Source organism: Serratia rhizosphaerae, assembly GCF_009817885.1.
Taxonomy (GTDB): domain Bacteria; phylum Pseudomonadota; class Gammaproteobacteria; order Enterobacterales; family Enterobacteriaceae; genus Serratia_B; species Serratia_B rhizosphaerae.
Map to the genome: position 1 here is coordinate 4514086 of NZ_CP041764.1, position 113284 is coordinate 4627369.

Consider the following 113284-nt stretch of genomic DNA (forward strand, 5'->3'; position numbering starts at 1 on the left):
GTCTGCCGAAACTGCGTGGTTCGCGCTGGGTGGCCGTGGGCCGTCTGGATGTGAATACTTCGGGGCTGCTGCTGTTCACTACCGACGGTGAACTGGCCAACCGTCTGATGCACCCGAGTCGTGAAGTTGAACGTGAGTATGCCGTGCGCGTATTCGGTCAGATTGACGACGACAAGGTGAAACAGCTGAGCCGTGGCGTACAGCTGGAAGATGGCCCGGCGGCGTTCCGCACCATCAAGTTCCAGGGCGGGGAAGGCTTGAACCAGTGGTACAACGTAACGCTGACCGAAGGACGCAACCGCGAAGTGCGTCGCTTATGGGAGGCGGTCGGCGTACAGGTCAGCCGTTTGATCCGCGTGCGTTATGGTGATATCGATCTGCCGAAAGGCCTGCCGCGCGGCGGCTGGGCTGAACTGGATCTGTCATCGATCAACTACCTACGCGAACTGGTGGAGCTGAAGCCGGAAACGGTCAGCAAGCTGCCGGTCGAGCGTGAGCGTCGCCGTGTGAAGGCCAACCAGATTCGCCGTGCGGTGAAGCGTCACAGCCAGGTCTCTCCAGGACGTCGTGGCAACGGCGGCGGCAAGCCGGTGGGCGCTAAATCTGCCGCCAAGCCGGCGCGTAAACGCAGCTAATCCGCAGCCCCGCGTAGCCGCCAATCGACGGCTACGCGGAGGATGATTACCAGTCGATGCCCTGTTGGGCTTTGATGCCGGCGTCAAACGCATGTTTCACCGGCCGCATCTCCGTCACCGTATCCGCCAGTTCCAGTAAATCACGATGGCAGCCGCGGCCGGTAATTATCACCGTCTGATGGGCCGGGCGCTGCGCCAGCGCCGTCATTACCGCTTCCAGTTCCAGATAGCCGTATGCGACCATATAGGTCAGCTCATCCAACAGCACCACATCCAGCGACGCATCGGCCAGCATGCGTTTACCGTGCTGCCAGACCGCCTGACAGGCCGCCGTATCGCTCTCTTTACTTTGCGTCTCCCAGGTAAAGCCGGTAGCCATCACCTGAAACTCCACGCCATGCTGCTGCAGCAGATTCTTTTCACCGTTGGGCCATTCGCCCTTGATAAACTGAATGACGCCGGCCTGCATGCCGTGGCCTACCGCGCGGGTGACCGTGCCGAACGCCGCAGTGGTTTTCCCTTTCCCGTTGCCGGTGAATACCAACAGTAACCCCCGGCTTTCCTGCGCGGCGGCAATACGCGCGTCGACCTGCTCTTTTAAACGCTGCTGACGCTGCTGGTGGCGATCTTCAGCCATAAGGCATTCTCCCTATTCGGTGGCGCCGGGTTTGCGGTTGGGCTGGGCGTCAAAGCTCATGCCGGTTTTACGGCGGCTGTCATCACCCATCAGATACAGGTACAGCGGCATGATATCCGCCGGGGTTTTCAGCTTGTTTTTGTCTTCATGCGGGAAGGCGGCGGCGCGCATACTAGTGCGCGTTCCGCCCGGATTGATGCAGTTTACCCGCAGATGACGGCTTTTATACTCTTCCGCCAGCACCTGCATCATGCCTTCGGTGGCGAATTTGGAGACGGCATAAGCGCCCCAGCCGGCGCGTCCCATGCGGCCAACGCTGGAGGTGGTAAAGATCAGCGAGCCGGCAGGGGATTTTAACAGCAGCGGCAGCAGCGCCTGGGTCAGCATAAAGGTGGCGTTGACGTTGACCTGCATCACATCGTGCCACATTGCCATATCGATCTCGGCCATTGGCACGATATCACCCAACAGGCCGGCGTTATGCAGTACGCCGTCCAGACGCGGCAGCTGATCCGTCAGGTCGGCGGCGACCTGGCGGCATTGCTCCTGCGTGGCATGCAGCAGATCCAGCGTGACGGTCAGCGCCGGCGCGCCGCCTTGGGCGGCAATTTCGTCGCGAACAGCCAACAGTTTGCTTTCGGTGCGGCCCAGCAGCACCAGCTGTGCGCCGAAACGCGCATAGGTTAATGCGGCTTCGCGGCCGATGCCGTCGCCTGCGCCGGTAACCAGAATGATGCGTTGCTCCAGCAGATCGTGTTTAGGGTTGTAATGCACAATAATTCCTCGCGCCGTGACGGGCAATTTCCACCGTTTTCGGGGAAATGCAGTGGGTGTGGGAGGCCGGCGGCGGGCGTGTCGGTTCGACGGTCGCGCTGGCCCCGCAGCGAATGCGATGATCACATTGATAAATAATGCGTGTTATATGCCTGAAACGGATCGCATTTTCAATGATAAGGCGGGCGAAACGGCATTCTTTTGTAACAAAAACGGAACAATCCCAGCGTGCCGCCCGGGTGAAGACGCTCATCCGATGCGTCGCGTATTCCAGGAAGGGGAATTTGCCGCGACAGCCGGGGGAACAGTTGGCTAGAATGAACGAAGACAACTAACAACCTGTTATCAAGGCGGAATCTGTGGAGTTTATATCTGTTTACGGCCTGTTTTTGGCCAAGGTCGCCACGGTGGCGATCGCTATCGCCGCGCTGGCGCTGCTGGCGGTAAGCCTGGGACATCGCAAGAGCCAGCAAAAAGGGGAGCTGCGGCTGACCGATCTCGGCGAACAATACCGCGATATGCAGCGTGATATGCGTCTGGCGCGGATGGATGCGGCAGAGCAAAAAATCTGGAACAAGCAGTTTAAGAAGCAGACCAAGGCCGACGATAAGCTCAAAAAGCAGCGGGCGAAGGCGGGCGCGGTGGAGGCGGGTAAGCCTTGTCTCTACGTGCTGGATTTCAAGGGCAGCATGGACGCGCATGAAGTCTCTTCACTGCGCGAAGAGGTCTCTGCCGTGCTGGCGGTGGCAACGGCGCAGGACGAAGTGCTGCTGCGTCTGGAAAGCCCTGGCGGCGTGGTGCACGGCTACGGCCTGGCCGCTTCGCAGTTGGAACGCCTGCGCAACGGCGGCATCCGCCTGACGGTGGCGGTGGACAAAGTCGCCGCCAGCGGCGGTTATATGATGGCCTGCGTGGCGGATCGCATTGTGGCGGCGCCGTTTGCCATCATCGGCTCCATCGGCGTGGTGGCGCAGATCCCCAACTTCCACCGCCTGCTGAAAAAGAACAATGTGGACGTCGAGTTGCACACCGCCGGTCAGTTCAAACGTACGCTGACGCTGTTTGGTGAAAACACCGACGAGGGGCGTGAGAAGTTCCGCGAGGAGCTGAATGAAACCCATCTGCTGTTCAAGCAGTTCGTCCATCAGCAACGTCCTTCGCTGGATATCGACAGCGTGGCGACCGGTGAGCACTGGCTCGGCACGCAGGCCCGGGAAAAAGGGCTGGTCGACGCGGTGGGCACCAGCGATGACCTGCTGATTGCCGAAATGGAAACCCATGAGGTGATCGGGGTGCGCTATACCCGCCATAAACGGCTGATCGACCGCTTTACCGGCAGCGCGGCGGAAAGCGCCGATCGCCTGCTGCTGCGCTGGTGGCAGCGCGGAGAAAAGCCGCTGCTGTAAGCCGGGGAGTATCGCGGGGGCCTTGGCCCCCGTTTTTTTATCCGTCGCTCAATCGATCAGATGGTATTTTTCTGAAAGTCGGTGGGCGAGATGTTTAAACATATTAAATACCGCCGTAGTTTTTGCCGTCGGCAAACCGTCCGGATCTAAAAAGTATTCGCCGCGAAATACCAACACGCCGTTTTTTTGTTCGACATCGGTGGCGACCATGCCGTGGAGATAATCCTCATGCTGACGGATGATGTTATTTGCTTCTTTGAGTAACGCTTCGCGGTTAATCGGTGAAGTATCATTGTTCATTTATTGCACTCCGGATATCTTTACTGCGCATATACTAGCGCTGCTTTCCGTTTATCCGCAAATAAACTAAGGTTTAGCTGCCGTCTGGACGGCTGGCAGGCTATGGAAATTGGCGAAAAAGCGTTTTCCGTGCTAATTAGGTTGCGTGGCGCTTTTTATCAGGTACAGTGTGGGATTTTGCGGCCTCAGGTGGAAATTTTTGTTTACGCCAACGGCGAGCCATAGACGGCCATACCTCTGGAGCATGGCTGAAAGGCGGGGGCGATCAGCAACTTGCGTTCAGGTTGAGCAGTTAAGCAGCCAACGGAAAAAAACATGTTGATCTCCGGCCAGACTGCCGCAATATAAAAAAGAGATGTGAATTGCCGCGGCACGGCGAGATAAAAGACTTCTTTTCAGAAGAAATAAATTAGGTAAAGGTAAATATGGGTAAAGCTCTTGTAATAGTTGAGTCCCCGGCAAAAGCCAAAACTATTAATAAATATTTGGGTAATGACTACGTGGTGAAGTCCAGCGTCGGTCATATCCGTGATTTGCCGACCAGTGGCTCAGCCAGCAAAAAGAGCGCTGACTCAAGCGAAGACAAAACCAAGGCCAAGAAAAAAGTTAAAAAAGACGCAACGACGGCGCTGGTAAACCGAATGGGCGTCGATCCTTATCACGGCTGGAAAGCGCATTATGAAATCCTGCCTGGTAAAGAAAAAGTTGTCGCAGAGTTAAAATCGTTAGCGGAAAACGCCGACCACATTTATCTCGCAACCGACTTGGACCGCGAAGGGGAAGCCATTGCCTGGCACCTGCGGGAAGTGATCGGCGGCGATGATCAGCGCTTCAGCCGCGTGGTGTTTAACGAAATCACCAAAAACGCCATTCAGCAGGCGTTCAGCGAGCCGGGCGAACTGAATATTGACCGGGTTAACGCCCAGCAGGCGCGTCGCTTTATGGACCGCGTTGTGGGCTATATGGTCTCGCCGCTGCTGTGGAAGAAAATTGCCCGCGGCCTGTCCGCCGGCCGCGTACAGTCGGTGGCCGTCCGCCTGGTGGTGGAGCGCGAGCGCGATATCAAAGCCTTCGTGCCGGAAGAGTACTGGGAACTACGCGCCGACCTGCTGGCGCAGGGTGAAACCGCGCTGCAGATGGAAGTGACCCATGCGCACGGCAAACCGTTCAAACCGGTAAACCGCGACCAGACCTACGCGGCGGTGGCGTTGCTGGAGAAAGCGCGCTACACGGTGCAGGATCGTGAAGACAAACCGACCAGCAGCAAGCCGGGCGCGCCGTTTATTACCTCCACGCTGCAACAGGCGGCCAGTACGCGTCTGAGCTTCGGCGTGAAGAAAACCATGATGATGGCGCAGCGTCTGTATGAAGCGGGCCACATTACCTATATGCGTACCGACTCCACCAACCTGAGCCAGGATGCGCTCAATATGGTGCGGGGTTATATCGGCGACAGCTTCGGTGAGAAATACCTGCCGAAAGCGCCGAATCAGTACAGCAGCAAAGAGAATTCTCAGGAAGCGCACGAAGCGATTCGTCCTTCGGACGTGAACGTGGTGGCCGAACAGCTGAAAGATATGGAAGCGGATGCGCAAAAACTGTATCAGCTGATCTGGCGTCAGTTTGTCGCCTGTCAGATGACGCCGGCGCAGTACGATTCCACCACGCTGACGGTAAAAGCCGGTGATTACCAGCTGCGCGCCAAAGGCCGCACGCTGCGTTTCGACGGTTGGACCAAGGTGATGCCGGCGTTGCGCAAGGGCGATGAAGATCGCACTCTGCCGTTTGTCGACATCGGCAGCGAGCTGGATCTGCAGCAGTTGATCCCGAGCCAGCACTTTACCAAGCCGCCTGCGCGCTACAGCGAAGCATCGCTGGTGAAAGAGCTGGAAAAACGCGGCATCGGCCGTCCTTCCACCTATGCCTCGATCATCTCCACCATTCAGGATCGCGGCTACGTGCGGGTGGAAAACCGCCGTTTCTATGCGGAAAAAATGGGCGAAATCGTCACCGACCGGCTGGAAGAGAACTTCCGCGAGTTGATGAACTACGATTTCACCGCCCGCATGGAAGATGGCCTCGACCAGGTGGCGAACAACCACGCGGAGTGGAAAGCGGTGCTGGACGAGTTCTTTGCCGAGTTCAGCGAACAGCTGGAAACGGCGGAAAAAGACCCGGAAGAAGGCGGGATGCGCCCGAACCAGATGGTGCTGACCAGCATCGACTGTCCGACCTGCGGCCGCCAGATGGGCATTCGCACCGCCAGCACCGGGGTGTTCCTCGGCTGTTCCGGCTATGCGCTGCCGCCGAAAGAGCGTTGCAAAACCACCATCAACCTGGTGCCGGAAGCCGAAGTGCTTAACATACTGGAAGGGGACGATGCGGAAACCAACGCCTTGCGCGCGCGCCGTCGCTGCCAGAAGTGCGGCACCGCGATGGACAGCTACCTGATCGATAACCAGCGCAAACTGCACGTGTGCGGCAACAACCCGGCCTGTGACGGTTACGAGATTGAAGAGGGCGAGTTCCGCCTGAAAGGCTATGACGGCCCGGTGGTTGAGTGTGAGAAGTGTGGTTCTGAAATGCACCTGAAAATGGGGCGCTTCGGTAAATACATGGGCTGCACCAACGAAAACTGTAAGAACACGCGTAAAATCCTGCGCAGCGGTGAAGTCGCGCCGCCGAAGGAAGATCCGGTGCCGTTGCCGGAATTGCCATGCGCCAAGTCGGACGCCTATTTTGTGTTGCGTGACGGCGCGGCCGGCGTGTTCCTGGCGGCCAATACGTTCCCTAAATCGCGCGAAACCCGAGCGCCGTTGGTGGAAGAACTGCAGCGCTTTAAGGACCGTCTGCCGGAAAAACTGCGTTACCTGGCCGATGCGCCGGTGGCCGATCCGGAAGGCAACAAAACGCTGGTGCGCTTCAGCCGTAAGACCAAGCAGCAGTACGTCTCTTCGGAGAAAGAGGGCAAGGCCACCGGCTGGACCGCGTTCTTCGTCGACGGCAAATGGGTTGAAACCAAAAAGTAATCGTTGCTGACGGCAGCAATCTTAAAAAACCAGCCCGGGCGGCTGGTTTTTTTATGCCCGTGCCCGGGGAAATCGGCCATTCTGGTGCGTTTTAATCACCGCGGACCGGCGTTGCGCATTGATAGTAATGCGAAATAATCGTTATCATAGTGTGACGTGGATCTATACTTGAAGCTATGGCGTGATATAGTGGTTATATAAAAATATGTATTTATGATTAAAGCTTATTAACAACGGCGTTTTCTGCAGCATCTGGGTTAACACTGTGTTATGGCTCACCAACTTTTCAGCATACCGGGAAACACCGATATACCTGAATGCGGCCTGGCCGCAGTGTTTAACCTAGGATGGTATAAGATATGAAATTGCAGCAGCTTCGTTACATTGTGGAAGTGGTTAATCACAACCTGAATGTGTCATCGACAGCGGAAGGGCTTTATACCTCTCAGCCCGGCATCAGCAAACAGGTGCGTATGCTGGAGGATGAACTGGGTATTCAGATCTTCGCCCGCAGCGGCAAACACCTGACGCAGGTGACGCCGGCAGGCCAGGAGATTATCCGCATCGCGCGCGAGGTGCTGTCCAAGGTCGAGGCAATCAAAGCGGTTGCCGGCGAACATACTTATCCGGATAAAGGCTCCCTGTACGTCGCCACCACCCATACGCAGGCGCGCTATGCGCTGCCTAACGTGATCAAAGGCTTTATCGAACGTTATCCGCGCGTCTCATTGCATATGCATCAGGGGTCGCCGACGCAGATCGCCGAAGCGGTGTCCAAAGGCACCGCCGACTTCGCTATCGCCACCGAGGCGCTGCATCTGTACGACGACCTGATTATGCTGCCGTGCTACCACTGGAACCGCGCGGTGGTGGTGAAACCCGATCATCCGTTAGCCGGCAAAAGCCATATCACCATTGAAGAGCTGGCCGAATATCCGATAGTGACCTACACCTTCGGCTTTACCGGTCGTTCAGAGCTGGATACCGCCTTTAACCGCGCCGGGCTGACGCCGCGTATCGTGTTCACGGCTACCGATGCCGACGTGATCAAAACCTACGTCCGCCTGGGGCTAGGGGTGGGGGTGATTGCCAGCATGGCGGTCGACCCGGTGCAGGATCCGGATCTGGTGACCGTCGACGCCCGCGATGTGTTCACCTACAGCACCACCAAAATCGGTTTCCGCCGCAGCACCTTCCTGCGCAGCTATATGTACGACTTTATCCAGCGCTTTGCGCCGCATCTGACGCGCGACGTGGTGGACACCGCGGTGGCGCTGCGCTCGAATGAAGAGATCGAGGCGATGTTCAAGGACATCAAGCTGCCGGTGAAGTAGGGCGTAAAATTAACGATTTACCGCAGGATCAACACTCGGGTGTTCGCTCACCTGTTTCAATCTGTTGATTGAAACAGGCTGTAAAGCCAGACTTACCGGGAGGGAACATTTATCCCTCCCGTTTTCATATCTCCTTAGAGCGCAGAGCCAAGGCGATATTGATTCACGTTACATACTCACCACACATCCCTTCTAACGTGCCCTCGACGCTATCATCTATAGAGCTGAGTTATGGTCTGATAGCTTTTTACTAACATGGAGTGGGTCACGCATTCAAAAGTGTCATCGTGGCGATTCACTGTAAATTTACTCTAGACCCAGGTCACATCTTTTTCTGTTTATACCCTTAAAATAATCTGCAGATTTTCCAGCATGCATGTGCTAAATATTAATAAAAAATCAATATGTTAACCTGAAAGGATATAGGTTATGAGTACTCGACGGGATATACAGGATGGAGCGAAATTTGAATGGCTGACAAGCTATGTTGGCGATGATGTTGAATACATCGTTTTTCTTTGAAAACTTACAAAGCCAGCGTGTTTTTTCGTGGTATACAGACAGCGGCTATAGTGGTGAAGATCTCGTTTCTAACCTGTTTGGATTTTATCGTTATATGATTCCTGGCCGATATGATTATCGAGTCAGGCCCGTGAGTTATACTGCGGCTGTGCGTCGATGGGATTATTACGGCTCTATCGGCTCCCATAAAAATAGCGGTTTTCTACCGATACTTTTTCCTGATCCAAGCGACCCTTGTGTCAGGCGCCAACCGTACAAGGTAAATCTTCCACATTTTATGACGTGGATGCGTCCGTGGGATGACTTTACGTCCGGGACTGTCAACGTTCTTACGGGCAATGGAACATCATTTGAATTCAAAGGAGTGAGGTAACCGTGAGAACGTTGTTGAAGTGGGGCAGTTTGACGCTGATGGGCGTGCTTCTTCTGAGTGGTGTGTTTATCTATGTCGTTGCATCAGGCGTTAATGAGGTGACTGAATACACGGAAAACGACTTTTTTACCTATCGCATCCTGACGGATAAAGAGATCGCGCAAGCGCCGCGTATTTCAGCGGATTACGTTTTTGTCTCGCAGCCCGGCGACGGGCATGCACCATCAAACGCTATTATTTTTCAACGTGCCTCTGACATCGAGCCGCTCAGGATTTATCTGCGGGGCTTGGGTTACGCTCTGGATAAGCGGCGACTTGGCGCTAATGAGGTTTGGTCGCAGCAGGAACGACATGGCGGCGCGGTTTTTTATCTCTCTTTTAATCGCGGCACTGGTGAAGCGGTATTGACCAAAGTGCAGAACGATTAATTCCTGCCGGATCCCGGCGTTACTTTTTGCCTGCCGATGCCTAGGTGTTTTCCTGTCTTTTGTCGCACGCGGCGTCCACAATCCTTGCCAATGATGTGGTTGTTTATTGCTCCTTTTTTGGTGGGTTTCATCCTAACCCTTTGACTTTGTTAGCGCTTATCGGCGCGCCATCGCTTTTGCCTATCGCTGTGATCAAATCGTGTTGTTATCAAAACGTTACATTACGTTTGTGTTATCTTTAAACAAGACCTCAGTAATTACCCTGTTTTTGACATAATAAAAATGGAGGAGCTATGTCGTCCAATCTTAGTGAAACGAGTATGGATAAGCTGGTTGCACTGAATAGCGAATATCACTATTACAGCCTGCCACAGGCGGCCAAACAGCTCGGAGATATCGACCGGCTGCCGAAGTCCATGAAAGTGCTGTTGGAAAACCTGCTACGTCATATCGACGGCGATACGGTGCAGGTTGAGGATTTACAAGCGATCGTCGACTGGCAGCGCAGCGGACATGCCGACCGTGAAATTGCCTACCGCCCGGCGCGCGTGCTGATGCAGGATTTTACCGGCGTGCCGGCGGTGGTCGATCTGGCGGCGATGCGCGAAGCGGTGCAGCGGCTGGGCGGCAATGTCGAACAGGTCAACCCGCTGTCGCCGGTAGATCTGGTGATTGACCACTCGGTAACCGTCGATGAGTTCGGCGACCCGCAGGCATTTACCGATAACGTGCGCATCGAAATGCAGCGCAACCACGAACGTTACACCTTCCTGCGCTGGGGGCAGCAAGCCTTTAACCGCTTCCGTGTGGTGCCGCCGGGCACCGGGATCTGCCACCAGGTCAACCTTGAGTATCTGGGCCAGACCATCTGGCATGAGGAGCAGGACGGCAAACGCATCGCCTACCCGGATACGCTGGTGGGCACCGATTCCCATACCACCATGATTAACGGCCTGGGCATCCTCGGCTGGGGCGTCGGCGGTATCGAAGCGGAAGCGGCGATGCTGGGGCAGCCGGTATCGATGCTGATCCCGGACGTGGTGGGCTTTAAACTGACGGGTAAACTCAGTGAGGGCATCACCGCCACCGATTTGGTGTTAACCGTCACGCAGATGCTGCGTAAGCACGGCGTGGTCGGCAAGTTCGTGGAATTTTACGGCGACGGCCTTGCGCAATTACCGCTGGCGGACCGCGCCACCATCGCCAATATGGCGCCGGAATATGGCGCTACCTGTGGCTTCTTCCCGGTTGATGAGGTCACGCTCGGCTACCTGAAACTGAGCGGACGCAGCGACGAGCAGATCGCGCTGGTGGAAAGTTACGCCAAAGCGCAGGGCATGTGGCGTCATCCCGGCGATGAGCCGGTTTTCACCAGTTCGCTGGCGCTGGATATGTCGACGGTGGAAACCAGTCTGGCCGGGCCGAAGCGGCCGCAGGATCGGGTGGCGCTGTCGGCAGTGCCGCAGGCCTTCCAGGCCGCGACCGAGCTGGACATAGGCGGCCAGAAAAACCGGGCGGACTCCGTTCCTTTCACGCTGGACGGCGCAACACATCCGCTCAGCAACGGCGCGGTGGTGATTGCCGCCATCACGTCGTGCACCAACACCTCTAACCCCAGCGTGATGATGGCCGCCGGCCTGTTGGCGAAAAATGCGGTGGATAAAGGCCTGCAGGTGAAGCCATGGGTGAAAACCTCGCTGGCGCCGGGTTCCAAAGTCGTGACCGACTACTTCGCCAGCGCCGGGCTGATGCCTTATCTGGAGGCGCTGGGCTTTAATCTGGTGGGTTACGGCTGCACCACCTGTATCGGTAACTCCGGTCCGCTGCCGGAGCCGATCGAGCAGGCGATTAAAACCGGCGATCTGACCGTCGGTGCGGTGCTGTCCGGCAACCGTAACTTTGAAGGTCGTATCCATCCGCTGGTAAAAACCAACTGGCTGGCGTCGCCGCCGCTGGTGGTCGCCTATGCGCTGGCCGGTAATATGCAGCTGGATCTGGCCAAGGATGCATTGGGAGAAGGGCACGACGGTAAACCGGTGTATCTGAAAGACATTTGGCCAAGCAATACCGATATCGCCAAGGCGGTAGAGGAAGTCCGCACCGAGATGTTCCGTAAGGAATACAGCGAAGTGTTTAACGGCGACGAGGAGTGGCGGGCAATCGAGGTGGCTGCGTCGGCGACCTATAACTGGCAGGAGGACTCCACCTATATCCGCCATCCGCCGTTCTTCAGCACCATGCAGGAAAAACCCGAGCCGGTGCAGGATATCAACAACGCACGCCTGCTGGCGATCCTGGCGGATTCTGTCACCACCGACCACATCTCCCCGGCGGGCAATATCAAGCACGATAGCCCGGCGGGACGTTACCTCAGCGAGCACGGGGTGGCGGACAGTGACTTCAACTCCTACGGCTCACGTCGCGGCAACCATGAGGTGATGATGCGCGGCACCTTCGCCAATATCCGCATCCGCAACGAGATGGTGCCGGGGGTGGAAGGCGGCTATACGCGCCATATCCCGTCACAGGAAGAGATGGCGATTTATGACGCCGCGATGCGTTATCAGCAGGAGCAGGTGCCGCTGGCGGTGGTCGCCGGTAAAGAGTACGGCTCCGGCTCCAGCCGCGACTGGGCTGCCAAAGGGCCGCGCCTGCTCGGGGTGCGCGTGGTGATCGCCGAGTCTTTCGAACGTATTCACCGCTCAAACCTGATCGGCATGGGGATTTTACCGCTGGAATTTCCGCAGGGCGTGACGCGCAAAACGCTGGCGCTGAGCGGGGATGAGAGCATCAGCGTCGGCGGCCTGCAGAGTCTGCAGCCGGGGCAGACGGTGCCGCTGCATATCACCTATGCCGACGGCCGTGAAGAGGTGGTGGATACCCGCTGCCGCATCGACACGCAAACCGAGCTGACCTACTACCAGAACGATGGCATCCTGCATTACGTCATCAGGAAAATGTTGTAATAAAAAAGGGCGCCTGCGGGCGCCCTGATTATTTTAGCGTGGGTTACTTCTGGTCCAGCAGATGGCCCATTTTGGCCGCTTTGGTCGCCAGATAACGCTCATTTTTCGGGTTGCGGCCGACGATCAACGGCACCCGTTCGACGATGTTAATCCCGGCTTCACTCAGGATTTCCACCTTTTTCGGGTTATTGGTCAGCAGACGCACCGCATCCACGCCCAGCAGTTTAAACATGTCCGCACACAGGGTGAAGTCACGCTCATCCGCCGCGAAGCCCAGCTGATGATTGGCCTCCACCGTATCGGCGCCTTTGTCCTGCAGCGCATAGGCGCGGATTTTGTTCAGCAGGCCGATGTTGCGGCCTTCCTGGCGGTGATACAGCAGGATGCCGCGGCCTTCTTCGGCAATGTGCTCCAGCGCGGCTTCCAGTTGGAAACCGCAGTCGCAGCGCAGGCTGAACAGGGCGTCGCCGGTCAGACATTCCGAATGTACGCGCGCCAGCACCGGCGTATCGCCGCTGATATCGCCGAAAACCAACGCCAGATGATCGTGCCCGGTGGCGAGTTCTTCAAAACCCACCATCAGGAAATCGCCCCAAGGTGTCGGCAGTTTAGCCTCTGCCACCCGTTTAAGCTGCATGTTACTCTCCAACACTTTCGATTCAATCGCTGCAACGCATGGTACGTCCGACATGAACGCCTGACCAGCATTAAACGCGCCGCCGCGTATTCTAATGGCTTATTATCGACTATTCTGCCATAACTTCTTGCCCAGTGGTGCTCAGCAAACCAGCATCCGGCGCCGTGCGCCACCTATTGATGCAATAGGGGGCCGGGCTTTCCTCCGCCTGGCGGCCTGCGTCCGTGCCGTCTGCTATGTTCTTGAGATTACAAGGTTGTTACACTGCGCTCTGAACCATAACCGGGATGATAAAATGTTTGATATCGCAAAACGCACCGCCGGCGGAACCCTGTTGCTGTTGTTAATACCGCTGGCCGTTTGGCTGACCGGCTGGCAATGGCAGCCCGGCGGCGATAATGCGCTGCTGAAAGTGATGTTTTGGATGACGGAAACGGTCACCGCGCCGTGGGGCATACTGACCAGCGTGCTGTTGTCGGCCTGGTTTTTGTGGTGCCTGCGCTTTCGTCTTAAACCGGCGATCGGGCTGATGGTGCTGCTGCTGGCCTCGATCCTGGTGGGCCAGGGGATAAAATCGCTGATAAAAGAGCAGGTGCAGGCGCCGCGACCGTTCGTGATGTGGCTGGAGCAGCAGCACAATATCAGTGAGGAACACTTTTATTCGCTGAAGCGTAAGCAGCGTGCGGCGCTGGTGAAAGATCAGCTGCAGGGGCAGCCGCTGGTGCCGGAGTGGCTGCGCAAGCACTGGCAGTTTGAAACCGGTTTTGCTTTCCCTTCCGGCCATACTACGTTTGCCGCCACCTGGGCATTGCTGGGCGTCGGCCTGTTGTGGCCGCGCCGGCACTATAAAACCGTGGCGGTGCTGATGGTCTGGGCCGCCGGCGTGATGATCAGCCGTCTGCTGCTGGGGATGCACTGGCCGCGCGATCTGGCGGTGGCGACCTTAATCAGCGCATTACTGGTGGCGATCGTCTGCTGGCTGGCGCAGCGCTGGTTCGGGCCGTTGACGCCGCCGCCGGAAGAACAGCAGGAGATCGCACATCGCGGCCACAGGCGTTAGGCCGTTGTTGTGACGATGTCACGTTGGCGGCGAATGCCCGTCGCCAACGTATTAATCCCCCCGCCTTGTAATTTATCGCTTTCGCCCCCATTTCATTATTAATTCACTATTTTGAGATGCGTTCTCATCTGGGTGTCCGATGACGTCGTTATTGCCGAATATACCAGCGTCTTTATGCATTTATCGCACGCCAGGGTTTCCCTGCCGCTGCGGGAAATGCTAACTTAATGTATTACGGACGCCACCCTTGGGCATAATTCATCCGATAAACTCGGCATCGCGGGAAAGAATGTGAAATATTTACTTATTTTTTTGCTGGTTCTGGTGATCTTCGTTATTTCCGTAACGCTTGGCGCGCAGAACGATCAGGTTGTGACGTTTAATTATCTGGTGGCGCAGGGCGATTACCGGGTATCCACACTTCTGGCGACGCTGTTCGGCATGGGGTTCGTACTTGGCTGGATTATCTGCGGCCTGTTTTATCTGCGTACGCGCCTTGCCCTGAGCCGCGCCGAGCGGAAAGTAAAAAGGCTGGAGTCGCAGCTGGAAACGCCAGCTGAACCGGTGACTCAGCCCGTTGTCAGCAAGGAATAACCTTCTATGTTAGAGCTGCTGTTTCTGTTGCTGCCCGTGGCTGCCGCCTATGGCTGGTACATGGGGCGCAGAAGTGCTCAGCAGGATAAACAGCAGGAAGCCAACCGCCTGTCGCGTGAATATGTGGCCGGGGTTAACTTCCTGCTTTCCAACCAGCAGGACAAAGCGGTCGATCTGTTCCTCGATATGCTGAAAGAGGACAGCAACACCGTGGAGGCCCACCTGACGTTGGGTAACCTGTTTCGTTCCCGCGGCGAAGTCGATCGCGCCATCCGTATTCACCAGGCGCTGATGGAAAGCTCGTCGCTCACCTTTGAGCAACGCCTGCTGGCAGTACAGCAGCTGGGGCGCGACTACATGGCCGCCGGGCTGTATGACCGCGCTGAGGATATGTTCAGCCAGTTGACCGGTGAGCAGGACTTCCGGCTGGCCGCGCTGCAGCAACTGCTGGTGATTCACCAGGCGACCAGCGACTGGCAGAAGGCCATTGAAGTAGCCGAGCGTTTGGTCAAGCTGGGTAAAGACAAACAGCGCGGCGAAATCGCGCATTTCTACTGTGAGTTGGCGCTGCAGGCGATGGGCAGCGACGATCTCGATAAGGCGATGTCGCTGCTGAAACGTGCCGCCGCCGCGGACAAGCAGTGCGCCCGTGTATCGATCATGGTCGGCCGCATCTGTATGGCGCAGGGCGAGTATGCCAAGGCGGTGGAGTCGCTCAAGCGAGTGCTGGATCAGGATAAGGATCTGGTGAGTGAAACCTTGCCGATGCTGCAGGAGTGCTATCAGCACCTGCCGCAGCAGGAAGCCGCCTGGGCCGAGTTCCTCAAGCGCTGCGTGGAGGAGAACTGTGGCGCGACGGCAGAGCTGATGCTGGCCGAAGTGATCGAGCAGCATGAAGGGCGCGACGTGGTGCAGGTGTATATCAACCGTCAGCTGCAGCGTCACCCGACCATGCTGGTGTTCTACCGCCTGATGGACTACCACCTGGCTGACGCGGAGGACGGTCGTGCGAAGGAGAGCCTGCTGTTGCTGCGCGATATGGTCGGAGAACAGATCCGCACCAAGCCGCGCTACCGCTGCCATAAGTGTGGCTTTACCGCCCATTCGCTCTATTGGCACTGTCCGTCATGCCGCTCCTGGGCTTCGGTGAAGCCGATCCGCGGGCTGGATGGCCAATAAAAAACGGGGCGAATCTTTCGCCCCGTTTTTTTAAGCGTGACCTATTTCTTCTTGCCGCTTTTGACGTTTATCTTCAGCAACTGCCGCAGTTTTCTCAACTCTTTCTGGCTCAATGGGGCTTCAACCACTTCTGTGGTTTCCTGGCTGTCAATCTCCGCCTGTCGCTGCGCCTTTTTCTGACCGGCGGCCGGCACGGCGAAACTGTCCGCCAGGCGCTGGCAAACTTCCGCGCTCAGCGAGCATTCGCCGGCCAGCGCTGCGGCTCTGACTTTCTCTTTCAGCTCAAGAGGGATTTTTATCGTTAGGGTAGATATCTCGCTCATGTTACAGCCTTGTATGAGATAGGGAGGCTTCACGCTAATCCAGCCAGATTACGCCGTCTAGTGAGTCACAAAAAATTAATATTGGGCCTGTCAGCGGAGGCTGGCTCCGCAGATAAAAAAGTGCGGGGCAGAATGCCCAGACATCGTGCAGTTAACGCCTTGCGGCTGGGATTTCCGGCGGCCGGCATGTAGAATGCGGCGTGCCGTTTTTGCGGGTTCGCCCTGCGGAGTACTCCGGGGAAGGCCGATGTCCATTTTACAAAGGGTAAAAGCAATGAGTTCTGAAAGTAACGTTAATAACAATGGCTTAAAATCATCTCCGATCGTTGTTGCGCTGGATTATGCCGATAAGAACGCCGCGTTAGCCTTTGTCGATCGCATCGACCCGCAGGATTGCCGCTTAAAAGTGGGCAAAGAGATGTTTACCCTGTTCGGCCCGCAGCTGGTGCGCGATCTGCACCAGCGCGGCTTTGACGTATTCCTTGATTTAAAATTCCACGATATTCCCAACACCACGGCGCATGCGGTGGCGGCGGCGGCCGAGCTGGGCGTGTGGATGGTTAACGTCCACGCCAGCGGCGGCGCGCGCATGATGAGCGCGGCAAAACAGGCGCTGCAACCATATGGCGCCGATGCGCCATTGCTGATTGCCGTCACGGTGCTGACCAGCATGGAGGCGGAAGACCTGCGCGCGATCGGCATCGACATCAGCCCGGCGGAGCAGGCGGAACGTCTGGCGCGCCTGACGCGCGACTGTGGCCTGGACGGCGTGGTGTGTTCCGCTCAGGAAGCGCAGCGGCTGAAAGCCGCCTGCGGCAGCCAGTTCCAGCTGGTGACGCCGGGGATCCGCCCGCAGGGCAGCGCGACCGGCGATCAGCGCCGCGTGATGACGCCGGTCGAGGCGCAGGCTGCCGGCGTCGACTATATGGTGATCGGTCGTCCGATTACCCAATCCGCCGACCCGGCCGCTACGCTGGCCGCTATTCGCGCATCATTGCGATAATTCGGAGGCCAGGATGAAAGACAACAATAGCCGGCTGGTTTACTCCACCGACGGCGGGCGAGTGAAAGAAGAAGAGGCCAAACCGCAGCGTCCGCGCGGCGACGGTATCGTACGCATTCAGCGGCAGACCAGCGGCCGTAAAGGCAAGGGCGTTTGCCTGATAAGCGGTCTCGATCTGGATGACGGCGCACTGGACAAACTGGCGGCGGAGCTGAAGAAGAAATGCGGCTGCGGCGGTTCGGTGAAAGACGGCGTCATCGAAATTCAGGGCGACAAGCGCGATCTGCTCAAACAGCTGCTGGAAGCAAAAGGCATGAAGGTCAAGCAGGCGGGCGGTTAAGCGGATATATAGCCATGCCGCGGTGGTGCATTGCGGCATGGCTTATCGTGTGTTTGGGCGGTGAACCCGGTGACTGCAGGAAAAAGCCACAGACAAAACAGAGCGACCTGAAATTATTTTTTTCGTTATCTACAACCTTGCCGCTTTTGCCGGTTTACCGACAGCGGTCTGCGCCATCCGTCGGGTTATTTACCAACCTGATGACCGATGATCCCACCGACTGCCGCGCCGCCAAGCGTACCTAACGCGCTGCCGTCGGTCAGTACTGCGCCGCCGACTGCGCCGGCGCCGGCGCCGATAGCGGTATTACGATCGCGCTTGGACATGTTGGAGCAGGCGCTCAGCGAAAATGCCAGCGTAATCGCCAGAGCGGCGGTAGCAAAACGTTTGTTAATGATCATCATAATGACTTCTCCTTAGCATGGGCTATATGGAAGTGCCTTAAGTAAGTATATACCCTGTCACTTTCCTGCTGCTTTTTTGTTGACGTCGGCGTTGAGTGCCGCCGCCAGCGTATGCCGCCGAAAGAGACCGGGCACAGGCGTAAACCATACATCAAGCCTGCTATTCACACCCATACAGTAACAAATAAACCGCCGACACAGGGCCTGCGGATAAAACTACGGCAAACCGCGCCGCAGTATTTAAGTATAAATAGTTACATTTCCATTTGCAGGTAAATATTCTGAAACTTTTGCGGAGGTACCGGTTTCAGCCTGTGCTGACGCGCGGGCGCACGCTTTGCCCGCGGCAGCAGAAAGCTGCCTGTCTTTAGCCAATTTGCCCATACCCGTTGCCGCCGGCGCCTTTGACAATAGCGGCAAAGCCGGTGAATTGAGGAAAGACGATGCTTAACGCGCTAAAACAGCAGGTTCTGGCGGCGAATCTGGCGCTGCCGCGCCATCGCCTGGTGACGTTTACCTGGGGCAACGTCAGCGGCGTGGACCGCCAGGCGGGGCTGATGGTGATCAAACCGTCCGGCGTCGAGTATGAGGCGCTGTCGCTGGAGGATATGGTGGTGGTGGAACTGGAGAGCGGCAAGGTGGTGGAAGGTAACAAAAAACCGTCATCCGATACCGAGACGCACCGCGCGCTGTATCTGAATTTTGACGACGTCGGCGGCGTGGTGCACACCCATTCCCGCCATGCCACCATCTGGGCGCAGGCCGGTCTGGATCTTCCCGCCTGGGGCACCACCCATGCCGATTATTTTTACGGCGACATTCCCTGCACCCGTAAAATGCACGATGCCGAGATCCAAGGTCGCTATGAGTGGGAGACCGGTCAGGTGATTGTGGAAACCTTCCGCCAGCGTCAGCTGGACGCCGCCGCGGTGCCGGCGGTGCTGGTGCATTCACACGGCCCTTTTGTCTGGGGCGCGGACGCCGCCAATGCGCTGCATAACGCCGTGGTGCTGGAGGAGATCGCCTATATGGGGATCTTTTCACGCCAGCTGTCGCCCGACCTGCCGCAGATGCAGCCGACCCTGCTGGATAAGCACTACCTGCGCAAACACGGCAAGCATGCCTATTATGGCCAGTAAGCGCAGGGCGTTATTCGCCCACCATATCGAGCTGTACGCCCTGATGCTGCAGTAATTGCTGATAGGCCGGCGCCAGCCGGGTGTCGGTGATCACCCGGCTGATTTGCTGCGGCGTCGCCAGCGGGTTGGGCTGTATCTGGCCGAACTTGGAGGCGTCGGTCAGCACGATGTTCTCCACGCCTTTCGCCAGTACGGCGTTGACCACATCGGCGCGCATCATATCGCGGCCGGTAAAGCCGGTATCGGCGTGATAACCGTCGATACCGATAAACGCCTTACTGAAATGCACCTGCTGAATGCACAGGCGCGTCAGCGGGCCGACCACGGTTTCACTCTGCTTCTGATACATCCCGCCGAGGACAATCACCTCACAGTCGCTCTCTTTCAGCAACTGGGCGATATAATGGCTGACGGTAATCAGCGTGATATGCCGCCGTTCCGCCAGGTAGCGCGCCAGCAGGGCGTTGGCGCTGCCGCTCTCGATAAAGATGGTTTCGCCGTCGTTGACCTGTGACGCCGCATAGCGCGCCAACTGCTGTTTAAGCACGAAGTTGGACATCATACGGGCATCGACGTCATCGCTTTCCAGCGCCACGGCGGCGCCGTGGATGCGCTTTAGATAGCTGCGCTTTTCCAGCAGATTCAGATCCTGCCGGATGGTCACTTCCGAAACGCCAGACGCACGCGCCAGTTCGCTGACGCTGATGCGGCGCCGCTCGTTGACCCATTGCAAAATGCTCTGTTGTCTTGCGTTCATAGGTTCCTGATGGGGCGGAGTGCGCCTGTTTTCAAAGAGATAGTCGGTGCGGGCGATCATAGCACGCCGCGCCGGCGGGGTAATGCGCTAAAACCTCTCTGCATCGTCAGCGGCGCGCTTTTGGTTTAGCATAGGGTAAACAGCGTTTGAATCAGCAGATAACTATGCAGGAGTCCGACATGGAAATTTACCTCGATAGCGCGGATGTCACGGCGGTAAAACGTCTGGCGCGGGTGTTGCCGTTACAGGGGGTGACCACCAACCCGAGCATTGTCGCCAAAGAAGGCAAGCCGCTTTGGGAGGTGTTGCCGGCGCTGCGTGATGCATTGGGTGGCACCGGCAAACTGTTTGCACAGGTGATGGCGAATGATGCGGAGCGGATGGTGGCGGACGCGGTGCTGCTGAATCAGCGTGTACCGGGGCTGATTGTGAAGATCCCGGCGACGGGCGAAGGGCTGGCGGCGATGAAAAAGCTGCAGTCGATGTCGATTCCGACGTTGGGCACGGCGGTGTACGGCGCCACGCAGGGGCTGCTGGCGGCGCTGTCCGGCGCCGAGTATGTAGCGCCGTACGTAAACCGCGTCGATGCGCAGGGCGGCGATGCGCTTGAAATGGTGCGGGAGCTGCAGCAACTGCTGACGCTGCATGCGCCGCACGCCAAAGTATTGGCCGCCAGCTTTAAAACGCCGCGTCAGGTGCTGGCGTGCATGCTGACGGGCTGCCGCGCGGTCACCTTGCCGGTCGAGGTGGCTGAACAGCTGATCGCCACGCCTGCGGTGGATGCGGCGCTGGCGACGTTTGAGCAGGACTGGCAGGCGGCGTTTGGCAGTACGGTATTGAGCTGAGCAGACCTCCATGTCATCAGGCGGCAGACTGCCGCCTTTTTTGTGCGCTGGGTTTTATTTTGGAATGGTAGGTCTATAAAAATAAAACATCGTTTTAATTTTATGCATGCGATCACTTTTATTCCTGTCGTGAACCGTTAGTGTGGATAGCCCAATCGTTTCGCAGCGGCCCGGGAAGGCGGCAGTCGACGATGCGTTGCTATAACCAGTTCATCCAGACGGAGTGAGTGATGCAGATAAAACGTGCGATAGACAAGATCCCGGGCGGCATGATGTTGGTGCCGCTGTTCATCGGTGCGGCTTGCCACACCTTTGCGCCGGGGGCAGGCAAATATTTCGGTTCGTTTACCAACGGGTTGATGTCCGGCACGGTGCCGATCCTGGCGGTATGGTTCTTCTGTATGGGGGCGGCGATCAAACTGAGCGCTACCGGCACCGTATTACGCAAATCCGGTACGCTGGTGGTGACCAAGATCGCAGTCGCCTGGGTGGTGGCGGCGGTGGCCTCGCGCCTGCTGCCGGAACATGGAGTGGAAGTCGGCTTCTTTGCCGGGCTGTCGACGCTGGCGCTGGTGGCGGCGATGGACATGACCAACGGCGGCCTGTACGCGTCGATTATGCAGCAGTACGGCACGAAAGAAGAGGCCGGGGCGTTTGTTCTGATGTCGTTGGAGTCCGGGCCGCTGATGACGATGATTATTCTCGGTACCGCCGGTATCGCCTCGTTTGAACCTCATGTGTTTATCGGCGCGGTGCTGCCGTTCCTGGTGGGATTTGTGCTGGGCAATCTAGACCCGGAACTGCGTGATTTGTTTGGCAAAGCGGTGCAGACGCTGATTCCGTTTTTTGCCTTCGCGCTCGGCAATACCATCGATCTGAGCGTTATCGCCCAGACCGGCCTGCTGGGGATCCTGCTGGGCGTCGCGGTGATTATTGTCACTGGCATTCCGCTGATCGTCGCCGATAAACTGATTGGGGGCGGCGACGGCACCGCCGGCGTGGCGGCATCCAGTTCGGCCGGCGCTGCCGTGGCGACGCCGGTGCTGATTGCCGAAATGGTGCCGCAGTTTAAGCCGGTGGCGCCAGCGGCGACCGCGCTGGTGGCCACCTCGGTGATTGTGACGTCGATTCTGGTGCCGATCGTGACCGCGATCTGGTCGCGGCGGGTAAAGGCGAAAGCGGCGATGCGTGAACACATCGCGATGGTGAAATGAGTGCTCAGAATAATGGGCAGAAAATGCCGGTCAGTGAACCTGACCGGCATCCGGTCCGAGTGGTGAAACAATCACCGACGGTTCAGTTGGTAATACACTTCATTCCAGCGCAGTTCATTCTTGAAGGCCGGCAGCGTTGTCTCATTATCAATCAGCAGAAACTCAATGTTGTGCATCTCTGCATATAAACGCAGGTAGTCGGCGTTCAGCGCCTGTGAGAACACCGTATGGTGAGCGCCGCCGCCGAGGATCCAGGCTTCGGCGGCGGTGGCGAGCGACGGCTGCGCCCGCCAGATGGCGCGCGCCACCGGCAGCTTCGGCAGCGGGTGTGGCTGCTCTATGGTATCGACCTGATTCACCAGCAGACGGAAGCGGTCGCCCATGTCGATCAGGCTGGCGTTGACCGCCGGCCCGGCCGGGGTGGAGAAGATCAGCCGCGCCGGATCGTCTTTACCGCCGATGCCGAGCGGCTGCACGTCCAGCAGCGGTTTCTGCTCGGCAATCGACGGGCAGACCTCCAGCATATGAGAACCGATCACCAAATCATTGCCCGGCTGGAAGTGATAGGTATAGTCCTCCATAAAGGAGGTGCCGCCCTGCAGTCCGTCGGCCATCACTTTCAGAATGCGCAGCAGCGCGGCGGTTTTCCAGTCGCCTTCGCCGCCGAAGCCGTAGCCCTGCTGCATCAGGCGCTGCACCGCCAGCCCCGGCAACTGCCGCATGCCGTGCAGATCTTCAAAGTTGGTGGTGAAGGCGTGGTAACCGCCCTGTTGCAGGAAACGCTGCATCCCCAGTTCGATACGCGCGGCGTCCAGCAGATTCTGCCGCTTGGCGCCGTGCAGGGCGACCGCATCGCTCAGCGTGTAGCTGGCTTCATAGTCGTCGATCAGCGCGTCCACCTCGCCGTTGCCGACCTCGTTAATCACGCTGACCAGGTCGCCGATGCCGTGCGCGTTGACCTCATAGCCGAACTGAATCTGCGCGCCGACCTTATCCCCTTCGGTCACGGCCACCTGACGCATATTGTCGCCAAAACGTGCGACCTTCAGCTGTTGGCTCTCCTGACGCGCGGCGGCGACGCGCATCCACTGCGCAATGCGCTGATGAGCCTGCTTATCCTGCCAGTGGCCGGTGATCACACTGTGCTGCTGGCGCATGCGCGCGCCGATAAAGCCGAACTCGCGGCCGCCGTGCGCGGTCTGGTTCAGGTTCATAAAGTCCATATCCATACTGTCCCACGGCACCTCGGCGTTGAACTGGGTATGGAACTGCAGCAGCGGCTTGCTGAGGATTGACAGACCGGCGATCCACATCTTGGCCGGCGAGAAGGTGTGCAGCCAGGTGATAATACCGATGCAGCCCTGCTGATAGTTGGCGTCGCGGCAGACGGCGCTGATTTCATCCGGCGTGGTGAGCAGGGGTTTTAACACCAGTTTCACCGGCAGGCCGGCGTCCTGATTAAGGCTGTTAACCACCTGTTCGGCGTGTTGTTTCACCTGCTGCAGGGTTTGCGGGCCATACAGGTGCTGGCTGCCGATGACAAACCAGACTTCGCGTTGTGTAAATACGTCCATCAGAAACTCCAGGTCGGTTGGCGGTTATTGGGCATGGTCAGGGCATGATGCCGGCGCGGCATAGCGCGGTTCGGCGGCCTGACACCACTGTTGATAGCGTTGATAAAGCTGCTGGTAGCGCGCTACGCGCTGCGGGTCGGGCTGCAGGGTGCGCTCCAGGCCGCAGGCCATATGGCGCTGCGCCGTCGGGATATCGGCATGCCGTCCGGCGGCGACGGCGGCGAAAATCGCCGCCCCCAGCGCGCAGCACTGATCGGAGGCGACAATTTGCAGCGGGCGGTTCATCACATCGGCGCAGGCTTGCATAATGGTCGGCGATTTACGGGCGATACCGCCCAGCGCCAGCACGTTTTCCACCGGAATATCCTGCTGCTCAAAGCACTCCATAATGGCGCGTGCGCCAAAGGCGGTGGCGGCGATCAGGCCGCCGAACAGCGTCGGCGCGTCGGTACCGAGATTAAGATCGCCGATCACTCCCTGCAGGCGCTGGTTGGCATACGGCGTGCGGCGGCCGTTGAACCAGTCCAGCACCACCGGCAGATGTTCCAAAGAAGGATTGGCGGCCCAGGCGTCGGTCAGCGTCGTCAGCAGCTGCTGTTCAATCTGCGCCAGCTGCGGCTGCAGCTCCGGCCGGCTGCGGGCGGCTTCGCGCAGCGGCCAGCTCAGCAGGCGGCCGAACCAGGCGTACATGTCGCCGAATGCCGATTGGCCCGCCTCCATGCCGATCAGCCCAGGCACCACGCTGCCGTCGACCTGGCCGCAGATGCCGGCGATCGCCCGGTCGCCGACGCGTTGAGGCTCGGCCAGCAAAATATCGCAGGTCGAGGTGCCAATCACTTTGACTAGCGTATGGGGACGGGCGCCGGCGCCCACCGCGCCCATATGGCAGTCGAACGCGCCGCCGGACAACACCACCTGCGGCGACAGGCCGAGCCGCTGCGCCCACTCGGCGCTCAGCGTGCCGACCGGCTGTTCGGCGGTCCGGGTTTCTTCAAACAGCGGATAGGGCAGACAGTCAACCAGCAGCGGATCCAGCGCGGCGAAGAACGCCCGCGGCGGCAGGCCGCCCCAGTCAGGGTGCCACAGCGTTTTGTGGCCGACGCTGCAGCGTCCGCGGATAAGGTGCTGCGGCGCCGTAGTGCCGGACAACAGCGCCGGCACCCAGTCGCACAGCTCTACCCAGGAGGCTGCCGCCCGGCGCACCGCCGCATCCTGACGTGAGACGTGCAGGATCTTGGCCCAGAACCATTCCGATGAGTAAACGCCGCCGATATAGCGGGTGTAATCCGCAAACTCGCCGCTGCGGCACAGGCGGTTGATCGCCTCCGCCTCATCGATCGCCGTATGATCTTTCCACAGGACAAACATGGCGTTCGGGTTATCGGCGAACTCCGGCCGCAGCGCCAGCACCTGGCCGTGTTCGTCGATGGGCGCCGGCGTAGAGCCGGTGGAATCGACGCCGATGCCGATCACGCTTTGACGCTGCGTCGGCGTCATACGCTGCACCAGCGCGACAATCGCCTGTTCCATGGCGTCGATATAGTCGCGCGGGTGATGGCGGAACTGATTCTGCGCCGCGTCGCAGTAGTCGCCGCGCTGCCAGCGCGGGTAATAGGCCACTTCGGTATCCAGCTCCTCGCCGCTGCGGCAATCTACCGCCAATACGCGCACCGAGTCGCTGCCGAAGTCCAGTCCCAGGGCGATTGCGTCTGCCGTCATGATAGTGACTCCTGATTAAAAAGGACGGCTATCACCATAAAAGCGCGCCGGGCGGGCCGGTGAGGATACGTTGGCTGGATGTATGCACATTTCTGCTTCCCGCAGCGATTTTGTGATGGCTATCAAAAGTTGGCGACAGACTGAATCGGCTAAATATATGGACTTGTCTGCTGTTATCTCTGGATGTGATAGCGCTCTACATTTCATTAACAAATAACCGCTAAAACTTATCCGGTCTGCATGCCGACGGCGGGCAGGGCGCGCCAATAAGCGCCTTACCGATGAGGCAACCGAAAATACCCTAATGAGAACGTTTTCACTGCGCGAGATTTTCAGCGCCGGGGAGAACCACACAGCGGAGAGCACTATGCATAAATTCACTAAGGCGCTGGCGGCGATAGGACTGGCGGCGGTTATGTCACAATCAGCTATTGCCGAAACCATGAAACTGGGCTTTCTGGTGAAACAGCCGGAGGAGCCGTGGTTCCAGACCGAATGGAAATTTGCCGATAAAGCCGGTAAGGACCTCGGCTTTGAAGTGATAAAAATCGCGGTGCCGGACGGCGAAAAAACCCTGAACGCCATCGACAGTCTGGCGGCCAGCGGCGCCAAAGGGTTTGTAATCTGTACGCCGGATCCGAAACTGGGTTCGGCGATCGTCGCCAAAGCGCGCAGTTATGACCTGAAAGTCATCGCCGTTGACGATCAGTTCGTCACCGCCAAAGGCAAACCGATGGACAGCGTACCGCTGGTGATGATGGCGGCCAGCAAAATCGGCGAGCGGCAGGGGCAGGAGCTGTGGAAGGAGATGAACAAGCGCGGCTGGAACGCGGCAGAAACCGGCGTGATGGCGATTACCGCCAACGAGCTGGATACCGCGCGCCGCCGCACCACCGGCTCGATGGACGCTCTGAAGGCCGCCGGCTTCCCGGAAAAACAGATCTATCAGGTGCCGACCAAATCCAACGATATCCCCGGCGCCTTTGACGCCGCCAACTCCATGCTGGTACAGCATCCGAAGGTGAAACACTGGCTGATTATCGGCATGAACGACAACACCGTGCTGGGCGGCGTGCGCGCCACCGAGGGCCAGGGCTTCAAGGCGGCGGACGTGATCGGCATCGGCATCAACGGCGTTGACGCCGTCAGCGAACTCTCCAAGGGGCAGGCCACCGGCTTCTACGGCTCGCTGCTGCCAAGCCCGGATATCCACGGCTATAAGAGTATCCAGATGCTGCATGACTGGGTAGCGAAAGACGTTGAACCGCAGAAGTTTACCGAAGTGACCGACGTGGTGCTGATCACCCGCGACAACTTTAAAACCGAACTGCAGAAAAAAGGCCTGATGTAATGCCTGAGCCGCCCGGTTTACGTCGGGCGGCGTGTTTTCGCAAGCCATGAGGAAAGCATTATGACCGCCAGCACGCCTTATCTGGCCTTCCGCGGCATCGGCAAAACCTTCCCCGGCGTCAAGGCGCTGGACGATATCAGTTTTAGCTGTCAGGCCGGGCAAATTCACGCGCTGATGGGTGAGAACGGCGCCGGCAAATCTACGCTGCTGAAGATCCTCAGCGGCAACTACGCCCCCAGCCAGGGGGAGATCTTACTGCAGGGACAGCCGGTGCGTTTTAACGCCACCACCGAGGCGCTGGACGCCGGCGTGGCGATTATCTATCAGGAGCTGCATCTGGTGCCGGAAATGACGGTGGCCGAGAATATCTACCTGGGGCAGTTGCCCAGCAGGCGCGGCCTGGTGGATCGTAAACTGCTGCGCTATGAGGCGCGGCTGCAGCTGGAGCATCTCGGGCTGGATATTGACCCGGATACGCCGCTGAAATACCTCTCCATCGGCCAGTGGCAGATGGTGGAGATCGCCAAGGCGCTGGCGCGCAACGCCAAGATCATCGCCTTTGATGAGCCGACCAGCTCACTGTCGGCGCGCGAGATTGAACACCTGTTCCGGGTGATCCGCGAACTGCGCGCCGAAGGGCGGGTCATTCTGTACGTGTCCCACCGTATGGAGGAGATCTTCGCCCTCAGCGACGCCATCACGGTATTCAAAGACGGGCGCTACGTGCGCACCTTTGACGATATGAGTCAGGTGGATCACGAGCGGCTGGTGCAGGCGATGGTCGGCCGCGATCTGGGGGATATTTACGGCTATCAGCCGCGTGAACACGGCCCGGTGCGGCTGCAGCTGGATAATCTGCAGGCGGCCGGAGTGAAAACGCCGATCAGCCTCAGCGTGCGCGCCGGCGAGATCGTCGGCCTGTTCGGGCTGGTGGGCGCCGGGCGCAGCGAACTGATGAAAGGCATTTTCGGCGCCACGCGCGTCGGCGGCGGCCGGTTGACGCTGGACGGCGCGCCGCTGACCATTCGCTCGCCGATCGACGCCATCCGCGCCGGCATCATGCTGTGCCCGGAAGACCGCAAAGCCGACGGCATCATCCCGGTGCACTCGGTGCGCGACAATATCAATATCAGCGCGCGGCGCAAAAGCCTGCGGGCGGGCTGCCTGATCGACAACGCCTGGGAAAACCGCAATGCGGAGCAGCATATCCGTTCGCTCAATATCAAAACCCCCAGCGCCGAACAGCTGATTATGAATCTCTCCGGCGGCAACCAGCAGAAGGCGATCCTTGGCCGCTGGCTGTCGGAGGAGATGAAAGTGATGATGCTCGACGAGCCGACGCGCGGCATTGACGTTGGCGCCAAGCATGAAATCTATAACGTGATTTACCAGCTGGCGCAGCAGGGCATCGCGGTGCTGTTCGCCTCCAGCGACCTGCCCGAAGTGCTGGGGCTGGCAGACCGCATCGTGGTGATGCGCGAAGGCGCGATTTCCGGCGAACTGGCGCACGATGAGGCCAGTGAGGAACAGGCGCTCAGCCTGGCGATGCTGCGCACCCCCGATATTACCCCTGATGCCGCGGCGGCGGTGGCCTGACCGTGGAGGAGAAAAAGATGTCGACCCTAACGACCAATTCGGTAAAAAACCGTGGCAGCCTGGGGCTGTCGCGCATCTGGGACAGCTACGGCATGCTGGTGGTCTTCGCGGTGCTGTTTCTGGCCTGCGTACTGCTGGTGCCTAACTTCGGCTCATTTATCAATATGAAAGGGCTGGGGCTGGCGATCTCCATGTCCGGCATGGTGGCCTGCGGCATGCTGTTCTGCCTGGCCTCCGGCGATTTTGACCTGTCGGTGGCCTCGGTGATCGCCTGCGCCGGGGTGACCACGGCGGTGGTGATCAATATGAGCGAAAGCCTGTGGATCGGCGTCGGCGCCGGGCTGCTGCTGGGCGTAGCCTCCGGCCTGATTAACGGCTTTGTGATTGCGCGGCTGAAAATCAACGCGCTGATCACCACGCTGGCGACCATGCAAATCTTCCGCGGCCTGGCGTATATCATTTCCGACGGCAAGGCGGTGGGGATTGAGGATGAACGCTTCTTCGCCCTCGGCTACGCCAACTGGCTGGGGGTGCCGGCGCCAATCTGGATCACCATCGGCTGCCTGATCCTGTTCGGTTTCCTGTTGAATAAAACCACTTTCGGCCGCAACACGCTGGCGATCGGCGGCAATGAAGAGGCGGCGCGCCTGGCCGGGGTACCGGTGGTGCGCACCAAAATCATCATCTTCGTGCTGTCCGGGCTGGTGTCCGCCGCGGCGGGCATTATTCTGGCGTCGCGCATGACCAGCGGCCAGCCGATGACCTCGATCGGCTATGAGCTGATTGTGATCTCCGCCTGCGTGCTGGGCGGCGTTTCGCTGAAGGGCGGCATCGGCAAGATTTCGTACGTGATTGCCGGGATACTGATTCTCGGCACGGTGGAAAACGCCATGAACCTGCTGAATATCTCACCGTTCTCGCAGTACGTGGTGCGCGGAGCGATCCTGCTGGCGGCGGTGATTTTCGACCGCTACAAACAGCAGAGCAAACGTACCGTTTAAGGCACGCTATCGCGTTGCCGGCGCAGGGCCGGCAGCGCGGCAGGATAACCGAGTATTATGGAGGCCAGATGTACCATCGTATGGCGCAGGAATCCCAGTCAGACCCGCTGATGCCGGGCTACAGTTTTAACGCCTACCTGGTGGCCGGCCTGACGCCGATTATGGCGGAAGGGCCGTTGGATTTCTTTATCGACCGGCCGGGCGGCATGAAGGGCTATATCCTCAATCTGACCATCAAGGGCCAGGGCAAGGTGTTTGACGGCGAGGAGACGCTGTACTGCAACCCCGGCGATCTGCTGCTGTTTCCGCCGAAGGCGGCGCACTATTACGGCCGCTCGCCGGACAGCGACTGCTGGCACCACCGCTGGGTCTATTTCCGCCCGCGCGCCTACTGGGCCGACTGGCTGGAATGGCACAGCAAGAATCATCAGGTCGGACGGCTGACGCTGCCCAACGGCCAGCTGCTGCAGGAGTTCGACCGCCTGTTCGCCAATATCGAGCAGACGCAGCGTTCCGGCAGGCGGCTGGCGGAAGAGATGAGCATGAACCTGCTGGAGCGTCTGCTGCTGCGCGCGATGGAAGAAGACCCGCTCAGCCCGCAGAAAATTATGGACCCGCGGGTGATTGAAGCCTGTCAGTTTATTACCGGCAATCTGGCGGGGGAGCTGCGTATTGAGGAGGTGGCGCGCCACGTCTGCCTGTCGCCGTCGCGGCTGGCGCACCTGTTCCGCGAGCAGGTGGGCATTAATATTCTGCGCTGGCGCGAAGACCAGCGGGTGATCCGCGCCAAACTGCTGCTGCAGACCACTCAGGAGTCGATCGCCGCCATTGGCCGCGTGGTGGGCTATGACGACCAGCTTTACTTCTCGCGGGTGTTTCGCAAGCGCGTCGGGGTCAGCCCCAGCGACTTTCGTCGCCGCAGCGTGGAGATTAATTATCCGGCGCAACGAGGCCGCGAACGGGCCTGGAACAACCCGGGCGTTGCGGCTGCAGATTAACATTTAATTTACTTCTTGTTCCGTCCGGCATCATGGTGTCAAATCACAGGGTGATAACTGGCCTTGCAGAGGAAACACCATGGCTGAAACTCTTCGCGTTGGGCTGGTGGGCTACGGCTACGCCAGCAAGACCTTTCATGCGCCGCTGATTGCCGGCACGCCGGGCCTGGAACTGGCGGCGGTGGTCAGCAGCGACGCCGGCAAGGTGCAGGCCGACTGGCCGGCGCTGCCGGTAGTCAGCGAACCTCAGGCGCTGTTCAATGACCCCTCACTGGATCTGATCGTCATTCCCACCCCGAACGATACCCACTATCCGCTGGCGCAGCAGGCGCTGGCGGCGGGCAAGCACGTGGTGGTGGATAAACCGTTTACCGTGACGTTGTCACAGGCGCGCGCGCTGCAGCAGCAGGCGCAGCAGCGTGGCCTGCTGCTGTCGGTATTCCATAACCGCCGCTGGGACAGCGATTTTCTGACCTTGAAAACGCTGCTGCAGGAAGGATCGCTGGGGGACGTGGTCTACTTTGAATCGCACTTTGACCGCTTCCGGCCGCAGGTGCGCCAGCGCTGGCGTGAACAGGGCGGCGCGGGCAGCGGCATCTGGTACGATCTGGGGCCGCATCTGATCGATCAGGCGCTGCAGCTGTTCGGCAAACCGCAGACGCTGTTTGTCGATCTGGGCCAGCTGCGGCCCGGCTCGCAGTCGGTGGACTATTTCCACGCGCTGCTGCAGTACGGCAAACGGCGCGTGGTGCTGCATGCTTCCATGCTGGCGGCGGCGGAAGGCCCGCGTTATATCGTGCACGGCACCCAGGGCAGCTATATCAAATATGGCCTGGACCCGCAGGAAGACCGGCTGAAGGCCGGCGAACGGCTGCCGCAGGCCGACTGGGGCTATGATATGCGCGACGGTGTGGTGACACTGTCACGTGATGATGTACTGGCGGAGCAGCCGCTGCTGACGCTGCCCGGCAACTATCCGGCCTACTACGCCGCCATCCGCGACGCGATTAACGGCGACGGCGCCAATCCGGTGCCTGCCGCCGAAGCGATCGCCGTGATGGAAATGATCGAACTGGGGATTGAGTCGGACAAACAGCAGGCCGCTTTGCCGGTCAGCTAACCCGCAGGTCTTTTTTATGACGGGCTCCGCCGCTGAGCCCGTTTTTTTGGCAAGGAATTCTGATTGATGTCTTGGTTACAACGTCTGCGTATCGATAAATTTTTACTGGTTTTGATTCTGGTCGTCGTGGTGGCCTCGCTGTTCCCGTGCGAAGGGATATGGCAGGTGTTTTTTGAGCGGCTGACCACCGCAGCGATCGCGCTGCTGTTCTTTATGCACGGCGCCAAGCTGTCGCGACAGGCGATTATCGCCGGCATGAGCCACTGGAAACTGCATCTGGTGGTCTTTCTCAGCACTTTTGCGCTGTTCCCGCTGTTGGGGCTGGCGATGAACCTGCTGGTGCCGAGCTTTATGACGCCGACGGTGTATCTCGGCTTCCTGTATCTGTGTGCGCTGCCGGCGACGGTGCAGTCGGCAATCGCCTTTACCTCCGCCGCCGGTGGCAACGTAGCGGCGGCTATCTGCAGCGCTTCGGCCTCCAGTATCCTCGGCGTATTTCTGTCGCCGCTGCTGGTCGGCGCGCTGATGCATACGCAGGGCGGCAATACCGACGTGCTGCACGCCATCGGCGCGATTATCCTGCAGCTGATGGTGCCGTTTGTGATTGGCCACCTGGCGCGCCCGCTGATTGGCAAATGGGTCGACCGGCACCGCAAGCTGATTAACCTGACCGACCGCTCCTCGATTCTGCTGGTGGTGTACACCGCCTTCAGCGCCGCGGTGGTTGAGGGCATCTGGCATAAAATCGACGGCATGTCGCTGCTGGTGATTCTGGTGATGTCGCTGGTGCTGCTGACGGTGGTGCTGATCATCAATACCTACGCCGCACGCCTGCTGGGCTTTAATACCGCCGATGAGATCACCATTGTGTTCTGCGGTTCGAAAAAGAGCCTGGCGAACGGTATTCCGATGGCGAACGTGCTGTTCCCGGCCGCGGCGGTGGGGGCGATGGTGCTGCCGCTGATGATTTTCCACCAAATCCAACTGATGATCTGCGCGGTGCTGGCGCAGCGCTATGCGCGTAAAACGGCGCGTGAGCAGCAGGCTGCGGCGGCGGAATAAGTCCGGTGGCCGGCAGGGGTTAACGGAACCAGGTCGGCCATTCGCGCTGAGCGCAGCGGTGTAACTCGTCCGCCTGTCGGCGGCAAACCGTCAGCAGCAGCTGCCGGAGCCACTGATGGGCGGGATCGGCTTTTCTGCGCGGATGCCACATCTGGGAAACGGTGATTTCCGGCGTGGCGACGGGCAGACTGAAAGCCTGCAGCGTCTGCCGGGTGCCGCCGCCCAGCGTTTTCTGCATAAAAAACGATGCCGGCACCAGCGCCACCAGATCCGACTGCGCGGCGATGGCCAGCGCGGCGGAAAAATCCGGCGTGACGGCGGCGATGCGGCGCGTCAGCCCGTGTGCGGCCAGCGCCTTATCCACCGGCCCCGCGAGTTTGCCCTGCCGTGAGGTGATGACGTGCCGGCAGGCGGCGTAACGCTCGGGCGTGACGGGCATTGGCGTGACCAGCGAATGCCCCAGCCTGACGGCCGCGATAAACCGATCCCTGAACAGCGTCTGGAGGTGGATTTCCGGCCCCATGCCGTGTAATACCCCGACCTCTATATCAATGTCGTCCTCTCGCAGCGAGCGTGGGGTTTTCTCCGGCTTCGGCACAAAGCGCAGACATACCTCCGGCGCCGCCTGCGCCGCCGCCGTCACCAGCGCGGCGCCAAACGTCTCGACAAAGCCTTCGTTAGTCCGCAGACGGAACGTTTGCCGCAGCGTCCGCAGATCCAGCCCCGAGGTCGCAGGCAGCAGCAGGGAGCGCGCCTCGGTCAGCGTCTGCCGGGTACGGTCGCGGATCTGTTCGGCATGCGGGGTCAACACCATGCCGCGTCCGGCCCTGACCAGCAACGGGTCGCCGGTCACCTGGCGCAGGCGGCTGAGGGTTCTGCTCATCGCCGAGGCGCTGAGCCCCAGGCGGCGGGCCGCACCGGCCACGCTGCCTTCTGCCAGCAGCGCATCGAGGGCGGCCAGTAAATTAAAGTCGGGGTTACTCATGTTCGACTCCTGTTTTGGCATGGCGTCTGCTGCACTTTATAAATGCAAATGCTGCGTCTTCCGCCTTATATCATGGAAGCCTATATTGCCTGAACAGACTTTACATGCGGTAAATGCAGGAGTGAGCCATCATGATGAAGAACACGCAGAGCGGCAGTATTTTAATCGTCGGCGCATCACGCGGCCTGGGCCACGCCATTGCGCAGGAGTTTCTCCGGCATGGCTGGCTGGTTACCGGCACGGTGCGCGGCGACAATACGCCGCTGCATCAGCTGGCGCAGAATTATGGCAGCCGTCTGCAGCTGGAACAGTTGGATATTTGCGAAGAGGCGCAGCTTGACGCCTTACAGCAGCGCCTGGCGAGCCGCCGCTTCGATATGCTGTTTGTTAATGCGGGCATCACCAACCGCGATCCTACTCAGACGATTGGCGAGGTGAGCGCGCAGGAATTTATGCAGGTGATGCTGACTAATGCGCTGGCGCCGATGCGCGTCATCGAGCGTTTGGCAGAACGGGTGGCGGACGACGGCCTGATTGGCGTGATGTCCTCCGGCCAGGGCAGCGTGGCCAACAACCATACGGGGCAGCGCGAACTGTATCGCGGCAGCAAGGCGGCGCTGAATATGTTTATGCGCAGCTTTGCCGCCCGCCAGCACGGCGGCGCCCGCGCGCTGGTCGCCATGGCGCCGGGATGGATCAATACGGAATTGGGCGGTGCAGACGCGCCTTTGACGATTGAGCAGACGATTCCGCAGCTGGTCAGGGTGTTGCTGGCCAAACGGGAGCGGCCGGGGCTGGAATATCTGGACTATCTCGGCCGGACGGTGCCGTGGTGAAGGCGACAGCGGCATGACGCCGCTGTCGTGATGAGCCGGCGTTAACCGGCCACTTTGGCGCGCAGCGCCTGTTTTTCCTGCTCGCTGAGAAACGCCATGGTCAGGCCGTTTTCCTGCGCGCGGCGCATCTCTTCCGGCGTCAGTCCCGCCTGCGGCGCGGCCACGCGGTATTCATGCTCAATCTCGATGCCCTGTACGGCAGGATCGTCGGTATTGATGGACGCCGTCACGCCGTGGCGCAGGAAGGTCGCCAGCGGGTGCTGCGCCAGCGCCGCTACGGTGCTGGTCTGAATATTGGAGGTCAGGCAGGACTCAATGCCGATGCCGTGCTCGGCGAGGTAATCCATCAGCGCCGGGTCTTCCACCGCTTTCACCCCGTGGCCGATACGTTCGGCGCCAAGCTCGCGAATCGCCTGCCAGATGCTCTCCGGCCCGGCGGCTTCGCCGGCATGGACGGTAATACGCAGCCCGGCGTCGCGCGCCCGGTTAAAGTGGGACAGGAACAGGCTGCCGGGGAAGCCCAGCTCGTCACCGGCCAAATCGAGCGCGGTGATCGCGTCGCGGTGCGCCAGCAGGCCTTCCAGCTCTTGCAGACAGGCTGCCTCGCCGAAGGTGCGGCTCAGAATGCCGATCAGGCGAATATCGATATCATGGTCGCGGCAACCGGAACGAATACCGTCGACGACCGCCTCGACCACGCCGGCTACCGGCAACTGATGCTGCAGCGCCATGTAGTAGGGGGAAAAACGCAGCTCGGCATAGTGCAGGCCGGCGTTGACCGCATCCTCGACGTTTTCATAGGCGACGCGGCGGCAGGCGTCCAGATCGCCCAGCACCGCCACGCCCCAGTCCAGTTTTTGCAGAAAACTGACCAAATCCGGTTCGGTATGGGTGATCTGCACGTGCGGACGCAGGCTTTCCAAATCGTTCGCCGGCAGGTCGAGGTTGAACTGGCGGCCCAGATCGAGAATGGTTTGCGCACGAATGTTGCCATCAAGATGGCGGTGGATATCGGTAAGCGGGAGGCGTGGGTCAATCATGTTGTGCACTCGCTGATGAGGGAAGGTAAAGTGCAGATCAGTATAAAAACAATTTGATGAAAATAGCCATGCCGTTACATAAAAAAGTGATAACAATCACAATAAAGCCGCGCTGTGGCGTATTTTTATGCAACGGCAGACGGCAAGCCTGCCGTTGCGGCGGATCAGTCGCGCGCCCCAAGCGCCGCAGCGGGCCGCCGTTCTGAGTGCGCGTGGACGGGCTGCAGGTGGTGCGTCTGCAGCCAGCGTTCAATATGCGGCAGGCTGAGTGGCTGGGACTGATCGAGCGTCAGCACCGGCCCCAGCGCCATCGGCGTCGCGCGCTCGGCCAGCTGGCGCAATTCCGGTACATACTCCGCGCCGGGGTGGCCGTCGGCACGCTGGTGCAAGCGGCTGGCATAGCGTTCAGCCGCCAGATCGCCCGATATCTGGTTCCAGATTTCCACGACGTGCGCGATCCCGGCCTGCTGCAGATAGCGCTGCAATTCGCTTCTGGGCTGGAAACCGAACCAGGCGTCAATTACATAGACGCAGTTCGCCGGCGCATGCGCGACGATCGACCAGATCGTCTGATACGCCGCCCGGCCGATGTCACGGTTAAGCTGGCGATCGACCGGGGCGAACAGCTCCATAAAAGGCTCTTTGATGCCGTCAATGGTCAGATAGGGGAAACCAAAGCGTTCGGCAATGTGGCGAGCCACGGTGCTTTTCCCCGAGGCGGGAACGCCGTTGACCAAAATGACGCATTTATTGCCGTTGGTAGAGAATGCTGCACTCATAAGATCTCCACAACTTGCTGCCGTTGGGTTGCGGCCCGCAGTTTTGCCATCGTCTGCGGGTTGTCCAGCCATTCAACAATCGCGCGCAGGCCGGCTTCAATGTGGTCATCACTGCTGGTGGCGCCGAACAGGATCACGATATCGGCTTTTTCGCTGCCCTGGAAAGCGATGGGCTGGTCAAGCACCACCAGGCTAAAGCAGTCCTTAATCACGCCGCACTCGGGCCGAGCGTGAGGAATGGCGATGCCTTCATCAAAAACGTAATATGCGCCATGCGCCAGCGTATTGTTGATAACTGCCTGGCAGTAGGATGCTTCAATATAACCTTGTGTCACCAGCGGCTGCGCCGCCAGGGTAATCACCCGTTGCCAGTCCTGCTCCTTAACGCCGAGCTGGATGGCGTTGGCTTCGATCAACAATTGTTTTATCGACATAGCTGGTCCTCAGATACTTTTTCTTATGACATTGCGTAACTCATCAATCTTCACAAAGAGTTCATCAACCCGATCGCGATACGCTTTACTTTTAGCGTATATTTTTAGCGCCCGGTTATATTCCAACATTAATTGTTTCTGTATTTCGCCGTCCTGCGGATGGCTGTCTAACTGGCGCTCCTGGCGGGCGATACTTTCCGCGATTTGCGCCGCCTCCCGGTGATATTGATCGTCATCGGCAATCACCGTTTTACTATGCCGCTTCATAAATTTAAACATGGTTGTCTCCAGCCCCGGAGCGCGCCGGGGCGCCAGGCATGATTTTCTTTCAACGTTTAAAAGGGAATAAAATTATTCAGCGAAATAAATTCATTTTTTCAGTTAATACATTAGTCACCGCTTCATTCGCCGGGATCAGAAATTTACGTACGCTGTCGCTGACTTTGCCTTTCTCAAACGTTTCTTTGCAGCGTCCGACCCATTGCACATTCATTTCCGTGCCGACGTTAACCTTATCAATGCCGCCGCTTACCGCCCGGCGCATATCATCATCGCTGACGCCGGTTCCGCCGTGCAGCACCAGCGGCGTAGCGGTGGCGGCGGTAATTTCCATCAGGCGTTGATGCTGGATTTGCGCCTTGCCGGTATACAGCCCGTGCACCGTGCCGACCGATACGGCGAGCATATCGACGCCGGTTTCATCAACAAAACGCTTGGCATCGGCCACCGTGGTAAAACTGATGTCTTCGGCGGCGACCATCTTCCCGTCCTCGGCGCCGCCGATAGCCCCCAGTTCCGCCTCCACCGAAACGCCGCGCGGCCGGGCCATTTCAATCACCAGGCGCGTATTGGCGATATTCTCATCGATGTTCAGGTGGGAACCGTCATACATGACCGAGCTGAAACCGGCGTCGATGGCCGTACGGATCGCGCGCGGGTCGGAGCAATGGTCCAGATGCAGGCAGGTTGGTATCTGCTCGCTGGCGGCGAGAGAAGAGACGGCGTCGACCAGCAGCTGATAACCCAGATATTCGGCGGTGCCGGTGGATATCTGAATCATCAGCGGGCTATCGGCGCGCTGCGCCGCGCGGAAATAGGCGGGCAGCATTTCCAGACAGTGAAGATTGAAAGAGCCGAGCGCTTTGTAGTTGCGGGCTTTGGCCAGCTGTAACAACGCGGGAAAGTTATAAAGTTTCATGGACTTTTTCCTCATGGTGCTTGGTTGATTTACCGTTAACGAACCACGCGAGAAGCGCGACAAAAGCAATAAACAGGCCGACGAACAGCCAGTTGTGCTGCAGAGCATTGCCCAGCACCAGCCCGCTGCTGATGACGTCGGAGTCGCTGAAGGTCAGCCCGACGAAGCCGTAGCTTTCGAGCATGGGCACTAACAGCGCCGGCAGCAGGGTGATAAACAGGCCGTGCACGACGCCGCCGATCATGGCGCCGCGCCGTCCGCCCAGCGCATTGCCGAAGATCCCGGCGGTGCCGCCGGCGAAGAAGTTGGTCAGCAGGCCAGGCAGAATCATCGCCAGGCCAAACATCGGGAAGACGATCATGCCGATGACCGAGCCGAGCGTGGTGGCGAGAAAACCGACGATCACCGCGTTGGGGGCGTAGGGAAACAGCACCGGGCAATCGAGCGCCGGTTTTGCGTCGGGCACGATGCGCAGCGCTATGCCGCGGAAAGCCGGCACCAGTTCGTTGAGCAACAGGCGTACGCCGCTGTAGAGGATGAACACCCCGGCGACAAACTGAATGGACTGCATAAAGGAGTACATCAGGTAGTTCATGCCGTCGGCGTATTGGGCGATATACTGCGGGCCGGCGGCCAGCGCCGGGATCAGGTACATCGGGACCATCACCACCGCCATCGACACATAGGTGTCCTGCAGGAATTTAAAGTTGTCCGGCAACTGCAGATCTTCTGTGGAGCGGGAGCCTCTGCCGACCACTTTGGCCACCGCCGCCTGCACCAGATAGCCCAGCGTGCAGAAGTGTCCCAGCGCCACATCGTCGGCGTCGGTAATACGGCGCACCACCGGCTGCGCCAGCGCGGGCATCAGCACCGCCATCACGCCGCCAAAGATCCCGCCGGTCAGAATCAGCGGCAGCCCGCTCAGCCCGGCCTTATAGCCGACCACTGCGCCGATGGTGGCCATCCACAACAGCGCCTGACCGGTCAGAAAGATATATTTGAACGGTGTCAGCCGGGCGATGATGATATTGACCACAAAGATGACCAACAGCGTCAGCGCCACTTCAGAACCCAGTTCGCGATTGGCCACCCCGGCTATTGCGGCGACGTCGGTAATATAGCCGTGCATGCCGAAACCGTGAGTGAATATATCGTTCAGATAGGTCAGGGCGCCGACGATAATATTAATGCCGGCCATCATGATTAAAAAACCCAACAGCGTTTTAAAGGTGCCTTCGGCCACTTTACCCGCGGACTTTTTCTGTAGCAGCAGTCCTAACATGGCAATCAACGCAATAAGCACCGATGCCTGACCCAGCAGGTCCTTTACGATGAAATTTATCATGCTGTTCATGATGGCAGCCCTTGCATATTCCGTTCCTTAAGAAACGCGACGATCTTCTGCTCAATCTCCGCTTTGTCCGTCAGCTTATTAAGAATAATGACCCGTTTCTTTTCTTCTTCGCTGGCATCGGCATTGAGAATATCCGCAAACGTTTTTTGAGTGAGAATAATATCGGACTTAAATGCTCCGGCTTCTGATATAGTGGTGTGGTCGATATCCGCGTCGATCTCTAGTTTTTTGAGTACTGCCTTGGCGCTCATTTCAATAGCAAAGCTTGAACCTAAACCACAGCCGCATACGCAGAGTATTTTTAACATGACGTTGCTCCTCAAATAATATTTAACTGTTTGGCCAGTTTGTAATGGTGCCCTTCGGTATCTACCAGACGCTTTTTCATACTGATTAAATCAATGGGAATTGCCTGATTGCCGGCATTAATCACGATGGCTTTATTTTTCATGCCGGATTGAATACAGCGCGCGACCTCATTGGCCATCAGCGTGCCTTGATAAATCTCTTCGCCGGTGGGGTCGCCGTTGCGCAGGCCATACCCGACGATGGTCTTGCGAATACGGACGCCGATATGCGGCTCCAGCTGCTTGATCATGGTGTCGATCGCCCCCTGGAAGCCCGGTGAATACTCTTTGGTGTAGCCCTCGGAACACAAAATAATTACGCTGTTTTGCAATGTCAGCTTGTGTTTTATTCTCTCGGCCAGCTCCGGCAGGTTATATTGACACTCCGGAATGAGCGCGAAATCGGCATTGGATTTAATGGCGGACTGCAGAGTCAGTTCGCCGCAATATCCGCCAAGCAATTCCAACATAAATACGCGGCCGGGCAGTGCCCTGCCGGTATTACGTAATTTGGCGACCTCTTTGAGTATTTGTTCGCAGGCGGTAGAAAAACCGACGGTATAGCTGCTGCCGAATACGTCATTATCAATGGTCATGCCGATGCCGAAACAGTTTACGCCAAATTCGCTCAGGGTATTTAAAAACTGCAGGGAGCCGTCGCCGCCGGCCATAATAATGACGTCAATCCGCAGTGCCTTGAGTTGTTTACTGATGCCTTCATATTCCGATGCATAGAGTTTCCGGCTGGTTCTGCCGGAGCTAAGAAGCGGAATGGCGGAAATGGCGTAATCGATCAGATCGCGTTGCGTCATAGGGCGGTGCCGGTTTGCCAATAACCCCGGAATGCCGCCGTCAAATAAAACTATTTCGGCATGCGTCAGATTGGCTATTTGAAAAATAAAATTATTTATACCGCTGACATCGCCGCCGCTAATCACTATACCGATTTTCATCGTAGGCCTCCCTCGTTGCTGTAACGTCATTGTTAAATTTTAAATAGGGGGGAATTTGCAGGCGACATCACAAAATAACGACAAAAATCGTCGTTATAGCGATTGACTCATTAGTTCGAGGTGGACTTTTTGAGAATTAAATCACATTTCAAAAGCCAGACCGTACTGGGGGTGCTGAGGTTTTTTTATTTTTATTCAAAGAGTTGATTGATTTAGCCGCTGAAATCATGGGCTGATGGGAAGGGCGTTCCGCTAATTCGGAAAAACTTAATACAAATGTGAGATCCATCGCATTTTATTGCGGATTTGGCATTTTTCGCCGGTAAGCGGCGTCTGGCGCACCGTTAAACGGCGCGCGCAGATGTCGCCCGTCAGGCTTTAATGACGCTGATGCCCGCCTGTTGCAGCGGGGATATCAAGGCCTCGTCGGTGGCGCGCTCCACGATAATTGATTGCGCCAGCGTAATATCGCCGATGGCATATTGTGAGGCGGCGTTAAGTTTGGCGGCGGAAGCCAGCACCACGGTTTCTGCCGCGCGCGCCGCCAGCGCGCGTTTGATATAGGCCTCCTCCAAATCGCCGGTGCTGAGACCGGCGGTAGGGTGAACGCCGGTCACGCCCATAAAGTAGAGATCGGCGCGAATATGCGACATCGCCTCTACCGCGGCCGCGCCGACGGTGACGATCGAATGTTTAAACAGCCGGCCGCCAATCAGGATCACCTCGATCTGCGGGTGGTCGACCAGCCCGACCGCCACGCTGGGGCTGTGGGTGACAATGGTCGCCTGTAAAGACAGCGGCAGCTGTTTCACCAGCTCGGCAGAAGTGGTGCCGCCGTCCACGATCGCCACCTGGCCCGGCAAAATCATGGCGGCGGCGGCGCGGGCAATGGCGCGTTTGGCGCCGGACTCCTGCTTGTTGCGTTCGGCAAACGGAGCGATGGCGGGGGATACCGGCAGCGCGCCGCCGTGCACGCGCTGGAGTAAGCCTTCGCTGTCCAGCTCGCGTAAATCGCGCCGGATGGTGTCTTCCGACAGCCCGAACATCTCACTTAACTGTTTGGCCAATACCTGGCCCTCGCTGGCAAGTTTCTCCAGGATTAGCTTCTTGCGCTGGCTGGTCAGCATACGTCCCCGTCAATTTTGTTTGCACGAATGATCTTGATCATACACGAAATTGCACGATAGTATCAATGCGACCCTCAACCCCTTTGGAGCAGGCAAGATGATCCCAACAAAAGATCGCGTACGCATAGTGTCAACGCAGCTGTTATCCGATGACTGGTATGTGCTGAAAAAGAACACCTTTGATTTTCTGCGTCGCGACGGCAGCTGGCAGCGGCAAAGCCGTGAAACCTATGACAGAGGCGACGGCGCGGTGATTTTACCGATCAACCGCCAGGCGCAAACGGTGATCCTGACGCGGCAGTTTCGTTTCCCGGTGTTCGTCAACGGTCACGACGGCATGCTGATTGAAGCGGCGGCCGGCCTGCTGGATAACGCGTCGCCGGAACAGCGTATTCGTGCAGAAGCCGAAGAAGAAACCGGCTATTTCGTGCAGAACGTGCGGAAAGTCTTTGAGGCTTATATGAGCCCCGGCTCGGTGACCGAAAAACTGCATTTCTTTATCGGTGAATATGACGCCTCGGCGCGTATGCATCAGGGCGGCGGCCTTGAGGATGAGGGTGAAGATGTCGAGGTGCTGGAGATGACGCTGAAAGAGGCGCTGCAGGCCATCAGACAGGGAACGATCGTCGATGCCAAAACCATCATGTTATTACAATTTATCGCCCTGAATCCTGACTGGGAGAACGCCTTATGAAAGCGCAACAAATTCTGATTGCTGGCCCTTATCGCAGCGGCACCAACGGTGATGCGGCGCGTATTGCCGCCAATCTGCATCGTCTGGAGCAGGCGGCGCTGGCGGTCTATCAGCGCGGGCATGTGCCGGTGATTGGCGAATGGCTGGCGCTGCCGCTGGCCGGCGCCGCCGGCTCACAGCAGGTGGGGGATGAGATCAGCGAGGCCTACCTGTATCCGGTTGCGCATCGGCTTATTGCCCAGTGCCAGGGGATTTACCGTATCGAAGGCGCTTCGCAAGGGGCGGATAAGGACGTGGAAGTGGCTGAGGCGCTGGGACTGACGGTCTATCGTCAACTGGCGGAGATCCCCGCCGTACAGTAATCGACAACGGCGGGCGTTGGCCCGCCGTGATGCGTTAGACTGGCGTTGCCACAAACTGCAGGCCGGCGATCAGCCGGTCCATGCCGTCCTCCAGCTTGCTGCGCGGGCAGCCGACGTTGAGACGAACAAAGCCGCGACCCTCTTCGCCGTAGGTAAAACCGGGCATGATCGCCACCTTTTCCCGCTCGATCAACGCCTGTTGCAGCGCATGGTCGTCAATATTCAACGGACGCAGGTCGATCCACGCCAGGTAGGTGGCCTGCGGCGGCTGCCACGCCAGCTGCGGAAAGGCCTGATTAAGCCGTTCGGCAACGTAGCGCAGGTTGCCCTGCAGATAGTCACGCAGCGCATCCAGCCAGGGTGCGCCGTGGCGGTAGGCGGCAATATGCGCCACAATTGCCAGCACCGCCGGGGAGGAGAGGCCGTCGCGGCCTTTAAGCTGGTGCAGATAGGCGTCGCGCGATGCCTCATCGCTGATAAAGCCGTAGGCGCCGGTCAGCGCCGGAATATTGAAGCTTTTTGAGCCGGAGGTCAGCAGCGCCCACGGCGTGGCACCGACCTGGCTCCACGGCAGATGCCGATGTTCGCCCCAGACCATATCCATATGGATCTCGTCGCTGATGACCCGTACCTGATGGCGTTCACACAGCGTTGCTATCTGCTGCAGCTCTTCGGCGCTCCACACTTTACCGGTCGGGTTATGCGGGCTGCACAGCAGCAGAATTTTGCTTTGCGGCCGGGCCAGCAGCGCCTCCAGGTGGGCCATATCGCAATGCCATTGGTTACCGGCCTTCTGTAGCGGGCAGGCCAACAGCTGACGTTGGTTGCCGAGAATCGCCTTGTAAAACGCGTCGTAGGCGGGGGTATGGGTGACCACGTATTCCCCCGGCGCTGACCACTGGCGGATCAGCTGGGAAACCATATAAATCACCGATGGCCCATACACAGCGTCGGCGGTATCGATCGCGGTCTGGAAGCGCAACTGATACCAGTGGCGCAGTGCGCCGAGGAAATCTTCATGCTGCCAGCGGCTGTAGCCCAGCACGCCGTGCTGCAGCCGCTGCTGCAGCGCATCCAGAATGCAGGGCGCAGTAGCGAAGTCCATATCCGAAATGGTGAACGGCAGCAGATCGGCGCTGCCGAAGCGGTCGGCGATATAGTCCCACTGGGTACACCAGGTGCCGTGACGGTCGATCGGGGTGGAAAAATCAAACATGGGTTGCTCCAGACAGTTCCGCTGCAGGCCGGCTTGCCGCTATTAATGAGTCTAATTCATCTTTGACCGACTGTACCTGCGGGCCGATCACCACCTGCAGACCGTGCGCGTTAAGCCGCACCACGCCGATGGCGCGGTTCTCCTTCAGCGCCGCATCGTCGACCTTGCTGATATCCGCCACCGACAGCCGCAGGCGGGTAATGCAGTTATCCAGCGAAACGATATTGCCGGCGCCGCCCAGCGCGCTGAGGATCGCCGGAACATTATAGCCCGACTGGCCCACCGTACCTGACGAGGCGTGCGCCGCGCTGCCGGCGTTGTCACTGTCGCGGCCCGGCGTCTTAATGTTAAAGCGCAAAATGGCGAAACGGAAAATGGCGTAGTAGGCGGCGAACCAGATGGCCGCCACCAGCGGCACCAGATACCATTTGGTGGCGGTGCCGTGCAGAATGCCGAACACCACAAAATCGATGATGTTGCCGTCGGTATTACCGATGGTGACGCCAAGCAGCGCCATCACGGTAAAACCGAGGCCGGTGAGGATCGCGTGGATCAGATACAGGAACGGCGCGACGAACAGGAACAGGAACTCGATCGGTTCGGTGGTGCCGCCCACCACGCAGGCGACCACGCCGGAAATCAGCAGCCCTTTGATCTTATGCCTGTTCTCTGGCTTGGCGCAGTGGTACATCGCCAGCGCAGCGCCCGGTAGCCCGCCGAGGAAGGCCGGCATCTTCCCCTGGGACAGGAAGCGGGTGGCGCTTTCCGCAAAGCCGTGGGTGGTCGGGCAGGAGAGTTGGGCCTGGAAAATGGTCAGCGCGCCGCTGACGCTGTGGCCGCAGACGTCCAGCGTGCCGCCGGCGTCGGTAAAGCGGATCAGCGCCACCAGAATATGGTGCAGACCGAAGGGCAGCAGCAGGCGTTCGCCGCTGCCGAAGATCATCGGACCAAAAGCGCCGGCGCCGTTAATCACCCAGCCCAGGCCGTTAATGCCGGCGGCAAACCACGGCCAGATCAGCGGCACCACCAGCCCGCACACGCCAAGCGTCAGGGTGGTGATAATCGGGACAAAACGCGTGCCGCCGAAGAACGCCAGCGCATCCGGCAGGCGGATGGTATTAAAACGCTCATGCAACAGATAGACGATAATGCCGACTAGCACCGCGCCGAGGATGCCGGTATCGATCGACTGAATGCCGAGCACGTTCTGGATATTATGCGCCTTGAGCACCAGCGGATCGCTGCTGGGCAGTACGCCGCTGGCGGTCAGATAGAAATTGGTCGCCAGATTGAGCACCGCGAAGCCGACGAAGCCGGAAAAGGCGGCGACGCCTTTATTGTCCCGCGCCATGCCGAGCGGGATGGCGATGGCGAACATCACCGGCAGGAAGCTGAAGGCAAAAGACCCCACCTTGCTCATCCAGGTAAACAGCAGCTGGCAGGCAGGGTGGCCGAGGAACGGCAGCAGGCTGATGACATCGCGGCTACTGAGCGAACTGCCGATACCGAGCATAATGCCGCAGAACGAGAGCAGCGCGACGGGTAGCATAAAGGTTTTGCCCAGGCTCTGGAAAAACTCCCAGAGGGTAACTTTGGGTTTTTGACTTGCTGGCATTACCGGAGACTCCTGGCGAATGAAAATGAGCAGGCAAGCGCGCCTGCCGAAGGTAAAAATAAGATAAAACGATTTACCTATTAAAAATGCGCCGATTATCACAATTAAACGGTGAACTTTTCACCGCTATACAGAAAGCCGGTAAATCGTTTTACTGTATCGGGCTGATGGGTATACATTTAGCGCCATGACCATCGTTTGTTGAGGTTACACCATCAAAAAGATCACCATTACCGATGTCGCACTGCACGCCGGGGTGTCCGTCAGTACGGTTTCGCTGGTGCTGAGCGGCAAAGGGCGCATTTCTTCGGCTACCGTGGCGCGGGTGCATCAGGCTATCGAACAGCTGGGTTATGTGCGCAACCGACAGGCGGCGACGCTGCGCGGCGCGGCGTCCGGCGTGATTGGTCTGATCCTGCGTGATATCGGCGATCCTTTTTATGCGGAGATGACCGCCGGCCTGAGCGAAGCGCTGGAAGCGCAGGGCAAGGTGCTGTTCTTGATGCAGAGCGGACGCGACGGCGCCGGGCTGATGCGTTGCTTTGACACCTTGCTGACGCACGGCGTCGACGGACTGGTGCTGGCGGGGGGCGCACGCGCTGTCGACGGCCTGCAGGCGCAGGCGGCTGAACAGGGCGTACCGCTGGTGTGCGCCGCGCGCTCCGGCGGCGTGGCGGAAGTGGACGTGGTGCGGCCGGACAATATGCAGGCGGCGCAGATTGCCACCGAATTCCTGATTAAACGCGGCCACCGGCAGATTGCCTATCTGGGCGGGCGCAGCGACTCGCTGACCCGCGCCGAGAGGCTGGGAGGCTTTTGCGCCACGCTGGTGCAGTACGGTTTACCTTTTCGCAGCGAGTGGATTATCGAGTGTGAGAGCCAGCAACAGGCGGCGGCGCTGGCCGCCGAACAGCTGCTGCGTCAGCACCCCAACATCAGCGCCATGGTGTGCGATAAAGCCTCGGTGGCGCTGGGCGCCTATTTCGGCATTATCCGCAGCGGGCGCGGCATTGGCTCGGACGGCATCGACAGTTTCCTCAGCCAGCAGGTGGCGCTGATCGGCTTTGGCGACGCGCCGGATGCGGCGCTGAGCGAACCGTCGCTGACGCTGGTTTCCACGTCGGCGCGTGACGTCGGGCGCAGCGCCGCCGCCCGTTTGCTGCAGCGGATTGAGTCCCCCGAACTGCCGCCGCAGGACGTGATTCTGGCGCCGAAACTGATTGAGCGGGCGTCGGCATAGCGGCCGGGTTTCTTATGGTCTACATTGATGCGTTCCCATGCTGATAACAAGGAGGGCACGATGCAGAGTCTGCCGATCGTTCCACGCCTGATGACCGACGTGCGCACCGGCGCAAAACGCCACACCATCCGTTGGCAGGAGCGCACGATTTCACCAGGTCTGATGCGCTATGTCAGCACTGAGGATCCAAACAGCACAGCCACGGTGAGGGTTAGCGCTGTCGTCACCATGCTGCTGTCATCGGTTGCGTGTTATTTGGGTAAATCAGATGAATGGCCGGATGCCGTGCTGCTGGAAGGCATGAGAGAGCACTATCCTGATATTCAACTGGATTCGCGGGTGGAGGTGATACACCATTCCGCGCCTTTGCCGGATGCTGAAAAATAATATTTGGCAGCCTTAGCAGCGCTTTTCGCGCAGAAAATCGATAAATACCCGCAGCCGCGGGGGAATATGCCGATTGGCAGGAAAATAGAGGAAAAAGCCGGCGGCTTCGCTGGCATGATCCGCCATCACTTCCACCAGTTGTCCGTTTGCCAGTTCCTGCGCTACCGTCGCGTGAAAGCGTTGCGTTATCCCCAGCCCGGCTAATGCCGCGTCTTTCAACAGCCGATCCTCATTGAAAATCAGGTTGCCGTTTACCTCTATCACTTGATGAGCGCCGCGATGCGTCAGGAACCAGGGTTCCAGTTTACCGCTGCCGGGGAAGCGATAGCGCAGGCAATTATGTTCGCGTAGTTGTTCCGGCCATTGCGGAGCGCCATGCGTGGCCAAATAGCTCGGGGCGGCAATCAGCACCCGTCGCTGTCCGTGGTCGAGCGGGACGGCGATCATCTCTTTTTGCAGCATGGCGTGCATGCGAATGCCGGCGTCAAAATTGTTCGGTACCAATTCCGCAAAGCGATCGTCGGTGCACAATTCCAGCTGAATTTCGGGGTAACGCGCCTGAAACTCGCCAAGCAGCGGCATGACCAGCAGTGATGCGGCCAACTGCGGCAGCGTGATACGTAACTGGCCGCTTGGCATTCCCTGCCGCGCCCGAAGATCGTCGGCCGCAATGTCGATATCGCGCATGGCTGGTATAACACTGTGATAAAAGCGCTGTCCTTCATCGCTGAGCCTGACCGAGCGGCTGGTACGATTAAATAAGCGCACGCCCAGGCGGTTTTCCAGTGCCTGAATATTTTGTGATACCGCCGGCGGCGTGACCCCGAGGTGATTGGCGGCGCGGGTAAAGCTGCTGAGGCGGGCGACGGCCTCAAAAAAGGGCAGCAGCTGCAGGAGTGAGCTCATTAATCATTAACCTCTGCTTTATGATGTATTAAATTTTAGCGTATTTAATTTTATGTTGAACGCCCTAAACTGGATTGATCGTCAATTCAGGAGCGTTCATACGATGTCGGCCAACTATCATTCGGTTATCAAACGGTTACGGACGGTAAATCAGCGGGCTGTTGCACAGGGCAGCATTGTCGGCAGCGTAGTGCTGGTGGCGCAGCATGGGAAGATCATTGCCGCACTGGCCAGCGGTGAGGCCGACCGTGAAAGACGGCGACCGATGAGGCGCAATGCGCTGTTCCGGCTGTCTTCGGTGTCTAAGCCGTTTATCACGTTGGTGGCGCTGCGGATGGCCGAACAGGGAAAGCTGACGCTGGACGACGCGGTGAGTCGCTGGTTGCCGTGGTTTCGTCCGGCACTCGACAACGGCGAGACGCCGGTTATCCGTCTCCGTCATCTGTTGACTCACACCGCCGGGCTGGATTATCGGTTTAAACAACCGGCGGATGGACCGTACCATCAGCGGGCGGTGATGGACGGTCTGGAGTTATCGACGCTGACGCTAGAGCAGAACCTGCGGCGGCTGGCGGAAGTGCCGTTGACGGCGGAACCGGGCAGTCAGTTCAGCTATTCGCTGGCGATTGACCTTTTGGGCGCCGTCTTGGAACAGGCGGCAGAAATGCCTCTACCGTATCTGTTTAACCATTGGGTGGCGCAGCCGCTTGGGCTGGCGGACAGTGGTTTTGTTGCTCAGGATACCGAGCGGCTGACAGGCGCCTATTACAATACCGATGCCGGACCGGCGGTGATGCAAGATGGTCAGCGTTTATCTTTGCCGCCTGAATTCGGCTTTGACGTTGAATTTTCCCCGTCACGCGCGTTGGACGCCACGGCGTACCCGTCAGCAGGTGCCGGTATGGTTGGTTCGGCGGATGATGTGCTCAAGCTGGTGGAAACGTTGCGCAACGGTGCCAACGGCCTGCTGCAACCGGCAACGGTGGCACTACTGCAGCGGCCGCATGTCAGCGCTGCCGCCGAAGTTCAGGGGCCGGGCTGGGGGTTCGGTTTTGGCGGCGCATTGCTGGTAGATGCTGAACTGGCATCGACACCGCAGCATAATGGCACGCTGCAATGGGGGGGCGTTTATGGGCATAGCTGGTTCTGCGATCCGCAGGCGGGGCTTAGCGTAGTGGCGTTAACCAACACGGCGTTTGAGGGTATGTGCGGTGATTATCCGCAGGAAATCCGCGATGCGGTGTATGCCGGGCTGGCGACATAGGGGATAGAGAAAGGGGGCTGTAACAGCCCCCATAATGCGATTATTGTGCCGGAGCCGGAGCCGGAGCCGGAGCCGGGACTGGCATTGGCGCCGGCGGTACGCCCTGTTCCGGGCCGGCCAGCATGCCGAACATGCCGAGGAATTCCTGCAGCGACATCTTGTTGCCGTTCAGCTCCACCTGATTATCGGCATAGTGGAAACGGGAGCCGATCACATCGTCCTTCAGCGTGGTCAGCTTAAACATCTGCCCCATGGCCGCCAGACCCTGCACCTGCTGTTGCGCCAGCTTCTGCGCCTCTTCGGCGTTGTAGCCCTGCAGTTTGGCGGTTTGCGCGGTGGCTTCCGTCGCCATCGGCACAGGAAGATTCAGGCTGGCGTCGAGTTTCTTCACCGCGCGCGCCAGCAGCAGATCGTCCGGCGCCTGCGGGGAAACGCCCTGGGTCGGATCGACCAGATCCAGGTTCAGCGTGAAGGTGCCTTCGCCTTTGCTGTTTTTCCAGCTCAGTGGCGCAACGTTAATGGTCGGGTTGCCTTTCAGCAGCAGCGGCAGGTTCTGCATCACGATGGCGCTGGCCTGCTCCTGATAGGCTTCAGGCGGCAGAGACTGGCTTTGCTGCAGCAGGGCGGCCATTTGCTGATTGTAGCGGTCGGCGAACTCTTTCAGCGATTTGCCGTCCAGCTTGTCGATTTTCAGCGTCAGCTTGCCGGAGCCGAAGTCGGCACCCTGCAGCTTCAGCGCATCCATGGTGTAATCGATCTGGCCGTTCAGGTTACCGTCCTGCTCGCCAAATTTGCTCGCCAGATTGAAGCCGTCCAGCGTCAGCGCCTCTTTGTTATCGACCGCGACTTTCAGCTGCTTAATGTTCAGCGCCTGATCGCCGAGGCTCAGGTCGTACTGGCCGTTGCGGGTGTCGGTTTTCAGCGTAATGCCCTGCAGGGTGATCTGCTCGGTCTGGCCAAATTCGGTACGGCCGGACAGCGTGGCGCTGTCGCTGCTGCCGTCCACCTGCACCGCTTTCAGATCGCGGGCGACGTCAATGGTCAGATCCGCGCCGGCGAATGTCAGCGCGTTGCCGTCCTTCTGGTAATCCAGCGGCAGCACCTTGAGCGCCGTGGAGGTATCGCCGTTATAGGCAATGCGTGAATCGGCGGTAAACGGCGCTTTGCCTTTGGCGATATCGAACAGCGTTTTCACCGCCGGGGTATTGGCCAGTTCGGTGCGTACCGATGCCATGCTGGGGATCAGGTTAAAGCGCTTGAGCTGGGCGAACGGGAAGGGGCCGTGGTCGATCACCTCCTGCAGCACCACTTCCTCACCCGGCTGCAGCGCCGCCTGCTCGCCGCTGGCGGTGCCGTCCGGACGGATGACAAAGCGCAGGTGGCTGCTGAACAGGCCGCGCTGGTAATCTTCATAGCTCAGTTTGATGCCGGCCTGCGGCAGGTAGCTCTCCAGCTGGCTGTTGGTGCTGCTCACCACTTCGCCCATCCGCTGCTCAATGAGTTTACCGGTGTACCATGAAGCCCCGGTCCATGCTGCGCCAAGAATCGCAATAACGCCGACGGCGACGACTGACTTTTTCATCGTTCTCTCATCCTGTTGTAAAGGGTTTGGCATTCCTGTGGCGCTTAACACTGCGCGTAAGCGGTGGCTGCATCGTCGCAAGGCGAACAGGGCCAACAAAAAAACGCCCGCAGGCGTTTAATTGTGAAGGCATGCGCCTGCTTTTAGCAACCCATTTGCTGAAATTTACCAAATGGTTACGACAAAAGAGTATAAACCCGCGCGATGCGGCCGCTGCCGCTGACGCTCACCGGCGACTCGCAGGCGGGGATAAAGCAGGATTCGCCCGGTTGCAGCCGCAGTTGCTGATCCTGTCGTTCCAATATGGCTTCGCCGTCCACGCAGAATACGATGGCCGCGCTCTGTTGCGCCAACTGCTGGGGCGCGGCGGACAGCGTATGCAGCGAAAAGGCGAAATCGTCCACCGGAATCGGGAAGAACAGCTCGTCGCCGCGCGGCTCCGGCCGGGTCAGCAGCGCGTCGGCGGACTGCGGGCGGAACTGCAGGTTGGCCAGCAGCTCCGGGATATCAATAAATTTAGGCGTCAGGCCGGCGCGCAGCACATTATCCGAGTTGGCCATCACCTCCAGCGCCACGCCTTGCAGATAGGCGTGCGGCGTTTCTGCGTACAGAAACATCGCTTCGCCCGGCGCCAACTGCACGACGTTCAGCAGCAGTGGCGAGAACAGGCCGTTATCATCCGGGTAAAAACCGGCGATAAAGCGGATGGTGTTCCAGGGTTCGCCCTGCTGATTGTTGAGCGCCGCTTTCAGCACGCCCAGCGCCCGGGCTTTTTGTTCGCCCTGCATACTGAGCAGGCCGGCGAACAGCTTCGCCAGGCGTTCCGTGTCCGGCTGCTGCAGGAAAGCGGCGATATCATGATGGGCGCTGGCGATGGGCTGCAGCAGGGCGGCAATATCGTCCAACTGGCGGAAACCGTTCATCGCCAAAAACGGCGTCAGGGCGAATACCAGCTCCGGCTTATGGTTCGGATCCTTGTAGTTGCGCTCGGCGGCGTCCAGAGGAATACCGGTGGCGTTCTCTTTGGCAAAACCGATTTCTGCGGCGGATTTGCTGGGGTGCACCTGGATCGACAGCGGCTGATCGGCGCACAGTACTTTAAACAGGAACGGCAGCTCGCCAAAGCGTTCGGTGACCTGGCGCCCCAACTGCTGTGGTTGGTTTTCATTAATAACATCGCGTAATGCGCGTTGCGCGCCCGTGGCGTCCGTCACCTGAGAACTGCTTTTGGGGTGTGCGCCCATCCACAGTTCCGCCATCGGTTTTCCCTGCGGGTTGGCAATGCCGTACAGTTTGGTGAGCGCGTCGTGGCTGCCCCAGGCGTAGTTTTGCACCGTATTGGTCATTTTTTGCATGATGACTCCCTGAGTGAACAATGAATTGCCGCCAGTAAACAACGCCGCTCGGGGGCATGCAAGCGGATAAGTCGAAAAGCGGGCCGCCATCATTCGGTAAATGCGAATAATTATTATATCGCTATACTGGAGTGGTGAGTTTTTAGCCGATGCACTAAGGAGAAGGTAATGGCAGTCATGCGTAGCGAAAAAGATTCGATGGGGGCGATTGACGTTCCGGCCGATCGCCTGTGGGGCGCTCAGACGCAGCGCTCTCTGGAACACTTCCATATATCTACGGAAAAGATGCCGACCGCGCTGATTCACGCGCTGGCGCTGACCAAGCGCGCCGCCGCCGAAGTTAATCGACAGCTTGGCCTGTTGCCGGACGAGCGCGCCGGGGCGATTATCCAGGCGGCGGACGAAGTGTTGGCGGGGCAGCATCCGGATGAGTTCCCGCTCTCTATCTGGCAAACCGGCTCCGGCACCCAGACCAATATGAATATGAATGAGGTGCTGGCTAATCGCGCCAGCGAGCTGCTGGGCGGCGAACGGGGAGAGGGGCGCCGGGTGCATCCTAATGACGACGTCAATAAAAGCCAGAGCTCCAATGATGTATTTCCTACCGCGATGCACGTCGCCGCCGTGATTGCGCTGCGTCAGCAGCTGATCCCGGCGCTGCAGACGCTGCAGCGTACGCTGAGCGATAAGGCCGAGGCGTTTCACGATATCGTTAAAATCGGCCGCACCCACCTGCAGGACGCCACGCCGCTGACGCTGGGGCAGGAGATCTCCGGCTGGGCGGCGATGCTGGCGCACAGCCTGCGGCATATCGACGCTAGCGTGCCGCATATCGCCGAACTGGCGTTGGGCGGCACCGCCGTCGGCACCGGGCTTAACACCCATCCGGAATATGCGGTGCGGGTTGCCAAGGCGCTGGCGGAGCTGACCGGCGAACCGTTCGTCACCGCGCCGAACAAGTTTGAGGCGCTGGCCACCTGCGATGCGCTGGTGCAGGGGCACGGCGCGCTGAAGGGGCTGGCGGCCTCGCTGATGAAAATCGCCAATGACGTCCGCTGGCTGGCCTCCGGTCCACGCTGCGGCATCGGCGAAATCGCCATCCCGGAGAACGAGCCGGGCAGCTCGATTATGCCGGGGAAGGTCAACCCCACCCAGTGTGAGGCGATGACCATGCTGTGCGCGCAGGTGCTGGGCAATGACGTCGCGCTGAATATCGGCGGCGCATCGGGTAACTTTGAGCTGAACGTCTTCCGCCCGATGGTGATCCATAACTATCTGCAGTCGATCCGCCTGCTGGCCGACGGGATGAACGGTTTCAACACCTACTGCGCTTCCGGCATCGAACCGAACCGCGAACGCATCGGCCAGTTGCTGAATGAATCGCTGATGCTGGTGACGGCGCTGAATACCCACATTGGCTATGACAAGGCGGCAGAAATCGCCAAAACGGCTCATAAGGAAGGGCTGACGCTGCAGGCCGCGGCGCTGAAGCTGGGGTATGTGACGGAGCAGCAGTTCGGCCAGTGGGTGCGGCCGGAAAATATGGTCGGCAGTATGAAGCCGTAGCGGTTGTCGGGCGGTGTAAAATGGGCCTGCCGAGGGGCAGGCCCTGTTTGAACGTGGTTATTATCAGTTCAAACTTTCCTCATGGCATAGTGCCGTTATATGGTTAATTACCGGATGAATATTATGATTAACGTAATCTGATTAGAAGTGAGTGACGTATTTTAAAAGGACTTAATATGCCAATAACGTTCAATACATTGTGGGAAAACCATCCCGAGATTAATGGCGATGCCAATCCATGTCGCAAACCTAACGGCGATAAAGCTTTTGATGACCAGTGTGCTATTCGCATTGGTACTGCCTTAGCCCGTTGTGGGTATGATGTGACAAAGTTGTCAGGTGTTACTTCTTGTTGGATACACCCGAAAAGCGATGGACATATCTTACGGGCAGAAGAACTGGCCAACGCATTGGCCAGAACGGCGGTGCCAGGGTTAGGCCGAATGGTGAAAGTTGCTCCGGCAAAATTTGATCGGGTATTGAAGGGGCAAACTGGGATCATCTTTTTTAAGGACTACTGGCGGCGAAAAAATGAAAACTTTCGCAATCGCTCAGGTGATCATATCGACTTATGGAACGGTACACGCCTAACGTCAAAACTCAGCTATGCCCGTATACAATGGGGGGTGTCGTGGGAAGGCACCATTAGTAACTACTTCAAATCAAGAGAAATTTGGTTCTGGAGAGTTATATGAGACGTTTTCTTTCTATTTTAGTTGGTGCTGCTGTCGGTATTGGCGCCATTTTGTTGATATTCCCGTACATTGCGTACTGGATCGTGGGGCCTATCCATGGTGATGACCAAATGAATGCAAACCTTGTGGTGCTTATCGTAGGGGTTTTTATCTGTACCCTGATTGGCGCTTTCTTAGGAAATTGGCTCTACTCCCGGCTAAAACAATATCAATAATATGAATATTAATGCATTGGTCAGTAGCCTAACCTCGATCAGCACAATCGGGAAGGCTCTTTGAGGTGGATGATGTTTCTTTGCTCAGCCCGCGGCTTCTATATCTGTTCGGTATCTTTAATCCTGATAGTAAAGCGGATTAACCATGGTTCAAGGGGAGTTCCTCAGCGCGTAGGCGCATCGGTATACAGGTGCAGACGCTTTACCACCAGCCGCAGCGGTTTGGCCTGCGGCTTATGTTTATGTTTTACCGCGTTGGCGTCGTAGTTGAGCAGCTCGCCAATCTTTGGCACCGCCGCGCCGCGCTCCAGCTGACACAGCGCCAGCAGCGGCAGCGGGCAGGGGTGCTGCACCTGTTTTTGTTGCTGCTGATACCACACCCGGGCGATAGGCTGCACCTTGACCGGGCGTTTGATCTTCAGCGTCGCCTGCTGCGGCAGGCGGCTGACGTCGTCAATTTCCCGGCTGACCAGCTCCGCCCACTGCTGGCGGTTATACGGCGGCACCGCGCGTCCGGCCTTCAGGCTTTTTTCCAACTGCTGCAGCACGTCGTCGCGCTTTACCTTCTTGATAATATGCTTATTGGCCCAGCCGAAACGCACCGAGTCCGGGTTGGTGAGTAGGGTAATGGTGCGGTAGGCGCTGAGGGTGATCAGTCCGTGCAAATGGGTATGGACAAAGTCGAAGCGCTGTTCCGGCGCCAGCCCGGATTCGACGGTGATGATATGTTCCAGTTCTGCCTTCAGACGGTTGATCTGTGAGACTTGTTGCTGCAGGGCGGCGTACTGCAGCTGCTCCACCGCCAGACAGAGCACGCCCGGCAGGCGAACCGCCGCCTTGCTGCTGACGTGCTGCTTATTGTGATGGATAAACAGCCGCTGGTAGTGCTCAAGCGCCAGGTCGCGCGCCGCCTGGCCGAGGTGCTGCTCAACGGCGATCTGTTCGATGGCCTGATGTTCTTTGCCTTTCTCAATCTCCGGCAGGCTGAACACCCGCGCGGCCAGCAGCCGCAGCGGCACGATCTGCTGGTGGAGTTCCGCCAGCGCCGCCTCCAATTGATTAAAGCACTGGTTCATCCGGGCAATCAGGTCGTAGTTGCTCATCGTTACCTCGCATTTTAGTTACAACATACATTGTAGGATAGGCCAACCACGGGGGCAACCTCAGCAACGGTAAATAGGGGAAATAACGATGTAGTCAAAGCCAGACAGGACAGACAAGGTGAGACGGGCGGAGAATATAGGCGCGGCGAGGGCCGCGCCCACAGCGGCAGAGTTAAATGCGTGCGGCTTCAGGCAGTTTGCGCAGGTAGTGCACCACCAACAGCGACAGCAGCAGCATCACACCGATAAAGGCCACCACGCCGCTCCAGCCGAAGCTGTGCCAGAACACGCCGCCGAGCGTGCCGGCGACGCTGGATCCGGCGTAATAGCTGAACAGATACAGCGAGGAGGCCTGGCCTTTGGCGCGGCGCGCGCGGCGGCCAATCCAACTGCTGGCCACCGAGTGGGCGGCGAAGAAGCCGGCGGTAAACAGCATCATGCCGACAAAGATCACCGCCACCGGCGCCAGCGCGGTGAGCAGAATGCCGCTCAGCATAATCAGGATCGATCCCAGCAGCACCGGGCCGCGGCCAAAACGCGCCGTCATCGCGCCGGCTTTCGGCGAACTGTAAGAACCGGTGAGATACACCACCGACAGCAGGCCGACAATCGCCTGGCTCAGGTGGTAAGGGTTTGCCAGCAGCCGATAGCCGATGTAGTTGAACAGAGTGACAAAGCTGCCCATCAGCAGAAAACCTTCGGCAAACAGCAGCGGCAGCCCTTTATCGTGCCAGTGCAGCTTGAAGTTGATCATCAGCGTGCGCGGGCGCAGCGAACTGGCGCGAAAATGTTTAGAGGCCGGCAGAATGCGCCAGAACACAAAAGCTGCGATCAGCGCGAACAGACCGATTACCGCCAGCGACACTCGCCAGGAGAAGAAATCGGTCAGTACGCCGGTCACCAAACGGCCGCTCATGCCGCCGATGGAGTTACCGCTGATATACAGCCCCATGGAGAACGCCACAAAGCTGGGGTGAATCTCTTCGCTCAGGTAGGTCATGCCCACCGCCGCCAGCCCGCTCAAGGACAGCCCGATCAGCGCGCGCATCAGCAAAATGCCGTGCCAACTGGTCATCACCGCGCAGATCAGCGTACACACCGCCGCCAGCAGCAGCGCCACCACCATCACCGATTTACGGCCGATGGCGTCGGACAGCGGGCCGGTAAACATCAGGCCGATCGCCAGCAGCCCGGTGGAGAAGGAGAGCGACAGGCTGCTTTCGGCCGGAGAGATGCCGAAGTCCTGCGACAGCACCGGCAGGATCGGCTGTACGCAGTACAGCAGTGCGAAGGTGGCCAGACCGGCGGAAAACAGCGCCAGCGTCACGCGCATAAACTGCGGCGTACCGCGTTCAATATAGGGGAGTTTGTTCAACGAAGAGCGTTGGGTTTTTGGCGCAGCGGCCGCCGTTTCATCATTGGCGGCCCGCGTCGACGGCGTCTTGGCCGCAGAACGCATTGGGGAATTCACACAGGTTCCTTACCGGACTTCGGAAATACACAGCGATGGTTGCTGTATAAAATCATAGGGAGTGGCGAATTTTTTGTCTAATATATTAATAATTAAAATTGAGACGTTTTAAATATGAATATCGAACTGCGCCACCTGCGTTACTTTATCGCCGTTGCGGAAGAGCTGCACTTTGGCCGCGCCGCCCAGCGCCTGCGGATTTCGCAGCCGCCGCTCAGCCAGCAGATACAGGCGTTGGAAGAGATGGTCGGCGCGCGCCTGCTGGCGCGCAACAACCGCAACGTCAGCCTGACGCAGGCCGGCGAAATGTTCCTGAAAGAGGCCTGGCAGGTGATCGACCAGGTGAATCGTGCGGCGGAAAAGGCGGCGCGTCTGGAGCGCGGCGAATCGGGAGAACTGACCATCGGTTTCACCTCGTCGGCGCCGTTTATCGGCGCGGTGTCGCGTAATCTGCGCGCATTCCGGCAGCAGCATCCCGACGTGCATATTAAAATGCGTGAAATCAATACCAAGCAACAGTTGGAACCGTTATTGAACGGCGAGCTGGATCTGGGCGTGATGCGCAATACCAAGTTGCCGGATGCCTTGCGGCACACGCTGCTGCTGCGCGAACCGATGCTGGCCGTGGTGCCGGAAGGGCACCCGCTGGCGCAGCTGGCGCCGGATGCTCTGCGTTTTAGCCATCTGGCGCAGGAGCCGTTTGTGTTTTTCTCGCGTGAGGTCGGCACCGCGCTGTACGATGAAACGCTGCTGCTGTTGGAGAACGCCGGCATCACGCCGTATATCACGCAGGAAGTGGGCGAGGCGATGACCATTATCGGCCTGGTGTCCGCCGGGTTGGGGATTTCCATCCTGCCGGCTTCGTTCGGCCGGGTGAAGCTTGACGGCGTAACATACCTGCCGCTGGCCGAACCGCAGGCGCAAACCGAAGTGTGGCTGGTGCACCATCGCCAGCGGCCGTTAACCGCCGCCGCCCGCACGCTGATGCAAATGGTGTTGGCGCGCGCCGAAGCGCCGGTTTAACCGGCGTAAATACGATGAACTTCACTGAAACAAAGCGGAATTTGTGCTGCTAATCACATAACGAATCAAATAGTTGACGCTTTATTATAAAAGCTCCACCATACCCTTTAGTCTTTATTTAGCAGCGCGAAAAATAGTAGGAGCCGGTTTGTGATTGCGGACGCTCAGCCTGGGCATATTGATCAGATCAAACAAACAAATGCAGGGGCGGTGTACCGACTGATCGATCAGCACGGGCCGATTTCGCGAATTGAACTGTCAAAACGTGCCCAGTTGGCGCCCGCCAGCATCACCAAAATCGTGCGCGAACTGCTGGAAGCCCACCTGGTCAGAGAGACCGAATATCAGGAGGTCGGCAGCCGCGGCCGTCCGGCCGTCGGGCTGGAGCTGGATAGCGAGGCCTGGCACTATCTGTCTGCACGCATCAGCCGCGGCGGCATCACGCTGGCGCTGCGCGATCTCAGCAGCAAAATGGTGGTGGAAGAGCAACTGCCGCTGGCGGCGGAGCATGAGGAGCCGCTGTTGACGCGTATTCTGACGGAAGTCGATCAATTCTTCAGCCGCCATCAGCGTCGCCTGGAGCGCCTGACGGCGATCGCCATCACCTTGCCAGGCATGATCGATGCGGCCAACGGCATTGTGCACCGCATGCCGTTTTATGCGGTGGAAGATATGCCGCTGGGGCCGGCGCTGTCGTCCCGCACCGGTTTGCCGGTGTTCCTGCAGCATGACATCGGCGCCTGGACCATGGCCGAGGCGCTGTACGGGGCCTCGCGCGGCTGTCAGAATGTGATTCAGGTGGTGATTGACCATAACGTCGGCGCGGGAGTGATTACCGGCGGGCGGGTGTTGCACACCGGTAGTCAGCGGGTGGTGGAGATTGGCCATACCCAGATCGACCCTTACGGCAAGCGTTGTTACTGCGGCAATCACGGCTGCCTGGAAACGGTGGCCAGCACTGAAAACATGCTGGAGATGGCCCAGCAGCGCCTGCAGCTCTCGGCGAATTCCACGCTGCGCGGCCAGCCGCTGACGGTGGAATCCCTGTGCGACGCGGCGCTGACCGGCGATCAGCTGGCAAAAGATATTATTTTAAGCGTCGGGCACAGCGTCGGGCGCATTTTGGCGATAATGGTCAATCTGTTTAATCCGGAAAAGATCCTGATTGGTTCGCCGCTCAACCGTGCGGCGGAAATTCTGCATCCTGCCATCGTGTCCTGCATTCAGCAGCAATCCTTACCAATCTATAGTCAGGCGCTACAGGTTGAGTCCACGCAATTTTTCAACCAGGGCACTATGCCCGGTGCGGCACTGGTGAAAGAGGCGCTGTACAACGGTTCACTGCTGGTGAAACTGTTGCAGGGATGACGATTTCACCGTCTTTATGCCGACTTGTATCAGAACTTGTTATTGTTTAACGACAAAATATTGAGCTATCTCAAGCTGCCCGCATTACGTATCCCCTAAAATTTCTCCGTTCTACCTTCCGCCGCCGTGGTGGCATTTCTTTTGGTTAACGGAACATTCCGGGGCATTTTATTCATGTTAAAGCGTTTATTTGTTACAGGTACGGATACCTCTGTGGGTAAAACGGTGATTTCCCGCGCTTTACTGCAGGCTTTGGCCGCGCAGGGGCGCAGCGCCGTAGGCTATAAGCCTATTGCGGCGGGTTGTCAGGAAACCAGCGAGGGCATTCGCAATAAAGACGCTTTGGTGTTGCAAGCCTCTTCCTGCGTACCGCTGAGCTATGAGGAGATCAATCCGATCACCTGCCTGGATGAAGTCTTTCATGCCCACGCCAGCGATGGCGTCAATTACGAGGTGATGAGCCGCGGCCTGACGCAGATAGCGGAAAAAGCCGAGGTGGTGGTGGTTGAGGGCAGCGGCGGCTGGCAGGTGCTGATGAGCGATCTGCGCCCGTACGCCGACTGGGTGGTGCAAGAGCAGCTGCCGGTGGTGTTGGTGGTGGGGATCAAGGAAGGCTGCGTCAGCCATGCGCTGTTGACCGCGCAGGCGATCGCCCATGCCGGCCTGCCGCTGCTGGGCTGGGTCGCCAACCGCATCAATCCGGGGCTGGCGCACTATGCGGAAACCATTGATGCCCTACAGCAGCGGATTGCGGCGCCGCTGTTGGGGGAAATTCCTTACCTGCCGCGCGCGGAACAGCGCGAACTGGCCCATTATCTGGACATCAGCGCGCTGCTGGCTTGCTAAGCGTTGTGGTAGACCGACACCGGGCGTAGCCCGCGGGAGATGGTAGTGGCGATCACGCAGGAGAGCAGGATGCCGGGCAGCAGGGTGTATTCGCCGGTCATCTCGAACACCATCAGCGCCGCCATAATCGGCGCGTGGGTGGTGGCCGCCAGCAGGGTTGCCATGCCGGTCAGCGCCATCAGCAGCGGGATTGCGCTGCCCAGCTCCGGCCACAGGGCGCACAGCTGGCCGACCAGCGAGCCAAGCGCCGCGCCGACAAACAGCGTCGGCGTAAATACGCCGCCGGGCGCGCCGGAACCGCTGCTGGCCAGCACCGCCAGTAGTTTGCAGATCAGAATCGCGCCGACCAACAGCACGCCCGGCGGTGCGCTAAGCAGCGCCTGCACCACGCTATAACCGTTCCCCCACACCTCAGGAAACAGCAGCGACAACAGCCCGACGATCAGCCCGCCCAGCGCCAGCTGCAATGGCGGCGGCAGGCGTAATGAGCGGAAAGCGTGTCCGGTGGCGGACATCGCCGACAGAAACAGCGGCCCGCAGATGCCGGCCAGCACGCCGAGCAGCGCCATCAGCAGATATTGCAGCGGCAACGGAGCCGGCAGCGGTTCGACGTTATACAGCGGCGCCTGACCGCCGCTCAGCAGATTGGTCACCAGCAGGGCGCTGACGGCGGCGATCACCACCGGCCCCAATGATGCCAGCATCAGCGTGCCAAACAGAATTTCCGCAATAAACAGGCTGCCCGCCAGCGGGGCGTGGTAGGCGCTGGCCATCCCGGCGGCAGCGCCGCAGGCCACCCACAGTTTCCATTCGCTTTCACGGGTAAAACGCTGGGCAAACACCGAGGCAATCAGCGCCGCCAGCAGGATCATTGCGCCTTCGCGGCCAATGGCGCTGCCGCTGGAGACCACCAGCAGCGACGCCAGACACTTCACCAGGCTGGCCTTGACGTCCAGCCGGCCGTCGCCGGTTTCAATTGCTTCCATATAGTCGGTCGGCGCGTTGGGCTGCTGATGCTGATAGCGCTGATAGATCCACAGCAGCAAGCCGGCCGCCAGCCCGCCTAGCGCCGGCGTCAGCACGCGTCGCCAAGCGGGCAGCGAGGCGGCGGCGGCCACCAGGCTGCCGTCTTCATGGTCGAGCAGCAGCCATTCCAGCCCCAGCATGGCGCGGTGAAACAGCCAGACCACCAGCGCGGCGGCAATACCGAGGAAGACCGCAATGAACAGGCGGCGCAGCAGGGCGCGATAGTGGCGCAGATGGATCCGTCTTTTCATGCGTCCGTCAAAATAAAATAGTGAATAAAATGAATGAGGCAGGAAGGCATTGTGCTTGTCTGGCGGTGGGAAAACCAGCGAATCTTTGCAGATCCGCTGGTGAGGCGACATTCTGGCTTAGTTCGCCGGCGGGGAGGAGGGCTGGTATTTGCCGGTCATGCCGTCCAGCAGCGCGACCAGGTCGTCGACGTCGCCGTCAGGCAGCGTGACGCCGACCTGATACTTCAGCATATCCTTCACCGCCTGGTGCAGGCTGGCGACGCTGCCGTCGTGGAAATACGGGGCGGTCAGCGCGACGTTGCGCAGGGTCGGCGTTTTGAAGCGGTGACGGTCTGCTTCATTTTTGGTGACGTTGTAACGACCATTGTCGGCCTCGGTCAGATTACCGCGGTCGGCGAAGTAGTCGGCTTTCAGCCCCATCACTTCATATGACTGGCCGCCGAGGTTTTCGCCGGTATGGCAGGTGCCGCATTTGTTGTCGCGGAACAGCTGATAGCCGCGCTTTTGCTGGGCGGTCAGCGCGCTTTCGTCGCCTTTCAGATAGCGATCGAACGGGCTGTCCGGCGTCAGCAGGGTTTTTTCAAACTCGGCGATGGCGTCGGTAATGTTATCGCCGGAGAAACCGTCGGCGTAAACGCGCTGGAAATCCGCCTTCAGTCGCGCGTCCTGCTCCAGCTTGCCGATAATCTGATCCCAGGAGGTGGAGGCCATTTCAACCGGGTTGAGCGGCGGTCCGCCGGCCTGCTGCTGCAGATCCGCGGCGCGGCCGTCCCAGAACTGTGAAAAGTTTAGCGCGGCGTTAAACACCGTCGGCGCGTTGATCGGTCCGTGCTGGTCGTTGACCCCCAGTGAGGTGACGCGGCCGTCCACGCCGCCGGCGCCCAGTTGGTGGCAATGGGCGCAGGAGATGCTGTTATCGGCGGACAGCCGCGGATCGTGGAACAGGCGGAAGCCCAGCGCCACTTTTTGTGCGTCGGTCGGCAGCGAGTCAGGCAGCGGCTGCAGCGCCTGACCGCGCAGCGCTTCCGGCGTACCCGGACGGGTATAGAAGCGTTCACGCTGGGTGCGGATCCAGTTCAGCAGGGTCTGCCGGTCGGCGTCACCCAGTTCGCCGGACCAGTGCACCGCTTTATAGCGCATCGGCGGCATTTCACCGCTTTGCAGCACCGCTTCCATTTTCGCCAGATCCACTTCCGGCACCGCGCCGTCCTGGTTCAGCGCCTTCAGGGTCGGGTTCAGGTCGAAATGTTGCGAACCGGTTTTGATATCGTACTGCATCAGCTGCTTGGCCACCGGCAGGCTGGCGTAGAAGGGCAGTTCGGCGGATTGGGTATGGCAGTAATCACAGCCGTGCTTGGTGAAAATAGCGTTGATGTCATTATCGGCAGTCGCGGGCTGGCGCTGCTGATCGTAATGATAGATATAACCGACGATGCCCAGATACCCCGCGATCGCCAGGATCGCACACCCCAAAATAATTTTTTTCATCTTGCTCTCGCTCCATTGAGTTTGCTTACAGTGATTACCGCGCCATCCAACGGGATGGCGAAAAAAACGGCAGTATGGATTGTCGGAGGACGGGCGCGGATGATACTTGATTGATATCAAGCAATTATAGAGTTATGGGCTATCGCTGGAATAGGTTTTGGCTATGGTTCAGAGAAACGGCGGCCGGGGCCGCCAAATTTCAGAATTTACTGAGGATTCAAGGCCCTGCGGGTGCGCCCGGAGCTCAGATAGTCAGCGATATAATCTTGCGAAATCTCCCCGCTGTAGCGACCGTCTTCATCGACGATCGGCATCCATGAGGTGTTGTGCTCATACAGCTTCGACAGCACCACCCGCAGGTTTTCCTCGGCTTTGCCGTGCACGCGGAAGTGGTGAATGGCGTCGGCGCAGACGCCCTGTGCGCCGCGCGCCTCACGGCGTTTGACGTAGCCCAGCGGCTTACCGTCGTCGTCCACCACCGTCACCGAACGTGCATCGTTGTCATCCATCAGGGCGAAGGCGTCGGCCAGCGAGGTGGATTTACGCACCGTGACGGTGGGCTGCTGGTCGGTGACGTCGCCGGCCTGCACCAGCAGCAGGCGCTTCAACGTACGGTCCTGGCCGACAAATGAGGCGACGAACTCATTGGCCGGGCGCGCCAGCAGCTCGTCCGCGCTGGCGTTCTGCACGATTTTGCCCTGACGGAACACGGCGATGCGGTCGCCCAGTTTAAGTGCCTCATCAATATCGTGGCTGACCAGCATCACGGTTTTCTTCAGTTGGCGCTGCATATCGAGAAACTCATTCTGGATAGTCTCGCGGTTAATCGGGTCGACGGCGCCGAACGGTTCATCCATCAGCAGCACCGGCGGATCGGCGGCCAGCGCGCGGATCACGCCGATACGCTGCTGTTGGCCGCCGGACATCTCTTTCGGATAGCGGCTGAGAAAACGCTTCGGATCCAGCGCCACCATGCTCATCAGCTCTTCGGCGCGCGCGCGGCAGCGCTGTTTGTCCCAGCCCAGCATGCGCGGCACCACGGTGATGTTCTCCTCGATGGTCATATTGGGGAACAGGCCGATTTGCTGGATCACGTAGCCGATATTGCGCCGCAGGGTGACGGTGTCCAGGCCGGCGGTATCCTCGCCGTTAATCAGGATTTTGCCGCTGGTCGGCATAATCAGGTGGTTAATCATTTTCAGCGTGGTGGTTTTGCCGCAGCCGGACGGGCCGAGCAATACGCAGATTTCGCCGGCGGGCACTTCCAGGTTGACGTTATCGACGGCGTTGAACGCTTTGCCGTTCTTCTGTACGAACTGTTTGGTCAGGTTTTCTAATTTAATCATTAGCGGATCCCCTTGGGCGTGAGGGCAATTTGTAAGCGGTGCAGCAGCCAGTCAAGCACGATCGCCAGCAGGCTGATCATGACGGCGCCGGTAATCAGTTGGCGGATGTCGCTGCCGCTGATGCCGTTAAGCAGCAGCAGGCCGAGGCCGCCGGCGCCGATGACGGCGGCAATCGCCATCACGCCGATATTCATCACCACGGCGGTGCGGATGCCGCCGAAAATTACCGGCAGCGCCACCGGAATTTCGACCCAGCGCAGCCGCTGCCAGAAGGTCATGCCGATACCCTGGCCGGCTTCACGCAGGCCGCCGGGCAGATTGTCCAGCGCGGTATGGGTATTGCGCACGATCGGCAGCAGCGAGTAGAGGAACACCGCGGTGACCGCCGGCAGGTAGCCGATGCCGTGACCGATCAGCGAAAACAGCGGAATCATCAGGCCGAACAGCGCAATGGACGGAATGGTCAGCACGATGGTGGCCAGGCTGAGAATGGGCGTCGCCAGCCATTTATGGCGCACGATCAGCACGCCGAGCGGGACGCCAATCAGAATGGCCAGGCCGACGGCCAGCCCGACCAGCATCATATGTTCCAGCGTCAGACCGGCGATGTAGCCCCAGTTCTGCCATGCATAGATTAAGGTTTGCATCATCTCTCCTTAAATCAGGCCCTGTTGCTTCAGGAAGTCGCGGGCGACCTGCTGCGGCGTCTGATAATCGATATCGACTTTGGCGTTCAGGCGGGTGATCACCGGGTTGGTCAGCTGCTTCGACAGGGTATTGAGCGCTTTTTCCAGCCCCGGCGTGTTTTTCAGCACGTCGGCGCGCACCACCGGCGTGACCGCATAGCTGGGGAAGTAGCCTTTATCATCGTCCAGCACCTGCAGGTCGAAGCCCTGCACCCGGCCGTCGGTGGTGTAGATCAGGCCGGCGTCGACAAAGCCGTCGCGGATGGCGTTATACACCAGCCCCGGATCCATCTGACGAATCTGCGGGCGATCGAGCGGCATGTTGTACAGCTTCTGCAGCGGCTTCAGGCCGTCGGAACGCCCGGCAAACTCCAGGTCCAGTCCGAGCAGCCAGTTATTATCGGGGTCGTCCCGGCGCACCTGCTCGATTTTGGCCACCAGTTGCGACATGGTGCGGATATTTTCCTTTTCGGCGCGTTTGCGCTGCATGGCGAAGGCGTAGGTGTTGTTCATATCCGCCGGCTGCAGCCACACCAGGCCGAGTTTGGCGTCGAGTTTTTTCACCGTGTCGTAGGTTTGCTGCGGCGTCATGCGCTGCTTAATGTGGTTAAAGATAATCAGCGAGGTGCCGGTGTATTCCCAGGTCATATCGATCTGCTTATTGATCATCGCATTGCGGGTGATCACCGTGGCCAGGTTGGTTTTCGGCTCCACCTGGAATCCCTGCGTGCGCAGATACTGCACCGTGATTTCCGACAAAATACGCTGTTCGGTAAAGTTCTTGCTGGCCAGCGTCAGCGGGGCGGCCCAACTGACGCTGGTAAACAGCAGCAGCGCGCTGAGCAGCGCCGCTTTACCTTGTTTCAGCCAAGGGGTCATGGTGTTCTCCTCAGGATGCGGTGTGCGGGCTGAGCCAGCGGCCCAGTCCGGCCAGCGCCAGATCGAGCAGCAGCGCAATCAGCGCGGTGGCGGCGGCGCCCAGAATCAGGGTCGGGAAATCGTTGAGATAGATGCCCGGGAAGATCAGTTCGCCGTAGCTGCTGGCGCCGATCAGGAAGGCCAGCGGCGCGGTGCCGACGTTAATCGCCATCGCAATGCGCACGCCGGCCATAATCACCGGCAGCGCGTTGGGCAGTTCGACCTGGCGCAGGCGCTGGGTTGCGGTCATGCCGATGCCGTTGGCCGCTTCCAGCAGCGGCGCCGGTACGGAAATCAGCCCGGAATAGGTGTTGCGTACGATGGGCAGCAGCGACGCCAGAAACAGCGCCACCACCGCCGGCTTGTCGCCGATGCCGACGATCACCATCGCCAGTGCCAGCACCGCCAGCGGCGGCAGGGTGTTGCCGACGTTGAAGATTTGCATGACGTATTCGGCCCAGCGACGGGCGAAGGGGCGGCTGAGCAGGATACCGCTGGGAATGCCGACCAGCAGCGCCAGCAGCATGGAGCAGAACACCAGGAACATATGCTGTTCGCCGAGATAAATCAGGTCGACCTGCCGCGCTTTTATCGTCTCCCAGCCGATGCCGTAAATCAGCAGGGCGATCACGGCCAGCAGCAGCAGGCCGCCGAGAACAAAGCGCCGTTGGTGCGCTGAGGTAGTCATGTGGTGCGTCCTCCGTAGTGCGTAACGCCGGTTATAGGGCGCAGTGACGCGCGATGGCGACCCACAGTTGCCGGTGGGGGCCAAACGGGCGTATCGCATTAAAAATGGTGTTATTGGGCAGAAGGCGGCCTCGTCCATGCATTACGCAGAGTGCTGTCCCAATAAGGCTTTAAAATCAATTGTTAATAATGATTTTAACGATTACGAAAGCTGCCGGATCGTGCTGCGTCCGGCTGAATCAAGGTATAACATCCTGTTGTTTTGCTTGACAAGTTTTGCCAGCGAAATCAGGCGATTGAATTTAACAATTTTTTTACCTTAGCCCGCATGGCAGCTAGCCGTAGGCGGTAATGAAAAAAATTACCCGGCTTTTCGTTACGCTGTCACAAAATGTTCAATTGATGCCTTTTTAAACTACCGAGATCGCAGAGCGGACAGCGAGCCGGCGGCTTGTCGAGCTGCGCTGATATACTTGATTCTTATTGCCTCACATTTGCGGATTTACTGGTTGAATAATGACTAATGACCTTTTTGCCACCAGGGTGGCGCACCGGCCGCTGATTCTGATCGCCTGTATGCTGGCGATGTTTATGTCGGCCATTGAAGCCACCATTGTGGCGACCGCCATGCCGACCATCATCGCCGATTTGGGCGGTTTTTCGCTGCTTGGCTGGGTGTTTGCGGTCTATTTGCTCACCCAGGCGATTACCATTCCTATTTATGGCCGGCTGGCGGATCTCTATGGCCGCAAGCGGGTCTTTTTCTTCGGCGCCGCGCTGTTTCTGCTGGGGTCTATCCTGTGCGGCTTCTCGCCGAATATGTACTGGCTGATTGGTTTCCGTCTGCTGCAAGGGCTGGGCGCCGGGGCGGTAATGCCGATCGCCACCACCATTATCGGTGACGTCTACGGGCCGGACGAACGGCCGAAAGTGATGGGCTATCTGTCCAGCGTGTGGGGGTTTTCCGCCATTATCGGCCCGCTGCTGGGGGCGTTTATCGTCGAACATCTGCCGTGGGCGCTGGTGTTCTGGGTCAATCTGCCGATCGGCCTGCTGGCGATGGCGCTGCTGGGGCGCTACCTGCCGTCCGGCGAGCGGGTGCGCAACCACGCGCTGGACTGGGCGGGCACCGCCTGGATGACGCTGTTCGTCGCCAGCCTGCTGCTGGCGCTGCTGCAGGCGGATACGCTGGGGATAGGGATCGTGCCGATGCTGCTGCTGGCGGCGCTGTCGCTGTGGCTGCTGATTAGTCAGGAGCGCCGCGCGCCGGAGCCGCTGTTCCCGCTGGCGCTGTGGCGCAGCCGGGTGATCGTCGCCGGCAACGTCGGCGGCCTGGCGATCGGCGCGGCGATGATGGGCATCAGCGCATTTCTGCCCACCTTTATTCAGGGCGCGATGGGCGGTACGCCGCTGCAGGCCGGCACCACGCTGGCCCTGATGTCGATAGGCTGGCCGCTGGCCAGCACCTTCAGCGGCCGGTTGATGCTGCTGACCTCTTACCGCACCACGGCGCTGCTGGGGGCCGGGCTGCTGGTCGCCGGCGGGGCGATTTTACTGCTGTTACAGCCGGACGGCGGTCTGCTGTGGGGGCGGGTGGCGGCCTTTATGGTCGGCGCCGGCATGGGGCTGTGCAACACCACTTTTCTGGTGTCGGTGCAAAACGCCGCGCATCACAGCATCCGCGGCATCGCCACCGCCTGTACGGTGTTTACCCGCATGATGGGCTCGGCGATCGGCACCGCGATTCTCGGCGCGACGCTGAATATCAACCTGCAGCTGCGTTTGCCGCAGACCGCCGATCCGGTACAGCAGCTGATGGATCCGGCGCGGCGTGCGGCGCTGGATGCGGAAACGCTGGGGGCGTTGAGCCATCAGGTGGCGCTGTCATTGCACTGGGTATTTCTGGTTTCGGCGCTGGTGTCGCTGTGCGCGTTGGGTGCCGCGCTGCTGGTGCCGGCGCATCAGCGGCCGCAGAGCGAAGAAGGCGAGGCGGAGCGGGTCTGAAAGGAAGCGGGCGCAGCGTGCTGCGCCCGTGAACGGTTATTGCGGTGCGTTGGCATCCTGGCTGGTGCCGGTGGCCGCAGCATCGCTGCCGTCATCGCCGTTGGCGAGACGGGTGTAGACAATTTTCTGTGTGTCGTTTTCGCAATGGCCGACAACCTGGCCGCCGGCCTGTTCGGCCTGATCGTTAGGTACGATGTCCAGTTTGAAACCGGATTCCGGTACGCCGTTGGCGATAATTTTTTGCGAAATTTCCGCCTTCACGCTTTCGCATGAGGCAAAGGCCGCCAGCGGCGCCGTGGCCAATAACAGTGCACTCAGTATCAGCGCTTTTTTCATCATTCTGTCCTTGGTTGAGAATGAATTTCCTTTATCAGGATAGCAGTTGCCGATGTGAAAATTAACGCCTAAGCAGCGGCTGCAGGCGGTTTAAGGATTAATCCGACGGCCGGTGGTGCGGTCAAGACATTTCAGCGTTGACGGCTCCCAATAGGCGTTGACGTTCAGGCTGTCGTTACAGCGATCTTCATCGTCCGCCGCTCTGTCCAGCTTATCGAAGTCTTTCTCCACGCGGGTATTGACCTTGTGGCGCAGGTTGCGGGTGTCGTTCCACTGCTCCTTGCTCTGGCGCGCGTTTTCATTGGACATGGCGGTGCCGCCGTTGCCGTCAACGGTAACGCAGGTGCTGCCCTGGGTGCAGCTGGCGGCCAGCGCCGGCAGTTGCCAGGCGCCAGATAGCGCCAATGCCGCGACCGGCAGCATCCTGCGCAGCAGTCGTTGGGAGAAAAGTGATTTCATCTGGTTATCCTTATGAGTTAGTGTTGCGACGCCGGACGCGCCGCGGCTGCGGCGATCCGGCTCCTGACACGCGCTCGATGAGCGTTTGGTTAATAATAACACTGCGCACTTGCCGGACACCAGCCAGGCGCGCTTTTCGTTTACCTTTTAGAGAGCTCTGCACGTCATGCTAAAAACCACCTTGCTCTTTTTCGCCACCGCGCTGGCGGAGATTGTCGGCTGTTTCCTGCCGTATTTGTGGCTGAAAAAGGGGGCGAGCGCCTGGCTGTTGCTGCCGGCGGCGCTGAGTCTGATGGCGTTTGTCTGGCTGCTGACGCTGCATCCGGCGGCCAGCGGCCGGGTCTATGCGGCCTACGGCGGCGTATACGTGGCGACCGCGCTGCTGTGGCTGCGGGTGGTGGATGGGGTAAAACTGACGGCGTTCGACTGGCTGGGCGCCGGGGTGGCGCTGGCGGGAATGCTGATTATCGTGGCCGGTTGGCGTGCGGCCTGAGAAACGGCGGCAGACAGCGTCTGCCGCGTGAGGGTCAGGCGTCGCGGTGGACGCTCAGTCCGGCGAAGGACTGGCTGACCGGCATGATTTCCAGCGTATTGATATTCACGTGCGACGGCAGCGTTGCCACCCAATACACCGACTCGGCGATATCCTGCGGCGTCAGGGCGTTGGCGCCCTGATAGGTGCGGTCCACCTTGTCGTCGTCGCCTTTAAAGCGCACGTTGGAAAACTCGGTGCCGCCCACCAGGCCAGGTTCAATATCGGTCACGCGCAGGCGCGTGCCCTGCAGGTCGGCGCGCAGGCCGAGGCTGAACTGCTTGACGAACGCCTTGGTGGCGCCGTAAACGTTGCCGCCGGCGTATGGCCAGTTGGCGGCGACAGAGCCGATATTGATCACATGGCCGACGTTGCGTTCCACCATGGCCGGCAGCAGCTCACGGGTCATATTGACCAGCCCTTTGGCGTTGGTGTCGATCATGGTTTCCCAGTCATCGGCGTTGGCCTTGTGCGCCGGCTCCAGCCCCAGCGCCAGCCCGGCGTTATTCACCAGCACGTCCACCTGACGCCACTGCGCCGGCAGGGCGGCGATGGCCTGATGAATGGCGGCGCGGTTGCGCACGTCGAGTTGCACGGTATGCAGGGCGTCGCCCAGCTCATCCTTCAGGCTCTCCAGGCGATCGATACGGCGGCCGGCGGCAATCACCTGGTGGCCCTGCTGAACAAACTTACGTGCAATCGCCTCGCCAAAACCGGCGGTGGCGCCGGTAACAAAAATAATCATCCCTCTGTTCCTCAACTGTTTTTACCCATGTCTGCATCTATGATTAGCATATTCCGCGCCACGGCGGCAAAGGAAGATGTCGGTACGGCGCGGATTTGCCGTTGCGTGCTGCCGAGGAGTGCAATCAGCGGAGATTATTCGCTGAACGGCGGGATATGGTAAACCAGACAGTCGAATTTGATATTCTCCCGACGGCCGTTCAGCTCACCGCCCAGCGCCTCGGCCAGCCGGCGGCTGGGGATGTTCTGCTCCGCGACCGGATAGATAAAGTAGTGCGGCCGGTAACGCTCGCCGGCCCAGCGGGCAATCGCCTGCAGCAGTTCGCGGCCGTAGCCCTGATGGTGCTGGTCCTCTTTTACCCACAGCCCCAGCTCCGGCGTCGGCGAGCGCAGATTGCGTACGCCGCCTATACCGACAAACTGTTTATCTTCGCGTCGGCGGACGACAAAAAAGATCTCTTCCCCTTCACGCATCAACGGCAGCCAGCCCTGCCAGACCTCGGCAAACGCCTCGGCGGAGGGTTCCGGCTCAAAACTCATAAAGCGGGTCAGGGTCGGTGTAATCGCCTGGTAAACCTCATCGGCGTCGGCTGCGCTAAAAGGGGTCAGCAACAGCCGTTCGCTGTTTACGCGGCACTGAGAAAGGTCACTGTAAATCATTATTCTTACCTCGCTTTTCAGGCCCGAATGGCAAAATATCCGCCGGGCTGGCGCCGGGCGGATCGTCGATATTACGTGGATTGTCAGCCGATGCGAGCCCTTTTTATCCGCTGACGGATAAAAGGGCACAAAGCGTGCGGTTAACCGCGTTTTCCGCTCTCCGGCGCTGAGATAGGCGGCGTTTGCCGGCGGATTTCATTGCCGGCTTCGGCGGTCAGGCCGAAGCTGTCGACCACCGACAGCAGCGCAATACCGCCGATCACCACAAACGCCAGTTGGAAGTTGGCCAGCGGGATCGCATCGCCCGCCGGCGGGAACCAAATCTCCGCCAGCCGCAGAACCAGCGCACCTATCGCGATACCCAGCCCGCTGCCCATCTGCTGGGCGACGTTGAACAGCGTATTGGCGTCGTTCATTTTGCTTTGCGGCACTTCGGAAAACGCCAGCGTATTGAGCGCGGTGAACTGCATGGAGCGCGTCAGGCCGCTGACGAACAGCAGGGCGATAATCAGCCAGAATGGCGTCTCCGGCGTCAGCAGCGCGCAGCCGAAAATGGCGGCGGCATTGAGCAGGCCGTTGACCATCAGCGTGGTGCGGAAATTGAAGCGGTACAAAATGGCGGAGGTAAAGGGTTTCATCGCCAGGTTGCCGGCAAACACCGCCAGCACCAGCAGCCCGGCTTCAAAGGCGCTCAGGCCGAAACCGATCTGGAACAGCAGCGGCAGAAGAAAGGGCACCGCGCCGATGGCCAGCCGGAACAACGTGCCGCCCCAGATAGTGACCGCGTAACTTTTGACCCGCATCGCCCACAGGTTGATCAGCGGGGCGGCATGCCGTTTGGCGTGGCGCACCGCCAGCGCGCCGACCGCCAGGCTGGCGGCGATGCACAACAGCGGCACCAGCCAGGAGAGCTGCGGATGGTTGATTAAATCCAGACCGAACATCAGGCCGAAGCAGGCAACGCCGGTCAGCACAAAGCCGATGCCGTCAAACGGTGCGCGCTCCTGCTGCGCCTCATCCGGGATCAGCCGCCACGCCAGCGGCAGCGCCAGCAGCCCCAGCGGCAGGTTGAGAATAAAAATCCAGTGCCATGAGGCATAGGTGGTGATGAAGCCGCCGACCGGCGGCCCGAGGATCGGCGCCACCAGTCCAGGCCAGGTAATGGTGGCGATGGCTTTAATCAAACCGCTTTTATCGGTGTTGCGCAGCACCGCCAGCCGGCCCACCGGCACCATCAGCGCACCGCCGAAACCCTGCAGAATACGGGCGGCGGTAAAGGTGACCAGATCCGCGCTCAGCGCGCACAGCACCGAGGCCAGCGTAAAGATAACGATCGCCGCCGAGAATACGCGGCGCGCGCCAAAACGGTTGGCGATCCAGCCGCTGGCGGGGATAAATACCGTCAGCGTCAGGATGTAGGCAACAACGCCGATATTCATGTCCACCGGCTGCACGCCGAACGCGGCCGCCATCTGCGGCAGCGCGGTGACAATCACCGTACCGTCGAGGTTCTCCATAAAAAATGCGCCCGCCACCAGCAGCGGCAGCGCGCCGACGCGTGAAAAAACACTCATAACAGAGCGTCCAGAGTAAAACAGCGGCGATTTTCCGGCATAACGACAACCCAGTGGCGTAGATATTGGTACAGACAAGAGGGTGAGCATAGCGCAATGCGCCATTGTTAAAAAGTGGTTAATAAAGTGAAGGCATCTTTTGAGAATTACCGTAAATGTGAATGCCGGATGGTTGAGGATCGCATGGCAAGCCGGCCTGCCGCTGCGGGCGTGAGCGGGGTTGCCGCTGTCTGCATGCTGATGGTGCAGCGCCGGGAACATGTGGCTTAACTGAACAGAAATGCTAACGCATTGGCTAAAGGCTAATGCGCATAGCCATTGGCTGGGCGGCAAAAATAATCGTTGCGCAACAATGGTGCAGCGCAATATCGCATTAATAAAGGCAAACGGTTGCTATTTGGCCGCAACCGTTTGCCTGTGCGAGGGATATTTAGCCTGCAATTTTACATAAAATGAAAAATTAACTAATTCATTGTTTTAAATGTTTTTATTCTATTTCCGGCATGCTGGCATGGCGATTGCTATCTTTAATTTATCGCCTGTAATTGATGATAAATGCGCCATGCATTAACCGGTGAAATATTTATCGCCGCCGGTTGCGCTATGCGCGCCAGAAAAATAGGAACAGCATTATGAGCATGTCATTTACCCACGCCATTCGTGGCAATTTTTTCGATATTGCCGCCTGCGTGGAACAGCCGGAGCAACTCGGCGCCCAACTGCGGCACCTGCCGGACGGTCTGCTGCTGCTGAATCAGGGGCGCATCGCCTGGTTCGGCGAGTGGCAACAGGGCGCAGCGCTGCTGCCGGCCGGCACGGCGGTGACGGACTACCGCGATAAACTGGTGGTGCCGGGCTTTGTCGACTGCCACATTCACTATCCGCAAACTGAAATGATCGGCGCCTACGGCGACCAGCTGCTGGGCTGGCTGCAGCGCTACACCTTTCCGGTCGAAGGGCGCTTTTGCGACGCGGAGCATGCTGAGAATATCTCTGCATTTTTCCTGCAGCAGCTGTTGAGCAACGGCACCACCACCGCGTTGGTGTTCGCCACCGTGCATCCGCAGTCGGTCGACGCGCTGTTCACACAGGCAGCTGCGTTCAATATGCGGCTGATTGCCGGCAAAGTGATGATGGACCGCCACGCGCCGGAGGCGCTGCTGGAGACGCCGGCGCAAAGTTATCAGCAAACGCGGGCGCTGATCCGCCGCTGGCACGGTAAACAGCGGCTGGGCTATGCCCTGACGCCGCGCTTTGCGCCCACCAGCTCCCCGCAGCTGCTGGCGCAGGTGCAGCGCCTGCGGCAAGAGTTTCCCGACGTCTGGCTGCATACCCACCTGAGCGAAAATCGTGATGAAGTGGCCTGGGTGAAAGAACTGTTTCCGCAGCAGCGCAACTATCTGGACGTTTACCATCAATACGGGCTGACCGGTGAGAAAAGCGTCTTCGCCCACTGCCTGCATCTGGAAGACGCCGAATGGCAGTGCCTGTGCGATACCCGCTCATCGATCGCCTTTTGCCCGACCTCCAACCTGTTTCTCGGCAGCGGGCTGTTTAAGCTGCAGCAGGCCTGGCGGCGGAAGGTCCGGCTGGGCATCGGCAGCGACGTCGGGGCCGGCACCACCTTTAATATGCTGCAGACGCTGGGGGAAGCCTACAAAGTGGCGCAGTTACAGGATTACAAACTGGCAGCCGGCGAAGCCTTCTATCACGCCACGCTGGGCGGCGCGCGCGCGTTGGCGCTGGACAGCCATATCGGCAACTTTGACGTCGGTAAAGAGGCGGATTTTGTGGTGCTCGATCCGGCGGTCTCGCCGCTGCAACAGCTGCGCTACGCCAACAGCCGCACGCTGGATGAAGTGCTGTTTATGCTGATGACGCTCGGTGATGACCGCAACGTGTATCGCACCTATGTAGACGGCAAAGTAGTGTTTCAGGCGCCGCAGCGGCAGGAGGCGGCATGATCCAGTTTCTGCTGAACGATACGCTGAAAAGCGAACGGCTCGATCCTAATACCACGGTATTGCAGTATCTGCGCCGCCATCTGCGCCGCTGCGGCAGCAAAGAGGGCTGCGCCTCCGGCGACTGCGGCGCCTGCACCGTGGTGCTGGCAGAGGCCGACGGCGAGCGGCTGCGCTACCGCAGCGTCAACGCCTGCCTGACGTTTGTCAGCGCGCTGCATGGCAAACAGCTGCTGACCGTTGAGGATCTGCGCCATCAGGGGCGGCTGCATGCGGTGCAGCAGGCGATGGTGGACTGCCATGGCTCACAGTGCGGCTTTTGCACGCCGGGATTTGTGATGTCGCTGTTTTGCCTGCAAAAGAACAGCGACGGCTATCAGCGTGAGCAGGCTTTGCAGGCGCTGGCGGGCAACCTGTGCCGCTGTACCGGCTATCGGCCGATCGTCGCGGCGGCGCAGCAGGCGTGTACGGCAAAAACGCCGGATCAGTTCGACGCCCGACAGGCGGAGACGCTGGCGCGCCTGCGCCAGATCCCCGCCGCAGACGAGTCGACCGGCGACGGCAAACGCTGCCTGATGCCGCAAACGCTGGATCAGCTGGCGCAATGGTATGTGCAGCATCCGCAGGCGAAATTACTGGCCGGCGGCACCGATCTGGCGCTGGAAGTGACGCAACGCCACCAGGATCTGCCGCTGACCATCGCCATCGGCCAGCTTGCCGAACTGCGGCAGATTGAACGGGGCGCGCAGTTACGCATTGGTGCCGGCGTGACGCTGAGCGAACTTTACCGCGCGCTGGGGCAGGAGCATCCGGCGCTGGGGGCGCTGCTGCAGCGTTTTGCATCGCAGCAAATCCGCAATCAGGGCACGCTGGGGGGCAATATCGCCAATGCCTCCCCGATCGGCGACGGCGCGCCGCTGTTGCTGGCGCTGGATGCGGTACTGACGCTGCGCTGCGGTGCCCAGCGGCGTGAACTGCCGCTGGACGCCTTCTTTCTCGCCTACCGGCAGACGGCGCTGCAGCCGGGGGAATTTATCGAAAGCATCCAGCTGCCGGCGTCGATCCCGGCGGATTTCCGCATCTGGAAAGTCTCCAAACGGTTGGAGGATGATATTTCCGCAGTGTGCGGCGCGTTTAACCTGCAGATTGAAGACGGCAGGGTGCGCTCTACGCGCATCGCCTTCGGCGGCATGGCCGCCACGGCGAAACGGGCGGTCGCCTGCGAGCAGGCGCTGCTTGGCGCGCGTTGGGAGCACGCCAGCGTGGAGCGGGCGGCACAGGCGCTGACGCAGGATTTCACCCCGCTCAGCGACTTTCGCGCCAGCGGCGCCTACCGCATGTTGGTGGCGCAAAATTTGCTGCGCCGCTATTTCATCGCGCTGAGCGCGCCGGCCACCGTTATTGAGGTAACCAGCCATGAGTAAGCGACCCCAACCAGAACGCAGCCAGGCCGAGCTGGCCGCACAGTTTGGCCAGCCGCTGCGCGGCGGCGTCGGACGTAGCCAGAAGCACGAGAGTGCCGATAAGCACGTCAGCGGCGAGGCGCAATACATTGATGACCAGCTGGAGTATCCGCGGCAGCTGCATCTGGCTGCACGGCTGAGCGAGCGTGCACATGCGAAGATTGAGGCGCTGGACTGCGCCGCCTGCGCGCAGTTTCCCGGCGTGGTGCGGGTGATGACCTGGCAGGACGTACCGGGAGAGCTGGATATCGCCGCGCTGACCGCAGGCGATCCGCTGATGGCCAAAGATCGGGTCGAGTATGTCGGCCAGGTGGTGGCGGTAGTGGCGGCGGAAGATGAGGAAACCGCCTGGCGCGCGGCGCAGGCGATCGTCATCGACTATCAGGATCTGCCGGCGCGCCTGGACGTTGAACAGTCATACCGCAACGGCTGGCTGGTCGAGGAGAGCCATCGCCACCGTCGCGGCGACGCGGAGGCGGCGTTGGCGCGTGCGCCACACCGGCTGCAGGGCGAGCTGCGCATCGGCGGCCAGGAGCATTTCTATCTGGAAACCCAGATTTCTGCGGTGGTGCCCGGCGAGGACGGCAGTATGCGGGTCTCTTCCTCTACCCAGAACCCGAGTGAGGTGCAGAAACTGGTGGCCTCGGTGCTGGCGCTGCCGCTGCATAAAGTAACGGTCGACACCCGGCGGATGGGCGGCGGCTTCGGCGGTAAAGAGACGCAGGCCGCCGGGCCGGCGTGCCTGTGCGCACTGGCGGCGCACCTGACCGGCCGGCCGGCGAAGATGCGCCTTAACCGCCGTGACGACATGATGATCACCGGCAAACGTCACCCGTTCTACATTCACTACGACGTGGGGTTTGACGACAGTGGCCTGTTGAGCGGTATCAACATCGACCTGGCGGGCAACTGCGGCTATTCGCTCGACCTGTCCGGTTCGATCGTCGATCGGGCGATGTTCCACGCCGATAACGCCTATTTCCTGCAGGATGTGGTGATAACCGGCCACCGCTGCCAGACCCATACCGCGTCGAATACCGCCTATCGCGGCTTCGGCGGCCCGCAGGGCATGATGGCGATCGAGAACATTATGGACGTTATTGCCCGCCACCTGGCGCTGGATCCGCTGGCGGTGCGGAAAACCAACTACTACCGGCAGAAAACGCGCAATGTGACCCATTATCAGCAGCCGGTCGGCCAGAACCTGCTGGCGGAGATTACCCGGCGGCTGGAACACAGCGCCGACTACCGGGCGCGCCGCGCGGCGGTGCGGGCGTTCAATGCGCGCAGCCCGCTGCTGAAAAAGGGGCTGGCGCTGACGCCGGTGAAATTCGGCATTTCATTTACCGCCAGCTTCCTCAATCAGGCCGGGGCGCTGCTGCTGATCTATACCGACGGCAGCATGCAGCTTAATCACGGCGGCACGGAGATGGGTCAGGGTCTGAACACCAAGGTGGCGCAGGTTGTGGCCGAAGTGTTCCAGGTGGATATTGCGCGGATTCAGATCACCGCCACCGATACCGGTAAAGTGCCGAACACCTCGCCGACGGCGGCGTCGTCCGGCACCGATCTGAACGGCAAAGCGGCGGAAAACGCCGCGCTGACCATTAAACAGCGGCTGATCGACATGCTGGTCAAACAGCACCAGGTGCCGGCGCGGCAGGTGGCGTTCAGCAACGGCCAGGTGCGGGTCGGCGAGCGCTACTTCAGTTTTGAACAGGTCGTCCAGCAGGCCTACCTGAACCAGATTTCGCTGTCCAGCACCGGCTATTACCGCACGCCGAAGATTTTCTACGATCGCGAGGCCGGCGCCGGAAATCCCTTCTATTACTTCGCCTATGGCGCGGCCTGTTCCGAAGTATTGATCGACACCCTGACCGGCGAGTATCAGCTGCTGCGCGCTGATATCCTGCATGACGTCGGCGACTCGCTCAATCCGGCCATTGATATCGGGCAAATCGAAGGGGGATTTGTGCAGGGCATGGGCTGGCTGACCTGCGAGGAGCTGGTATGGGATGAACAGGGTCGGCTGCTGACCAACGGTCCGGCCAGCTACAAGATCCCGGCAATAGGTGATGTGCCGGCCGATCTGCGGGTGTCGCTGCTGGAAAACCGCCGCAACCCGCAGCAGACGGTATTCCGCTCCAAAGCGGTGGGCGAGCCGCCGTTTATGCTGGCGATTTCGGTCTGGTGCGCGATTAAGGACGCGGTCGCCAGCCTGAGCGATTACCGGCGTCAGCCGGATATTGACGCGCCGGCTACGCCGGAGCGGGTGCTGTGGGGCGTACAGCAGATGCTTTCAGGTGACAGTGTCACCAAAAGTCTACGGGAGGGTGAAGATGGCGCACTGGATTGATGCCTTGGCCGCCCTGCGGCAGCGCGGCGAACCCTGCGTGCTGGTCACCGTGATTGATGAGCACGGCTCCACGCCGCGCAACCGCGGCGCGAAGATGCTGGTGACCGCCGGGCAGGCGCTGGACACCATCGGCGGCGGGCACCTGGAGTTTCAGGCGCTGGAAATTGCCCGCGCCATGCTGCAGCAGGGCGAGACGGCACTGCGGCTGGAGAGCTTTCCGCTGGCGGCGCGGCTGGGGCAGTGCTGCGGCGGCCACGTCCGCGTGCTGTTTGAGCCGCAGAACGCGGCACGGCCGCAGGTAGCGCTGTTCGGCGCCGGCCATGTGGGACGCGCGCTGGCGCAGATCCTGGCGACGCTGCCGCTGCAGGTGCGCTGGTTCGACAGCCGGGTAGAACAGTTTCCGCCGCAGGTGGCCGCCAATATTTTGCCGCAGCTGTGCGAGGATCTGCCGGAAGCGGTCGATGACTTGCCGCCGGGTTGCCTCTATATTGTGATGACCCACGATCATGGTATCGATCTGGCGCTGGCGGAGCGTATTCTTAAACGTAACGACGCCGCCTATTTCGGGCTGATCGGTTCATTGACCAAGCGGAAGCGTTTCGAGTATCAGCTCGGTTTGCGCGGTGTAGCACCGACGGCGCTGGCGCGGATGCGCTGCCCGCTGGGGCTGGCGGACGTGAAGGGCAAACTGCCGGCGGAAATCGCCGTCGCCGTTGCCGGTGAAGTGATCGCCCATTACGCCGGCGGGCAAGAGACGCGGCGCTAATCAGTTGTTTTTGCTGAATCTGACAACTGCGCCTAAGCTTGGGATGGCATTGGGGAAGCGTGATTCCCCGCACCCTACATGGAGGAGTTTGAATTGATGCGTTTATCCACTTTAGTGTTAGCGATGAGCATGGCATTGGGCACGCAGGCGCAGGCCGAGGAGAGCAAAACCCCCTCCGAACATGCGGCGCTGCCCAGCGGCCAGGCGAAGGAGGCGACGGTGACCGGCGAAGCCAATCAGCACGAGAACCAAAAAAGCGACAACCCGTTCTTCTACCAAAGCCGTCTGCCGTATCAGGCGCCGCCGTTCGATCAGATTAAAGAGAGCGACTACGCGCCGGCGATTGATGAGGGCATCAAACAGAAACTGGCGGAAGTGGACAAGATCGCCAATAACCCGGCCAAGGCGGATTTTGACAATACCCTGGTGGCGCTGGAAAAAACCGGCGCGCTGCTGACCCGGGTGATGAGCGTATTCGGCGCCATGACCTCCGCCAATACCAGCGACGCCCTGCAGAAACTGGATGAAGAGGTGTCACCGAAGCTGGCGGCGATGGACGACGCCATTATGCTCAACAGCAAGCTGTTTGCGCGGATTAAGGCGGTGTATGCGCAGCGTGACTCGCTGAAGCTGGATGCGGAATCCCGTCGTCTGCTGGAAGTGGCTTACCAAAGCTTTGAGCTGGCCGGCGCCAACCTGTCGGACGCCGACAAAACCAAGCTGAAGGCGCTGAACCAGGAAGCGGCGACGCTCAGCACCCAGTTCACCAATAAGCTGCTGGCGGCGGCGAAGAACGGCGCGCTGGCCATCAGCGACAAGAGCAAACTGGACGGCCTGTCCGCCGGCGAACTGGCGGCAGCGGCCCAGGCGGCCAGCGAACGCAAGCTGGATAAACAGTGGCTGCTGGTGCTGCAGAACACCACCCAGCAGCCGGATCTGCAGACCCTGAAGGATCGCGACACGCGCAAGGCGCTGTTTGACGCCTCATGGACGCGCGCCGAGAAGGGCGACGGCAACGATACCCGCCAGACCATCGCCCGGCTGGCGAAGATCCGCGCCGAGCAGGCCAAACTGTTAGGCTTCCCGGATTACGCCTCGTGGAAATTGCAAAATCAGATGGCGAAAACGCCGAAGGCGGCGCTGAGCTTTATGCGCGATATCGTGCCGGCGGCGACCGCGCGTGCGCAGCGCGAGGCGAAGGATATTCAGGCGGTGATCGACCAGCAAAAAGGCGGCTTTAAACTGGCGGCCTGGGACTGGCAATACTACGCCGAGCAAGTGCGCAAGGCGAAGTACGACCTGGATGAATCACAGATCAAACCTTACTTTGAGCTGAATAACGTGCTGAATAACGGCGTGTTCTACGCGGCTAACCTGCTGTACGGCATCACCTTTAAACAGCGTAAGGATATTCCGGTGTACCAGCCGGACGTGCGGGTGTATGAGGTGTTTGATAAGGACGGCAAATCGCTGGCGCTGTTCTATACCGACTACTTTAAGCGCGATAACAAGGGCGGCGGCGCCTGGATGAGCAACTTCGTCGAGCAGTCGAAGCTTAACGGCACCAAACCGGTGATTTACAACGTCGCCAACTTCACCAAACCGGCGCCCGGCCAGCCGGCGCTGCTGTCGTATGACGATGTGATCACCATGTTCCATGAGTTTGGTCATGCGCTGCACGGCATCTTTGCCGATCAGGAGTACCCGAGCCTGTCCGGCACCAATACCGCGCGCGACTTCGTCGAGTTCCCGTCGCAGTTTAACGAGCACTGGGCGCGCGATCCGAAAGTTTTTGCCCACTTCGCCAAGCATTATCAGAGCGGCGAGGCGATGCCGCAGGAACTGGTCGACAAGATCAACAAGGCCGACAAGTTCAACAAAGGCTACGACATGACCGAACTGCTGTCGGCGGCGCTGCTGGATATGCACTGGCATATGCTGAGCGCCGATCGGCCGCAGCAGGACGTCGACAAGTTTGAGGCGCAGTCGCTGCAGAAAGATAACATCGATCTCAGCTATGTACCGCCGCGCTACCGTTCCAGCTACTTCCAGCATATCTGGGGCAACGGCTATGCCGCCGGCTACTACGCCTATCTGTGGACCGAAATGCTGGCGGACGACGCTTTCCAGTGGTTCAGCGAGCACGGCGGCCTGACGGCGGAAAACGGCCAGCGCTTCCGTGATATGGTGCTGTCGCGCGGCAACAGCGAAGATCTGGAAAAACTGTATGAAACCTGGCGCGGTAAAGCGCCGAGCATTGAACCGATGTTGCTTAATCGCGGATTAAAGGAGCAGTAATTGATTGATTAAGATCAATTAAAATATATCCCTAAAAAATAGTTTTCTGCCGGGAATAATATCTTATTCTCGGCGGTTTGCTAACTTTTAAATCTATTCTATCCTTTTTATGGCAGCAATTTCTGCTGCGTCTTTGGCTATAAAAAGGAAATGACATGAAAAAGAAACATCTGTACCTGGCGCTATTTTGCCTGGGCGCTCCTGCCTTGTCTTTTGCTCAGCCTGCAACTCAGATCGCCGTCGGCGAAAAATCACCCGCACCGCGTCATGGCACGCCATCTCAACCTATTTCCCGCCAGCAACTGTGTTTTAACGGGCAGGATTATCACTGGCCGGTAGATGGTGCAAATATCAAAAACCCGGCGTGTAAAGCTGCCTATCAGCATAACTATAATAAATACAAAGATAAGTTTGATAATGATGAGCAGCTTATCGAACAGTCTAACTATCCCTTTGTACAAAAAGATGAATTTGCCAAACTGATACCTGATTACAATAATCTGGATAAAGTCAAAGAGGCGATCCCGGACGGACAGCTGTGTTCTGGCGGCAATATCGGCACGGAGAAAGACAGCAAGAAACCTTATCTGTGGAATGATAAATCAGGGATGGATGTTGTCGCTAACTGGACTGCCAGCGACGTTAAGTTGAATGACAACGGTGAAATAGAGGTTGTGTATCATGCAACGGTGACGCATGACCCGAGTTTCTTCGAGGTTTATGTCTCTAATGCGGATTATAAAGCCAGCGAACGACCGTTAAAATGGAGCGATCTGACACTGCTGAAAAAAGTCACGGATGCCAAATTAGCCGGCTCGGATTATCAATTCTCCGTACCGGCGAATAACGCCAAAGGCGAGCGCGTGCTGTTTATTCGCTGGCAGCGTATCGATCCGGCGGGGGAAGGGTTCTATAGCTGCAGTGATATAAATATTCAATAAGCGATAATCATCGGGGCGAGGCGTGCTTCGCCCATTAAAAGCAAAGCGTTACGTGAAATACAACGTAACGGCCGCGCACGTATCCAAGATTGTTCCTGAACTTAACTTTTTCAATCGGTTATCTGCGTTTTCTCTCCCGGACGTTATTGAACTGACCGCGGCGGTTGGTTATGTTGTGCGCACGCGATTTAACAGGGAATAAAGATAGAGCGGAATCTGTCTGTCGTTAATCAGGGAGATAATCAGGGATGAGTAAGCGCAGCGATATTATTGACAGCAGTCAGGCGCACACCGCGTCTTATGGGCTGGTTTATACGGAAGTGCTTGGCTGGGTGGATCTGGGTCATGCTCAGGGGAGTGACATCCAAGAGCTTATGGATAAGATTAACGCTGGAGAGTCATCGGGTCAGGAGCGTTATGATGTGACTTATTCACAATCGATGGTTTCTCCGTATCGCATTCTCCGTATGGGGAAATTTATTAAATGGCGTATCAGACGTGGGCGATCGTATTATGAGCGGCAAAGCATCGCGCTGGCGATGATGATGACGCTAGCGCGCAAGTTTGAGGCATTCCAATCATCATTTCCTATCAACCTGGTTACCGACAGCGGTTTTAGCGGTGAAGATCTGGTTTCCGATTTACTCGGATTTTACCGCGTGATGTCTATTGAAAATCCGTTTCCTTTTCTGCGTCCCGTTAGTAAAGTTGATGCCTTAAGGCGTTGGGACCATTATGGCCCGATCGGTTCGTTCAAGAACGAGAGTTTTTTACCAATACTATTTCCCGATCCGGCCAGGTTTCCTCATGCTAAACCGCACAGAGGAGAGCTACCGCCCTTTATGAAAACCATCAGACCCTACAGTGACTTTAACTCTGGGAATGTTGCTGTCGCCACTCGGAATGGCTCTTTTACGCAGGGCGGGAAAGGTGCTCCTCTTATATGAATAAGACGCAGAAGATAGTTGCTGTTATTAGCGTTATCGCCATTGCTGCTCTGGCCGCTGTATTGGTGTATTTGTGGCCGACGATGAAAACAGAGTTTGCTGGCAGCGCGCAATATACCGAGCAAGATTCTCGCCTGTATCAATTCTACACGCCAGAGTTGTTCAAAAATATGCCGCGTATTTCCGACCACTATGATTTCAATTACGCAAGCATCTCAGGTCCAGAAGCGCAGGCCTTTGCGGTGACATTTTATGGCACGAGTAACATCAGTAGCGTAAACGCTTATTTGGCAAACATGGGTTACCAACCGCAGGCTACTTGTACGGTTGAGGCTGAATGTTGGCGCACTGCAGGGTCGAAAGATGTGGTGATGGTTGCGCAGTTGCCGAAACCGGAGAGGGTATTTATCCAGATTTATCGCCGGCCTTAAGAGGATTGGACAGTGTTCGAGCACGAGTTGCCTGTCGAGATACCTTTTTTCTCCTTACATAAAAAACGGCCAGGCTTTAGCCTGGCGCGTAATCACCAATGCGACTTTCATTGACTACAGCTTGGCGCGGTACGCCTCTTCGGCCTGCGTCAGCGTAGCCCAGAACGGCCGCGGCGGCTGATTGTTCAGGCGATCGACCAAAATATCCAGATGGGTGTGCCAGCCGCCGGCGACGCTCAGCATCTGGCTGCGGTCGGCCAGGCGACGGTGGGTGACGGTCAGCAGCACGTTGTCGCCTTGCTCGGTCAGCTCAAAGGTGACTTCTGACGGGCGTTCTTCGCCTTTTTCTTCCCAGGTGAAGCTCAGAACCTGCGGCGGAAACAGGCAGATAATATGCCCGGGATTGGTGACCGGGCCGCAGTAAGCCTTGTACTCCGCCGGCGTGGGTTCATCTTTGCCCGCCAGTTCGCCGTTATTGAACACCAGCTCGAACGGCGCGCCGCGTTCCAGCTTCATTTCGCCCGCCGCCAGCCAGGTGGCGCGTTTGTCTGACTCGGTCAGATAGGCCCATACGCGCTCAATCGGGCCGGGCAGCAGACGCTGGATCCTCAATGTGCCGGTTTCAATTACCATACCGTAATCATTCATCGTTCACTCCTTGGGAGTGGACGGCTCCGACTGCCGCAGCGCCTGTTCCAGCGCATCGAGTCGTTCCGTCCAGAAATGTTCATAGGATTGCAGCCATTGCATGGCCTGCGCCATCGGCTCTGGTTCGAGTCGGCAAATATGGTTTCTTCCCTGCACGGTGCGCTGCACCAGTCCTGCCTGTTCCAGGGCTTTGATGTGCTTGGAGGCGCCGGCGAAACTCATGTTAAGCGGCGCGGCCAGCTCGCCGATACTGCGCTCGCCCTGCGACAGCCGCGTCAGGATCGCGCGTCTTGTCGGATCGGCCAGCGCATGAAAAACGGCGTCCAGCTGAGAGTGCGGTAATTTAACCATATGGTTGAATATAGAACGATGCGTCGGATATTCAATCTCTTTTTGTCTGGTTTTTTCCGGCGACGTGATACAGGTGGCAAAATGGCATCCGAGGGATAAAACGTGACGAATGGGGATTTTTTTGGCAAAAATGCGGCATTTTTTCAACATAATCCTATATTTTCAGCCACTGGCGTCGGCAATGATCGCCCATCTTGGAAGATTTTTCGGAGAAAACGTATGGAAACCATTGGGCAACGCGTGCTCGGCGCACTGGCCAAACTACAGGGGATTAATAAATCCAACATGTCGATTGATGCAGATTTCTTTTTCGATCTGGAAATGGACTCGCTGGATCGGGTGGAGGCGCTGACGCTGCTGGAACAGGAATTCGGCATGACGATCCCGCTGGCGGATGCGGCTAAATTCAGCCGGGTGCGCGACGTGGTCGACTACCTGACGCCGCACCTGGGCGGCGCCTGAGGGGACGGCGACGCTAGCCCATCGCTTTCGCCAGCGCGTCAAGAAACACGCCGACCCGCAGCGGCAGGTAACGATGACTGGGAAACAGCGCCCAGACGGCCAATGCCTGCGGCTGAACATCCTGCAGTTCAATGGCGACCAGCTCGCCGCGGCGCAGTTCCTCCCGAATATCCCAGTGGGTGAGCTGCGCCAGCCCCAGCCCCGCCTTGCACAGTGAACGCACGCCCTCAACGCTGCTGCAGCTAAAGCGCCCGTCGATACTGACCCCGGTGGTCTGACCGTCGTCGGCAAATGACCACTGCAGCACGTTACTCAGCCGCAAGCAGGCAAAGCTGGCAAGATCCGCCAGCCGCTGCGGCCGGCCGTGCCGTTGCAGATAGGCCGGCGCCGCGCACAGTACGCGCGGATTATCGGCAATCTTGCGGGCGATCAGGTTGGAATCACGCAGCGGAGCGACACGGATCGCCACGTCAAAGCCCTGCGCGACGATATCGACGACCTCGTCGCTCAGTTGCAGATCCACTTTCATATCAGGATTTTCCGCCAGCAGCGTCGGAATGAGCGGCACCAGAATACGCTGCCCGAGCCCGGAGGGGGCGGTGACGCGCAGCTGACCGCCAGCACCTTGCCGCCCGCTGGAAAACAGGACGCGTGCGCTTTGCTCCGCTTCCAGCATGGTGCGGGCGTAAGGCGTAAACTCCGCGCCTTCTGGGGTGAGCGACACCGCGCGGGTGGTGCGGTGCAACAGGCGCACGCCGAGCGAGGCTTCCAGCGCCGCCAGCCGCCGCGAGACCGACATCGGCGACATGTCCAGACGGTGCGCCGCCTGCGTCAGGCTGCCGGTCTGGGCCACCTGCAGGAAAATTTCAATCTCTTTCAGGTTCATTATAACGAATTCCGTTATACGGGTTTATCTGGCCCCGGTATTTTTCCTGACCAAACCCGGGATTACAATTGGTTTTGTTTATAATAAGCTAACCGGAGAGGCCTGTCATGAATCATTCCGCGCTGTTCCAGACGCAGCAAATCAACCAACTGTTGTTGCCCAACCGGCTGGCGGTGGCGCCGATGACGCGGGTTTCCGCCTCCGCCGACGGCGTGGTGGGCGAGAGAATGCGCCAGTATTATCAGCGCTTCGCGCAGGGCGAGTTTGGCCTGATCGTCAGTGAAGGCATCTATATCGACAGCGCCAGCTCGCAGAGCTATGACTTTCAGTCCGGGCTGGTGAACCAGGCGCAGCAGCGCGGCTGGCAGCAGGTGACGCAGGCGGTGCATCAGCACGGCGGCAAAATCTTCGCCCAGCTCCAGCATGCCGGCGCGCTGTCGCAGGCAAACCGTCATCGTATGCATACCGTCGCCCCTTCAGCGCTGCGGCCGAAAGGCGAGCAGATGGCCTTTTACCGCGGTGAAGGGCAATATCCGCTGCCGCGTGCGCTGGACGACGGAGAGATTCAACAGATTATTGCGGATTTCGCTACTGCGGCGGAACGTGCGCTGCATGCCGGTTTTGACGGTATCGAGATTCACGGCGCCAATGGCTACCTGCTGGACCAATTTTTCACCGACTACAGCAATCAGCGCGATGACCGCTGGGGCGGCGATATTATCGGCCGGCTGTCGCTCAGCCTGGCGGTGATCGACGCGGTGCGTCAGCGGATTGGTCGTGCGGCGCCGCTGGGAATTCGCCTGTCGCAGGGCAAGGTGAATGATTTTGACCATAAATGGTCCGAAGGCGAGGTCGGGGCCAAAGCGGTGTTCCAACGGCTGGCGGCCTCGGGCATCGATTTTCTGCACGTTACCGAACATGAGGCGTGGCAGCCGGCATTCGACGCCGACGGGGCGTCGCTGGCGGCACTGGCGCATCGCCATGCGCCGTCGCTGACGCTGATTGCCAACGGCGGGCTGCATCAACCGCAGCGGGCGCTGCAGCTGACGGAGCAGGGGGCCGATGTGATTGCGCTGGGGCGCGGCGCGCTGGCTAACCCTGACTGGCCGCGGCGGGTGCGCCAGGGGTTGGCGCTGCAGGAATTCGACCGCGCGCTGCTCGGGCCTATCGCCGATATCAAAGAGAGCGAGCTGCGGCTGGCGTAATGCGACTTCCCTGTCGCGGTGCGGCCTACAGCTACAGCCAGCCCTTGATCTGCCGGATGATTTCGGTGGTGGAGATGCCGTAACGGTCATGCAGGGTCGGCAGCGCGCCGGCCAGCAGGAAGGCGTCCGGCAGAGCGATCTGCCGGAACGCCGGCGTCACGCCGTTGCGCAGCAGGGTTGACGCCACGGCTTCCCCCAGACCGCCAATCTGTGAATGGTTCTCCGCAACGATCACCAGCCGGCCGGAGACGCCGGCCTCGCGCAGAATGGTCTCCTCATCCAGCGGTTTGATCACCGGCGAATGCACCACCGCCACGCTGACGCCGCTCTGCTCCAGCTGTTCCGCCGCCTCCAGCGCACGCATGGTCATCAGGCCGCTGGCGATAATCACCACATCTTTACCGTCGCGCAGCCGCTGGGCCTTACCGTGACGGTACTGATAATCGTAACGGTCGAGCACCAGCGGTACTTTGCCGCGCAGCAGGCGCATATACACCGGCCCCTGATGCGCCGCCACCGCCGGCACCATCTGGCTCAGCTCCAGCGCGTCGCAGGGATCGATCACCGTCAGGTTCGGCATGCCGCGGAAGATCGCCAGATCTTCGGTGGCCTGATGGCTCGGGCCGTAACCGGTGGTCAGCCCCGGCAGGGCGCAGGCGATTTTAACGTTCAGGTTCTCCTCGGCGATCGCCATACAGATAAAGTCATAGGCGCGCCGGGCGGCGAACACCGCATAGGTGGTGACGAACGGCGTAAAGCCTTCGCGCGCCATGCCGGCGGCGGCGCTCATCAACAGCTGCTCCGCCATGCCCATCTGATAGAAACGCTCGGGAAACGCCTTTGCGAACAGGTGCAGATCGGTGTATTTGCTGAGATCGGCGGTCATGCCGACGATGTCGTCGCGCTGCCGGGCCAGCGCAACCAGCGCTTCACCAAACGGCGCGGACTGTGTCGGCTGGCCTTCGGCGGCGATGGAGGCGATCATCGCCGAGGTGGTTAAACGCTTTTTGCCGCCGGCGGGCGTGGTGGTGGTCTGGCTCATGGTTGTTCTCCGATTTCCAGGGCGGTCAGCGCCTGATCCCATTCATGTTCATCCACGCGGATGAAGTGCGTTTTCTCCCGCGCCTCCAGAAAAGGGACGCCTTTGCCCATGCGGGTGTCGCACAGGATCACCCGCGGCTGGGGTTTATCGTGGCGGCGCGCGGCGTCGAAGGCGGTCACCAGGGCGTCGAGGTCGTTGCCGTCTACCCGCTGCACATGCCAGCCGAACGCCTGCCAGCGGTCGGCCAGCGGTTCGAAGGAGAGGATCTCCGACGAGTGGCCGTCCGCTTGCTGATTGTTGACGTCCACCAGGGCAATCAGGTTATCCAGCCGCCAGTGCGCGGCGGACATCACCGCCTCCCAGGTGGAGCCTTCATTGAGTTCGCCGTCGGACAGCAGGTTGTAAATAAACGCCGGGTTGTTTTTGCGCTTCAGCCCCAGGCAGGCGCCCACCGCGATGCCCAGCCCGTGCCCCAAGGAACCGCCGGTGATCTCCATACCGGGGGTGTAGGCGGCCATGCCGGACATCGGCAGACGGCTGTCGTCGGCGCCGTAGGTTTCGCGCTCATCGAGCGGCAGAATACCGGCCTCCAGCAGCGCGGCGTAGAGCGCGATAGCATAGTGGCCGATCGACAGATAGAAACGGTCGCGCTGTTCCCATTCGGGATCGTCCGCGCGGTAGCACAGGGCGTGAAAATAGCTGACCGCCAGCAGGTCTGCAGCGCCGAGCGCCTGGCCGATATAGCCTTGCCCCTGCACCTGGCCCATAATCAGCGCGTGCCGGCGAATGTTGTACGCCCGCTGCTGCAGTGAGAGCGCGGCGGTCTGCTGTACATCGATTGTGGTCATGTTTTAACTCCGTGATTATCGGTTAACCTGCGCGGCCGGAATGCGGAACACCAACAGCGAACCGGCCAGCAATACCAGTGTGATCAGATACATGCCCCAGGCGGGTGAGCCGGTGATGCTGCTGATGCCGCCGATCAGGTAAGGGGAGAAGAAGCCCGCCAGGTTGGCGAAGCAGTTCACCGCGGCGATGCCGGCGGCGGCGGAAACGCCGCCCAGCAGATTGGTAGGCAGCATCCAGAACAATGAGGAGGCGGAGAGGATGCCCGCCGCCGCCAGGCAGAGAAAGGCGACCGACAGCGCGACATAATGGCCGAACTGGGTGGCCAGCAGCAGCGCCGCAGCGCCCGCCAGCATCGGGATCGCCAGATGCCAGCGCCGTTCACGATGACGGTCGCCGCTGCGCCCGGCCAGAATCATCGCCACGATGGCGCACAGATACGGCAGACTGCTGAGCAGACCGATCTGCAGCGGTTCGCGGATGCCGGCGTTTCTGACCAGCGTCGGCAGCCAGAAGGTGAGCGCATACTGGCCCATCACCACGCAGAAATAGATCAGCGCCAGCAGCCACAGCCGCCTGTCGCTGATAAACGCGGCGATGGTGCCGTGCTGGTGTTTATGCTGGTCGTCGGCGTCGAGATCGGCGCGCACCAGGCGTTTTTGGTGTTCATCCAGCCAGGGCGCGTCCTCGACCCGGTCCTTCAGCGCCATCAGTACCACCAGCCCCATCAGCAGCGTGGGCACCGCCTCCAGCGCAAACATCCACTGCCAGCCGGCCCAGCCGTGCACGCCGGCAAAGCGCTCCATAATCCAGCCGGAGATCGGGCCGCCGATCATGCCGGACAGCGGAATGGCGATAAACCACAGCACCGTCATGCGCGCGCGCCGCGCCGCCGGGAACCAGTAGGTGAGATACAGCAGCAGGCCGGGCGCCAGGCCGGCTTCCGCCACGCCAAGCAGAAAGCGCAGCAGGTAAAACTGCCAGGCGGTTTCCACCAGGGCGAACAGGCCGGAAATCAGTCCCCAGGTGATCATGATGCGGGCGATCCAACGTCTGGCGCCCACCCGGTGCAGGATCAGATTGCTCGGTACTTCGAAGAAAAAATACCCGATAAAGAAAATGCCGGCGCCGAGACCGTAGACGGTTTCGCTGAGCGCCAGATCGTCCATCATCTGCAGCTTGGCGAAGCCGACGTTTACCCGATCAAGGTAGGCGCACAGGTAGCACAGCATCAAAATCGGCATCAGCCGCCAGGCGATCTTGCGGTAAGCCGTGTCGCGCACGCCGGCGGCGGCGGTCAGGTTAAGCGTTGTCATGATGTCCACTCCTGAAACAGACGGGGATCCCCCGCTGTGCGGGGGCCGTAAGGCGGGCGAGGCCGGATCAGTGAATCAGCATGCCGCCGTTCACGTCCAGCGTGATGCCGGTCAGGTAGCTGGAGAGGTCGCTGGCCAGGAACAGCGCGGCGTTGGCGACGTCCTGCGCGTTGCCCAGCCGGCCGAGCGGAATGCCGTCGATAATGGCGTGCCGGCGCTCGTCCTGCATCAGGCCGCCGGTGATATCGGTCTGGATCAGGCCGGGGGTGATGCTGTTGATGCGGATCTGCTCCGGGGCGAACTCGCGCGCCATCGCTTTCGCCAGCCCGAGCACGCCGGCTTTGGCGGCGCTGTAGTGCGGACCGCCGAAGATGCCGCCGCCGCGCTGGGCGGATACCGACGACAGGCAGACGATGCTGCCGCCGCCGTTGGCGCGCATCGCCGGGATCACCGCCTGCGACATCAGCAGCGTACCGCGCAGGCTGACGTCCAGCACGCGGTCGTAGTCCTGCATGCCGATCTCCAGCGTTTTTACCGGCTGGGTAATGCCGGCGTTGTTGACCAGTACGTCGATGCGGCCGTAGTGCTCGAGGATTTGCGCCACGGCCTGATTGACCGCCTGCGGGTCGGCGACGTCAACCGCCAGTCCCAGATGGCCGTCGCCAAGCTGCTGCGCGGCATGGGCCGCCGCGTGGCGATCCAGATCCAGGATCGCCACGCGTGCGCCGTGGGCGGCAAAGCAGGCGGCGGTGGCGCGGCCGATGCCGCGCTCGGAGGCGGCGCCGGTGATAACGGCGATTTTATTGTTCAGTAACATCTGCGACTCCTGAGTATTTTTATGTTTTTACGGCCATCGCGGCCGGTAGGGTGTGTTCAGCATTGAAGGAGATGCACTTTTCGGCAATGCAAAAAAATTCAGTCGATGATGAATTAAACTTATGTTTTGATCGGCTTAACATTTTCAGCTCCGGCGACGTGACAGGCTGTGACGAAATCAAGGCAAGCGGAGGTACGGCGGTTGGAGATACAAAAGGCGGCGATCCCCTCAATCAAGGCGCTGCAGGTGTTTGAGCAGGTGGCGCATTTCGGCAATGTGGCGCGCGCGGCGGAAGAGCTGAATATCACGCCCTCGGCGGCCAGCCACCAGTTGGCCAAGCTGGAGAAACTGGTGGGCAACTCGCTGTTTAACCGCTCGGCCAAAGGGGTGAGCCTGACGCTGGCGGGGGAAACCTACCTGCGTGAAATCAGTCAGCTGCTGCTGAACCTGGCCCAGGCCACGGCGCAGATCCGCGACCAGAAAGAGAACAATGCCTTGCGCATCCATTGCGCCCCCAGCTTCGGCCTGCTGTGGCTGCTGCCGCGGCTGAAGCAGCTGCATGAGGCCTGTCCGGAGCTTAACGTGACACTGTCATGTTCTTATGAAAACCTGTCGTTCAGCCGCGATAACATCGACGTGGCGATCCGCCACGGCTTCCCGGACTGGTCGCCGTTTGATATCAAAACGATACGTGATGAATGCATTACCGCCATGGCATCGCCGGACTATCTGCAGCGCCATCCGGCGCCTTCGCCGGCAGCGCTGGCGGAGCACCAGCTGATTCTGTCGGAAACGCCGCTGATCCAGTGGCCGCAGTGGTTCGCCGCCCATCATCTGCCCCAGCCGGAACGCCCCTGGGTGTTCAGCTTTGACCGTTCCTACATGAGCCTGCAGGCCGCGCGACTGGGACACGGCGTGGTGCTGGAGAGCGAACTGCTGGCGCGGGACTACCTGCGCGACGGCTCGCTGGTGCGGCTGTTTCCGGCGGCGCTGAGCCTGCCGGTCAGCGCCCATCATCTGGTTTATCCGCGCGGTTTCGGCCAACTGGCGCGGGTGAAGCGCTTTTTGCACTGGATGCAGCAGGCGCTGGACAGCGACAGGATGTACTGACGGCCCGGACGCGCTATCATCGCGCCTGGTTGTCAGACACAGACATTGGAGATCGCCTATCAATCTTGAACACGCGGATCGGCTGTCGCGCGATAAAACGGATTACCGCAAGCGCCTGGCGCTGATCGAACAGCTGCGCCAGCGGCCGATCGACGGCGGCCAGGCGATTTTGCTGCGTATGCTGCGGCAAGATTTTGTTCTGAGCGTGCGGCAGGCCGCCTGGCAGGCGCTGGATGAGCAGGGCGTTGCCTGCAAGCGACCCAAAGCACCGCAGCCAGAGACGTTACTGCCGCCAAACCGGCGGCGCAGAAACGTCCTGGAATTCCTCTATGACCTCCTGTGGCCGTGGGTATGAGGCGCAAGCCGCTGCTAATATGCTTCATGTTGATGCAAATGTGCATGTTGCTGCCGAGACCGGCGCCATCTGGCAGATAAGTCCGAGTTAACCGACAATACCAGTGGAATCACCAGCTTTTCGCTTCCGTTTCAGTGATTTATGTCAAAAAAAATGCAAGTCACTTTTTTGGCATAAGGATATAACGCCTACGATGAAAAATGGCGCATTGTAAAAGACAAAAAGTCTGTTAAATATATTTACCAGCTTTTTAACGAAACGGTCACTTAAAAAGACATTATTATTCCCCATCAGATATTGTCGCGCTAAAAACGATCAATAAAACATGTGAACATCGGCATGAAAAATAACCGTAAGATGATCCTTGCGGTCGTGCCGCTGCGATATAAATATAGGGTGTTTTTCCCCTGTGTTTTTTATTTCTCTATTTAAATAACGGAATGGGTTTATGGAGTTGGAGCGTGATACGGTAAGCCAGGGACAGGGCGTCAATATTGTTTTTATGGCAGTAGCCTTAATATTGGGAATGGCGGGCGCGTTACAAATGCCGGTTGTCAGCCTGTTTCTGACGCGGGAAATCGGCGCCAGTCCGTTTATGGTGGGGATGTTTTATACCGTTAACGCGTTGGCCGGCGTAGGCGTCAGCCAACTGATGGCGCGAAAGTCGGATGCGGGCGGTAATCGCCGCCGTCTGATCCTGCTGTGTTGTTCGGTTGCCATAGCCAATGCCTTGCTGTTCGCGTTTAGCCGGGATTATCGCATTCTGGTGTCGGCAGGCGTGATACTGTCGGCGCTGGCGACAACGGCGATGCCGCAACTGTTTGCTCTGGCGCGTCAGTATTCGGTCGGCGCCGATTTTGACGTTATCAAATTCACCACCCGGATGCGTGCCCAGATTTCGATCTCCTGGGTGATCGCGCCGCCCGTCGCTTTCTTTATCATCGCGCATTTCGGTTTTACCGCCTTGTATCTGCTGGTGGCTCTGCTGTTTGTATTGGGCGGACTTTTCGTCCTGTCCTCGCTGCCTGCGGGGGACGTGCAGCCACGTTCAGCGACGCCGGCGACGTCCGCTACCCCGACGGCTGCGGGCCGGTCGCAAGAAGCCTGGCTGCTGTTTGCCGCTTTGGCGCTGCTGTGGGGAGGCGATACGATGTACCTGATCGATATGCCGATATATATCAGCAGCCTGCCGGGTATGGGCAGTAGTTTCGCCGGCTGGCTGTTGGGAGGCGCGGCAGGGCTGGAAATTCTGATCATGCTGTTCTGCTCGCCGGTGATCAAGCGCGTTGGCACGCGTCCTATGATGCTGCTGGCCGCCGGTTGTTCCGCGCTGTTTTACCTGGGCATGACGCAGGCGGTTTCTCCGTGGGCGCTGGCGGCGATTCAGGTGCTGAATGCTGTTTTCATCGGTATCGTTGGCGCACTGGGTATGCTTTATCTGCAAGAATTGATGCCGGATAGCCCGGGCACGGCCAGTACGCTGTACAGCAACAGTATTGCCACCGGGGCGATTTTTGCCGGTTTGCTTCAGGGCGCCATCAGTCAGCATTGGAATCATCAGGCCGTTTATTATGCCGCGCTGTCACTGTCGCTGCTGGCATTATTATTGTTGTTGAAGGTTAAAGACGCCTAGACGATATTCGCAATAACATAATGGTAAGATATCAGAAAAATATAATGGCCGTTATTTTGGCAGGGGATGCCTGTTTTTACTTTCTGATAAATAATTAATGCACCGCTGGCGATAGCCCGCCAGATAATGGCGCGGGAATATTTGTGTCGTTTATTTTCCCGGTTTTATTCTTACGCAAGACAGGAGTGGTTGGTGAAAAATACGATTGTTATTATTGATGCGCTATCAACGGGAAATGAACTGGCGGCGGCATTTATGTCGCGCGGCTGCGACGTGGTGCATATCTGGCAAGATTTTTCGCGCCAAACGCGTACTCAGGGATTTGTCGAAACCATTAATTATGCCGGATCGCTGGATGACCTTATCCAGCAGCTGAGGCTGTATGACATTCGCTATGTGATTGCCGGTGCGGACAGCGGCATTGCATTGGCGGATATGCTGGCGTCAGCCATGGGGATACCGGCGGCGAATGACCCTGAAACCACCGACTGGCGACGGAATAAGTATATTTCGCAGCAAAAGCTGGCGGAAAAAGGCATTCGCTCAATCAGGCAGTGCAAAGCCTCTTCAGCCGCGGAACTGGTGTCCTGGGCCGAGCTGAACGGTTATCCCGTGATTGTAAAACCGCTGAACAGCGGCGCCAGCGACGGCGTAACGCTGTGTGAGAGCGGGGAGGACGTGCAGCGTGCGGCAGAACAACTGCTGGGCAAAGAGAATCTGCTGGGTTATGTGAATGATGAATTGTTGATCCAGGAACTGATTGACGGCACCCAGTATTTCGTCAACACGCTGAGCTGGCACGGACAGCATTATGTGACGGACATCTGGGAGCAAGTGCGCAGCCGGGTGAGCGGCGGCGCTTACAATTTTGAAGGGATGCACCTGATCGATGCGCAGGAAACGTACGCCAGAGCGCTGGCGGATTATACCCTTGAGGTATTATCCGCCTTGGGCGTCGATTATGGCGCGGCGCACAATGAGGTGATCCTGACGGCGGAAGGGCCGGTGCTGATTGAAACCAATGCCCGCCTGATGGGCGCCTCCATCAATGACGTGACATTCAGCGCCTGCCTCGGCTACACCCAGGTCAGCCTGTGTGCGGCCATGTATCTGGCGCCGCAGGATTTCATCGACCGCTACGTGGGCACGCATTACCGCATGCATGCCTATGTGTCTGAAATATCCTTTTTGTTCAAGCGCGACGGTGTGCTGGAGGCGATGCCGGGGAAACGCGCGATAGAGCGGCTTCCTTCCTTTTCCAATTTCTTTGCGCTGCCGCGTCCGGGACAGCGCGTCACCCGCACGGCGGACACCAAGGGATTGCCCGGATTCGCTTATTTACTGCATCAGGATCAATCCCAGTTAACGCGCGATTTTAATCAGATCCTGGCATGGCAGCAGCGGGATGATATTTATCGCATCGTCGATGAATAAATAACATGCGGCACGCCGGCGACGAGCGTGTGACAGGCAACGCGTCTGGCCGGCCTTATTTTGGCCCGTCATCACTATCTACATGAATCAACGGATGTTTGTATGCCAACTCAGGAGAGTGTTTTATCCATCGTGGGCGCGCTTAACCAGCGCTATCCACATGCCTGTTCACTGTCATTAGGGCGTCCCAACCCTGATATTTACGCCAGACTGGATCTTGAACGTTATGCGCAGGTCTATCAGGCGTTCTTACGGACAGAAAAGCACTATGACAACGCGAAAATCAGAGAGAATCTTTACACTTACGGGCCCAGCCAGGGGATGATTACAGCCCATCTCGCCAAATGGTTGGCGAATGATGAAGGGATCCACGCTGGCGAGAAGGAGATTCTGGTGACCAATGGTTGCCAGGAAGCCTACAACCTGGTGCTACTGCACGAATTACGCCAGCCCGAGGATTGCGTGCTGATTATTGAGCCCAGCTACTTCGGATTTACCGATTGCGTCGCGGTCCTGGGGAAGTCATCCGTTAAAATCGCTATCGACGATCTCGCCGATCCTGCCGGCGGCGTTGATTTTACGCTGCTGCCGGCGGTTATCGAGCAGTATCGCCGGCAGGGTAAGCAGATAAAACTTATCTATATCAATCCTGATTTTAATAATCCGATGACCTACCAACTGAGCGAGGCGGAGAAAGGCGCGCTGCTTGCGGTCTGCGCTCAGCAGGGGGTGAAGATTATTGAGGATGGCACCTATTCGGCGTTCTATTACGATGGCATACCGCCCCGCGCAATAAAAACCCGGGATAACGCAGGCCAGGTCTATTATATCGGCTCGTTTTCCAAAACGTTATGTCCGTCGCTGCGTCTGGGCTATCTGGTGATAAGCCGGCACGGCGACGCAACCTTTAACCATTTGCTGCATATTAAAGATCACACCAGCCTGAGCAGCAGTGCGCTGAATCAGCAAATTGTCGCCGGTTTTTTAATCGAGCATCAATACTCACTGGAAAACTGGATCCGTCCGATCCGCGATGAATACCGTGCCCGGCGTGACGCGATGCTGCAGGTGCTCGAGCAGGAATTGGACGCCGGTCTGCTGCAGTGGCACGCGCCTGCCGGCGGCTTTTTCGTGTATATCCGCTTGCCGCAGGAGATCGACACCGCGCACCTGCTCGACTGTGCGGAGGGGTATCAGGTGACATTTCTGCCGGTCAGTTATGCGGTGCGGGACGGCCGGCAGCGCGCTCACGGTATCCGGCTCGCCTTCAGTTATTACCCGCCGGCCGCGATTGCGGCGGGAACCCGCAAGTTTTGTCAGTTCCTCAATGAAAAACTCTTGCCACAACAGATCTGAACGTTAAACAGCTTCATTCACAGAGTGATATTTCATTTTCCCGCTAATCGAATGGAATTCGATCGGGTATTTATAGATGACGGTGGGTATTTGCAGATGAAAGAGAGAACGAATAACGGAATGAACGCCTATATTCTGGCCTGTGCGCATGATGTACCGGAAACCGCCTATTCACAGAGCGAGGTCTGTGACAACCTTAATATTACTGATAGCCGCATTCGCTCCATATTTATTAACAGCGGAATCAGCAAAAGACATTTGTCGATAGACAATATGGCGGGAAGCGCCGCCGAGGGTGAAACGCATGCGCAAATGCTGGCGCGTCATGAAAAAAATGCGCTCAAGCTGGGGGGAATGCAATCCGCAAGTGTCTGGATAAAATCGGCATGCGGATTGAAGATATTGACTGTATTTGCTGCGTGACGTCGACGGGTTTTTTAGTGCCGGCATTAAGCGCCCGTTTTTGTGAATCGCTGGGAGTGTCGGACTTTTGCAACCGGATCGATATTGTCGGCATGGGCTGTTCCGCCGGGCTGAACGGCCTGGACGCGGTAAAAAACTGGTCGCTTGCCAATCCGGGCAAGCTGGCGGTGGTGGTCTGCACGGAAATCTGTTCTGCGGCCTACATTGAGGACGGCACGCTCCCTACCGCGGTGGTTAACAGTCTGTTTGGCGACGGCGCCAGCGCCGCGGCGGTCGTCAGCCCGACGGAAGACGATGCGCCACCTGCCGGCGCGATCAGACTGCGGGCGAAACTCAGCCTGACCGAACCTTCAGCCATCGGCATGATGAAGTTTGATTGGAATGATGAGCAGCATAAAAACCGCTTTTACCTCTCGAAAGACGTGCCGTATGTGGTGGGATCGAAAGTTGAAAAAGTGGTGCATAAACTGCTGGGCGAGCATCAGCTCAACGTCAGCGATATTGATCACTGGGTCGTGCATTCCGGCGGCAAAAAAGTGCTCGATTCAATTTGTATCAATTTGGGATTAACGAAAAGCGATCTGCGCCACACGCGCAGCGTATTAAATGATTTCGGCAATCTTTCCAGCGGTTCATTCCTGTTTTCTTTAGAACGTCTGCAAAATGAAAAAATAACGTCCGCCGGAGATATCGGGGTCTTTATGACGATGGGCCCCGGCGCGGCGATTGAAACTGCCCTGGTGCAATGGGAAAAATAATTTAACGTAATTGAGGTCATTTATGGAACGTTTAACAATCAATTTTACCGGCTCAGCGGCGATCACCAGCGACATGATTGAACAACTTAATCAACTTTGCGCTCAGGTTGAAAATACTCCGGCGATCGATCAGGTGCTGTTCGCTTTTGCGGGCGGTGCTGCGCCGGCGCAGGGAACAGAGAGTATGGATGTCGGTCTGTTGCACAAGTGGGAAAAGGCGCTGCGCCGGGTGGAAAACCTGAATGCGCTGCTGATCGCCACCACCGACGGCGCATGCGGGCTGGTGGCCTTATCCATTATCGCCATTGCCGATCTGCGTCTGGGCACGCCTGACAGCACCTTTGCCCTGCGCGGGAAAGATATCACGCTGCCGGGGATGCTGATTCACCGCTTAACCAATCAGCTGGCGGCCAACTGGGTGCGTTTGCTGCTGGTGCTGGGGAATACGCTGTGCGCCGAGGAGGCGTTGGCGAGCGGCCTGCTGGACCGCACCAGCACGCAGCCCGCTGCGCTGGCGGAGGATCTGGCGATGGGCATGAACCCGCACGCCTTTACCGATATCCGCGTACGCCGCAAGCTGATGCTGGAGGCCTGTCATACCTCGTACGAGGACACGATCGGCCTGTCGCTGTCCGCCAGCGACCGTACGTTGCGTCAGGGGTAAGCGCCGGATGATGAGTGAACATACCGATGAGTTCTCCCATGCGCTGCGCCAGCAGGCCGCGGCGTTAAAGACCGCGCTGCAGGCGCATTACGGCAATAGCGCCCTCAGAGACGATATGATCATTGCCGAATGCGCTGCCGACCCGGACGTTACGCAGTTTTTCTCGCGCTACGGGCTGGCGTTGTACCGGTTATGGACGGAGCACTATTGCCGCTCTCAGCGTATTGAGGCGCTTTATCAGTCTGCTGCGGAACTGCTGTTTGGCGAGATCGCGCAAGGCACGCCGCAGCAGGCGGCTGCCGACTACTGTTTTTCGCTTTTGCTGGCGCAGGTGCTGCAGGACGAGGACGCCGGTACGCATCTGCTAAACGCCATGCTGCAACCGAAAGACGCGTCGCTGCCGTTGGTCGAGGCCTTTAACCGCAGCGGTTACGTCAGACTGACGGCGCTGGAGATCCGTCAGGAAGGCGAGGCGGCGGTGGTCACGTTCCTTGATGGTGATACGCTGCATGCCGAAGACGGCGACTTTGTCCGCGATTTGGAAACGGCGGCGGATATTGTCCATTTATCGGACAAGGTTAAAGCCGGTGTGCTGCGCGGCGGCGTGGTCAGCCATCCGAAATATGCCGGACGCCGGGTGTTCTGCTCGGGCATCAATCTGAAAAAACTGCACGATGCCGGCATCTCTTATCCGGAATTTTTGATTGGCAGAGAGATGGGGTGCATTAACAAGCTGATCCACGGCGTCGTTTGCCCGTCAGAGGGGGCGGCGGTCAGCATCACGAAACCCTGGATCGCCCTGGTGGAGACCTTCGCCATCGGCGGCGGTATGCAGATGGTGCTGGCCTGCGATTATGTGATCGGCGAGCAGGGGTGCTATGTCTCGTTGCCGGCAGCCAAAGAGGGCATTATTCCCGGCGTTTCCAATCTGCGGCTCACCAGCGCGACCAGCGAGCGCTTTGCCAAGCAGGTGATTTTGCATGGACGTAAAGTCAGGGCTGACGATGCTGATGCCGGATTTATCTTCGATCGGGTCGTGGCTGCAGAGGCGCTGGAACGAACCCTGCAGGAAGCGATTACGCTGATGGCGGCGCCGGCCGTACCGGTGAATAAACGCATGCTGGTGCTTGCCAAAGAGCCATTGGCGGCGTTCCGCGACTATATGCAGGCATTCTGTCGCGAACAGGTCATCAGAATGTATGCCGTCGATGTAAAAGAAAAGACCGGTAAATTCGCCAGAAAAATCCCCGAGGTGCCGGTGGAGTAATGACAGGCGCGCTGACCGGCGCGCCTGATGAAACAGGATGAGGCAATATGGCAGAACGAGACAATCTACCGCCGGCGGTGTTATACGAGAAAAGGGGGCATGTCGCCTATATCACCCTGAACCGCCCGGCCGTGCTTAACGCGATGAATCTTGACATGCACAGGCAGTTGCTGACGGTATGGGAAGATTTTAACCATGACGACGAACTGTGGGTGGCGGTGCTGGCCGGCGCGGGCGGCAAATCCTTCTCCGTCGGTCAGGATTTGAAGGAACTGAAAACGCGCTACGCTGACGGTGAACCTTTTTCCAGCCTGGGCAGCGCCGGACGTCCGGGCTGGCCGCGACTGACCGAACGCACTGATATTTACAAGCCGATTATTGCGGTAGTGGAGGGGTACGCCTTTGGCGGCGGTTTTGAACTGGCGCTGGCCTGCGATTTGATTGTTGCCAGTGAAGCATCAGTTTTTGCTCTGCCTGAAGCCAAGCTTGGTTTGATTCAGGGAGCGGGGGGCATTTTCCGTTTGACCCGGCAGATGCCGATGAAACTGGCCATGGAGATGCTGCTGACGGGCAAACAGATCTCGGCGCGTCAGGCGCAGGCGTTCGGCATTGTCAATCAGGTGGTCGACGGGGCGAAACTGGTGGATACGGTTGAACAACTGGTGAATGATATTCTGCGCTGCTCGCCGGCGGCGACGCGCGCGATTAAAAATATCGCCTACGACAGCGCCGATAAAAGCCTGCCGGAGGCTTTTCAGACGCAGTATGCCGCAGAACAGCGGCGCTTGCACAGCCAGGACCTGCTTGAGGGGGTGGACGCCTTTCTGGAAAAAAGGCCGCCGGTTTGGTCGGGCACGTGAATATCGCCCGGCTATCTGCCGGCCCGGCGCGGCAACGACGGGGTTAACGCGCCGCTTTGCCGCGCCGGTAGTCGTCGGCATCAATGCCATAGCGCTTGAGTTTGTTATACAGCGCGCCGCGCGACAGGTTCAGCGCCAGCGCCACCTGGCGCAGGTTGCCGGCCTTTTCCGTCAGACACAGGATAATCAGATTTCTTTCACTTTCCTGCAGGCTGTGGCTGCCGCTTATCGCGTGGCCGCGCGCCGCGCCGGCGGTTTGCAGAACATCCGGCAGATCCTGCTCGTCAATCACCCGGCTGTCCGTCAGGTTGAGGGTGCGCTCGACGATGTTCTCCAGTTCACGCACGTTGCCCGGCCAGCCGTAGGCCTCCAGCCGGCGCAGGGCGGCGGCGGTAAAGCGCGCCTTCTCTCGCCCCAGCGTCCGGCAGATCTGCTCGCAGAATCCGTCCGCCAGTTCGCTGATGTCTTCTTTACGCTGACGCAGCGGCGGGATCTGCAGGTCGATGACATTCAGGCGGAACCAAAGGTCACGGCGGAAAGCGCCGCCGGCGACCTCTTTTTCCAGATCGCGGTGGCTGGCGGCAATGATGCGTACGTTGACCTTCAGCGGGCGGTTACCGCCGATGCGCGTCACCTCGTTCTCCTGCAGCACGCGCAGCAGGCTGGCCTGTGCATCCAGCGGCATATCGCCGATCTCATCCAGAAACAGCGTGCCGCCGTCGGCCAGTTCAAATTTGCCCGCCGCGCCGCCACGGCGTGAGCCGGTGAACGCGCCGTCTTCATAGCCGAACAGCTCGCTCTGCACCAGATCGCGCGGGATTGCGCCGCAGTTGACCGCCAGAAAAGGGCCGTTACGCCGCGCGCTGCTGTTGTGGATTGACTGGGCAAACAGCTCTTTCCCCGTGCCGCTTTCGCCGCCCAGCAGCACGGTGCTGTCGCTGCGGCTGGCGGTGCGCGCCCGGTTGCGTACCGCCTGCATGGCGGCCGACTGGCCGAGGATCATGTCGAAGTGGTAGCTGGCGCTGCTGCCGATTACCTTGTGGGTGATATCGCGGATGCGGCGGTTTTCCCGCAGTGAAATGACTTTACCGCCGTCCGGCGTACAGACGACGGAAATCAGGCAGGTGATGCGGCTGCCGCCGTCCGGGCAGAAAGTAATGCTGCGGTCTTTACAGGCGTTCAGCGTCTTCAGCGAGCAGGCTTCCGGCTGCAGAACGTTATCGATATCCTGATTGTCCGCGCGCGGAGAGATGCCCAGCACCTGGCGGGCGTAGCTGTTGAGCTGGCGGATATTGCCCCGTTGCCCCAGGACGATCACCCCTTCGTTGATGGATTCCAGCACCGATTGCTGCTCCTCGAGCAGCTGACGCAGCATCAGCTGCTGGGAAATCGCCTCTGCCGCCGCCTGCACGGTGCCCAGCGTATGGTAGTGGAAGTTGCCGGAGTTGGCGGTCAGCGTCAGCACGCCGATCGTCACGCCGTTTTCGTCCCTGACCGGCGCGGCGGCGCAGTGTTTATCACGTTGACGCAGGGCGCGCTTGTAATTCTCGCCGTTCAGCAGATACACCAGGCGGTTTTCGCTCAGGCAGCGACCGGTGCAGTTGGTGCCGGAAACGTCCTCGCTGAGCATACTGCCCACCGGCGTCAGATCCTGGCCGCAAAAGTAGAGCGTAATGCCGCTGGCGTCGGTGAGATTAATATGCCCGTTGGGATTATAAGCCAGCAGGTTGCGCATCACGCCGCGCGCGATGGCGATCAGCGGGGCGTTGTGCGCCAGTATCGTCTGCAGCCGTTCCTCTTCGCAAAACCGGTACTGAAAATGGTCGGGATCGATGCCGTTGCTGCGGCTGCGCGCCCAGGAGGCGTGCACGGCGGCGCGCACGCCGGACGGCGTCTCACCGCGCCAGAACACCCGCCAGGCTTGGTGCAATGCCTTGATATAACGGCTGAAAGCCTGCTCATTATTAAGTCTGGCAATCAACTCCCACTCCTCATCCCAGTACCGTTCCGGTGTGTAATCCATGGGTAGCGTCCGCAGATCATAAAGTGTTCAGTATAGAGACATGTGGCGTGAACATGTCTTGTTTGTGAACATAATGTGATCACGATCGTTTTTTACTTTTCCTTATAAAACAGTGCGTTAATTTTTGGCATGGCGGTTGCTAAGCAATATCGCTCTTACCGATAAGACCGATAAATCTAACAATAAAAACGTGGAGAGAAAGCGCCATGTCGCAACGCAAACACAACGTACCTTACATCCTGTTTATCTGCGCGATCGCCTCACTCAGCGGCGTGATCCTGGGCTATGACGCCTCGGTGATTTCGGGGGTGATCGACCCGCTGACCGAGCATCTGTCGCTGTCGCCGGCGGAGAGCGGCTGGGCGGTGTCCAACGTGATTCTGGGCTGCGTCATCGGCGCCTGGGGCGCCGGTTACCTGTCTGACCGCTGCGGGCGCAAAAGTACCCTGATCGTCACCGCCGTGCTGTTTATTATCTCCGCCGTCGGCTCGGCGCTGGCGCATGACCTGACCGACTTTGTTATCTACCGCATGATCGGCGGGCTGGCGGTTGGCATGGCCTCCGCCGTGACGCCGCTCTATATCGCCGAGGTCTCGCCCAAGGATCTGCGTGGACGGATGCTGGGCATGCAGCAGATGCTGATGGTCGGCGGCCAGCTGACCGTCTATGTGGTTAATTTCCTGATCGCCAAGGGGATGCCTCATGAATGGCTGGTCGCCACCGGCTGGCGCTGGATGCTGGCGTCCGGTCTGGTGCCTTGCGCGCTGTTCCTGCTGCTGGCGTTCTTTATGCCGGAGTCGCCGCGCTGGTATGCCATGCGCGGCAAGCAGGACAAATCGTTGAAGGTGCTGGGTTCGCTGTCGAATCCGGAACACGGCCAGCGGCTGCACGGAGAGATTATGCGTTCGCTGGCGTCCGAGCAGGCGCAGGCAAGAAAAAAGCCGGGCATCCTGCAGGATAAAAAAGCCAGCTACATTCTCTGGATCGGCTGCGCGATTGCCGTGCTGCAGCAGGTTTCCGGCATCAATATTTTGCTCTATTTCGCGCCGTCGCTGTTGCAGAACGTGACCGGCAACACCCAGGACTCGCTGTTTCAGAGTATTTTCCTCGGCGCCGCGCTGCTGGCGGGCGTTGCCATTGCGCTGTTCGCCGTTGACCGCCTCGGCCGTCTTCCGTTGCTGCGCTGGGGCTCGTTAGGCTGCGCGCTGTTTCTGTTCTTCACCGCCTGGACGTTTATGCAGGAGATGAAAGGCTATCTGCCGATCGTCGGGCTGGTCGGCTTTGTGCTGGTGTTCGGCCTCTCCTGGAGTCTGGGCGCCTGGCTGCTGATCGCTGAAATTTTCCCCAACCGCATGCGCGCCGTGGCGATGGGCTTCGCATTCTGCTCCATGTGGGCGGCCAATTTTATCGTGACGCAAAGCTTTCCGATGATGAACCGCAGTCCTGCGCTGATGGCGCATTTCCACGGTGCATTTCCGCTGCTGTTGTGCGGCGGTTTCAGCCTGATCGCGTTTTGGTTTGTCGGGCGTTTCCTGCCTGAAACCAAGGGCGTCTCCCTGGAGCATATCGAACCGCTGATGCTGTCGAAATCCCGGCGCTTTGGCGGTGAACAGGCGGAGATCTCCGCTACACAGCCGGTTTCCCACACTAAATAGTCAGTACCTTACCGATAAAAAAGGAGAACGTTATGGCAGTTGCAAAGATGGTGCGCGTTGGTTTGATTGGCGCAGGACGGATGGGGAGTTTCCACGGCCAGACGCTGGCGCAGCGTATTCCGGGGGCGACGCTGGCGGCGGTGGCCGATCCGGTGCCGGGGGCGGCGGAGAAGCTGGCGGCGACGTTGGGGGCGGCACGCGCCTATACCGATCCGCAGGCGCTGTTTGACGATGGCGATATCGACGCGGTGGTCATCGCTTCGCCGGCCCGTACCCACGCCGAATTGGTGACGGCGGCGGCCCGGGCCGGGAAAAGCATCTTCTGCGAGAAGCCGATGGCGGTGACGCTGGAGGAGGCGGATGCGGCGATCGCGGCGGCGCAGCAGGCGGGCGTGGTGCTGCAGGTCGGCTTTAACCGCCGCTTTGCCAGCGGTTTTGCCGCCGCCTATCAGGAGATTAAGGCGGGCCATCTCGGCGTGCCGCAGCTGATGCGCTCCATTACGCGCGATCCGGGGCTGGGCGATCCGACGCCGATCCCGCACTGGACGATTTTCCTGGAAACCCTGATCCACGACTTCGACATTCTGCTGCACCTCAACCCCGGCGCGAAACCGGTTGAAGTGTACGCGATGGCCGATGCGCTGGTGCGACCGGACTTTAAAGCGCGCGGCCTGCTGGATACCGCGGTGGTCAACATTCGTTTCGACAACGGCGCCATCGCTACCGCCGAGGCCAACTTCCAGGCGGTGTACGGCTACGATGTGCGCGGCGAGGTGTTCGGCAGCCAGGGCATGCTGCAGGCGGGCAATATCAATATCAACAACTGCGTGCGCTACAACGCGCAGGGAATATCCATCGATACCGCCCGCCGGGATACGGATCTGCTGCGCGATGCCTATATCGCGGAGCTAGGCGATTTTGTGCGCTGCGTGGCGACGGGGGATACGCCGCAGGCGACGGGGCAGGATGCGCGCAACGCGCTGGAAATCGCGCTGGCCTGCATTGCTTCCGTGCAACAGTCCAAACCGATCGTACTGTAAGGGAGAACGCGCATGTCAGACTTTACGCTTTCCGTCTGCGCCGAAATGGTGTTTCTCGATTTGCCGTTTATTGAGCGGGTGCGGCGCATTCATCAGCTGGGATTCGGCGTTGAAATCTGGGACTGGACGCAGAAAGACATCGAGGCGCTGGTGCAGACCGGCGCGCGCTTTACCTCGATGACCGGCTATATCAGCGGCAATCTGCATGACGAGGATGCCATTGGCCAACTGCTGGACAGCGCGCAGGAATCGCTGCAGGTGGCGCAGCGTCTGAATTGCCCGGTGCTGAACCTGCACGGCACCGGGCTGGATCACCGCGGACTGCCGGTCAGGCCGGTGGCGACGGCCAGCGGTGCGATGTGGCTGCAAGCCTATCAAACGCTGCAGTCGTTGGCCGTGCTGGGAGAGCGGGCGGGCCGCGTGTTTACGTTGGAGAACCTGAATACGGCGGTCGATCATCCCGGCACGCCGTTCGCCAGGGCGGAGGAGACGCTGGCGCTGGTCAGCGCGGTGGACAGCCCCTTTGTGAAGATGAATCTCGATCTCTACCACGCGCAGATTGGCGAAGGGAACCTGTGCGAGCTGATTCGCCGCAGCGCCGCGCATATTGGTGAAATACAGGTGGCCGACGTGCCGGGCCGTTGTGAACCCGGCAGCGGGGAGATCAACTATCCGGCGATCGCCCGCACGCTGCGGGAGATTAACTATCAGGGCGTGGTGGCGCTGGAAGGATGGGCGTCCGGCGATCCGGAGCCGGCGCTGCAGGCGTTCCGCGCGGCATTTGCATAACCGGTGTTGGTATTCGGCGCCGGCGCGGCCTTCACGCCGGCGCTCTTTAACTCCTCACGGTTAGCAGGGAATACATTGCCGGATTTCGGCAATCCAAAGGTAAATTAATTGTTTTTCAGTAGGTAAATCGCCCTTTAATAATAACGACATGTTAAATCACATGAGATAACAACATGTCCTGGCGAATCAGCATTCTGGATAAAAGCCCCGTCGCGGAAAACGAAACCGCCGCCGAGGCGCTGGCGCGTACTTTACACCTGGCGCAGCAGGCGGAGGCCGCCGGTTTTCACCGCTTCTGGCTGGCCGAACATCATAACTCCCCCCAACTGGCGAGTCCGTCGCCGGAACTGCTCATCGCCTGGATCCTCGGTCAGACACAGCGCATCCGCGTGGGGTCCGGCGGCGTGATGCTGCAGCATTACAGCCCGTATAAAGTGGCGGAAAATTTCAACCTGCTGGCGTCCCTTGCCCCGGGCCGCGTGGACCTTGGCGTGGGTAAAGCGCCCGGCGGTTTGCCGCTCTCCACGCGGGCGTTACAGCACGGGCTGAACCCACAGGATAAAGGCAGTTTTGCCGACCAACTGACGCAGCTGAACCGCTGGTTGTCGCCCGGGGCCGACGAACCGGTGCGCGCCACGCCGCTGCCGCCGCAGCCTGCGCAGGGCTTTTTGCTGGGGGCCAGCGTGGAAAGCGCATTACTGGCGGCGCGGCTGGACTGGCGCTTTGTCTTCGCCGCGCACCTGAACGGCGATACCGAATTGATGCGCACGGTGCTCGACGCTTGGCGGGCGCACAGCACCCGTGAAACTCTGGTTGCCGTTCAGGCGATTGTCGCGCCGACACAGGCCGAGGCGCAACGGCTGGCGCGTCACGTCGAGGTATGGGGCGTCGAGCTGGCGAACGGCCAGCGCGTCAGCGTGGCCAGTGAAGAGCAGGCCTATGCCTTTGCCCGTCAGGCGGGCAGTGAACCGTTGCGCATCGCCAGACGCGCCCAGTCGCTGCTGGCCGGTCAGGCGGATACGGTGCTGGCGCAGCTTGAGGCGCTGCATCAGCGCTGGGGCATTGATGAGTTCATTATTGACACGCCTATCGCCGACGGCGCGGCGCGCCTGCGCTCGCTACGGCTGCTGGCTCAGGCCCGACAGGTGGCGGCATGACGTTAACCGGTCAGCGACAAGCGCTGCACTCACTTTAACCAAGGGGAAAACGATGTCCGTATTACGACAGCTGCGTCTGGGTACGATGCTGCATGGCGCATCCGGCAATATGTCCGCCTGGCGCCATCCGGCAGTGGCCGCCGACGCCAGCATCAATATTGATTTTGCCAAAGCCACGGCGCTGAAGGCGGAAGAGGGAAAATTCGATTTTCTGTTCGTCGCTGACGGGCTGTATATCAATGAAAAATCGGTCCCGCATTTTCTTAACCGTTTCGAGCCATTGACCGTGCTGTCGGCGCTGACCGGCGTCACCCGGCACCTGGGGCTGGTCGGTACGCTTTCCACCTCGTACAGCGAGCCGTTTACCGCCGCGCGTCAGTTCGCCAGTCTGGATCACCTCAGCCACGGCCGCGCCGGTTGGAACGTGGTGACCTCGCCGCTGGAGGGATCGGCGAAAAACTTTTCCCGTAGTCAGCACCCGGAGCATGCGCTGCGCTATCGCATTGCCGACGAGTATCTTGAGGTGGTGAAAGGACTGTGGGACTCCTGGGAGGCGGACGCCTTTGTGCGTGACAAACAGAGCGGCCGCTTCTTTGATCCGCAAAAACTGCATACGCTGAACCATCACGGTGATTTCTTTCAGGTGGCGGGGCCGTTAAATATCGGCCGCACGCCGCAGGGCCGGCCGATTATTTTCCAGGCGGGCGCCTCCGACGACGGTAAAAAACTGGCGGCGCGCCATGCCGACGCCATTTTTACCCACCATGACACGTTGGCCGACGCGCAGGCGTTTTACCGCGACGTGAAACAGCAGTTGGAACAGCATGGCCGCCGCGCCGAGGAACTGCATATCTTCCAGGGCGTCAGCGTGATTGTCGGCCACGACGCGCAGGATGTGGAGCAGCAGTACCAGACCACGGCGGCGCTGGTTTCACTGCCGGATGCGCTGAATTATCTGGGCCGCTACTTTGAGCATCATGATTTCAGCCGGTATCCGCTGGATGAGCCTTTCCCTGAACTGGGCGAACTGGGGCAGAACAGCTTTCGCAGCACCACCGACGCAATCAAACATCGTGCCCGTGAACGCGGTCTGACGCTGCGTCAGGTGGCGCTGGAGGCTGCCTCGCCGCGACCACGTTTTGCCGGCACGCCGGAGCAGGTGGCCGACGGGCTGCAGCACTGGTTTGAAGAATACGGCGCCGACGGCTTTATTATTCAGGGCGGCACGCCGGATACCTTCCCGCGCTTTGTGGATCAGGTGGTGCCGATCCTGCAGGAACGCGGCCTGTTCCGCCGAGAATATCCCGGCAATACGCTGCGCGCCAGCCTGGGGCTGGCGGAGCCGCGCAATCAGTTCACCCCACGATAAAAAATACAGAGAAACGCTATGCAGAAACCCTTGTTTATTCTGGCGTTGGCGCTGGCCGTTACGCCGGCCGTCCGGGCTGAGAACGTCACCATCAACGGCGCGGGCGTGAGCCTTGATGCCAACAAAACGCCGATCCACACGGCGAAAAACGCCGCCGCCGTCGCGCAACTGCCGCCGGGCTATCGCTTTGCCGTGCCGGGAAAATTTACCGTCGCCATTGCCGGACTGAATTCGCCGCCGCTGACGCTGTTCGCCGATGACAATAAAACGCTGCTCGGCAGCGAGGCGGATATCGCGCGGCTGGTCGCCGACAGCCTGGGGCTGGAACTCAATATTGTGCCCACCTCGTGGGAGGATTGGCCGCTCGGCGTCACCTCCGGCAAATATGACGCGGCGATCAGCAATATCACCGTCACCAAAGCGCGCAAGGCGAAGTTTGATTTCGCCACTTACCGCAAGGATTCGCTGGGTTTTTATGTGAAAACCTCCAGCCCGATTGCATCGCTGCAAAAGGCGGCGGATATCGCCGGGCGACGCATTATTGTCGGCTCCGGCACCAATCAGGAAGCGATCCTGCTGGCGTGGAACGCGCAAAACCTGCAGGCCGGGCTGAAGCCGTTTACGCCGATCTATACCAAAGACGATGCGGCGCAGACGCTGGCGCTGCAGTCCGGCCGCGCCGACGCCTGGTTTGGCCCCAACGTCACCGGCGCGTGGAAGGCGGCGCTGAGCGGTAAAACCCGCCTGGCGGGCAGCGTGGACGGCGGCTGGCCGAAAGCGGCGCATATCGCCGTGACGTTGAAAAAGGGCAGCGGCCTGGCGCTGCCGGTCCAGACCGCGCTGAACGGCGCGATCAACAACGGCGACTACGCCCGGGTGCTCAATCGCTGGGGGGAAGGCGTGGAGCGTATTACCGCCTCGGAAGTCAATCCCGCCGGGCTGGGTGATTAAGGAGGCCGTGATGAGCGAGCAATTTCGCGACGTATCGCCGGAGGACGCCGAACTGCAGCCGATTCTCGCCGGGCTGTTTGACGAATACGCCGCGCGTTATGACGACTACTTTTCCCGCCATGCGGAGGTCGAGTTGACCGAATGGTATCTGCCGCCGCAGGGGCTGTTTATCGCCCTGGAGCGCGACGGCGCGATTATCGCCACCGGCGCCTACAAGCCGTACGATGCGCAAACCGCCGAGATTAAACGCATCTGGACCGATAAGACGCTGCGTCAGCAGGGGCTGGCCGCCCGCGTGGTGCAGGAGCTGGAGCGCCGGGCGCGGCTGGCGGGCTACCGGCACATCTATCTGACCACCGGCTTTCGTCAGCCGGAGGCGGTGAAACTCTACCTGAGCCAGGGCTATACCCCGCAGTTTGACCCCGGCCGCGATCCGGAAGAGTACGCCCGGCCGCCGTTTGACGGCCGGCTGCGCTTTACCAAAACGCTGCTGCACGCCGCATTACGCCAAACTGCATGAGGAATGATAATGAAAAACGGTGAAACCATTAAAGTGGTGCCGGCGCGTTATCCGCTGCGCGCCGTCGGCGCCGCCGTCGCGCTCCTGCTGCTGGCGGCGGTGGTGCAGTCGGTAGCCTTTAACCCGCGCTGGGAATGGCGGGTGTTCGCCCGCTGGTTCTTCGACCCGGTGATTCTGCAGGGACTGGGGCAGACCCTGTTGCTGACCCTGCTTGGCACGCTGTTAAGCGTGATTTTCGGCGGTATTCTGGCGCTGGCGCGGCTCTCTTCTTCCTGGCTGCTCAGCACGCTGGCGTTCGGCTATATCTGGCTGTTCCGCTCGCTGCCGCTGATCGTGGTGCTGATCGTGCTGTATAACTTCTCCTACCTGTACGACACCTTATCGCTCGGCGTGCCCTTTACCGGCATCCGTTGGGGCAGTTTTGCCACTATTGACGTGCTGGGACAGTTTTCCACCGCGGTGGTTGGCCTGACGCTGGTACAAAGCGCCTACAGCGCCGAGATTATCCGCGGCGGCTTTTTAGGCGTCGATCACGGCCAGTACGAAGCCGCCGCCGCGCTGGGGCTGCCGGCGTGGCGGCGCACCGTACGCATTATTCTGCCGCAGGCGCTGCGCACCATCCTGCCGGCCGGTTTCAACGAGATTATCAGCCTCGCCAAGGGCACGGCGATGGTATACGTGCTGGCGATGCCGGAGTTGTTCTACACCATCCAGATGATCTACAACCGTACGCAGGAGGTGATCCCGCTGCTGATGGTCGGCGCGGTCTGGTATCTGGTGATCACTACCGTGCTGTCGCTTATTCAGTATGCCGTTGAACGCGCGCTGGCCCGCAGCGAGCGCCGTTCGGCGGTCAATACCACACGCACCGCAGGCCGCGCGCGCGCGGTCACCGCACAGGAGCCTGCCCATGTCAGCTGAAGGTCATATTTCCATTACCGGCGTCAGTAAATACTTCGGCCGGCATAAGGCGCTGGATGACGTGTCGCTGGAGATCCCGCCCGGATCCGTCACGGTGATCCTCGGGCCGTCCGGCTCCGGCAAATCGACGCTGCTGCGCGCCATCAACCACCTGGAGCGGGTGGATGAAGGATTTATCCAGATTGACGGCGACTATATTGGCTATCGGCGGCAGGGCGACAGACTGTATGAACTGAAGGAGAAAGCGATACTCAAACAGCGGATTAACGTCGGCTATGTATTCCAGAATTTCAATCTGTTCCCGCACCTGACCGTGCTGGAAAATCTGATTGAAGCGCCGGTGGCGCACAAACGGCTGAGCCGCAGGGCCGCCGTGGAGCAGGCGTATGCGCTGCTGGATGTGGTCGGACTGCGCGATAAGGCCGACGCCTGGTCGCGGCACCTTTCCGGCGGACAGCAGCAGCGCATTGCCATTGCCCGCGCGCTGGCGCTGCGTCCACGGGTCATATTGTTTGACGAGCCAACCTCGGCGCTGGATCCGGAACTGGTGGGTGAAGTGCTGGACGTGATTAAAAAGCTGGCGCGATCGGGCACCACGCTGGTGGTGGTGACCCATGAGATTGGCTTTGCCCGTGAGGTGGCCGATCAGGTGGTATTTATGGTGGACGGTAAAGTTGTCGAGCAGGGCAGCGGCGATGAATTGTTAAACCACCCGCGCCATCCGCGCACGCGTCAGTTTTTGTCGAAAGTACTGTAAGGGCATGGCGCCGGGGGACGGTCAGTCAATCTCCAGGCACACCGCGCCAATCATCTCTCTGAGCCAGCGATGCGCCGCATGATCCTGCGTGCGTTGATGCCATAACAGGTGAAACTGAATCTGCGGCATCGGCAGCGGCGGCTCGGTGATGGTAAGCGCCTCGCGGCAGGCCGAGGTTGCCGCCACCCGGCGCAGCACCGTGCTGACATAGTGCGAACCGGGCAGCAGCGCCGGGATGGCGAACATGCTGGGCAGCGTCAGCGCCACCTGGCGGGTCAGCCCGCGTTCTCTGAGCATCTCATCCATCAGTCCGTAGCGGTTGCCTTCCGGCGACGCCAGGATGTGCTTCATCGCCAGAAAGCGTTGCAGCGTCATTTCGTCGCGCGCCGTCCCGTCGTCTTTTGCCGTCAGCGTGACAAACTCATCGCTCAGCAACGGAACGGATACGATCCGGCGCTGCGTCTTGGTGGGCGTTACGCTCAGGGCCGCGTCAATTTTACCGCTGTCCAGCAGC

107 protein-coding genes and 2 pseudogenes (2 of these 109 running past the window's edge) are annotated in these 113284 nt (G+C 59.3%); 63 read left to right on the top strand and 46 right to left on the bottom strand.

Annotated features, from left to right (window positions below; genetic code table 11):
• Nucleotides 1-635 carry the 3' portion of a 23S rRNA pseudouridine(2605) synthase RluB gene (gene rluB, locus FO014_RS21015; RefSeq protein ID WP_160030933.1) on the top strand. 280 nt of this gene lie to the left of the window's left edge, so only the last 635 of its 915 coding nucleotides appear in the window; its start codon lies beyond the left edge, outside the window; it ends in the stop codon at nt 633-635.
• A gap of 46 nt (nt 636-681) precedes the next feature.
• On the opposite strand, the gene cobO is transcribed toward rluB, so the two are convergent.
• Nucleotides 682-1272 carry a cob(I)yrinic acid a,c-diamide adenosyltransferase gene (cobO, locus tag FO014_RS21020; protein WP_111736997.1) on the bottom strand — a complete coding sequence of 197 codons (591 nt, stop codon included), beginning with the start codon at nt 1270-1272 and terminating at the stop codon, nt 682-684.
• Between the two features lie 12 nt (nt 1273-1284).
• Nucleotides 1285-2046 carry a YciK family oxidoreductase gene (locus FO014_RS21025; RefSeq protein WP_160030934.1) on the bottom strand — a complete coding sequence of 254 codons (762 nt, stop codon included), beginning with the start codon at nt 2044-2046 and terminating at the stop codon, nt 1285-1287.
• Between the two features lie 359 nt (nt 2047-2405).
• Between FO014_RS21025 and sohB the strand changes: the two genes are divergently transcribed.
• Nucleotides 2406-3452, top strand: coding sequence for a protease SohB (sohB, locus tag FO014_RS21030; RefSeq protein ID WP_105231314.1), 1047 nt, complete (start codon nt 2406-2408; stop codon nt 3450-3452).
• Between the two features lie 48 nt (nt 3453-3500).
• Here the strand turns inward: sohB and FO014_RS21035 are convergent, their stop codons facing one another.
• Nucleotides 3501-3752 (bottom strand): YciN family protein, encoded by a 252-nt coding sequence (locus tag FO014_RS21035; protein ID WP_160030935.1) that lies wholly within the window; start codon nt 3750-3752, stop codon nt 3501-3503.
• Nucleotides 3753-4177: 425 nt separating this feature from the next.
• On the opposite strand from FO014_RS21035, the gene topA reads away from it, so the two are divergent.
• From topA to acnA, 5 genes and pseudogenes are all read left to right on the top strand, one after another.
• On the top strand, nt 4178-6781 hold the full coding sequence (topA, locus tag FO014_RS21040) for a type I DNA topoisomerase (protein ID WP_105231312.1): 2604 nt from the start codon (nt 4178-4180) through the stop codon (nt 6779-6781).
• A 359-nt stretch (nt 6782-7140) separates the two neighbouring features.
• Nucleotides 7141-8115, top strand: coding sequence for an HTH-type transcriptional regulator CysB (gene cysB, locus FO014_RS21045; protein WP_015672511.1), 975 nt, complete (start codon nt 7141-7143; stop codon nt 8113-8115).
• 484 nt (nt 8116-8599) lie between these two features.
• Nucleotides 8600-9010: pseudogene (locus FO014_RS24075) on the top strand (hypothetical protein); the annotation flags it as partial.
• A 2-nt stretch (nt 9011-9012) separates the two neighbouring features.
• Complete coding sequence (locus FO014_RS21055) at nt 9013-9438, top strand: hypothetical protein (RefSeq protein WP_105231311.1); 426 nt, start codon at nt 9013-9015, stop codon at nt 9436-9438.
• Nucleotides 9439-9731: 293 nt separating this feature from the next.
• Nucleotides 9732-12404: an aconitate hydratase AcnA gene (gene acnA / locus FO014_RS21060; RefSeq protein ID WP_160030936.1), complete on the top strand. Its 2673-nt coding sequence runs from the start codon at nt 9732-9734 to the stop codon at nt 12402-12404.
• Nucleotides 12405-12447: 43 nt separating this feature from the next.
• Here the strand turns inward: acnA and ribA are convergent, their stop codons facing one another.
• Nucleotides 12448-13041, bottom strand: coding sequence for a GTP cyclohydrolase II (ribA, locus tag FO014_RS21065; protein WP_105231309.1), 594 nt, complete (start codon nt 13039-13041; stop codon nt 12448-12450).
• A 295-nt stretch (nt 13042-13336) separates the two neighbouring features.
• Between ribA and pgpB the strand changes: the two genes are divergently transcribed.
• The 3 genes from pgpB (at nt 13337) to lapB (ending at nt 15874) form a co-directional block, all read left to right on the top strand.
• On the top strand, nt 13337-14101 hold the full coding sequence (gene pgpB, locus FO014_RS21070; RefSeq protein WP_105231308.1) for a phosphatidylglycerophosphatase B: 765 nt from the start codon (nt 13337-13339) through the stop codon (nt 14099-14101).
• Between the two features lie 291 nt (nt 14102-14392).
• A complete protein-coding gene (locus FO014_RS21075; RefSeq protein ID WP_105231307.1) occupies nt 14393-14695 on the top strand; it encodes a LapA family protein in 303 nt (100 codons plus the stop codon).
• 6 nt (nt 14696-14701) lie between these two features.
• Nucleotides 14702-15874, top strand: a complete 1173-nt coding sequence (gene lapB, locus FO014_RS21080) for a lipopolysaccharide assembly protein LapB (RefSeq protein WP_105231306.1) — start codon at nt 14702-14704, stop codon at nt 15872-15874.
• Nucleotides 15875-15915: 41 nt separating this feature from the next.
• On the opposite strand, the gene FO014_RS21085 is transcribed toward lapB, so the two are convergent.
• Nucleotides 15916-16197, bottom strand: a complete 282-nt coding sequence (locus tag FO014_RS21085; RefSeq protein ID WP_160030937.1) for a hypothetical protein — start codon at nt 16195-16197, stop codon at nt 15916-15918.
• A gap of 274 nt (nt 16198-16471) precedes the next feature.
• Here FO014_RS21085 and pyrF point away from each other — a divergent pair, with 274 nt between their 5' ends.
• Together pyrF and yciH are read left to right on the top strand one after the other, a co-directional pair.
• The gene (gene pyrF, locus FO014_RS21090; RefSeq protein ID WP_160030938.1) at nt 16472-17200 is read left to right on the top strand and encodes an orotidine-5'-phosphate decarboxylase; all 729 of its coding nucleotides are present in this window, start codon (nt 16472-16474) and stop codon (nt 17198-17200) included.
• Between the two features lie 13 nt (nt 17201-17213).
• The gene (gene yciH / locus FO014_RS21095) at nt 17214-17540 is read left to right on the top strand and encodes a stress response translation initiation inhibitor YciH (protein WP_160030939.1); all 327 of its coding nucleotides are present in this window, start codon (nt 17214-17216) and stop codon (nt 17538-17540) included.
• Between the two features lie 185 nt (nt 17541-17725).
• Here the strand turns inward: yciH and osmB are convergent, their stop codons facing one another.
• Complete coding sequence (gene osmB / locus FO014_RS21100) at nt 17726-17944, bottom strand: osmotically-inducible lipoprotein OsmB (RefSeq protein WP_015672500.1); 219 nt, start codon at nt 17942-17944, stop codon at nt 17726-17728.
• Between the two features lie 443 nt (nt 17945-18387).
• Here osmB and araD point away from each other — a divergent pair, with 443 nt between their 5' ends.
• Nucleotides 18388-19083: an L-ribulose-5-phosphate 4-epimerase gene (gene araD / locus FO014_RS21105; RefSeq protein WP_160030940.1), complete on the top strand. Its 696-nt coding sequence runs from the start codon at nt 18388-18390 to the stop codon at nt 19081-19083.
• Nucleotides 19084-19093: 10 nt separating this feature from the next.
• Here the strand turns inward: araD and FO014_RS21110 are convergent, their stop codons facing one another.
• Nucleotides 19094-19840, bottom strand: a complete 747-nt coding sequence (locus tag FO014_RS21110; protein WP_160030941.1) for a DeoR/GlpR family DNA-binding transcription regulator — start codon at nt 19838-19840, stop codon at nt 19094-19096.
• A gap of 179 nt (nt 19841-20019) precedes the next feature.
• On the opposite strand from FO014_RS21110, the gene fsa reads away from it, so the two are divergent.
• Both fsa and kdgT read left to right on the top strand, forming a co-directional pair.
• Complete coding sequence (gene fsa / locus FO014_RS21115) at nt 20020-20685, top strand: fructose-6-phosphate aldolase (protein ID WP_160030942.1); 666 nt, start codon at nt 20020-20022, stop codon at nt 20683-20685.
• A gap of 230 nt (nt 20686-20915) precedes the next feature.
• Nucleotides 20916-21899, top strand: coding sequence for a 2-keto-3-deoxygluconate transporter (gene kdgT, locus FO014_RS21120; protein WP_160030943.1), 984 nt, complete (start codon nt 20916-20918; stop codon nt 21897-21899).
• A 71-nt stretch (nt 21900-21970) separates the two neighbouring features.
• On the opposite strand, the gene araA is transcribed toward kdgT, so the two are convergent.
• Complete coding sequence (gene araA / locus FO014_RS21125; protein WP_160030944.1) at nt 21971-23473, bottom strand: L-arabinose isomerase; 1503 nt, start codon at nt 23471-23473, stop codon at nt 21971-21973.
• A 24-nt stretch (nt 23474-23497) separates the two neighbouring features.
• A complete protein-coding gene (locus FO014_RS21135; protein ID WP_160030945.1) occupies nt 23498-25192 on the bottom strand; it encodes a ribulokinase in 1695 nt (564 codons plus the stop codon).
• Nucleotides 25193-25559: 367 nt separating this feature from the next.
• On the opposite strand from FO014_RS21135, the gene FO014_RS21140 reads away from it, so the two are divergent.
• From FO014_RS21140 to FO014_RS21165, 6 genes are all read left to right on the top strand, one after another.
• Nucleotides 25560-26543 (top strand): arabinose ABC transporter substrate-binding protein, encoded by a 984-nt coding sequence (locus FO014_RS21140; RefSeq protein ID WP_105231298.1) that lies wholly within the window; start codon nt 25560-25562, stop codon nt 26541-26543.
• A 60-nt stretch (nt 26544-26603) separates the two neighbouring features.
• Complete coding sequence (gene araG, locus FO014_RS21145; RefSeq protein ID WP_105231297.1) at nt 26604-28139, top strand: L-arabinose ABC transporter ATP-binding protein AraG; 1536 nt, start codon at nt 26604-26606, stop codon at nt 28137-28139.
• Between the two features lie 17 nt (nt 28140-28156).
• Nucleotides 28157-29140 carry an L-arabinose ABC transporter permease AraH gene (gene araH, locus FO014_RS21150; RefSeq protein ID WP_105231296.1) on the top strand — a complete coding sequence of 328 codons (984 nt, stop codon included), beginning with the start codon at nt 28157-28159 and terminating at the stop codon, nt 29138-29140.
• 68 nt (nt 29141-29208) lie between these two features.
• The gene (gene araC, locus FO014_RS21155) at nt 29209-30138 is read left to right on the top strand and encodes an arabinose operon transcriptional regulator AraC (RefSeq protein WP_160030946.1); all 930 of its coding nucleotides are present in this window, start codon (nt 29209-29211) and stop codon (nt 30136-30138) included.
• A 79-nt stretch (nt 30139-30217) separates the two neighbouring features.
• Complete coding sequence (locus FO014_RS21160; protein ID WP_160030947.1) at nt 30218-31258, top strand: oxidoreductase; 1041 nt, start codon at nt 30218-30220, stop codon at nt 31256-31258.
• Nucleotides 31259-31324: 66 nt separating this feature from the next.
• Nucleotides 31325-32320: a bile acid:sodium symporter family protein gene (locus FO014_RS21165; RefSeq protein ID WP_160030948.1), complete on the top strand. Its 996-nt coding sequence runs from the start codon at nt 31325-31327 to the stop codon at nt 32318-32320.
• A 19-nt stretch (nt 32321-32339) separates the two neighbouring features.
• Here FO014_RS21165 and FO014_RS21170 read toward each other — a convergent pair whose 3' ends face one another.
• A complete protein-coding gene (locus tag FO014_RS21170; RefSeq protein ID WP_160030949.1) occupies nt 32340-33305 on the bottom strand; it encodes a LysR family transcriptional regulator in 966 nt (321 codons plus the stop codon).
• 134 nt (nt 33306-33439) lie between these two features.
• On the opposite strand from FO014_RS21170, the gene FO014_RS21175 reads away from it, so the two are divergent.
• Nucleotides 33440-34141, top strand: coding sequence for an SDR family NAD(P)-dependent oxidoreductase (locus tag FO014_RS21175; protein ID WP_160031456.1), 702 nt, complete (start codon nt 33440-33442; stop codon nt 34139-34141).
• A gap of 41 nt (nt 34142-34182) precedes the next feature.
• On the opposite strand, the gene add is transcribed toward FO014_RS21175, so the two are convergent.
• From add to FO014_RS21220, 9 genes are all read right to left on the bottom strand, one after another.
• Nucleotides 34183-35181 carry an adenosine deaminase gene (add, locus tag FO014_RS21180; protein ID WP_111737006.1) on the bottom strand — a complete coding sequence of 333 codons (999 nt, stop codon included), beginning with the start codon at nt 35179-35181 and terminating at the stop codon, nt 34183-34185.
• A 164-nt stretch (nt 35182-35345) separates the two neighbouring features.
• Complete coding sequence (locus FO014_RS21185; RefSeq protein WP_160030950.1) at nt 35346-35960, bottom strand: P-loop nucleotide/nucleoside kinase family protein; 615 nt, start codon at nt 35958-35960, stop codon at nt 35346-35348.
• Complete coding sequence (locus FO014_RS21190) at nt 35957-36394, bottom strand: PTS sugar transporter subunit IIA (RefSeq protein WP_160030951.1); 438 nt, start codon at nt 36392-36394, stop codon at nt 35957-35959. The genes FO014_RS21185 and FO014_RS21190 overlap by 4 nt, the downstream gene beginning before the upstream one ends.
• 9 nt (nt 36395-36403) lie before the next feature.
• Nucleotides 36404-36673 (bottom strand): hypothetical protein, encoded by a 270-nt coding sequence (locus FO014_RS21195; RefSeq protein WP_160030952.1) that lies wholly within the window; start codon nt 36671-36673, stop codon nt 36404-36406.
• Between the two features lie 76 nt (nt 36674-36749).
• Nucleotides 36750-37592, bottom strand: a complete 843-nt coding sequence (locus FO014_RS21200; protein WP_105231287.1) for a class II fructose-bisphosphate aldolase — start codon at nt 37590-37592, stop codon at nt 36750-36752.
• The gene (locus FO014_RS21205; RefSeq protein ID WP_105231286.1) at nt 37579-38946 is read right to left on the bottom strand and encodes a PTS sugar transporter subunit IIC; all 1368 of its coding nucleotides are present in this window, start codon (nt 38944-38946) and stop codon (nt 37579-37581) included. The genes FO014_RS21200 and FO014_RS21205 overlap by 14 nt, the downstream gene beginning before the upstream one ends.
• Nucleotides 38943-39254: a PTS sugar transporter subunit IIB gene (locus tag FO014_RS21210; protein WP_105231285.1), complete on the bottom strand. Its 312-nt coding sequence runs from the start codon at nt 39252-39254 to the stop codon at nt 38943-38945. The genes FO014_RS21205 and FO014_RS21210 overlap by 4 nt, the downstream gene beginning before the upstream one ends.
• Before the next feature lie 11 nt (nt 39255-39265).
• Nucleotides 39266-40246: a 6-phosphofructokinase gene (locus tag FO014_RS21215; RefSeq protein ID WP_160030953.1), complete on the bottom strand. Its 981-nt coding sequence runs from the start codon at nt 40244-40246 to the stop codon at nt 39266-39268.
• Nucleotides 40247-40617: 371 nt separating this feature from the next.
• Nucleotides 40618-41373 (bottom strand): DeoR/GlpR family DNA-binding transcription regulator, encoded by a 756-nt coding sequence (locus tag FO014_RS21220; RefSeq protein ID WP_160030954.1) that lies wholly within the window; start codon nt 41371-41373, stop codon nt 40618-40620.
• 97 nt (nt 41374-41470) lie between these two features.
• Here FO014_RS21220 and FO014_RS21225 point away from each other — a divergent pair, with 97 nt between their 5' ends.
• Together FO014_RS21225 and FO014_RS21230 are read left to right on the top strand one after the other, a co-directional pair.
• A complete protein-coding gene (locus FO014_RS21225; RefSeq protein WP_160030955.1) occupies nt 41471-42067 on the top strand; it encodes an NUDIX hydrolase in 597 nt (198 codons plus the stop codon).
• On the top strand, nt 42064-42429 hold the full coding sequence (locus tag FO014_RS21230; protein ID WP_160030956.1) for an NUDIX hydrolase: 366 nt from the start codon (nt 42064-42066) through the stop codon (nt 42427-42429). Before FO014_RS21225 ends, FO014_RS21230 begins: the two co-directional genes overlap by 4 nt.
• Before the next feature lie 34 nt (nt 42430-42463).
• On the opposite strand, the gene FO014_RS21235 is transcribed toward FO014_RS21230, so the two are convergent.
• A complete protein-coding gene (locus FO014_RS21235; RefSeq protein WP_160030957.1) occupies nt 42464-43645 on the bottom strand; it encodes a MalY/PatB family protein in 1182 nt (393 codons plus the stop codon).
• The gene (malX, locus tag FO014_RS21240; RefSeq protein ID WP_160030958.1) at nt 43638-45260 is read right to left on the bottom strand and encodes a maltose/glucose-specific PTS transporter subunit IIBC; all 1623 of its coding nucleotides are present in this window, start codon (nt 45258-45260) and stop codon (nt 43638-43640) included. The genes FO014_RS21235 and malX overlap by 8 nt, the downstream gene beginning before the upstream one ends.
• A 214-nt stretch (nt 45261-45474) precedes the next feature.
• Here malX and malI point away from each other — a divergent pair, with 214 nt between their 5' ends.
• On the top strand, nt 45475-46500 hold the full coding sequence (gene malI, locus FO014_RS21245) for a Mal regulon transcriptional regulator MalI (protein ID WP_160031457.1): 1026 nt from the start codon (nt 45475-45477) through the stop codon (nt 46498-46500).
• 60 nt (nt 46501-46560) lie between these two features.
• Nucleotides 46561-46887, top strand: a complete 327-nt coding sequence (locus FO014_RS21250) for an ASCH domain-containing protein (RefSeq protein ID WP_160030959.1) — start codon at nt 46561-46563, stop codon at nt 46885-46887.
• A gap of 12 nt (nt 46888-46899) precedes the next feature.
• Here FO014_RS21250 and FO014_RS21255 read toward each other — a convergent pair whose 3' ends face one another.
• Entirely contained in the window at nt 46900-47793 is an 894-nt protein-coding gene (locus tag FO014_RS21255) for a LysR family transcriptional regulator (protein ID WP_160030960.1), read from the bottom strand.
• 103 nt (nt 47794-47896) lie between these two features.
• Here FO014_RS21255 and FO014_RS21260 point away from each other — a divergent pair, with 103 nt between their 5' ends.
• On the top strand, nt 47897-49057 hold the full coding sequence (locus tag FO014_RS21260; RefSeq protein ID WP_160030961.1) for a serine hydrolase domain-containing protein: 1161 nt from the start codon (nt 47897-47899) through the stop codon (nt 49055-49057).
• 40 nt (nt 49058-49097) lie between these two features.
• Here the strand turns inward: FO014_RS21260 and FO014_RS21265 are convergent, their stop codons facing one another.
• Nucleotides 49098-50639, bottom strand: a complete 1542-nt coding sequence (locus tag FO014_RS21265; RefSeq protein ID WP_160030962.1) for a YdgA family protein — start codon at nt 50637-50639, stop codon at nt 49098-49100.
• A 176-nt stretch (nt 50640-50815) separates the two neighbouring features.
• Nucleotides 50816-51994 carry a mannose-6-phosphate isomerase gene (gene manA, locus FO014_RS21270; protein ID WP_160030963.1) on the bottom strand — a complete coding sequence of 393 codons (1179 nt, stop codon included), beginning with the start codon at nt 51992-51994 and terminating at the stop codon, nt 50816-50818.
• 168 nt (nt 51995-52162) lie between these two features.
• On the opposite strand from manA, the gene fumC reads away from it, so the two are divergent.
• From fumC to FO014_RS21285, 3 genes are all read left to right on the top strand, one after another.
• Nucleotides 52163-53560, top strand: coding sequence for a class II fumarate hydratase (fumC, locus tag FO014_RS21275; protein WP_160030964.1), 1398 nt, complete (start codon nt 52163-52165; stop codon nt 53558-53560).
• A gap of 176 nt (nt 53561-53736) precedes the next feature.
• Nucleotides 53737-54255: a type VI secretion system amidase effector protein Tae4 gene (locus tag FO014_RS21280; RefSeq protein WP_160030965.1), complete on the top strand. Its 519-nt coding sequence runs from the start codon at nt 53737-53739 to the stop codon at nt 54253-54255.
• On the top strand, nt 54252-54470 hold the full coding sequence (locus tag FO014_RS21285) for a hypothetical protein (RefSeq protein ID WP_160030966.1): 219 nt from the start codon (nt 54252-54254) through the stop codon (nt 54468-54470). The genes FO014_RS21280 and FO014_RS21285 overlap by 4 nt, the downstream gene beginning before the upstream one ends.
• Nucleotides 54471-54634: 164 nt before the next feature.
• Here FO014_RS21285 and tus read toward each other — a convergent pair whose 3' ends face one another.
• Nucleotides 54635-55573: a DNA replication terminus site-binding protein gene (tus, locus tag FO014_RS21290; protein WP_160030967.1), complete on the bottom strand. Its 939-nt coding sequence runs from the start codon at nt 55571-55573 to the stop codon at nt 54635-54637.
• A 172-nt stretch (nt 55574-55745) separates the two neighbouring features.
• The gene (locus FO014_RS21295; RefSeq protein WP_201282956.1) at nt 55746-57032 is read right to left on the bottom strand and encodes an MFS transporter; all 1287 of its coding nucleotides are present in this window, start codon (nt 57030-57032) and stop codon (nt 55746-55748) included.
• 126 nt (nt 57033-57158) lie between these two features.
• Between FO014_RS21295 and FO014_RS21300 the strand changes: the two genes are divergently transcribed.
• The 3 genes from FO014_RS21300 to bioD all read left to right on the top strand — a co-directional run bounded on the left by FO014_RS21300 (nt 57159) and on the right by bioD (nt 60281).
• Complete coding sequence (locus FO014_RS21300) at nt 57159-58067, top strand: LysR family transcriptional regulator (protein WP_160030969.1); 909 nt, start codon at nt 57159-57161, stop codon at nt 58065-58067.
• Between the two features lie 150 nt (nt 58068-58217).
• Nucleotides 58218-59435, top strand: coding sequence for a sugar metabolism global transcriptional regulator Mlc (gene mlc, locus FO014_RS21305; RefSeq protein WP_160030970.1), 1218 nt, complete (start codon nt 58218-58220; stop codon nt 59433-59435).
• A 174-nt stretch (nt 59436-59609) separates the two neighbouring features.
• A complete protein-coding gene (gene bioD / locus FO014_RS21310) occupies nt 59610-60281 on the top strand; it encodes a dethiobiotin synthase (RefSeq protein WP_160030971.1) in 672 nt (223 codons plus the stop codon).
• Here bioD and clcB read toward each other — a convergent pair.
• From clcB to FO014_RS21340, 6 genes are all read right to left on the bottom strand, one after another.
• Nucleotides 60278-61558: a voltage-gated ClC-type chloride channel ClcB gene (gene clcB / locus FO014_RS21315; protein ID WP_160030972.1), complete on the bottom strand. Its 1281-nt coding sequence runs from the start codon at nt 61556-61558 to the stop codon at nt 60278-60280. The genes bioD and clcB overlap by 4 nt on opposite strands.
• A gap of 117 nt (nt 61559-61675) precedes the next feature.
• A complete protein-coding gene (locus tag FO014_RS21320; RefSeq protein ID WP_160030973.1) occupies nt 61676-63046 on the bottom strand; it encodes a cytochrome c peroxidase in 1371 nt (456 codons plus the stop codon).
• A gap of 206 nt (nt 63047-63252) precedes the next feature.
• On the bottom strand, nt 63253-64392 hold the full coding sequence (gene osmV / locus FO014_RS21325; RefSeq protein WP_105231265.1) for an osmoprotectant ABC transporter ATP-binding protein OsmV: 1140 nt from the start codon (nt 64390-64392) through the stop codon (nt 63253-63255).
• The gene (gene osmW / locus FO014_RS21330) at nt 64392-65039 is read right to left on the bottom strand and encodes an osmoprotectant ABC transporter permease OsmW (RefSeq protein WP_105231264.1); all 648 of its coding nucleotides are present in this window, start codon (nt 65037-65039) and stop codon (nt 64392-64394) included. Before osmW ends, osmV begins: the two co-directional genes overlap by 1 nt.
• A 9-nt stretch (nt 65040-65048) precedes the next feature.
• Nucleotides 65049-65957: a glycine betaine ABC transporter substrate-binding protein gene (locus tag FO014_RS21335; protein ID WP_105231263.1), complete on the bottom strand. Its 909-nt coding sequence runs from the start codon at nt 65955-65957 to the stop codon at nt 65049-65051.
• 10 nt (nt 65958-65967) lie between these two features.
• Nucleotides 65968-66684: an ABC transporter permease gene (locus FO014_RS21340; RefSeq protein WP_160030974.1), complete on the bottom strand. Its 717-nt coding sequence runs from the start codon at nt 66682-66684 to the stop codon at nt 65968-65970.
• Between the two features lie 515 nt (nt 66685-67199).
• Between FO014_RS21340 and FO014_RS21345 the strand changes: the two genes are divergently transcribed.
• On the top strand, nt 67200-68687 hold the full coding sequence (locus FO014_RS21345) for an MDR family MFS transporter (protein ID WP_160030975.1): 1488 nt from the start codon (nt 67200-67202) through the stop codon (nt 68685-68687).
• A 36-nt stretch (nt 68688-68723) separates the two neighbouring features.
• On the opposite strand, the gene FO014_RS21350 is transcribed toward FO014_RS21345, so the two are convergent.
• Together FO014_RS21350 and FO014_RS21355 are read right to left on the bottom strand one after the other, a co-directional pair.
• Nucleotides 68724-69023: a DUF1161 domain-containing protein gene (locus tag FO014_RS21350; RefSeq protein ID WP_105233362.1), complete on the bottom strand. Its 300-nt coding sequence runs from the start codon at nt 69021-69023 to the stop codon at nt 68724-68726.
• A gap of 90 nt (nt 69024-69113) precedes the next feature.
• Nucleotides 69114-69482, bottom strand: a complete 369-nt coding sequence (locus FO014_RS21355) for a DUF1283 family protein (RefSeq protein WP_105231260.1) — start codon at nt 69480-69482, stop codon at nt 69114-69116.
• A 166-nt stretch (nt 69483-69648) separates the two neighbouring features.
• On the opposite strand from FO014_RS21355, the gene FO014_RS21360 reads away from it, so the two are divergent.
• Nucleotides 69649-69975: a YnfA family protein gene (locus FO014_RS21360; RefSeq protein ID WP_160030976.1), complete on the top strand. Its 327-nt coding sequence runs from the start codon at nt 69649-69651 to the stop codon at nt 69973-69975.
• A 34-nt stretch (nt 69976-70009) separates the two neighbouring features.
• Here FO014_RS21360 and ydfG read toward each other — a convergent pair whose 3' ends face one another.
• The 3 genes from ydfG to FO014_RS21375 all read right to left on the bottom strand — a co-directional run bounded on the left by ydfG (nt 70010) and on the right by FO014_RS21375 (nt 72992).
• A complete protein-coding gene (gene ydfG / locus FO014_RS21365; RefSeq protein WP_160030977.1) occupies nt 70010-70759 on the bottom strand; it encodes a bifunctional NADP-dependent 3-hydroxy acid dehydrogenase/3-hydroxypropionate dehydrogenase YdfG in 750 nt (249 codons plus the stop codon).
• A gap of 134 nt (nt 70760-70893) precedes the next feature.
• Nucleotides 70894-71418: a GNAT family N-acetyltransferase gene (locus FO014_RS21370; RefSeq protein WP_160030978.1), complete on the bottom strand. Its 525-nt coding sequence runs from the start codon at nt 71416-71418 to the stop codon at nt 70894-70896.
• Between the two features lie 140 nt (nt 71419-71558).
• Complete coding sequence (locus FO014_RS21375; protein WP_160030979.1) at nt 71559-72992, bottom strand: MFS transporter; 1434 nt, start codon at nt 72990-72992, stop codon at nt 71559-71561.
• 632 nt (nt 72993-73624) lie between these two features.
• On the opposite strand from FO014_RS21375, the gene guaD reads away from it, so the two are divergent.
• The 8 genes from guaD (at nt 73625) to FO014_RS21415 (ending at nt 84155) form a co-directional block, all read left to right on the top strand.
• Nucleotides 73625-74956: a guanine deaminase gene (gene guaD / locus FO014_RS21380; RefSeq protein ID WP_160030980.1), complete on the top strand. Its 1332-nt coding sequence runs from the start codon at nt 73625-73627 to the stop codon at nt 74954-74956.
• Nucleotides 74953-76377: a xanthine dehydrogenase small subunit gene (xdhA, locus tag FO014_RS21385; protein ID WP_160030981.1), complete on the top strand. Its 1425-nt coding sequence runs from the start codon at nt 74953-74955 to the stop codon at nt 76375-76377. The genes guaD and xdhA overlap by 4 nt, the downstream gene beginning before the upstream one ends.
• Nucleotides 76370-78772: a xanthine dehydrogenase molybdopterin binding subunit gene (gene xdhB / locus FO014_RS21390; RefSeq protein ID WP_160030982.1), complete on the top strand. Its 2403-nt coding sequence runs from the start codon at nt 76370-76372 to the stop codon at nt 78770-78772. Before xdhA ends, xdhB begins: the two co-directional genes overlap by 8 nt.
• A complete protein-coding gene (gene xdhC / locus FO014_RS21395) occupies nt 78756-79538 on the top strand; it encodes a xanthine dehydrogenase accessory protein XdhC (RefSeq protein ID WP_160030983.1) in 783 nt (260 codons plus the stop codon). The genes xdhB and xdhC overlap by 17 nt, the downstream gene beginning before the upstream one ends.
• 96 nt (nt 79539-79634) lie before the next feature.
• On the top strand, nt 79635-81836 hold the full coding sequence (gene dcp / locus FO014_RS21400) for a peptidyl-dipeptidase Dcp (RefSeq protein WP_160030984.1): 2202 nt from the start codon (nt 79635-79637) through the stop codon (nt 81834-81836).
• 155 nt (nt 81837-81991) lie between these two features.
• A complete protein-coding gene (locus tag FO014_RS21405; protein WP_160030985.1) occupies nt 81992-82777 on the top strand; it encodes a lytic polysaccharide monooxygenase in 786 nt (261 codons plus the stop codon).
• Between the two features lie 248 nt (nt 82778-83025).
• Nucleotides 83026-83724, top strand: coding sequence for a hypothetical protein (locus FO014_RS21410; RefSeq protein ID WP_160030986.1), 699 nt, complete (start codon nt 83026-83028; stop codon nt 83722-83724).
• Nucleotides 83721-84155, top strand: a complete 435-nt coding sequence (locus tag FO014_RS21415; protein WP_160030987.1) for a hypothetical protein — start codon at nt 83721-83723, stop codon at nt 84153-84155. The genes FO014_RS21410 and FO014_RS21415 overlap by 4 nt, the downstream gene beginning before the upstream one ends.
• 114 nt (nt 84156-84269) lie before the next feature.
• Here the strand turns inward: FO014_RS21415 and FO014_RS21420 are convergent, their stop codons facing one another.
• Both FO014_RS21420 and FO014_RS21425 read right to left on the bottom strand, forming a co-directional pair.
• On the bottom strand, nt 84270-84803 hold the full coding sequence (locus tag FO014_RS21420) for an SRPBCC family protein (RefSeq protein ID WP_160030988.1): 534 nt from the start codon (nt 84801-84803) through the stop codon (nt 84270-84272).
• A 3-nt stretch (nt 84804-84806) separates the two neighbouring features.
• Nucleotides 84807-85154 (bottom strand): ArsR/SmtB family transcription factor, encoded by a 348-nt coding sequence (locus tag FO014_RS21425; protein WP_105233358.1) that lies wholly within the window; start codon nt 85152-85154, stop codon nt 84807-84809.
• Between the two features lie 219 nt (nt 85155-85373).
• Here FO014_RS21425 and FO014_RS21430 point away from each other — a divergent pair, with 219 nt between their 5' ends.
• Nucleotides 85374-85616 carry an acyl carrier protein gene (locus FO014_RS21430; protein WP_160030989.1) on the top strand — a complete coding sequence of 81 codons (243 nt, stop codon included), beginning with the start codon at nt 85374-85376 and terminating at the stop codon, nt 85614-85616.
• A 13-nt stretch (nt 85617-85629) separates the two neighbouring features.
• Here the strand turns inward: FO014_RS21430 and FO014_RS21435 are convergent, their stop codons facing one another.
• Nucleotides 85630-86502: a LysR family transcriptional regulator gene (locus tag FO014_RS21435; RefSeq protein WP_160030990.1), complete on the bottom strand. Its 873-nt coding sequence runs from the start codon at nt 86500-86502 to the stop codon at nt 85630-85632.
• A 107-nt stretch (nt 86503-86609) separates the two neighbouring features.
• Here FO014_RS21435 and FO014_RS21440 point away from each other — a divergent pair, with 107 nt between their 5' ends.
• Nucleotides 86610-87707, top strand: coding sequence for an oxidoreductase (locus tag FO014_RS21440; protein ID WP_160030991.1), 1098 nt, complete (start codon nt 86610-86612; stop codon nt 87705-87707).
• A 31-nt stretch (nt 87708-87738) separates the two neighbouring features.
• On the opposite strand, the gene FO014_RS21445 is transcribed toward FO014_RS21440, so the two are convergent.
• From FO014_RS21445 to FO014_RS21460, 4 genes are all read right to left on the bottom strand, one after another.
• Nucleotides 87739-88749, bottom strand: a complete 1011-nt coding sequence (locus FO014_RS21445; protein ID WP_105231243.1) for a transketolase family protein — start codon at nt 88747-88749, stop codon at nt 87739-87741.
• Nucleotides 88746-89597 (bottom strand): transketolase, encoded by an 852-nt coding sequence (locus FO014_RS21450; protein WP_160030992.1) that lies wholly within the window; start codon nt 89595-89597, stop codon nt 88746-88748. Before FO014_RS21450 ends, FO014_RS21445 begins: the two co-directional genes overlap by 4 nt.
• A gap of 15 nt (nt 89598-89612) precedes the next feature.
• A complete protein-coding gene (locus FO014_RS21455) occupies nt 89613-90911 on the bottom strand; it encodes an MFS transporter (protein ID WP_160030993.1) in 1299 nt (432 codons plus the stop codon).
• Nucleotides 90912-90978: 67 nt separating this feature from the next.
• Entirely contained in the window at nt 90979-91728 is a 750-nt protein-coding gene (locus FO014_RS21460; RefSeq protein WP_105231240.1) for an SDR family NAD(P)-dependent oxidoreductase, read from the bottom strand.
• Between the two features lie 201 nt (nt 91729-91929).
• Here FO014_RS21460 and FO014_RS21465 point away from each other — a divergent pair, with 201 nt between their 5' ends.
• From FO014_RS21465 to dpgD, 10 genes are all read left to right on the top strand, one after another.
• Nucleotides 91930-92838 carry a LysR substrate-binding domain-containing protein gene (locus tag FO014_RS21465; protein WP_105231239.1) on the top strand — a complete coding sequence of 303 codons (909 nt, stop codon included), beginning with the start codon at nt 91930-91932 and terminating at the stop codon, nt 92836-92838.
• Nucleotides 92839-93016: 178 nt separating this feature from the next.
• The gene (locus FO014_RS21470; protein WP_160030994.1) at nt 93017-93193 is read left to right on the top strand and encodes a hypothetical protein; all 177 of its coding nucleotides are present in this window, start codon (nt 93017-93019) and stop codon (nt 93191-93193) included.
• A gap of 448 nt (nt 93194-93641) precedes the next feature.
• The gene (locus FO014_RS21475) at nt 93642-94826 is read left to right on the top strand and encodes a sugar efflux transporter (protein ID WP_160030995.1); all 1185 of its coding nucleotides are present in this window, start codon (nt 93642-93644) and stop codon (nt 94824-94826) included.
• Nucleotides 94827-95018: 192 nt separating this feature from the next.
• Nucleotides 95019-96260 (top strand): ATP-grasp domain-containing protein, encoded by a 1242-nt coding sequence (locus tag FO014_RS21480; RefSeq protein WP_160030996.1) that lies wholly within the window; start codon nt 95019-95021, stop codon nt 96258-96260.
• A gap of 102 nt (nt 96261-96362) precedes the next feature.
• Nucleotides 96363-97616 carry an aminotransferase-like domain-containing protein gene (locus FO014_RS21485; protein WP_160030997.1) on the top strand — a complete coding sequence of 418 codons (1254 nt, stop codon included), beginning with the start codon at nt 96363-96365 and terminating at the stop codon, nt 97614-97616.
• Between the two features lie 51 nt (nt 97617-97667).
• Nucleotides 97668-98039, top strand: coding sequence for a hypothetical protein (locus FO014_RS23825; protein ID WP_201282887.1), 372 nt, complete (start codon nt 97668-97670; stop codon nt 98037-98039).
• The gene (locus FO014_RS21490) at nt 98003-98797 is read left to right on the top strand and encodes a type III polyketide synthase (RefSeq protein ID WP_201282888.1); all 795 of its coding nucleotides are present in this window, start codon (nt 98003-98005) and stop codon (nt 98795-98797) included. The genes FO014_RS23825 and FO014_RS21490 overlap by 37 nt, the downstream gene beginning before the upstream one ends.
• A 22-nt stretch (nt 98798-98819) precedes the next feature.
• A complete protein-coding gene (dpgB, locus tag FO014_RS21495; protein ID WP_160030998.1) occupies nt 98820-99461 on the top strand; it encodes an enoyl-CoA-hydratase DpgB in 642 nt (213 codons plus the stop codon).
• Between the two features lie 7 nt (nt 99462-99468).
• On the top strand, nt 99469-100728 hold the full coding sequence (locus FO014_RS21500) for an enoyl-CoA hydratase/isomerase family protein (RefSeq protein WP_160030999.1): 1260 nt from the start codon (nt 99469-99471) through the stop codon (nt 100726-100728).
• 47 nt (nt 100729-100775) lie between these two features.
• Nucleotides 100776-101588 carry an enoyl-CoA-hydratase DpgD gene (dpgD, locus tag FO014_RS21505; protein WP_160031000.1) on the top strand — a complete coding sequence of 271 codons (813 nt, stop codon included), beginning with the start codon at nt 100776-100778 and terminating at the stop codon, nt 101586-101588.
• A gap of 43 nt (nt 101589-101631) precedes the next feature.
• Here the strand turns inward: dpgD and FO014_RS21510 are convergent, their stop codons facing one another.
• Nucleotides 101632-103611: a sigma-54-dependent Fis family transcriptional regulator gene (locus FO014_RS21510; RefSeq protein ID WP_160031001.1), complete on the bottom strand. Its 1980-nt coding sequence runs from the start codon at nt 103609-103611 to the stop codon at nt 101632-101634.
• A 206-nt stretch (nt 103612-103817) separates the two neighbouring features.
• Between FO014_RS21510 and FO014_RS21515 the strand changes: the two genes are divergently transcribed.
• The 8 genes and pseudogenes from FO014_RS21515 to FO014_RS21555 all read left to right on the top strand — a co-directional run bounded on the left by FO014_RS21515 (nt 103818) and on the right by FO014_RS21555 (nt 112770).
• Nucleotides 103818-105266, top strand: a complete 1449-nt coding sequence (locus FO014_RS21515; protein ID WP_160031002.1) for a sugar porter family MFS transporter — start codon at nt 103818-103820, stop codon at nt 105264-105266.
• 32 nt (nt 105267-105298) lie between these two features.
• Nucleotides 105299-106306: a Gfo/Idh/MocA family oxidoreductase gene (locus FO014_RS21520; RefSeq protein ID WP_160031003.1), complete on the top strand. Its 1008-nt coding sequence runs from the start codon at nt 105299-105301 to the stop codon at nt 106304-106306.
• Between the two features lie 12 nt (nt 106307-106318).
• Nucleotides 106319-107095 (top strand): TIM barrel protein, encoded by a 777-nt coding sequence (locus FO014_RS21525; RefSeq protein WP_160031004.1) that lies wholly within the window; start codon nt 106319-106321, stop codon nt 107093-107095.
• 173 nt (nt 107096-107268) lie between these two features.
• The gene (locus tag FO014_RS21530; protein WP_160031005.1) at nt 107269-108252 is read left to right on the top strand and encodes an LLM class flavin-dependent oxidoreductase; all 984 of its coding nucleotides are present in this window, start codon (nt 107269-107271) and stop codon (nt 108250-108252) included.
• Between the two features lie 52 nt (nt 108253-108304).
• Nucleotides 108305-110572: pseudogene (locus tag FO014_RS24080) on the top strand (NtaA/DmoA family FMN-dependent monooxygenase).
• Nucleotides 110573-110582: 10 nt separating this feature from the next.
• Nucleotides 110583-111092, top strand: coding sequence for a GNAT family N-acetyltransferase (locus FO014_RS21545; RefSeq protein WP_160031008.1), 510 nt, complete (start codon nt 110583-110585; stop codon nt 111090-111092).
• Nucleotides 111093-111101: 9 nt separating this feature from the next.
• Nucleotides 111102-112013: an amino acid ABC transporter permease gene (locus FO014_RS21550; RefSeq protein WP_160031009.1), complete on the top strand. Its 912-nt coding sequence runs from the start codon at nt 111102-111104 to the stop codon at nt 112011-112013.
• A complete protein-coding gene (locus tag FO014_RS21555; protein ID WP_187044729.1) occupies nt 111997-112770 on the top strand; it encodes an amino acid ABC transporter ATP-binding protein in 774 nt (257 codons plus the stop codon). Before FO014_RS21550 ends, FO014_RS21555 begins: the two co-directional genes overlap by 17 nt.
• Nucleotides 112771-112791: 21 nt before the next feature.
• Here FO014_RS21555 and FO014_RS21560 read toward each other — a convergent pair whose 3' ends face one another.
• Nucleotides 112792-113284: the 3' portion of a LysR family transcriptional regulator gene (locus FO014_RS21560; RefSeq protein WP_160031011.1), read on the bottom strand. It continues 422 nt past the right edge of the window; 493 of the gene's 915 nt are visible here — the last part of the coding sequence; its start codon lies beyond the right edge, outside the window — the gene reads right to left on this strand; it ends in the stop codon at nt 112792-112794.

Bases quoted from the DNA above. Each gene is read 5' to 3' on its own strand.
- FO014_RS21345 (WP_160030975.1), top strand. From the start codon at position 67,200: ATGACTAATGACCTTTTTGCCACCAGGGTGGCGCACCGGCCGCTGATT.
- ydfG (WP_160030977.1), bottom strand. From the start codon at position 70,759: ATGATTATTTTTGTTACCGGCGCCACCGCCGGTTTTGGCGAGGCGATT.
- araC (WP_160030946.1), top strand. From the start codon at position 29,209: ATGTACCATCGTATGGCGCAGGAATCCCAGTCAGACCCGCTGATGCCG.
- pyrF (WP_160030938.1), top strand. From the start codon at position 16,472: ATGAGTTCTGAAAGTAACGTTAATAACAATGGCTTAAAATCATCTCCG.
- FO014_RS21235 (WP_160030957.1), bottom strand. From the start codon at position 43,645: ATGTTTGATTTTTCCACCCCGATCGACCGTCACGGCACCTGGTGTACC.
- ribA (WP_105231309.1), bottom strand. From the start codon at position 13,041: ATGCAGCTTAAACGGGTGGCAGAGGCTAAACTGCCGACACCTTGGGGC.
- FO014_RS23825 (WP_201282887.1), top strand. From the start codon at position 97,668: ATGGAATTCGATCGGGTATTTATAGATGACGGTGGGTATTTGCAGATG.
- pgpB (WP_105231308.1), top strand. From the start codon at position 13,337: ATGTTTGATATCGCAAAACGCACCGCCGGCGGAACCCTGTTGCTGTTG.
- FO014_RS21140 (WP_105231298.1), top strand. From the start codon at position 25,560: ATGCATAAATTCACTAAGGCGCTGGCGGCGATAGGACTGGCGGCGGTT.
- xdhC (WP_160030983.1), top strand. From the start codon at position 78,756: ATGGCGCACTGGATTGATGCCTTGGCCGCCCTGCGGCAGCGCGGCGAA.
- FO014_RS21460 (WP_105231240.1), bottom strand. From the start codon at position 91,728: ATGTTACTGAACAATAAAATCGCCGTTATCACCGGCGCCGCCTCCGAG.
- FO014_RS21405 (WP_160030985.1), top strand. From the start codon at position 81,992: ATGAAAAAGAAACATCTGTACCTGGCGCTATTTTGCCTGGGCGCTCCT.
- yciH (WP_160030939.1), top strand. From the start codon at position 17,214: ATGAAAGACAACAATAGCCGGCTGGTTTACTCCACCGACGGCGGGCGA.
- FO014_RS21220 (WP_160030954.1), bottom strand. From the start codon at position 41,373: ATGCTGACCAGCCAGCGCAAGAAGCTAATCCTGGAGAAACTTGCCAGC.
- cysB (WP_015672511.1), top strand. From the start codon at position 7,141: ATGAAATTGCAGCAGCTTCGTTACATTGTGGAAGTGGTTAATCACAAC.
- bioD (WP_160030971.1), top strand. From the start codon at position 59,610: ATGTTAAAGCGTTTATTTGTTACAGGTACGGATACCTCTGTGGGTAAA.
- FO014_RS21545 (WP_160031008.1), top strand. From the start codon at position 110,583: ATGAGCGAGCAATTTCGCGACGTATCGCCGGAGGACGCCGAACTGCAG.
- FO014_RS21295 (WP_201282956.1), bottom strand. From the start codon at position 57,032: ATGCGTTCTGCGGCCAAGACGCCGTCGACGCGGGCCGCCAATGATGAA.
- FO014_RS21470 (WP_160030994.1), top strand. From the start codon at position 93,017: ATGCTGCGGCAAGATTTTGTTCTGAGCGTGCGGCAGGCCGCCTGGCAG.
- cobO (WP_111736997.1), bottom strand. From the start codon at position 1,272: ATGGCTGAAGATCGCCACCAGCAGCGTCAGCAGCGTTTAAAAGAGCAG.
- xdhB (WP_160030982.1), top strand. From the start codon at position 76,370: ATGAGTAAGCGACCCCAACCAGAACGCAGCCAGGCCGAGCTGGCCGCA.
- FO014_RS21510 (WP_160031001.1), bottom strand. From the start codon at position 103,611: ATGGATTACACACCGGAACGGTACTGGGATGAGGAGTGGGAGTTGATT.
- FO014_RS21520 (WP_160031003.1), top strand. From the start codon at position 105,299: ATGGCAGTTGCAAAGATGGTGCGCGTTGGTTTGATTGGCGCAGGACGG.
- FO014_RS21455 (WP_160030993.1), bottom strand. From the start codon at position 90,911: ATGACAACGCTTAACCTGACCGCCGCCGCCGGCGTGCGCGACACGGCT.
- FO014_RS21300 (WP_160030969.1), top strand. From the start codon at position 57,159: ATGAATATCGAACTGCGCCACCTGCGTTACTTTATCGCCGTTGCGGAA.
- kdgT (WP_160030943.1), top strand. From the start codon at position 20,916: ATGCAGATAAAACGTGCGATAGACAAGATCCCGGGCGGCATGATGTTG.
- FO014_RS21160 (WP_160030947.1), top strand. From the start codon at position 30,218: ATGGCTGAAACTCTTCGCGTTGGGCTGGTGGGCTACGGCTACGCCAGC.
- fumC (WP_160030964.1), top strand. From the start codon at position 52,163: ATGGCAGTCATGCGTAGCGAAAAAGATTCGATGGGGGCGATTGACGTT.
- add (WP_111737006.1), bottom strand. From the start codon at position 35,181: ATGATTGACCCACGCCTCCCGCTTACCGATATCCACCGCCATCTTGAT.
- FO014_RS21410 (WP_160030986.1), top strand. From the start codon at position 83,026: ATGAGTAAGCGCAGCGATATTATTGACAGCAGTCAGGCGCACACCGCG.
- guaD (WP_160030980.1), top strand. From the start codon at position 73,625: ATGAGCATGTCATTTACCCACGCCATTCGTGGCAATTTTTTCGATATT.
- osmV (WP_105231265.1), bottom strand. From the start codon at position 64,392: ATGATTAAATTAGAAAACCTGACCAAACAGTTCGTACAGAAGAACGGC.
- xdhA (WP_160030981.1), top strand. From the start codon at position 74,953: ATGATCCAGTTTCTGCTGAACGATACGCTGAAAAGCGAACGGCTCGAT.
- FO014_RS21280 (WP_160030965.1), top strand. From the start codon at position 53,737: ATGCCAATAACGTTCAATACATTGTGGGAAAACCATCCCGAGATTAAT.
- FO014_RS21185 (WP_160030950.1), bottom strand. From the start codon at position 35,960: ATGAGTGCAGCATTCTCTACCAACGGCAATAAATGCGTCATTTTGGTC.
- FO014_RS21165 (WP_160030948.1), top strand. From the start codon at position 31,325: ATGTCTTGGTTACAACGTCTGCGTATCGATAAATTTTTACTGGTTTTG.
- fsa (WP_160030942.1), top strand. From the start codon at position 20,020: ATGGAAATTTACCTCGATAGCGCGGATGTCACGGCGGTAAAACGTCTG.
- FO014_RS21360 (WP_160030976.1), top strand. From the start codon at position 69,649: ATGCTAAAAACCACCTTGCTCTTTTTCGCCACCGCGCTGGCGGAGATT.
- dcp (WP_160030984.1), top strand. From the start codon at position 79,635: ATGCGTTTATCCACTTTAGTGTTAGCGATGAGCATGGCATTGGGCACG.
- FO014_RS21085 (WP_160030937.1), bottom strand. From the start codon at position 16,197: ATGAGCGAGATATCTACCCTAACGATAAAAATCCCTCTTGAGCTGAAA.
- FO014_RS21265 (WP_160030962.1), bottom strand. From the start codon at position 50,639: ATGAAAAAGTCAGTCGTCGCCGTCGGCGTTATTGCGATTCTTGGCGCA.
- FO014_RS21445 (WP_105231243.1), bottom strand. From the start codon at position 88,749: ATGAGCCAGACCACCACCACGCCCGCCGGCGGCAAAAAGCGTTTAACC.
- FO014_RS21195 (WP_160030952.1), bottom strand. From the start codon at position 36,673: ATGTTTAAATTTATGAAGCGGCATAGTAAAACGGTGATTGCCGATGAC.
- FO014_RS21550 (WP_160031009.1), top strand. From the start codon at position 111,102: ATGAAAAACGGTGAAACCATTAAAGTGGTGCCGGCGCGTTATCCGCTG.
- araA (WP_160030944.1), bottom strand. From the start codon at position 23,473: ATGGACGTATTTACACAACGCGAAGTCTGGTTTGTCATCGGCAGCCAG.
- FO014_RS21450 (WP_160030992.1), bottom strand. From the start codon at position 89,597: ATGACCACAATCGATGTACAGCAGACCGCCGCGCTCTCACTGCAGCAG.
- osmW (WP_105231264.1), bottom strand. From the start codon at position 65,039: ATGCAAACCTTAATCTATGCATGGCAGAACTGGGGCTACATCGCCGGT.
- FO014_RS21375 (WP_160030979.1), bottom strand. From the start codon at position 72,992: ATGAGTGTTTTTTCACGCGTCGGCGCGCTGCCGCTGCTGGTGGCGGGC.
- topA (WP_105231312.1), top strand. From the start codon at position 4,178: ATGGGTAAAGCTCTTGTAATAGTTGAGTCCCCGGCAAAAGCCAAAACT.
- FO014_RS21320 (WP_160030973.1), bottom strand. From the start codon at position 63,046: ATGAAAAAAATTATTTTGGGGTGTGCGATCCTGGCGATCGCGGGGTAT.
- FO014_RS21225 (WP_160030955.1), top strand. From the start codon at position 41,471: ATGATCCCAACAAAAGATCGCGTACGCATAGTGTCAACGCAGCTGTTA.
- FO014_RS21515 (WP_160031002.1), top strand. From the start codon at position 103,818: ATGTCGCAACGCAAACACAACGTACCTTACATCCTGTTTATCTGCGCG.
- tus (WP_160030967.1), bottom strand. From the start codon at position 55,573: ATGAGCAACTACGACCTGATTGCCCGGATGAACCAGTGCTTTAATCAA.
- FO014_RS21530 (WP_160031005.1), top strand. From the start codon at position 107,269: ATGTCCTGGCGAATCAGCATTCTGGATAAAAGCCCCGTCGCGGAAAAC.
- FO014_RS21415 (WP_160030987.1), top strand. From the start codon at position 83,721: ATGAATAAGACGCAGAAGATAGTTGCTGTTATTAGCGTTATCGCCATT.
- FO014_RS21285 (WP_160030966.1), top strand. From the start codon at position 54,252: ATGAGACGTTTTCTTTCTATTTTAGTTGGTGCTGCTGTCGGTATTGGC.
- FO014_RS21485 (WP_160030997.1), top strand. From the start codon at position 96,363: ATGCCAACTCAGGAGAGTGTTTTATCCATCGTGGGCGCGCTTAACCAG.
- FO014_RS21190 (WP_160030951.1), bottom strand. From the start codon at position 36,394: ATGTCGATAAAACAATTGTTGATCGAAGCCAACGCCATCCAGCTCGGC.
- FO014_RS21425 (WP_105233358.1), bottom strand. From the start codon at position 85,154: ATGGTTAAATTACCGCACTCTCAGCTGGACGCCGTTTTTCATGCGCTG.
- FO014_RS21475 (WP_160030995.1), top strand. From the start codon at position 93,642: ATGGAGTTGGAGCGTGATACGGTAAGCCAGGGACAGGGCGTCAATATT.
- FO014_RS21170 (WP_160030949.1), bottom strand. From the start codon at position 33,305: ATGAGTAACCCCGACTTTAATTTACTGGCCGCCCTCGATGCGCTGCTG.
- FO014_RS21135 (WP_160030945.1), bottom strand. From the start codon at position 25,192: ATGACGGCAGACGCAATCGCCCTGGGACTGGACTTCGGCAGCGACTCG.
- FO014_RS21370 (WP_160030978.1), bottom strand. From the start codon at position 71,418: ATGATTTACAGTGACCTTTCTCAGTGCCGCGTAAACAGCGAACGGCTG.
- dpgB (WP_160030998.1), top strand. From the start codon at position 98,820: ATGGAACGTTTAACAATCAATTTTACCGGCTCAGCGGCGATCACCAGC.
- FO014_RS21175 (WP_160031456.1), top strand. From the start codon at position 33,440: ATGAAGAACACGCAGAGCGGCAGTATTTTAATCGTCGGCGCATCACGC.
- clcB (WP_160030972.1), bottom strand. From the start codon at position 61,558: ATGAAAAGACGGATCCATCTGCGCCACTATCGCGCCCTGCTGCGCCGC.
- FO014_RS21255 (WP_160030960.1), bottom strand. From the start codon at position 47,793: ATGAGCTCACTCCTGCAGCTGCTGCCCTTTTTTGAGGCCGTCGCCCGC.
- FO014_RS21250 (WP_160030959.1), top strand. From the start codon at position 46,561: ATGCAGAGTCTGCCGATCGTTCCACGCCTGATGACCGACGTGCGCACC.
- araH (WP_105231296.1), top strand. From the start codon at position 28,157: ATGTCGACCCTAACGACCAATTCGGTAAAAAACCGTGGCAGCCTGGGG.
- FO014_RS21355 (WP_105231260.1), bottom strand. From the start codon at position 69,482: ATGAAATCACTTTTCTCCCAACGACTGCTGCGCAGGATGCTGCCGGTC.
- malX (WP_160030958.1), bottom strand. From the start codon at position 45,260: ATGCCAGCAAGTCAAAAACCCAAAGTTACCCTCTGGGAGTTTTTCCAG.
- FO014_RS21435 (WP_160030990.1), bottom strand. From the start codon at position 86,502: ATGAACCTGAAAGAGATTGAAATTTTCCTGCAGGTGGCCCAGACCGGC.
- FO014_RS21440 (WP_160030991.1), top strand. From the start codon at position 86,610: ATGAATCATTCCGCGCTGTTCCAGACGCAGCAAATCAACCAACTGTTG.
- FO014_RS21110 (WP_160030941.1), bottom strand. From the start codon at position 19,840: ATGAACGCAAGACAACAGAGCATTTTGCAATGGGTCAACGAGCGGCGC.
- FO014_RS21200 (WP_105231287.1), bottom strand. From the start codon at position 37,592: ATGAAACTTTATAACTTTCCCGCGTTGTTACAGCTGGCCAAAGCCCGC.
- araG (WP_105231297.1), top strand. From the start codon at position 26,604: ATGACCGCCAGCACGCCTTATCTGGCCTTCCGCGGCATCGGCAAAACC.
- FO014_RS21420 (WP_160030988.1), bottom strand. From the start codon at position 84,803: ATGAATGATTACGGTATGGTAATTGAAACCGGCACATTGAGGATCCAG.
- FO014_RS21350 (WP_105233362.1), bottom strand. From the start codon at position 69,023: ATGAAAAAAGCGCTGATACTGAGTGCACTGTTATTGGCCACGGCGCCG.
- FO014_RS21340 (WP_160030974.1), bottom strand. From the start codon at position 66,684: ATGACTACCTCAGCGCACCAACGGCGCTTTGTTCTCGGCGGCCTGCTG.
- FO014_RS21525 (WP_160031004.1), top strand. From the start codon at position 106,319: ATGTCAGACTTTACGCTTTCCGTCTGCGCCGAAATGGTGTTTCTCGAT.
- araD (WP_160030940.1), top strand. From the start codon at position 18,388: ATGCTTAACGCGCTAAAACAGCAGGTTCTGGCGGCGAATCTGGCGCTG.
- acnA (WP_160030936.1), top strand. From the start codon at position 9,732: ATGTCGTCCAATCTTAGTGAAACGAGTATGGATAAGCTGGTTGCACTG.
- FO014_RS21260 (WP_160030961.1), top strand. From the start codon at position 47,897: ATGTCGGCCAACTATCATTCGGTTATCAAACGGTTACGGACGGTAAAT.
- osmB (WP_015672500.1), bottom strand. From the start codon at position 17,944: ATGATGATCATTAACAAACGTTTTGCTACCGCCGCTCTGGCGATTACG.
- manA (WP_160030963.1), bottom strand. From the start codon at position 51,994: ATGCAAAAAATGACCAATACGGTGCAAAACTACGCCTGGGGCAGCCAC.
- FO014_RS21210 (WP_105231285.1), bottom strand. From the start codon at position 39,254: ATGTTAAAAATACTCTGCGTATGCGGCTGTGGTTTAGGTTCAAGCTTT.
- FO014_RS21500 (WP_160030999.1), top strand. From the start codon at position 99,469: ATGATGAGTGAACATACCGATGAGTTCTCCCATGCGCTGCGCCAGCAG.
- FO014_RS21205 (WP_105231286.1), bottom strand. From the start codon at position 38,946: ATGAACAGCATGATAAATTTCATCGTAAAGGACCTGCTGGGTCAGGCA.
- FO014_RS21490 (WP_201282888.1), top strand. From the start codon at position 98,003: ATGCGGATTGAAGATATTGACTGTATTTGCTGCGTGACGTCGACGGGT.
- FO014_RS21430 (WP_160030989.1), top strand. From the start codon at position 85,374: ATGGAAACCATTGGGCAACGCGTGCTCGGCGCACTGGCCAAACTACAG.
- dpgD (WP_160031000.1), top strand. From the start codon at position 100,776: ATGGCAGAACGAGACAATCTACCGCCGGCGGTGTTATACGAGAAAAGG.
- FO014_RS21230 (WP_160030956.1), top strand. From the start codon at position 42,064: ATGAAAGCGCAACAAATTCTGATTGCTGGCCCTTATCGCAGCGGCACC.
- lapB (WP_105231306.1), top strand. From the start codon at position 14,702: ATGTTAGAGCTGCTGTTTCTGTTGCTGCCCGTGGCTGCCGCCTATGGC.
- FO014_RS21035 (WP_160030935.1), bottom strand. From the start codon at position 3,752: ATGAACAATGATACTTCACCGATTAACCGCGAAGCGTTACTCAAAGAA.
- FO014_RS21215 (WP_160030953.1), bottom strand. From the start codon at position 40,246: ATGAAAATCGGTATAGTGATTAGCGGCGGCGATGTCAGCGGTATAAAT.
- FO014_RS21335 (WP_105231263.1), bottom strand. From the start codon at position 65,957: ATGACCCCTTGGCTGAAACAAGGTAAAGCGGCGCTGCTCAGCGCGCTG.